We start from the raw sequence: 114,457 nt of genomic DNA, 5'->3' as shown, positions 1-114,457 counted from the left end.
CCCGGCAAGTGCAGGCAGCGTTGTCCACGGAGAGAGCAGGCCGGTGGAGATCACGATATCGTCGTGATACAGACCGAGGGCTTCCAGCCGTGGAAACAGGATGAGACCGAGATAAAACCAGAGCACGCGTCCCTCGGTCAGCACGCGCTCGACGAGCGAAAACGGACGAATATCGTAGCCGGCCCACAACCACTGCATAGAGGGGGAGACGGCATAAGCCATCCCCGCGATAAAGGCCAGGCTGGCCAAGGCGACAAAGCCGCGCGCAAAACGGTCGAGCCTGCCGCAGGCGCTCCTGCGGAGGATTAACTCCCAGGCGAGCACGAACAAGGGGAACAGAGCGCCGGTTTCCTTGCTGAAAAAAGACAGCGGCCACAATATTCCCCACGCCAAAACCAGCTGAGTTGCACCTGTGCGGCCGCCTCGTTTACGGCCCAGAACGTGGAGCAGCAGTGCGGCGAGGAGAAAAAAAGCCGACAGGCTGGTCATGCGCTGCACGACGTGCAAGACAGGAAGAAGCTGGATCGGGTGCAGCAGCCACAGCGCTACAACCCCGCCACTTGCAATCAGAATGTTACGCTGCCTCGTCTGCGGCATAGCTGCGGTTAGCAGGTGAAGCGCCAGGTACAACACCAGAAGACCGCTGGCAAGGTGGATGGCGAGATTGGTTGCCTTGAATGCGAAAGGGTCGAAGCCGCTGAAATAATAATTGAGTGCGAAGCTCAACTGGGCCACGGGACGGCCTGAGGGGCTGGCGTGGCCGTTTAGGAAAACCTGCCGTAGCGATTCGACGGACAGATTCTCGATGCGCACACCTTCTGCCTTGAGGATGCTTGGCCCGTCATCGAAGAAAAATTCGCCATGCAAGCCCGGCCAGTAGATGGCGACGAGGAATGCGCTCGCTAAGAATGCCGCCAGCGCAATGAGGTAAGGGGTTCGCATAGGAGGAAAGCCAAAGAAAAAGCCCCTTGGGGTTGCCAAGGGGCTTTTCATCAACTCAGCCGATTAGAAGTCTTTGCAGGAGCTCGGCAGGTACTTTGCGGGCATGGTGCCCTTGCCGCACTGCCACGCAACCGAGCCGGTACCTACGGTTCCCGTTCCGCGCAGAATCATGGTGGTATTTGACGCGCCGCCCAAGTCGGTGAGGGTCTTGGTAAGTACGGTAATGTCACCGACTGTCGGACTGGTTCCCGTGTACGTTACTGAAGCAACATATTTAGAATCTTGCGTTTGCACACCCATGGAAGCTTGCGATAGTGCCATCGTTCCTTTTTGGGAGAATGTTTCAGAAACCGCAGTACGGCCGGAAGATGCTGCCAGCACAGCCTCGGAAACCTTGGCGCGGATCATGTAGTCCTGGTAGGCCGGCAGTGCCACTGCAGCCAGAATGCCGATAATCGCGATAACGATCATCAGTTCGATCAGGGTAAAACCTTGTTGTACTTTATTCATGTCGAGCTCCTTGTGGAATGATCAAATTGCCAACACATGGAAGTGTCTGTTATCTAACAGAGCAATCTGCGTGCCAGTTTGAGTGATAGGGTCTTGAGCCCTTGGTTTTATGGCCAAACGTGTATGTTTCGGCAGAAAGTCTGGATTTCTGTTGCAGAATTGCGGCGGGCATTCGGCACAAAGTGACGTTTTTCGTCACTTTGCGCATGAAACCGAAGCTCTGGGATATTCGTCACATCCACTTCGTCGATTTGCCCTACATCGATAATCTGCTTGGCAAACTCCGGATAAACATTATTCACTGAAATAAAAAAGGCATTATTTAACTTCATTGGGCGATGATTATTTGATTTTCAGGGGTTTTGGGATGGTGTGTTTTTTCGGGGCTGCCTCCAGCATCACTTCAGGTAAAACTCCATTTTTACTCCGGCCAGTTCGATTACATCATGATCTTCCAATTGGCGCGGGTGAGCGTCGAGATCCTGGCCGTTCACTGTCGGATAGTGATCGCCCTGAACATGGGTGAGGAAATAGCCGTGGGGGCGTCGGGTGATGACCGCGACTTGAACGCCGGGCTTGCCCAGCGAGGTCAGAGTCTTGGTCAGCGCCAGTTCTTTGCTCGCGTTCGGGCCATTTAGAATCTGGACAACGCCATGGGATTCCACTGCTTCTGCGGGAGGCAAGTCGGACTCGGCGGCGGTTTTGGCGAGCCGTGCTGTTTCGGCGCGCCGTGCCTCTTCGGGCATGATCAGGGGAATGGTGTGAGCCATCATGTCACTGGTCGGTTTTTCGCCAGACAGCATGGTCGGAATTTGATTCGGGTGCAAGATCGGGGGTTTTTCAAATCCTTGCGCCCCTGTTTCGTGGGCTTCTATCTTGCTGCCGAGCTCCTGAACGTTGACATACTTCAGACGGTACTTGCCGATCTCAATCTCATCTCCGTGGTGCAATGTGTGTTTCGTGATCGGTTGCTCGTTTACCAGAGTGCCATTGGTGCTGCCCAGATCTTCAACGAAAAATTCATTGTTGACCGTGGTGATGGCAGCGTGTTCGCCGCTGATCGCCAGGTTGTCGATAGGGATGTCGTTGTGCGGATTGCGCCCAATGGTGATCCGCTCCTTGTCGATCTCGAATTCACTGAGCAACAGGCCGTCCAAGGTAATAATCAGCTTCGCCATGAGTTTTCCTCGTTTCTAAATTTATTTCTTGAGCCACGCAGAAAGCCAGGCAAAAAAGCCGCGTCTGGCTGGAAAATGACGCAATACCCGTACCAGAATAACCGAAACATTGTCCCGTCCGCCATTATCGTTGGCCATCTGAACCAGTTGTTGCGCGGCCAGTTTGATGTTGGTGCCGAGCACGCTCAGGGTCAGTAGAATTTTCTCGTCGTCGACCATGTCGTTGAGCCCGTCGGAGCACAACAGGTAGATGTCACCGGGCAGGGCTTCGTGCTCCTGGACTTCCACATTTACCGTGGGGTCGACGCCGAGTGCGCGCGTCACCAGATTCTTGTTGCTGGACAGGAGCGCCTCTTCCCGGCTGAGCATGCCGCTGTCGATCTGCTCCTGCAGCAGGGAATGGTCGCGTGTGATCTGTTCGAGCTGTGCGTGCTCAATTCCCTTTTGTCTATAGCGATACAGTCTCGAATCGCCGACATGGGCGACGATGATACGATTGTCGTGGAATAGTGCGCATACCAGTGTGGTGCCCATTCCCGAGAGCTGTGGCTGGCTTTGTGCCGTCTGGTAGATCGCGCCGTTGGTTTTCTCGATTTCGCTTTTGACCAGCAGGCACTGATCCTGTTCCGGCAGTCTGGCATGCAGTGCTTTTTTCAGGCCATCTGCCAGCAGCGTCACGGCAATCCCGCTGGCCACTTCACCGGCATTGTAGCCGCCCATGCCATCGGCCAGGATAGCGAAGCCAGCTTCATTGTCCGTGATGATGCTGTCTTCGTTTTGCGAGCGGACCTTGCCGGCGTCGGTCAGGTTGACGATTTCGAGGGCCAGGCGTAGATCCATTATTTCTCCTTGGCCGCGAAGGCAGCGCATGCCCGGATGGCACGTGCCAAGTCAGCCCCGGTTTGGAAGCGTAGTTCCGGCTGCTTCTGCAAAAAAGCCAGTCCCAGCGTGCGGTTGGATGTCTGTACCCCCAGGTCGTAAGCTTTGCGTTCCAGGCTTTGCAGCAGATCGGATCGGGCAGCGAAAAGAAAAGCGGGGGCAATCAGAAGACCCGGAAACCGGTCTGCTTTCCAGAAGGGTTGTTTCATCGAACTGCCTAGTTATTATCGATTGTTACCGTATGCGATCAATGAATTATTCCATGATTCTAATAAAACTGATAGCCTGTATAAATACAATGGAGTGAGCATGGATTTGATTCTGTGGCGGCATGCCGAGGCCGAGGATGGATTCCCCGACCAGGGGCGCAAGCTGACCGAAAAGGGCGAGAAGCAGGCTTTGAGGATGGCTGCGTGGTTGAAAGCGCACCTGCCTGAGGGGGCGCGCATTATTGTCAGCCCGACTACACGTACCCAGCAGACTGCTGCGGCGCTGACGCGGGATGGAATCGTCGTCAAGGAGGTGGGGCCAGGCGCATCCGTGGCCTCCCTGTTAGGCGCTGCCGGTTGGCCGGATGCCAAGGGAGCCGTGGTCGTGGTGGGCCATCAGCCGACGCTGGGGCAGGTGGCCGCCTATCTGCTCAGCAATACGCAGGAAAGCTGGAGCGTGAAAAAGGGTAGTGTGTGGTGGTTCACTAACCGCGCTCGCCTGGACGAGACTCAAACCATCCTGAAGGCGGTGATGTCGCCTGAATTTCTATGAAAACAATCCTGATCGCCAATCCCAAGGGCGGCAGCGGTAAAACCACGCTGGCAACAAATCTCGCCGGCTATCTGGCCAGCAAGGGTGGCCGCGTGCTCCTGGTCGATCTCGACCGCCAGCGTTCCGCCAGCGACTGGCTGGGACGCCGGCCGGAATTTCTGCCCACCATACGTGGCTGGAACAGTCAGCTCGACAAGAAATCCATGGGCGAAGCCAAGCCGGACTGGCTGGTGGTGGACTCCCCCGCAGGTATGCACGGCGACAAGCTGACCAATGCGCTCAAGCGCGCCGGGCAAGTGATTGTGCCGGTGCAGCCGTCCGCGTTCGATATGGAAGCAACGCGAAATTTTCTCGAAGAACTACGTGCGCAGAAATCGGTGCGCAAGGAAAAGATCGAAGTGGCGATGATCGGCATGCGCGTGGATGCGCGCACTCGTGCAGCGGCTGATCTCTCCTCGTTCCTCGATGAAGTCGGTTTTCCGGTACTCACCCTGCTGCGCGATGCGCAAATCTACGTCCAGGCTGCCGGCGAGGGTTTGAGCCTGTTCGATATGGCGCCATCGCGGATCGTCAGGGAGATGGAGCAGTGGCAGCCGCTGCTGGATTGGCTCGACGCGTGAGCAATACCGAAGTTGAACTCAAACTCCTGATCGACTCCTCCGATATTCCCAGGTTGCAGCGCCACTCCTTGCTCAAGGCACTATGCCCGTCCGGGCCGAAGACACGCAAGCTCACCAGTATCTACTTCGATACCGATGATTTTTTCCTGAAGAACCGGGGCATCGCGCTGCGCGTGCGCCGCAGCGGCCGGCAGTGGATCCAGACCGTCAAGGGCGGCGGCAGCGTGCAGGCCGGGCTGCACCAGCGCGACGAATGGGAGGCGCCGGTAGCTCACAGTACGCCAGACTTTACCAAGATCATCGATCCCGGTCTGATCCGGCTATTTGCCAGTGACGGTCTGCGCCAGCGCCTGCATTCCGTATTCGTGACCGAGTTCAGTCGCACTATCTGGCTGCTGGAAACAGAAGCTGGCGATCAGGTCGAGATGGCGCTGGATCAGGGTGAAATCCGTTCCGACCAGGGCAGTGTGCCGATCTGTGAAGTGGAATTGGAACTGAAGGTCGGTAACCCGGCAGTGCTTTACGAACTGGCGCTGGCACTGCAGGAAGCGGTGCCGCTGCATCCCGAGAACGCCAGCAAGGCCGACCGCGGATACGCTCTGTGCGCACCGCAGGAAGTGGCGCTGCCGGTCAGGGCGGCGGCGCCTGAAGTGAGGCGGGAAATGACCGTGAACGAGGCGTTTCACGCCATTGCCTGGAATTGCATCGACCAGTTGCAGGGCAACCGGAATCGGCTGCTTCAGGGTTACGATCCCGAGCTTATCCACCAGATGCGGGTGGCGGTGAGACGCTTGCGCAGCGCGCTCGGCCTGTTTGCCGCAGCTGCTCCCGGCATACAGGATGCAGTGTTGACCGAGGCGCTGCGCTGGCTGGTCGGTGAACTCGGCCCGGCGCGGGACTGGGACGTGTTTCTCGGCGAAATGTTACCGCCAGTGGTTATGGCCTTGCCCGAGGAAGAAGGCCTGGTCTGGTTACAGCGGCAGGCTGAAAATATTTGCCGTGAAAAACGCGAGCAGGCTTGCGTGGCGGCGGCTGGGCAACGCTATAACGAAATCATGTTGAGGCTGGGTGCCTGGCTGTGGCGCGCGCCTTGGCGCACCTCGGAGGTCGCCACAGACCTGGATATGCCGGTGTCTGTTTTTGCTGCGAAAATGCTGGATCGGCGTTATCGTCAAGTGTGCCGACGTGGTCGCCATCTCATGGCGCTGACGGTGGCGCAGCGCCACGAGCTGAGGATTGCCGCGAAGAAGTTGCGCTACGCTGCGGAGTTCTTTTCCGGTCTTTATCCGGGCAAGACGACGAAGCGCTATATACAGGCATTGTCGCGCCTGCAAGATGAGTTCGGGGCGCTCAACGACCAGGCTGTGGCCGGGACTTTGCTGGCGCAGATCGGCACGGGGAGTCGATTGCGCGATCGCGCCAGCGGCGTGATAATCGGCTGGTACGCATGTAAAACTCACCTCCAGCTTGCCGATATGGCACAGGAATGGAAGCGTTTCAGGCATTGCAGGACTTTCTGGAAAAAGGGGTAATCATGTTCGAGTCAGCTGAATTAGGCCACAAAATCGATAAAGCCACCTACGACAAGGAAGTGCCGGTACTGCGCGAGGCACTGCTTGAAGCTCAGCTCGATCTGGCGAAGACGGCAAATTTCCAGGTCGTGATTCTGATCGGCGGGGTGGATGGCGCCGGTCGGGGGGAGACCGTAAACCTGATCAACGAGTGGATGGACCCGCGCCATATCCAGAGCCATGGCATGGGTATTCCCTCGGACGAGGAATTGGAGCGCCCGATCATGTGGCGCTTCTGGCGCGCTCTGCCGCCCAAGGGCAAGATCGGCATTTTTCTCGGCTCGTGGTACACCTGGGACATTCTCAACCGGGTGTTCAACAGAATCAAGAATGCCGAACTCGACCAAAGCATGGATCGCAATGTGCGCTTCGAAAAGATGCTCAACGACGAGGGTGCGTTGGTCATCAAGTTCTGGCTGCATTTGTCCAAGGACAAGCAGGAAAAGCGCCTCAAGGCCATGGAGAAAAATCCCAAGACACGCTGGCGCGTGACCGAGCGCGACTGGATACACTTCAAGATGTACGACAAGTTTCGCAAGGTGGCGGAACGGGTCATGCGCCAGACCAGCACGGCCGAAGCGCCATGGATGATCGTCGAAGGCGAGGATGAGCGCTACCGCAGCCTGACGGTGGGGAAAGTCATCCTGGAAGCGATCCGCAAGCGCCTCGACGCAGCCGAGTTGCCACCCCATGAAGTTCATGCGCCGCCGCTGCTGCCCTCGATCGACAAGCTGCATATTCTGAAAACCCTCGACCTCAACCAGAAGCTGACGAAGAAGAAATACGATCTGGATCTGGAAAAATACCAGGGCAAGCTGAACCTGCTGACGCGCAATCCGAAATTCAAGGAGATGACCGTCATCGCGGTGTTCGAGGGCAACGATGCGGCCGGCAAGGGCGGCAGCATCCGCCGCGTAACCAGTGCGCTGGACGCACGTTACTACCAGGTAATCCCGATCGCCGCGCCGACCGAGGAGGAGCGCGCACAGCCCTACCTGTGGCGATTCTGGCGCCATATTCCGCGCAAGGGCCGGGTCACGATTTTCGACCGTTCCTGGTACGGACGTGTGCTGGTTGAGCGGGTCGAAGGCTACTGTTCCAATGTCGACTGGATGCGTGCCTACAGCGAGATCAACGATTTCGAGGAGCAGTTGGTGCGGAACAACACCGTAGTGCTGAAGTTCTGGCTGTCGATCAGCAAGGAAGAGCAGCTCAGGCGCTTCGAAGAGCGCCAGAAGACCGGCTTCAAGCGCTTCAAGATTACCGACGAGGACTGGCGCAATCGCGAGAAATGGGAGGAGTACGAGACTGCGGTATGCGACATGGTGGACCGCACCAGCTCGGAAATGTCGCCATGGGTCCTGGTTGAGGCCAACGACAAGAATTTCGCCCGCATCAAGATTTTGAAGACCCTGTGCGAAAAAATCGAGGTGGCGTTGAAGTAAGGGCTTGAACCGCAGTCATGCAGGTTGGGTTACGGCGCAAAAAGACGCGCCTAACCCAACCTGCATTTTCAATCCATCTACGCACATTTACTTTACCAGCGGTTGCGAATGCTCGCGATGACGCAGCCAGTTCTCAAGGTAGGCGGCTGTCAGTTCCCGGTTGCCGCGGAAGATCAGCAGATTCTCCGCATTCTTGAACTGCGCGGCATGGGTGAAGTTGAAGCTGCCGGTGATTACCACCGGGTTGGCGCTGCCGGCATCGATCACCATCACCTTGTTGTGGGCGCTGTCGTGCAGACTGTCGACGAATACCGGTACCCCGCCGGCCGCAACCGTCGGCACCTTGCTGCGCTCCATTCTTCTTATCTGATCCGCGTCCGTGACGACGCGGACATCCACACCGCGCTGCTTGGCACTGATCAGTGCCTCGGAGATTTCCCGGCTGGTGAAGCTGAATGTTTGCACCAGCACCTGCCTCTGCGCATGTTCGATGGCTTGTACGATCTGACCGGTGGCGTCGTCCTCCGGGGTGAACAGTACCTGCACCGTGCCGCTGACAGCGGCGGCGTGACTTCTGATGTCTTGCGCCTGCTCGAAGGCGGGAGCCGAAGTGGTGAAAAGGAGCGCCAGGGACAAGAGCGGCAAAATACGCAGGGAGCTTTTTTTCATCGGGATTTTCCTTGGCTGTTGGGTGCGGTTCCCGGGTGGAGCCGAACACCCGAAGATCGGCTATTATGCATGATACGGAATAACAGCGAAGGATGAGTGATGAGTCAAAACAGGGAAACCGCCACCCTCGCGGGTGGGTGCTTCTGGTGCCTGGAGGCGGTGTTCGAACTGCTTGATGGCGTGGAGAAGGTCGAGTCGGGTTATACCGCCGGAAGCACCGTCAATCCCAGCTACGAAGAGATTTGCAGCGGCACCACCGGCCATGCCGAGGCGGTGCGGATCGCCTTCGACCCGGCAGTGATTTCCTGCCGGGATTTGCTGGAAGTTTTTTTCACGATTCACGATCCCACGACCCTGAACCGCCAAGGAAACGATGCGGGCACCCAGTACCGCTCCGCCATATTCACCCACAGCCCGGAACAGAAGGCGATAGCGGAAGAAGTGGTCGCCGGGATTCCGTCCGCCGTGACTGAAATTGTGCCCGCCGGAATTTTTTACGTGGCTGAAGACTATCACCAGGAGTATTTCAGAGGCCACGGCAATCAACCCTATTGCCGATCCGTGGTTGCTCCCAAGGTGGCAAAACTGAAGGAGAAATTCAAGGCCAGGCTGAAGAGCGGGTCGGCCTAGCCGGCGGGAGATCGATTGTTTTCTGAATCGGCTATCCCCGCCGCAACCATCAAGGCCTACCTTGCGACTGACTACAAGGTGATGGCTGCAGAGTCATTTGTCCTGAATATTGGCCGTGCCAGCCCCGAACTTGCGCTAAGATTCAATCTTGACCGGACAGACAGCGCTGCCTACATCACCGCATGGAATCCCTTCGGTGAACTGACATCAGATTCGGACAATCATGCCGCCCAGCAAGAACTGCTTGCCGAGATCAAGGCCCTGGGTTTGCCTTATCTGGATGGGGAGGGCAGGGATCCATCAGGGCGATGGCCCGGGGAACCGAGTTTTCTGGTCTTCGGTATTTCGCTGGAGGCTGCCAAAAAGCTGGCTAGACAATTCCGCCAGAACGGGTTCGTTTACGCAGGCAGCGATGCAACGCCACGGCTGATCCTGCTGCGATAGTCAGGCCGGGTTGCAGATGACGAAGCGGTGCTTGCCGGAGTTGAACTCCAAAGAACCCCCTCGATGCTGTCGATGTAGATTGCGCTGCTCTCCGAATGCTAGACTCGTAGCAAGTGTTTAAGTGAACCGACCTATCTGATTGTATGAATGCTTCGTCTGACCCCCTCTCCAGAATTTTCCTGCTGAGCCATATGCGCGCCTTTACCAGTCTGGCAGGGCATATCCTCGGTTCGCACCCGCAGATCAATGGCTACTATGAAATGCATATCAGCTATGAGGACGCATCCGCGCTGGACAAGCAGCTTGATGTGTTCCTGGAAGGTGATGTGTTCAAGGAGAACAGCCGTTATCTTTTCGACAAGCTGCTGCACAACGACTATCTGTTGAAGCCCGGGCAGCTTGGTCTGGCGAATATGAAGATACTGATCTCCCTGCTGGAGCCGGAACACACGATCAAAAGTATCGTCCATCTGTTTGCACAAAAGGAAATCGAGGATCTTTATGCCTCGCCCGTTGAGGCGGCGAACTACTATATCGCGCGCGTCCAGGCACTCGCCGACTTTAGCCGCACGGCCAATCAGCCCTATTACTATTTCGATGCCGAGCTGTTTCAACGCGCGCCGGAGAAATTGCTTCCCCGGCTATCGGACTGGCTGGAGTTGGACTCGCCGTTAAGCGAGCGGTATCAAATTTTAAGCCAGACTGGGCAGGCCAGAAAAGGCGACTCGTCCAAGCGCATGCATAGCGGAGTAATTGACAGGACACCGGTCGATTACGCCCATATCGCCATTCCGGAGGACGTGCTGCATACGGCGCGGGAGGTTTGCCGGGAATGCCGCCGACAGATTATCGGGAATGCAGTGGATTCGGCCTGCTTGGATTAGAGCAGGTTATCCTGAGTGATGGTGGGTAGGTTTGGTAAGGGAGGGGGTTGGTGCGAATGAGGGGCTGTTTTGCATCTTATTTAGACCCCGGATCTGCATGCCCTATAGAAGTGAAAGACCCCTAGTGTATTCAAAGAATATGTCGCGGCATGCCAAGTCATTCCGCAATTCGACCTGCATGGGGCTGCAGTGTCCAAGAGTGGCGAGCTCAAGGCGGATTTCATCGCAATCGCTCTTGGATATGCCCTTTGCTGTGGCTAAAAAGCGCTGCGCAAGCTTCTCGGTTGACATGTTTTCCTGTGGGCTAATGAGCTGCAGGTTTAGCCTATGAAATGCAAACCCGAGGAACAATACCCTGCTTGATGTACCAACAGCGTGTTTTATTTGAACGATCTCAGAAGAATCTGGATCTGTTCCTTCGGTAAATGTCTTTATTCCTTTTGCAATCGCCAACAGCCGATCCGGATTGAGCTCTGTACCATACGGAACGGCATCCGATTGTGCCTGCCAAGGCAGAGGGCCCACCGTTCCGTATGGATGGTAAATTTCGATCTTTTTAACTAGAGCCGCTGCCTTCTCCTTACTGATTCCGTAGTAATTCTGAAGCGACAGATACAAATAGTGCTCTATGCAGCGATCATAGTTAAAGACAATCAAAGTGATGCTTGAGAGTCGCTTTTCCAGCTCGGATTCCTTGCAGTTTTCTGTAAGAATCCTAACGAATGGATTTAACCAGCACGCCTCCGTTTTAGAAAAGTTTAAATTCTCTTTTCCGTCCTGCGGATTTAAATACAGAATACTGCTTCGCTCCGCCTCCAATATACTTCTGGTGATTGCGAGTTTCCCGCAGAGTTCTATTAGTTTGTCACCTTGGTGCGTATCAATAAAGTTGTCTATTGAAATAGCCTGCGGCATCGCGTCCCTAATGCGCCATGCGGCATGCAGATGTGGATTGATGTCTTGTCTTGAATCTCCTGATAGAAGCGCCTCAGCCTTGAGGGCATCACATATCTGGTAGTCACCACTCTTTTGCCGATAGCCGTCCGGGAATTGAATATCTAGCAGCGAGGCAATCTTTGCCTTCAATTCCGCGCCCGTAGGAAGGCCTAGCTCCCTGCTCGCCCCGGCGCCCACCACTAAAGTGATTTTTTTGTTCTCCAAGCTCATAGAAATCCGGGGCCAGGTCAAGCTATGCAGCAACAAATGTATGCCATTCGGGACGGGCTCTCATTATTCAAGCGGCTTCAAGTATGCGCATTTCGATGTGCAATCCAGCTGCTACCACCATATTGACCAAGGCATCCAAACCGAAAAGGCCAATCTTTCCGCGCATCAGGTCTGATACACGCGGTTGCGTGATGCCGAACAGTTTGGCTGCTTCAGACTGGTTCAGGCCTGTGCGGGTAAGATGCTCCTTAAGGGCAATCATTAAAGCAGAACGCAGCTTCATGTTCTCGGCTTCCTCTGGTGTGTCTTCGATTGCATCCCACACACTGGCGAATTGTTTATTGCTCATTTGCCTGACTCCTTAATTAAATCGCGGTATCTGCTCTCGGCTAAATCCAAGTCTGTTTTACTGGTTTTCTGAGTCTTTTTCTGGAAACAGTGAATCACATAGATTGCATTGGTGAACTTTGCCACGTAGACGATTCGAAATGCTCCGGCTGCGTCACAAATTCGGATTTCCCGCACCCCTTGTCCAATCGTCGGTATCGGCTTCCAGTCGTCAGCTTCCAGACCGTGCTGCACCCGGTCAAGTTGGTGGCCAGCTTCACGTCTCGCTGATACTGGAAATGCGCGCAGATCATCAAGCGCGCTACCGCAGAACTCGACGGGTTTTAATTTGCTCATGAACGAATTATACAAAATATTGTATATTTTGCAAGTCAATTTCGACAGTCAACTTCGAACCAAGGCGTCTAGCTATGGCTATCCCAGCCAAGTAGGGTGGGCAAGGTTTTATCTGCCCACGCGTTTGAATCTGCGTGAGCACAAGGACGTGCCCACCCTACTCGACTCAACCTGATTCGGGATAACCCACGCCAAGCCGAGGCTGCGCGATTTAGGATTTTAAGACCTGTTTTCCAAGATCACGCAAGGTCGAAGCGATCCAGGTTCATCACCTTGTTCCAGGCCGCCACAAAGTCACGCACGAACGCTGGCTGCGAGTCGCTGCACGCGTAGGCTTCCGCGATGGCTCGGAGTTGGGAGTTAGAACCGAAGATCAGATCGACGCGGGTGCCGGTCCATTTGACTTCGCCAGTCTTGCGGTCGCGCCCTTCGAATACGTCCTCGGCGTCAGAAACGGGCTTCCAGGTCGTGCCCATGTCGAGCAGGTTGACAAAAAAAGTCGTTCGTGAGCGCCCCCGGCTGCTTGGTGAAGACCCCGTGCCTTGACTGACCGACATTCGCGTTCAACGCGCGCATGCCGCCGACCAGCACCGTCATCTCGGGCGCGGAGAGCGTCAGCAATTGCGCCTTGTCGAGCAGCAGTTCCTCGGCCGAGACGGAGTACTTGCCCTTCTGGTAGTTGCGGAAGCCATCGGCGATCGGTTCGAGCACGGCGAAGGAGTCCACATCGGTCTGTTCCTGCGAGGCGTCCATGCGGCCCTGCGTGAAAGGTATCGCCACTGCATGGCCAGCTTTCTTTGCAGCCTCTTCGACACCGGCACAACCTGCCAGTACGATCAAGTCGGCTAGCGAGACTTTCTTGCCGCCAGCATTGAACTCACGCTGGATACCTTCGAGCTTTCCAAGCACGTTGGCCAGTTGCTTCGGCTGATTGGCTTCCCAGTTCTTCTGCGGTGCGAGACGAATGCGCGCGCCGTTGGCGCCGCCACGCTTGTCGGAGCCGCGGAACATCGACGCCGAGGCCCAGGCGGTCGAGACCAGCTCCGAAACACTCAGCCCGGACGCCAGTACTTTAGCCTTGAGGGCTGCGACGTCCTGGTCGTTGATCAGGGGGTGATCGACGGCGGGGATGGGGTCTTGCCAGATCAGCTCTTCCGCAGGCACTTCGGGGCCAAGATAGCGCGAACGGGGGCCCATGTCACGGTGGGTCAGCTTGAACCAGGCTCGGGCGTATGCGTCGGCAAACGCTTCCGGGTTCTTGTGGAAGCGACGTGCAATCGGCTCATAGATAGGATCCATGCGCATCGCCATGTCCGCGGCGGTCATGATAATCTGGACCCGCTTCGAGGCGTCGTCGGCGGCTGGCGCCTGGTTGCTGTCGGTCTCCCGCTTGGGCGTCCACTGCCAGGCGCCCGCCGGGCTTTTCTCCACAACCCACTCGTTGCCGAACAGCATGTCGAGATAGCTCATGTCCCACTTCGTCGGCGTCGGCGTCCATGAACCTTCCAGACCGCTGCTGATCGTGTCACCCCCCTTACCGGTGCCAAAGCTGCTCTTCCAGCCCAGGCCCATCTGCTCGATGGGCGCGGCTTCAGGCTCCGGCCCCACGTGCGTGGCCGGACCGGCACCGTGGCATTTGCCGAAGGTGTGCCCGCCACAGGTGAGCGCCACCGTCTCTTCGTCATTCATGGCCATGCGTGCAAAGGTTTCGCGCACGTCGCGGCCGGACGCGACCGGATCTGGATTGCCGCCCGGGCCTTCCGGGTTGACGTAGATCAGGCCCATCTGCACGGCAGCGAGCGGATTCTCGAGATCATGTTCACCGGAATAGCGCGCCTTGTCGTCCAGCCACTTTTCTTCATGGCCCCAGTAGACGTCGATCTCCGGTGCCCAGATGTCCTCGCGTCCACCGCCGAAACCGAAGGTCTTGAAGCCCATCGATTCCATGGCCACGTTGCCCGTGAGAATGATCAGGTCAGCCCAGGAAATTTTCTTGCCGTATTTCTGCTTGATCGGCCACAGCAGCCGGCGGGCCTTGTCTAGGTTGACGTTATCGGGCCAGCTATTAAGCGGGGCGAAACGCTGGTTGCCGTGGCCTGCGCCGCCACGACCGTCGCCGGTGCGGTAGGTGCCCGCGCTATGCCACGCCATGCGGACGAAAAAAGGGCCATAGTGGCCGTAATCCGCCGGCCACCACTCCTGCGAGTCGGTCATCAGGGCAGTCAGGTCTTTTTTCACGGCCGCGAGGTCGAGGGTCTTGAATTCCTCGGCGTAGTTGAAATCCTCGCCCATCGGGCTGGACTCGGGGTTATGCTGGTGCAGGATTTCGAGGCTTAGCCGGTTTGGCCACCAATCGTGGTTCGACGTACCGCTCCCGGTTTTATGTACAAACGGGCATTTGCTGTCGGACATGGTATTCTCCTCTAGTTAATTGAATGCACAATTCAGTGTAGATTCTTGGAATCAATTAATCTAATTGGTTTTAGCAATGTGACCGATAGTGCATTGCTATCTGAGCCCGGTTAGACAACTCCTTAGAACAGCCTATCCCAGGCATCCTGCTCCGCTCGGTAATTTATCAATGCCTCGACGATCTGCCTTTTGCGTTGTGCGCGATGCTCGGCTGACTGGATCTGGCGCCAAGCCAGGGCGTGCTCGCCAAAATTGCGGTCGATATTATCGATGAAGGCCTGGACTTGCCGCAGCGCAATAGCCAACTCGGGCGAGCGCAACCACCAATGCCCGGCGTTGAACACGAGGTCATGCAATTGCTTGTTTTTGCCGACGATGGCTTCATGCTTTTGTTGGTACAGCGCCAGCAGTTCGGCCTCTTTCCGGGCGATGACTGTCTCAATTACATCCTGGGCAAAGGGCTGGTTCACGTCTGCCTGCTTGACTAGCTCTTCGGTAGAAAACAGCATGAGGTCGCCGAAGAACTGGCGTTCGAATTCGTTGGAGAGATCGACGCTTTGTTGTGCTCCATCCAGTTCCACGCCGGGTCGGAAATCGTCGTCCAATCCCGCCTCGGTGGTGCGCCGGTGCAGATTGGGCATGTTGAAAGAGGCGAAGTGTTCCTTGATTTCGGCAGCGATCAGCCGCCCGGCCGTGGGGCCCGACATACGCAGCCGCAGGTGACCAAAAGGGATGATGTATTTCAGCCCCGAGTAGTTGACGATGTAATTGCCGGGGTAAATCGTTCGCGCGGGAGAGAGCTCGGCAAAGCCGCTGCCGTAGGAAAACCAGGTCTTGCGGAAGAGATGTTCACCAAAGAAGAAGGCGTTGAGCCGTCGTGCAAAATCCATCAGGCACGCGCCATGGCCATGCTCGCCTTCGAGCCGGCAGGGGTAGGAAAATGTTGCCGGCCGGTTTTCGAAACCGAACAGCCCGGCCATGTCGTGATAGGCGGCATCGCCGGCAAGTGGCCCCTGTGCGCCATGAAACTGGCAGGCCTGATCGCCGGTCAAGGTGGCCAGCCGGGTAAAGAAGGCCGTCACGTCGTCGAGGAAATTGCCGGCCATCACGGATGGCGAGACGGGTGGGTCGCCCACCATCTTGCCGGTGAGCATCAGTGTGTCGCTGGTGCGAAAGATCTTGTCGATGGCGTGAAAATAATTCAGCGCAGCCACCATCTCTTCGCCGGATTCGGTCTGCCGGTTCACGCAAAAATGCTGGTCGCTATCGACCAGATAATACAGTGTTCTGTTTTTATCTTCCGTCAGCTGCAGAAACTTCAGGTAACTCAGGTTGCGATTGGCGGCCTGTCCCTTGAGATAAAATTTTTCTTTGGGTTGGGTGGTGAGCAGATTGCCTAATTGCTCACGCTGGCGCTGGGGCAGTGATTGCAGCAATTCATACTGCTCCGCCAGTCCGAAGTAAAAGACCTGCAAGCCTTTTTGCCGGTATTCCTCCACCAGGTCGATATGCCGGCAGATGTTGTTTTCATCGCGGCTGTCCTCGGCGACGATGATCCTGATCTTATCCCACGCGCCGGACGCATTCCCGCCATAGTTGAACAGCGTGCAGACCTGGTAAATGCTTTCCAGGCAGGCACGCAGGTGGGGCGGCCGATCCGCCACCGGGATGCTGAGGATGAAGTGATGGCGATCATCTGTTGGGCGTTGCTGGATCAGGGCCTCCTGCTCGCGGAACAGGGCCTGATAACAAGCCAGCAGCGGTGCAAAGTCCGGCTCGGTGGACCACATCGCCTTTTCCAGCAAGGGGTAACACTGCTCATACAGGTCGATGAGCGTATCGAGAGATTTTGCCCCCTCTCCCTTGATGGGAGAGGGTTGGGGTGAGGGTGGTTCGGTGCAGGATTCACCCCTCTCCCTAGCCCTCTCCCACAAGGGGAGAGGGGATCCACTAGCTGAGCATTTCAGCAGGCCTTGCAGTTGCTTGCCGAGATCAGCCATGCCGGGAATGACGGATGGGTAGCGCGAGATGCATTCCACCAGATGCGTCGTCACGAAATCGGTCATGCGGAACTAGCGTCTTGAGGAATAATTCGGATACGCATCCTGATCGATCATGATCTCGATGAGATTGATGCCATGATAAAAATCGATTGCCTCCAACTTGGTCAGGTCCTGCTCGCTGTCCACCCGGCAATGCTTGATGCCGAAGGACTGTGCCAGCAATGCGAAGTCCGGGTTGGTGAAATCGCAGTCAATGAAGCGATCCTGGTAGAGATGGTGCTGGTTCTTGCGGATCAATCCCATGGTGTTGTTGTTGAACAGGATGATGTTCAACGGGATGTCGTAATTCACCGCCGTCATGATCTCCATCGCGCACATCTGGAACCCGCCGTCGCCGATCATGGCGAACAGGGGTTGGTCGACTTCGAAGCTGGTGCCAATGGCCGCCGGGATGGCGTGGCCCAGTGAGGAGACGCCGGTGTTGGGGTAGAAACGGTCCTTGGCGGACACACGGTAGAAGTTCTGAGCAAAAACGATGTTGTCGTCGAACATGACCAGGCCGTCCGGAAACCGATGTTCCAGCCAGCTATAAAAGGCGCGCACGTGGTCGAACTGCCGGTTGAAAATCGTCTTGCCGGCAGCATCCGCCTGGGCTTGTGTGGCTGCGATAAAAGTGGCGATATCCACAGGACCTTTCTCCGCCACCTTTTGCGCCTGAATGGCTGTATCCAGCGTTTGCAGATAGGTGCCAAGGTCGGCATGCACCACCAGGTCGGCGCGGAAGACCTTTTCCAGTTGCTGGTCGCTGTTATCCACCTGGATGAGCGTCTTGCCCGCCAACAGATGCTTGTCCCAGACATAGCTGGTTCTTTCATTGAAGCCCGCCCCCAGCACCAGCACCAGGTCGGCTTCCTGTTCCAGATAGCGCATGGCGTAACCGCCGGAGGTGACGCCAAGGCTGCCCAGCGACAGCGCGGAGCGTTCGTCGATCGCGCCTTTAGCCTTGAGGCTGCTGGTTACCGGAATATTGAGACGCTCGCTGATGCGGCGTAAGTGTTCCTGCGCACCCGAACGGATGCAGCCATAGCCTGCGATGATCAGTGGGCGCTTAGCTTCGCGGATCAACTCCACGCTCTTGTCGATGTACTGCTCGGCGAGCAGGCATCCGCCGGTCATGCGTGTGAAGGAAACCTGATCGAGGACGGATGCATCCACCATTTCTTTCTGTACGTTATAGGGGATGCTCAACACCACGGGGCCGGGTGTCGTGGAAAGCAGATGTTTGGTCGCCTGATTCAGTACAGTGGGCAGGTAATCCGTACGTTCGATCAGTTTGTGGTAGCGCGTGATGCCGGAAAATAGCGCGACCTGGTCAATGCTGCCGCCTTCGCCGGAACTCTCCTGCAGGCCACCCTTGCCAAAAATATGGGTCGATGTTTCGCCGGTGATGACCAGAATAGGCTGCTTGTCGGCGTAGGCATTGGCGATCCCCGTGACCAGATTGGTCGCCCCAGGCCCTGCAGTGGTAATGCAGGCAGCAATCTTCCCTGAAGCTCTGGCATAGCCCCCGGCCATGAACGCCGCTCCCTGTTCATGCTTGACCAATACGCTCTTGATTTTCGAGTCATACAAGCTGTCATAAACCGGCAAGATATGTGCGCCCGGTATCCCGAAGATTACTTCTATCCCCAGGCGCTCCAAATATCTTACGATTAATTCACTGACCGTTATTTTCATGTCGTCTCGTCGTGGTCGCAACCCACTGTTATCGGAACTTTAATCGAGGCAATGTTTGCATTGATCTGCATCGGGACAGGCATTTTAACCGAACCCTCCCAAAATAATAAAATAGAGGGGTTTCTCCTGCCTGTTATTTCGATTGTTCATCAAGCAGCACTGGGTTGCCATGGTTATACTATCAGGGCGATGATTTGAGCGAAATTAGACCTAAGTGTAAAGCAAATTTTCGATGTTATTTCTTTCTTTATGTACCGCATAAAAACCGATGCCTACCCTGAAATACCTCACCGGCTACCCCGAGGATGTCAAAGTCCAGGTTCGGCAGCTTATACAGCAGGGCCGCCTGGGCGACATCCTGCAGAAAAAATACCGCGCCGCGCACGATATCCGCACCGACAAAGCGCTGTATGACTATGTATTCACTCTGAAGAACCGTTTCCTGCGCAACGCTGCACCCATCAACAAAGTCGCTTTCGACCGCCGGATTCAGGTCATTCAGCACGCGCTTGGGCTGCACACCGCCATTTCCCGCGTGCAGGGCAGCAAGCTCAAGGCCAATCGTGAAATACGCATTGCCTCTTTATTCAGGGAAGTGCCGCTGGAGTTTCTCAGGATGATCGTCGTGCATGAACTTGCGCACCTGAAGGAAAAAGAGCACGACAAGGCCTTCTATCAGCTCTGTATCCACATGGAGCCGGAATATCATCAGATTGAATTTGATCTGCGGCTGTACCTGACGCACATCGATCTGTGCGGCAAGCTGTCTTGGCCGTCGTGACATGCTGGCGTTGTATTGGTTACTGACCCGACAATCATGGCGCGATGATAAAACTTGCCATGACTGTTTCATCTCTCCCGATTCGCCAGTTTTATTTTAATGCCGCCAATTCAATCTCACTGAAGCCTGCTGCCCGCCTTGCTTCAAGATTGAACGGACCGCGCATGACCGGCGCATGGTACTCGGCTGCCAGGCGGGCGTAGGTGTTTACCGGCTCCAGTCCACGCTGCTCACACAGCCATCCATACCAGCGGTTGCCGATGCCGACGTGACCGATTTCATCGCGCAGGATGATGTCGAGGATAGCGGCGGCAGCCATGTCACCCGCCTGCGCCAGCTTTGCCCGCACCGGCGGGGCGGCATCCAGACCGCGCGCCTCCATGGTTCGAGGCACCAGAGCGATTCGGGCCAGGATGTCGTCCTGGGTTTTTGCCGCCATCTCCCACAGGCTGTTATGCGCCGGAAAATCACCATAGGCGTAGCCCATGCCGCGCAAGTGGTCGGCAAGCAAGGAGAAATGCAGTGCTTCCTCCTGCGCGACCTGCAGCCAATCCGCGTAATATTCGCGCGGCATGTCGGGGTAGCGCCAGAGTGCATCCAGCGCCAGGTTGATGGCCGTGAATTCGATGTGCACCAAGGCATGGATCAATGTGGCGCGACCCTCCAGGGTGTTCATCGAACGGTGCTTGACCAGGCGTGGCGATACCAGTTCGGGCTTGAGCGGCTGGCCGGGTATGGGAGGTTGTGCTGACAAGGTGGCATGCGCGTCCAGCATGACATCACCAGACTGCCATGCTTGCGCCAGGAGGCGTACTCCTTCGGCTTTGCTGGCGGGGTCCGGCTCTGACAGCCAGAATAGCGCCGCCTGGCGTAGTTCTTTGGGTTCAGAGTTGTCAATCATGCGTAAAGGTCAGGACAAGACACAAACAGGGTTACGCCTGCTGAAGGTTCTCGCCGCCCAGCGCCTCGACCAGATCGGCCAGTAAGCGGGCCAGTTCGCCGGTCATGAGGGTAAAGTCGATATCGAATAACTCTTCGGTGGTTTCAGCTTCGGATTCGGCTTCTTCCTTGAGTATGTCCAGAAAGGCGAGGCGCTTGATCTGGAGCTGTTCGGTGAGGACGAAGGAGATTTTGTCGTTCCAGGTCATTCCCAGCCGGGTGGCGCTCTTGCCGGCAGCAATGTGCGCACGGATTTCATCTCCCTCCAGGTCATGGCGGACATAGCGAACCGTGGCCTTGCCCTCGTCGATGGAGCGGAGCTCCAGTTCGCGATCGATGGTAAACCCGGGCGGCGCATCACCGGCGGCGAGCCAGCCAGTCATGGCTGCGACGGGCGAGAGTCTGGTATGCAGCAGCTTGAGCGGCAGGTCGTCCAGAGTTTTGCCGAGCAGTTCCAGAACTTCATCCGCCTTGGCCGGGGAGGCCGCGTCCACAACCAGCCAGCCGTTGACCGGATCGATCCAGACGAAGGTCGTGCGTCGATGTGCGAATGCACGAGGGAGGAGCTCGTCGGTGATACGTTCCTTGATCTCCTTGATCTCCTTGCGCCCGACGCGGTGGCCCTGCTGCGCTTCGAGTTCGGCGATGCGATCCTTGGCAAACTGGTTGATGATGGCGGCGGGCAGCAGTTTCTGCTCTACGCCCATGGCGATCAACAGCTGCCGGTTCAATGCGTGGACGAAAGGCCCATTACCTTGAGGGGAAACCCAGCCACGGCTTTGCTTGTCCAATCCGCCGCAGGGCTGCAGTGGTTGGCGGGAGAGCTTTTCCTCCAGCGTGGCGGCGCTTATGGCCAAATCGGCAGGAAGGCGATAAAGGAAGATGTTTTTAAACCACATGGCAGGGTGCTCGAAAAAAGGGGGCGATTATACAGCCCAAAAGTAAATAAACGGATGTGCAATTAACTTGCTATGGCGTAATCGGTTTCATCATAAACCTGCGTGAGCTGCACGCCGGCGTCTCTGATGGCCTGAAGCTGGTTCTCCAGTGCGGTTCGTATCGGCTCGTAATCCGCTTGCGGTGGCGGGTAGCCTTGCCATCCTTCCGGCGTGTGAGTGTCCAGGTTGTAATCGGCGTAAGGAGCGACCTTGTCTTCGATGTCTTCTGTCACGATAGTCAGCCGATAACCGCTGAAAGTGGCGGTTTCTCCCGTTTCGTGAGGGACGACGCTGCCTGCGAAATCGATAAATTGGTTGTCCATTTCCTGAATGTAACCCGGCAATGAGGCAAGCAAATCCACAATTTGCAGATGCGTCAATTTCGCCACATGGGAGCTGGTCGCATGCAGGTAATCTTCGTAATTCATGTCCCATCGCGCAACGGGAACCTGCCGTTCATTTTCAACCTGCCCGGAAAACAGACCGCGAATATTCGCCATGTCGGTAATATTCACGCAGAACATTTCAGGGGTCAGCCCTTTCAGGTCGAATCGGGCTAGCTCGGCGGAAGGCAAAACCTCAATATAGGTTGCCCAGCCAGAGCCTTTGCGCACCAGCCCATGCTTGACTTGGTAATGTAGGATCAGGGTCTTGCCCTGTATAGTAATGAGTATTTTTTTCAAAACGATTTCTTCAAGTCAGGGATAATTTTCCGGCGGATGTGATCTATATTACGTTCCGGGTGGCTGAAGTATAAACAATGACTGGCGTCCAGTGTTGCCGGTTTCGCAACTTGATTTGCCATTCTGTTAGGATACTGGCCATGGAACAACTAACAATTTAAAGAGGTAACGTGTCGAATCTTTATACTATCCTCCAGCGCCCCGGCGCTGTTGCAGCCACCCACTCCGGGTCCTTTCATGCCGATGATGTGTTGGCGGCAGCGACTCTACGCCTGGTAAATCCGGCTTTGCCCATCCTGCGTACGCGCGATCAGGGGCAACTGGACGCAGCGGATGTCATATTCGATGTGGGACGTGTTTTTGACTCGGCGACCTGCCGTTTCGACCATCATCAACTGGAATACAAGGAAGCGCGCGAAAACGGCATCCCGTACAGTTCGTTCGGCCTGGTATGGTGTGAATTGGGAGCGCAGCTTTGTGAATCGGCGGCTGCGGCGGCCAAGGTCGATCGCTGGCTGGTGCAAGGCGTGGATGCCATGGATTGCGGCATTAACTTAAGCAAGGAAACTCTGCCCGTCACGCTGATGTCCATTTCCACGGTCCTTGGAGGGTTCAATCCCGGCTGGCAGGATGTCACGTCCGCTTCAGCCAGGAACGAGGCCTTCGAACGTGCTGTCAGCATGGCAACCACCGTTTTGCAAAACACGATCAGGGACGCAAACGGATTTGAAAAGGCGCGCGCCGCTGTGGCGCAAGGGATATTGCAGGAAGCGGGGCGGTTGCTGGTGTTGGAGCACGACGTGCCATGGAAGGATGCCGTATTGGGATCGTCTGAGTACGAGCATCTTCTGTACGTAATTACACCGGATGCCCAGGCGAAATGGCATGTGACCGCCGTTCCGGATCGCGCGGGAAGCTTTAATAACCGAAAATCCCTGCCTTCAGCCTGGGCCGGACTGGATGGCGAGGAACTGGACGCCGTCATCGGCATGGAGGGTTGCGTGTTCTGCCACAGAGGTCGTTTTGTCGCAGGGCACAAGACGAAAGGCGGAGCTGTTGAAATGGCGCGGCTGGCTCTGCGGGATTAAAAAACGGCAGATGTAAGCCAGAGAGTTCGCCGAGATTCAAGATAATCAGGGCCGGGCAGCTTGCCGCCCACCCCTGTGAGTTGCTTATTTCTGTTGTTTCATCATCTCCCGAATTTTCGGATCCTTCATCATTTCATTAAAGTTCATATTTTTCATGTTCGGCATGATCACGTCACCGGGTTTCTGGCCGGGTTTGCAGGGGCCGAGCCATTTGGCTTCCATGGTCATTTTCGATTCACTTATGCCATGCATCGGCGGATTGTAGCGAATATTCATGTCACCCTTGTAGGCTGAATCAAAGGTGCCGATAAACACGGCATCGGTCGTGGCTGTGGTGCCCTCGAACTTGCAGACCGAATGCAGGGTGAACTTGTTGCCCTGGGCCTTGAAATCCATCACGCTGCAGTCGACTTTTTCCTTCTTTGCTTGCTGTTGCATAAGATTGTCGGTGTTCTGGTCGATGCACTGCTGCATGGCGCCCATGTTGGGTATTCCCTCCATCTGCGTGTTTATTTCCCACAGACCCGACTTGCGTTTGGGCGTGTCGGCGGCGAGCGCGCCTCCCGCCAGCGAGGCGGCAGCCAAGCCGAGCAGCAGCAGGGAGAAAATTCTACGGGTGTCGAATCTGCATTTCATGATTGCTCCTTGAGAGAGTTGATAATGTGGGAATGTTCTCATCTGGAATATTAAGCTTAAATAAATACGGCGTCATCAGCGTGTTTTCTCGTTTGACGGGTATGGCACTGTTTAATGATAGCGACAACAGAGGGTAAGCCAAGACATACATCCCAATGTTGAGAAAGTCCATTGTTTCTACAGTCGAATTTAAGTGCAGGCGCAATAATTAGTGGTCATCACTCAGACAGATAAAGTATATTGGCTACATCAATAAGCAAAATGGCTTGATACTTATTCCATGAGAAACAAGTGCTTCTACATATTTTTGCATCGCCAGATTCCGGTGTTCATGGCGCTTTCGCTCTTGCCCGGCCTTGGCTATCTCTTCCTTGGCTGGTTAAATGGGGTTTTCGCTCCGGCTTTCGTCTGGTATCTGCTGGTCATTGCGGCGTCAGTTTGGGGGTATTCTCTTTACCGGGGTTTCGACTTTGACGCGATGAGTGAGAACCGGCGTGATCGCTGGTACCGACAGTGTTCATGGTTTTTCTACGCTTTCTTTCTGTTGTGGACATTGATTTTCCTGCTCTATGTCGGGCAGAACGCCTACAAGCTCCACTACATCGCCATCTTCACCGAAATCGGCGCCTCGGTGGTCGCCTCTTCGCTGCTGGCTTCGGATAAGCGACTTTTCAGGCCGACCATCTTCATCCTGATGGTTCCGCTGATCGTCTACTTTTTCTTCATCGGCGAGTGGTATGGCTATGTCCTCACCCTCTTTGCCTGCACCCTCACCTGGGTTTTACTCTACGCCGCCAACAGCGCTCACCAACTGCTGATGCAGGCGAACCATCAGGCCACGCACGACGCGCTTACAGGCCTGCATAACCGGCAGTACTTTATCGAACACCTGCAGAAACGGATGAATTCCCTGAATGAGAGCGGCGAGTTCTCCTACCTCCTGCTCATCGACCTGGATCACTTCAAGAACGTCAACGACTCCCTGGGGCACGATGTCGGCGATCGGCTCCTGCAAAGCGTCGTGTCGCGTCTACAGGAACGTGTTCCCCAAGGGTGTATTGTCGCGCGCCTTGGGGGGGACGAGTTCATCATTGCCGGAAGCAATTTTGTCGACCGGGAGGCGTGCGAGCGCGCCGCGTTAGAAATATCCGAGCAACTTATCGCAAGACTGAAAGAGACCTATGTGGTCGACCAGCATCATATGTGCATCAGCGCCAGCATCGGCGTAAGCATCCTCAGCGGGCGTAGCGCCAATGCCCACAGCTTCATCAAGGAAGCCGATATTGCGATGTACGAGGTAAAGGCGAAGGGGCGCGACGGCGTTTTCATGTTCAATGAAGAAATGTCCAACCGGGTCGAGAGCCATCTGGAGATTGAACGTCTGCTCCACTTTGCTCTGGCCAACAATGAAATCACGCTTCACTTCCAGCCGCAGTTCGACCGCGAGGGGCGTATCATCGGCGCCGAATCTCTGGCACGCTGGAACAATCCGACACTCGGTTCCGTTTCGCCCGCCCAATTTATTCCCATCGCCGAACAGACAGGACTGATTGTTGAACTGGGACACTATATCCTTGAAACAGGGTTCAGGACTCTGCGCGAGTGGCGAGATGAGGGTATCTGTCTTGATCAGTTCTCCATCAACATCAGCATGCGGCAGTTTACCCACCATGCCTTCGTGGAGCAGGTCGAAGATCTGGTTCAACGTTATCTCGACGAAGAATTGTGTCACAAGCTCATATTCGAGATCACGGAATCGATAGTGGCCGAGGATATCAAGCGCGTCATTTCGGTGATGAACAGGTTGAAGGAATCAGGAATCCGTTTCTCCATGGACGATTTCGGCACCGGCTACTCATCCCTCAGCTATCTGAACCGGCTTCCTCTTGACGAGATCAAGATTGATCGCTCCTTCGTCGGTGCGCTTGACCAGAAAGAGGGGGATCGGATGATGGTGGTGACTATTCTGAATATGGCAAATATTCTTAAACTGAATATTGTGGCCGAAGGCGTGGAGACGGCAGAGCAGCTCGACTTTCTCCTCCGTTACGATTGCCACATATTCCAGGGGTATTACTATTCAAAGCCGCTGCCGAAAGAGCAATTCGACGCTTACTACCGTAGCCGGGCATGATAGCTGTGCGCGGGATGTCCTATTTGCGTGATCGTCACGCAAATTTATGAAGTATCCAGGCCAGTTCGCTTTACCCTAGCTCTTTCTTTCCATCACCGCAGCAAAGAATCCATCCGTGCCATGCAGATGTGGCGCGAGCTTGAAGTATTTGCCCGTGTCCAGCGGGATGTTCTGCTGCGCCAGCACCTCGCTGGCTGCACGCAATTCGAATTCTGGATGCGTGGCGAGAAAGGCTTCGACGATCCGCTCATTTTCTTCTTCAAGTATGCTGCAAGTGGCGTACACCAGTCGTCCACCGACTTTGACCAGGCGGGCGGCGGCAGTGAGAATGGCGGCCTGTTTCTGCGTCAGCTCCTCGATATCCTGCGGTTTCTGGCGCCATTTTAGATCGGGGTTGCGGCGCAGGGTGCCGAGCCCGCTGCAGGGCGCATCGACCAGCACACGGTCGAGCTTGCCGGCGAGACGCTTGATCTTGATGTCATTTTCGTTGCTGATCAGCTGGGGATGCAGGTTGGACAGGCCGGAGCGTTTCAGGCGTGGTTTAAGCTGGGTGAGGCGCTTTTCCGACACATCGAAGGCGTAGATCCGTCCCTGGGAGTGCATCAGCGCGCCCAGTAGCAGGGTCTTGCCACCGGCTCCGGCGCAGAAGTCCGCGATCATCTCACCACGTTTTGGCGCAACCAGGTATCCAAGCAACTGGCTGCCCTCGTCCTGCACTTCGATCTTGCCGGTGAGGAACAGGGGGTGACGGTTGATCGCCGGCTTTTCCATGATACGCACGCCGACCGGGGAAAACGGTGTCGCTTCGGCGGGGATGCCGTCACGCTTCAGAATGGCCAGCACTTCATCGCGGTTGGCGCGCACGGTGTTGACTCGCAGATCGAGCGGGGCGGAATGCTGCATGCCGCGCGCCAGGGCGAGAATTTCTTCTTCCGGCATACGCTCGACCAGTCTTTCCGTCAGCCAGTCGGGGAAGTCCACCCGGACCGCTAATGGCAGATTGTCCGTGGGCACCGCCTTGACCTGCTTCAGCCACTCGTTTTCTTCCTTGTGCAGTAGCGGTTCCAGCTCGCGCAGGCTCAGGCCCTGTACCTTCGCCAGCAAGGCCAGAATCAGGTGGCGCGGCGAGGTGTGAGGCGCGGCGAGGTGCTCCAGAAGGCGCTTGCGACGCAGTACGGCATAAACTGTTTCGGCGACGAAGGCGCGATCCTTGGGGCCCAATTCGTGGTTGTTGCGGAAATAGCGGCTCAAGCTCGCATCGGCCGGGTGGTTTAGCGGCAGGATATCGATCAGGGCGTGTACGGCGTGGCCGAGGCGAGTAGTGGAGAGTTGCATGAGCTATATCATTCCAGTGGGTAGCTTATTTTGGTTAGGGGTGAGGCGTGAGGGGTGAGGCGGAAAACCCGCGATGGTGCGGCTTTTGTTTTTTCGCCTCACCCCTCACCCCTAACTCCTCACTTAGTCAATTCGATTTCGTTCGCCAGCAGCACCAGCCCATCGCCATCCTTATCGATCTGGCTGATTTTGACCGGCAGGTAATGGTAGTCGGCGGCTAGCCAGACTTCGGTATCTTTTTCACCTTCTTCGCGCTGCTTGCCGAGGTGCAGGGTATTCAGCACCCCCATCGGGGTTTCCAGCGCTTCTTCCACGACCCAGTAAGTATAGCTGTCGAGTTTTCTGCCATTGGTCATCTGTAATTTAACTGCGCTGCTCTGTGGCGGTGCGAAGGCGAGTTGATACATGAAGCTTAACAGATCCTGGGTTCCTTCCGGCAGTTTCAGTGTCTGTTTGCTGCCTCCGCTGGCGAGGGTGAGTGTCATGGCATTCCAGTCGAACTGGGCGGTATCGGTCTTGTCCGCGCCGCCCTTTCCTCGTTCCACACGGTAGTTCGAGGGTTTCAGCCCGGCCGGCGAGATTTCCCCCTGGCTTTCCTGGACGAACTTGCCAGTAGCAAACAGAGAGAACAGGCCGCTGGCTTCAGCTATGCTGGAAATTGTATAGCGTTCTCCGTCGAGCTTCCATACCTGCTCGGCACGACCCACACGGATGCCGTTCAGCCCCTTGAATACGGTGAATCGTGTCGTTACCCGCTGCGGCATGGTGGGTGAATCGGGAACGGCCGGTTCGGGCTCCACGGCAGGCGGCGTTTCGGCGAGTGGTGGTGCGGTAGTATGGGGTTGGACCTCGGGTGCGGGCGCAGCTTCCACGGGCGGAGTGGAGGTTTTTTTCACGGGGTTGGGTTTGGGTTGAGTGGCACGCGGCGGCTTGGGCTTCGTCAGCCTCGCTGATGGAGGCGGAGGTGGGCTGAGCCTGGCTTCCAGAACTGGAGCGGGAGCCAGGTTGACGGGCAGGGAGAAATGCGGGCCCAACAACAAGGCGAGGTGCACCGCCAGGGAAAGCCCCAGTACCCAAAGAAGTATTTTTACCCGATCCGGCATGGCTTGACGTGCCCGCCCACCGAATTACTCACCCTCGAAGGTCAGGGAGGTCAGGTTCTGTTCCATCTTGCCGCCATTGTGTTCCTCGACGATGATACGTACCGGGAAGAAATGACGTTTCTTCGCCAACCAGATTTCCGTGCCATCCTCATCTCCCGTGCGCTGCTTGATCAGGTGTATCGTCTGGAACTGCCCTGCCGGCGTGGTGATTTTCTCTTCCCCGGCCAGTTTGTAATGGTAGAGGTTGAGTTTCTTGCCGGTGGTCATGAACAGCCGGATATCCTCTTTTACCGGAGGCGCGAACATGAACTGGTATTGCAGGCTGATGCGGTCCTGGCTGCCGGGTTCAAGGGCGACGCTCTCAGTTTTGCCGTCGAAGCTGTGGGTGAGATTCATCTTCTCCCAGTCGAAATCGGCCTGGACAGTCTTGGCCGGATCGGCGGCGCGATGATGCTCGAAGTGCAGTGGACGCAGGCCATGGTCGGTCACCTCTCCGCTGCTGATCAGGCGGATTTTTCCTTTCATGAACAGGGCGTAAACGCCGATGGCGGAGGTGACGCTCTCAAGCTGATAGCGGACTTCTGTTTGTTTGAAGTTTTCCGTGACGGTGCCGATTTGCTGGCCTTGTTTTGAGAGGCTGTAGGTGGCGGCAACTTGCTGCGGGGCAGCGGCCAGGACCGTCCCCATCCACAGGCTGCAAAGCACGATCAATAATTTCTTCATGGCGCTTCCCACGGCGAGCGTAGCGCGGATTCAACTGGCTGTTGGTTTTGAAGGATGACGTTGCAATCCGGGGTGACGGTTAACCGGTCTTCGGCAAACCAGCGGATTGCCTGGGGGTAGATCTGGTGCTCCTGTTCCAGCACCCTTGCGCCCAGCGTCTCTTCGGTGTCGCCGGGTAGTACCGGTACGGCTGCCTGAACGATGATCGGACCTTTGTCGAGGTTGGGGGTGACGAAATGCACGGTGCAGCCATGGATTTTCACCCCCTCGGTCAGGGCGCGGGCGTGAGTGTTGAGGCCCGTGAATGCCGGCAGCAGCGAGGGGTGGATATTGATCAGCCGGGCATTGTAATCATGGACGAATTTCGGTGTGAGAATGCGCATGAAACCGGCTAGTACGACCAGATCGGGGTTGAATTCATTGATCTTAGCAGCCAGGGCGGTGTCGAATTCCTCGCGGGTTTCGTGGTCGCGGTGGTTCAGTGCATGGGCGGGAATGCCGTGCTGCCTGGCGATTTCCAGGCCATGGGCGTTGGGGCTGCTGCTGATGACCGCGGCGATTTTGACCGGCAGTCTGGCCTCCAGGATCGCTTGCATGTTGCTGCCGCGCCCGGAGATGAGGATGACGATGGACTTCATTGCACCACGGTTTGCGGCTGCCCTTCGGCGCGTTTCTCGACGCTGCCTATCTGCCATATTGTTTCGCCTGCATCGCGCAGCAGCTGCATGGCGCGCTCGGCATCCGCAGCGGCGACGATTACCGCCATGCCGATACCGCAGTTGAAAGTGCGGTGCATTTCCTTCTCGGCCACGTTGCCTTCCTGTTGCATCCAGGAAAACAGTGGCGGCATGTCCCAGCTGTTTTTGTTCAGTACTGCCGTCAGGTTTTCCGGCAGCACACGCGGGATGTTTTCGAGCAGGCCACCGCCGGTAATGTGGGCCATGCCTTTGACCGGCAGCTGTTCCATCAGCGCTAGCATCGGTTTGACGTAGATGCGCGTCGGCGCCAGCACCACGTCACGTAACGGCTGGCCGTGGAAATCCGAGTTGAGGTCAATCCCGCTGCGCTCGATGATCTTGCGGATCAGCGAATAGCCGTTCGAGTGCGCGCCGCTGGAGGCTAGGCCGAGTACCGCATCGCCGGCGGCGATGGTCGAACCGTTGATGAGTTTGTCTTTTTCCGCTGCGCCCACAGCGAAGCCGGCGAGGTCGTACTCGCCCGCTGGGTACATGCCGGGCATCTCGGCGGTTTCGCCGCCGATCAGCGCGCAGCCGGCTTGTTCGCAGCCCGCCGCGATGCCCTTGATGACATCGGTGGCGGTGGTGACATCGAGCTTGCCGCAGGCGAAGTAGTCGAGGAAGAACAGCGGCTCCGCGCCCTGCACCAGGATGTCGTTGACGCTCATCGCCACCAGGTCGATGCCGACGGTGTCGTGTTTGTCGAGCATGAAGGCGAGCTTGAGTTTGGTGCCGACACCGTCGGTGCCGGAGACCAGTACCGGGTTTTTGTATTTCTTTGAGATTTCGAACAATGCGCCGAAGCCGCCGAGGCCGCCGAGTACTTCAGGACGCATGGTGCGCTTGGCGAATGGCTTGATGTTCTCTACCAGAGCGTCACCGGCATCGATGTCCACGCCTGCATCGCGGTAGCTCAGGGAATTTTTGGTTGAGTCGGGCTGGTTCAAGGGAGGCTCCGCGTAAATTTGTAAATTGTGGTATTTTAACCTAGAAACAGCAGTTGGACGGGGCGAAGTGTGCGATTTTTTGGATACAGGGCAAGGCATAACGACGCGGAATGGTCGTTCCATTCCAAGAAGTTATAACGCAGTCACGTGTTCAAATAATTGTGCAATTCGCCTCGTAGCGTACTCACTAAGCAGGTGAACGCGGAGCTAATAAAGAAATTATTTATAATCATTGTATTAAATGCATAGTGAAGCGGTTAACTGCCGTTTATAGGTTTATCCCAAATGGACACGAAACGCCTTGAAGAACTCAATCTCCGACACCTGTGGTGGCTGTTGCCGGTCGTCGCGGTGGGTGGACTGTTTTACCTGCTCAGTCCTATCCTCGCGCCGTTCCTGTTCGCGGCTATTCTCGCCTATATTTGCAACCCGCTGGTGGAACGGCTGGCTGGCCTGAAAATACCCCGCACCCTCAGCACAATCCTGGTCATGGTGTTCCTGTTTGGTTTATTTTCCGCTCTGCTGCTGATCATGATCCCGCTATTCGAGAAGCAGGTGTCATTGTTCATAGAGCGCTTGCCGGGCTACCTTGACTGGTTCAGGCAGCATCTGGCGCCTTGGCTGAAGTCCCGGTTCGACGTGGAATTGCAGTTTGACAGTGCATATCTCAAACAGGCGTTGGCCGAACATTGGCAAAGCGCCGGCGGCTTTGCGGCGCAATTCCTGCCTTCAATTAAAAGCGGGGGGCTGGCACTGGTAGGCTTTTTCGTCAATCTGGTGCTGGTGCCGGTGGTGCTGTTTTACGTGCTGCGCGACTGGAACCTGATCGTCGCCCGCATCGACGGGGTGATTCCGCGCCGCTGGCACGAACAGGTCAGTGCGGTAGTTCGGGAAGTGGATGAAGTGCTGGGCAGTTTTTTGCGTGGCCAGATCTCGGTGATGCTGTTGATGAGCCTGTTTTACGCGCTCGGTTTATGGCTGGTCGGGCTGGAACTGGCATTGCCGATCGGAATTATCGCCGGCTTGCTGGTGTTCGTGCCCTACCTCGGCATGATCGTCGGCCTGACTCTGGCGACGCTAGCAGGACTGATGCAGTTCCAGAGCCTGGGCGGAATGATTCCGGTGTGGATCGTATTCGGCGCAGGTCAGATGTTGGAGGGAGTGGTAGTGACGCCCTGGTTGGTTGGCGATCGTATCGGCCTGCATCCGGTCGCAGTGATTTTTGCGGTATTGGCATTCGGGCAGTTGTTCGGTTTCTTCGGTGTGCTACTGGCATTGCCGATCAGCGCAGTGCTGCTGGTGGGCTTGCGGTTGTTGCGGAAGAGCTATCTGAAGAGCAGTTTGTACCGGTAGGTCGGCACAAACACTACGCCCCACTCCGTGGTGCATAGTACAAGTAAAAACGCCCCGGAGCCGTGGCTCCGGGGCGTAGCATTCAAGCGCTAATACTTAGGCGGCTTGGATGTTGGAAGCTTGCTTACCCTTGGGGCCTTGGGTGATTTCAAACTGCACCTTTTGACCTTCTTTCAAGGTTTTGAATCCGCCCATCTGAATCGCGGAGAAGTGCGCGAACAGATCTTCGCTGCCGTCGTCCGGAGTGATGAAGCCGAAACCCTTGGAATCGTTAAACCATTTTACAGTACCAGTTGCCATTTACGTAGTCCCTTGCTAATAAAAAAACGGGAAATCCCGCGAAAATGCCTGAATTCCAAGACTGCAAACGGCGAAACCGATAGTGCAAAAAACTTGAATCCAAACACCAGAGAGTTTTTACGCCTTATATTTTGACAAGTCAAGCGATTATTAATCTGAACGATTTCATGGCTGGTCCTGGGGTGAAGTTTGTTTCGTTTTGGCAGCAAGAAATAATAAGAGGGTTATTGCATGAACCGGAACGGCTCCATTTCCACCGATTCAACACGAGCACCCAGCAATACGAGAGTGCCTTCCAGTCGGTTATCTCCGGTATCGCTGAATTCGAAATGATAGGTCCGCCGGATTGCCAGTTGCCCCCCCGTGTTACGTTTCAGAGCCAAGGCGGTGACAGTGACTGTGTCGTCGAGAAATTGGACCCCTGCGCTGTTACAGGCGCGTTTGCCCGCATTTCGCGCGGTTTCGAGGGCGCGCAGGCTGTCGAGCCAGAATCCGGCGAGCGCGGCAAGTAACAGAATGAAAAGCAAATCCGTGAAATCCATCGGCGAGAAAACTGGATGAATGAAACGCTGAATCATACCCGGTTTTTACAAACCGCTGCAGGCGCTGCTCAAGCTGCTAAAATACGGATAACCTGATTTTCCGTTAAAAAATGAAACAGCTACTGCTCGAAATCTCCCCCGACTTCACCCCCACGCTGGACAATTTTGTTGCCGGGCGCAATGTGGAAGTGCTGCAAGCCTTGAGCGAAAGTGCTGCTGGCGCGCAACCGGAGCGTTTTATTTACCTTTGGGGCGAGCCTAGTAGCGGCAAGACGCATTTGCTGCATGCGTTTGTGGGGGCCGTTTCGCGGTACGGGTTGAAATCGGTTTACGTGCAGTGCGGTGCGGCGCTACCGGATCATCTGGAAGGTTACGATGCGGTGGCGCTGGACGATGTCGGCCAGCTGGACGGCGAGGGTCAGATCGCGCTGTTCAATCTTTACAACCGGCTGCGCGAAGGGCGGGGGCGTCTCCTGACCAGCGGGCAGTGTGCCCCGGCACAGCTCCCGATGCGTCCCGATGTGGTGACCCGACTCGGCTGGGGGCTGATTTATCAAATTCATGGCCTCAGCGACGACGAGAAGGTGCAGGCGCTGCACGCCCACGCCGCAAGCCGCGGCTTCCGACTCGGGGCTGGTGTGGCGGAATACCTGCTTCGCCACTGGCGGCGCGACCTGCCGTCGCTGCTGGGGGCGCTGGATACGCTCGACCGCTACTCCCTCGAAACCAAGCGCCCCATCACCGTACCGCTGTTGCGTGAAACGCTGCAGATGGAAGTCTGATCCCGATTGATGCCCCATCTGCTGGTCGATCTTTCCTATCACGGCTTCGGCCATATCGCGCAGACCGCGCCGGTGGTCAACGCGCTGGCAGAACGTCTGCCCGGCATGCGAGTGACACTGCGTAGCGGGGCGCCACACGAGGTGCTGGCGCGGCGTTTTCACTGCGATTTCACGCTGATTTCCAAGGCGCTCGATTTCGGCATGGAGATGGTGGATGCAGTGGCGGTGAATGTGGAGGAAAGTGCCGAGGCCTATCGGAATTTTCACCGTGACTGGAAGGGCATGGTGGCACGTGAAGCAGAGACCATGGCCGCGCTCGCGCCTGATTTGTTGTTTGCCAACGTGCCCTACCTCAGCCTTGCTGCCGCAGCCAGTGCGGGAATTCCCTCGGTGGGGATGTGTTCCCTCAACTGGGCGGATATCTACGGCCATTACTGCCATGACCGGCCGGAAGCGCCAGAAATTCACAGCCAGATGCTCGATGCCTACAACAGCGCCGCGTATTTTCTCAGGCCACTGCCCGCTATGCCGATGGAGAATTTGGCAAATAGTCGCACTATCGGCCCCATCGCCCGGTTGGGACGCAGCCGCCGTGCCGAAATGGCGGCCCGGCTGGGGATATCAAACGACGACCGGCTGGTGCTGATCGCCATGGGCGGCATTGCCTTCCGCCTGGCGCTGGATAGCTGGCCACGCATTCCCGGCGTGCGCTGGGTGGTGCAATCCTCATGGCAGGTGCGTCATCCCGACGCGGTGGAACTGGAATCCCTGGGCATGGATTTTACCGATGTGCTGGCTTCCTGCGATGCGCTGTTGACCAAGCCAGGCTATGGCAGTTTTGCCGAGGCGGCCTGCAATGGGGTGCCGGTGCTGTATCTCGACCGTAAAGACTGGCCGGAGGCGCAGTATCTGGTGGAATGGCTGAAGCGGCAGGGCCGTTGCATGGAAGTGGAGCGTGCCGCGCTGGAACAGGGTGCCATTGCCGCACAACTGGAGGCGCTGTGGGCGTTGCCGCCCACGACGCCGGTCCAGCCCGAAGGGATAGCGCAGGCCGCGGATTTTCTGCAGAATTTGCTAGACTAGCTGCCCTTGGCTTCTTCGGCCGCGATCTGCTTATGCACTTCAACCATGTCGAGCCCCTTCACTTGCTCGATCAGTTGCTCCAGCCCGGAGGCAGGCAAGGCGCCAGCCTCGGAGTAGATCACCACTTTTTCGCGAAACACCATCAGGGTCGGGATCGAGCGGATCTGGAAATAGCCGGCAAGATCGGTTTCGGCTTCGGTATTGACCTTGGCAAAGGTGATGTCGGGGTATTTTTCCGACATTTGCTCGTAGGTGGGGGCGAAGGAGCGGCATGGACCGCACCACGGCGCCCAGAAATCCACGATCACGATATCATTGCCAATGACGGTACTCTCGAAATTGCCCTGGTTAAGGTCAACTGTTGCCATACTTGGTTTCTCCAGAAAAGTGATGGGCGCCGAGGCAAGGGATTCTATCTTCCCGGCGCAATTCGATAAAATATCATTAAATGCTAATATGATCTACTGTCGCGTCAATTCTACTTTCGAGATTGTTGTCAGGTGAACGCCATGAATCAAAACGCTATTCCCGATGCCTTGCTGCTGCTTGCACCCGGTTGTCCGCATTGCCCAGCAGTGCTAGAAGGCTTGAGCAGCCTGCTCAAGGAGGGCGCTATCGGGCGGCTGGAAGCGGTTAATGTTGCTGTTCACCCAGAGCGCGCGTCAGAACTTGGGGTAAGGACGGTGCCGTGGACCAGAATCGGCCCGTTCGAACTGGAGGGCGTGCAGCCTCCCGCCGAACTGCGTCGCTGGGCCGAACAGGCTGGGAGCCTTGACGGCATGGCAGACTATTTTTTTCAGATGTTGACCAGTGGTCGTCGCGCCAAGGTCGAGGAGATGGCGCGGCAGGAGCCGTCACGGTTGCGGGCGTTGGTGCGCTTGATGGAACGGCCGGATTCCAGCATGGCGGTGCGTCTGGGGATAGGAGCGGTGCTTGAAGAGCTGCAGGGCAGTGGACTCGCCGAGACGATGATCCCCGATTTGGGCGCGTTGACCAAAAATGGCGATGCGCTCACCCGGGCCGATGCCTGCCATTTTCTGTCACTGATTGGCGGCCAGCAAGTGGCACCGTGGTTGCGCGCCTGTCTCGATGACGAAGACAAAGAGGTGCGTGAAATCGCCACCGAGGCACTGGAAGAACTGGAACAGAACTAGGGCGTGTTAACATTAATTTCACGCCTGCGTTGTTGCGAGAAAGCGATGGATGCTAGGCGCGAGGCGCGGCGAATGGTTGCTCCATTCGCAAGCTTTGCAACAACGCAGACGCGCATTTCTCGCAACAACCCTTCGGGACGGGGGCGATTTGGGCGCCCCCCTTTGTCGCAAGCCGCTTGTGGTGGCTTGCACCACTGCGCGTCTTGCTTCGCGGGCTGCATCCCAAATCGCCCCCGTCGCAGACGCGAAATTAATGTTAACACGCCCTAATGAGCAAAGCGTTTACCCGCGAGAACGACGATGCGGAAGAGGAAGAGATCGAGCCGGCGCAGCAACTGCCGCTGGGGCTGAAGAACTACATCACCCCGACGGGATACCAGCGCCTCAAGGACGAGTTTGATCAGCTATGGAAGACCGAGCGTCCGGCGCTGGTAAAAACCATTACCTGGGCAGCTTCAAACGGTGACCGTTCGGAAAACGGCGATTACATCTATGGCAAGAAGCGGTTGCGCGAGATCGACAGGCGCATCCGTTTTCTTTCCAAACGCCTGGATAACGCCGAGGTGGTCGACCCGGGTGAGCGCGAGGAATGCGACCAGGTGTTCTTCGGCGCCACCGTGACGGTGTGCGGCCAGGATGGAGAGGAGCACACCTACAGCATCGTCGGCGTGGACGAGGCTGATGCCGGACAGGGCATGATCAGCTGGGTTTCGCCACTGGCGCGGGCGCTGCTCAAGGCGCGCGAGGGAGACACGGTGACGCTGCGCACGCCGGGAGGGGTGGATGAGATGGAAATCCTTGAGGTGCGTTACGTGACGTTGAATACGAATTTGGCTGCCTAGGGAAGCGCTGACCAAGTCCATGCTTCCTGCCCTTATGAAGAGGGGTGATCATGGCCTCCTGAGTGCTGTAGCAGTCCACACCCCCCCCATCGCCTCCGTCATGGTGTCGGAATATTTGACAGCCAACAGCCAGTAAATTCGCCATTTTCTTGTTAAAAACCTTCTTCTCTCATCCGCGTGTCATGCGTACCCTTACTTTCGACTTCCCTGAGAGGGCTCAATTCTATTGGCTTCGGCGTGTATTTCATCATCGTATTGAGGATGCTCAAGTGTAGGAACGGCTGATCTCTGACTAAACAGATCTGAATGTCGACATTTATTACAGTGTAACTTTGAAAGCTTTTAAAAAAAGGATGAAGTCACTCAATATTAATTTAACTTACTGTTTATGAATGGTATTATTGAGATGTGCTCTGCTGGCATGGGTAATGCTTAATGAATTGGTAAGGATAGTACGATAGCAATTGGCGAATACATTAATCGTGTCTAACCTCTATATGTTTTTCCGTTATTTTTTATATTGAAAGGAAAAATCATGAAAAAGACTCAGGCAAATCGAATCGCGGTGGCTGTAGCGGGCGCGATGGCCTTGATGAGCGCAAGCGCAATGGCGAATTTAATTACTCCAGGTGCTGTCGATGGCAACTACTATGTCTATGCCAGTCCGACCTACACCAGTTTGGGGACTGGTTCGATTTATGACACCGCTTCCTATGGCAATTATGTCTATGCCAACGTCGGCAATGGCCAGATTGCGCGCTGGACCGTAAGCCTGTCGGGGGGGACTGACGCCAATGTTCATCCCGATAATCCGCTCGACACTGGGCCCATGGTGGCGCGCACCTTTAGCGCCCCTACAATTTACGGCAATACAGGTATAGACGGCCAGAGTCAATCCGGCATGTTTGCCACGGCAGACGCGCTCTATTATCGCGGGGCAGGTGGCACGTGGGGCGGTATTGGCGGTGCGGGGCTAATAAAGTATGACCTTGGCACGGGGGTTACAAGCACTGTGCTATCGACAGTCGGGTCGTTCGTGACCCAGGACACCGCGACCGGGACTTGGTATACCGCGAGCGAAGGCGCGCGCGCAGTGTACAGCTGGGACGGCTCTGCCTGGATGCAGGAATTCACCTTCGGTAACTTGGCTGGCGGTCACATGGACGGCATGTCGTTTGTGAACGGCTATATGTTTGTCTCGGACATGACGTCAGATTTCCTGCTGCAAGCAAAAAAGAACGCAGACGGCACATGGTCCAAGGTGAACCTGTTCCAATACACTGACGGGACAGCCGCCGCACTCGAAGGCCTGGGTTTTGGCGCACTCGACCACTTCTGGGCAGGGACAGGCACTTATCTGCAGGAGATCGGAGGCGGTCAACTGCAACAGGAAGTGACTGTACCAGAGCCCATCAGTCTAGCGCTGTTCGGCATTGGCCTGAGCGGAATGGGTTGGGTGATACGTAGGCGCAAGGTGTGAGGCTTATCTGTAGAGAATAAACGGGGCCATTCACTTGCCGGTTCCGTGTCAAAGGTAAAACCAAACTTTCCCTGCTGTTTTTTCTGACGGCAGGGTTTTTCATTTCTCAGGCCTGAGTTGTTGAATCTGTCGAGCCATTTCCCTAAGCCGCGTCAAATTGTGCGTGCGCCGCTGCTAAAGCGGCAGCAGCCACTTCTGGAAACAGGTTTTAAGTTTTGGTGCCATTGGAGTCTTAAACTCCATTTGCTTTTATTTTATCGTGTTGAATGTCGGGATTTATTACATTACGGATTGCCGGCGATCCGATATCTACCTTGTACGATGTTCCAGATACGACTACATTTAAATTAGCTAGCCGCTAATGTTAAGGGATGGGCATGAACTCAGTGTACCCATCGCCCAATTCGTCTCACCTCGTTGGACAACTTCTTCTTAAAATAGGTGGGTGTCGAAAAAGTTTACACTGATTGAGGTATGATGCGTAATACGGAATCAAGCATATGTCTAATACACTGATTATTTGGGTGATATGGGGTTACGTAGAGAGATGGTACGAATTTTGCTCATATATTGAATAATCAGTACAATATTTCCTCATACCATGACTCATAGGCCTACAGAGCAAAGTACGCGGGTTAGGAAGTGACCTTATCAAGGAGAGTACGTCATGACCACAAAAGAACATCCAGATGGCAAGGTGGTGGAACAAAGCCTGCCACAGGGTGCCACCTCTCCAGCGCAATCTGTTGATGAATCGCGCAGGCGCTTTGGCAAATCGGGGTTAGCAGCAGGAGGGGTGATTATTACCCTCGCCAGTCGACCGGTGCTGGGCGCGTGGGCATGTCAGTCACCATCCGGTTTCCAGTCCGGCAATGTCAGCTCGCATGGACAGCCCACAACGTGTATGGGTCGTACGCCAGGCTACTGGGGCAACAAACCTGAGGAATGGCCTCTGCCATACAAGGCAGGAACATGTGTAGGTGACGCGAATTACTGCAATCATCCCGAAAACTGGACGACTACCAACGCCACCCTGTTTAGAAATAAATTTAATTGCAGCGGCGGTGGGTCGATTTACTACAATTACACTATGTTTAAGGTGATTTGGCTGGGGGGGGGCGGGGACCCTGACCAGTTGGGCGCACACATCGTCTCCGCGCTCCTGAATGCAAAAATGGGTTGGACGAGTCCCGTGCTGACTGAACAGGCCGTGAAAGACATGTTCAACGATTGGGCCTCTAAAGGCTATTATGAGCCGAGCGCCGGCATAAAGTGGTACGGCGCAGACATCGTAACCTATTTGAAAACCACGATGACTCTTTGATATATTCCTGAGCCTCTCCCCCTTCGCAGAGACATCAGCGGTCGGCCCGTATTAAAATACTGAATGCGCTTAAATCAGAAGTGGCAAGTAGCCGCCGAAAACGAACTGCTTTACCATTCCTGGGGCGATGAGTTCGTCGTCTACAACGGCGCTACGGGGGATACCCATCTGCTCGGCCTGGCTGCGGCACAGGTGCTACTGAAATTGCAGCAAGCGCCTGCGGATACAGTAAGCCTGGCCGAATGGATTGCCCCATTGCAGCAAATTGAGCCGGATGATGAGTTCGTATTTTTCATAGAACAAATTCTTACGGATTTCGATAGTCTTGGCATTATCGAACATACTCAACTTTGAATGTTTCTGCGTTAACACCCTCGGAGCTTGGTTCCCGGCTCAAAGAAGCGGGATTATTCCTCCAGGCCGGCCCCTTCATTACACATATACAAACCTCGATCCGCAGTGTGGCGGAGGGCATCGGTCTGCTCTATGCGGACTACCCGATAGCTGAAGAAACCGGCTTTGCCGATTTCCACGTCTGTCTTACCCCGCCTGGAAATTTGCGGCGTTGGTTTCGTCCTCAGGTTTTATTTTCTTTTGATGGTCGAATCCCCTTCAAGCCCCTGCCTTTGGACCAAGCTTTCCCGATGCTCGAATGGGGAATGAATTGGTGCGTATCAGGACACTCACATCAGTATCTCATCCTGCATGCTGCGGTTATGGAAAAACAGGGTGGTGCCGTGATCATGCCGGCTCCGCCCGGCGCAGGGAAAAGCACCTTGTGCGCCGCTTTAATCAACCGTGAGTGGCGCCTGCTCTCTGATGAACTCGCCCTGATCGACAAAGCAGACAACGCACTCGTTCCGTTGTGCCGCCCCGTGAGCCTCAAGAATGAATCCATACACGTGATCCGGAAATTTGAGCCGGGCGCAGTCCTTAGCCGCGAGGTGCGCGACACGATGAAAGGGACGGTTGCTCACATGAAACCGCCCGCCGGGAGCGTCGTGCAAAGCCACGTAACCGCTCGGCCTGCCTGGATTGTTTTTCCCAAGTACCAACCCGGAGCAGTCACGCGCCTGGAACCGCAACCCAAGGCCCGCGCTTTTATGCGCATGGTGGAGAGCGCATTTAACTATAGCCAGCTTGGCCCACAGGGTTTTCAAATGATGGAAAACCTGATCGACGCGTGCGATTGCTACGAATTCACCTACAGTAACCTCGACGAGGCCGTTGCTGTCTTTGCCGACCTGAAGCTCCCCGCCCCATGAAGGCCACACACAACCTGGTGGCGCAAGTGCTGCGGCAACCCAAAACTGCTGTATCGCTTAGCCACACCGAATGGGATCTGCTGATACGCCAGGCAAGGCATGCCGATTTGCTGGCGCGCATCTACACCATGCTCGATGATCAAGGTCTGATCGACAGTATTCCGGCCAGACCCCGCGCACACCTGGAATCAGCAGACACCGTGGTCCAACGACATGCTCAAGCGATACGATGGGAAACTCTCTGTCTTCGTAAGGCGCTGGCAACCATCGACCTTCAGGTCATCATGCTCAAAGGCGCAGCCTATCTCATGGCAGACCTGCCACCGTCAAGAGGGCGCATTTTTTCAGATGTGGATATCCTCGTTCCCAAAGGCCAACTCAATCAGGCAGAGGCCGCGCTGCGCCTCCACGGCTGGGCCAGTAGCCATCACGATGCCTACGACCAGCGCTATTACCGGATCTGGATGCACGAACTGCCGCCCATGATGCACCTTAAGCGCCAAAGCGTACTGGACGTGCACCACAATATTCTGCCGGAAAGTGCACGCGTTCATCCGGACCCCGTTAAATTAATTGAAGCCGCCGTGCCGGTTGGGGAAGATCAGTCCATCAAAGTGTTAGCGCCGGTAGACATGGTGCTACATAGCGCCACCCATTTGTTTCATGAAGGCGAGCTGGATCACGGGTTGCGCGACCTCGCCGACCTGGATAGCCTGCTGCGTCACTTCGGCGATTCGCCGTCATTCTGGTCAGCGCTAGTGAGTCGAGCGCAGGAACTGGAACTCACTCGCCCTCTTTTTTATGCGCTGCGTTATGCTAATCTGGTGCTTGGCACGCCCATCCCTGAATCTGCCGCTATCAACCAGGCAGTGTCCAGGCCTTCTTGGCTATTGGTAGCCATCATGGACGCACTTTACGGCCGCGCGCTCGCCCCTATTCACCCGAGCTGTTCCGATTGGCTGACAGGCACCGCCCGCTGGCTGCTCTATGTACGCGCACACTGGCTGCGCATGTCGCCTTGGCAGCTCATTTACCACCTGTTCCACAAAGCTTTCCTGTCGCCCAAACGCTCGTAAGGGCTAATCTGGGTAAGAGAACCAAGAAGCGAAGCGCATTGCGTGCGGAACAACGCACAAGAAAGGCAGAACCTGCATAGAGGCTCTGCCTTTTGATTTTTGAAACAATTGATGCATCTATCTTTTCATCTTTCTGCGGATTCCCGGTATACCCGTCAGATCTAGACTCAGGAGAAGAAGGGTTGCTGGTTCCGGCACCGGACCCGCGCATGCGTAACCATCAAGTTCAAGAATTCGTGGACCAGAGGCATTGTAGTTTGCAGGCCCAAACTGCTCAAATGAGGCTCTCCACGTCTGAGCAGTATTTGGCGTGACGTCCACGAACAGCTCCAAATTCCAGAGCGCTGTATAGTTAACGCCACCGCCATACATGGGGTGAGTCTGCTCGTCGCCGAGAACGGCAGTGGAGATAGGAACTGTTCGGCCAGACAATAAAAACGGCGGCCTGCTGGCCGCCGTTGACTGTCAGATTTTTCGACAGTGAGTGTTTCAGGCCTTGCGGCGCATGGCGCCCAGACCGAACAGACCCAGACCAAGCAGAGCCAAGGTGGCGGGCTCTGGGATGGGATTGAGGTCACCCCGGACAGTAGTGTTGTCTGTGTCAGCCGTAAAAATCAGCCGGCTATTTGCGCCCAATCCGCCAGCCGCACCGGTTGCTGTGAAAAAACCGATATCCAGCACGGTAAATAGATCTCCATAAACCGTACCGTTAAGCGCTACCTGGTTCAAATAGGCAGCCGTTACACCCAAGCCGGCAGGGCCGTCGACATCCGAGAAAGGCCAGCCCTGCGCAGAACCAGGCGTTGTTTCAATACCCGTAATAGTGTCAAAAATCGTATCGCCAGGTTGAGCATCAATGACCAGTCGTGTGATGTCGGCAGACAAATTGCCGGTAGTCAGCAATTCCCAGAAGGGGCTAAAAGTTGTGGCACCCGCAAAACCCAGGGACCAATTAGTGCCGGTTGCGGCCCCAGCACTACCGACACCGGCAGCCCAGGAAACGCTTTCACTTGTGCCGCCACTGAAATAGGCTGTTACCAACATACCTGCCATTTGCGCCCCGCTTGTCGTGAAGGTGCTTATGCCGGTGGTATTCAGCGTTGTGCCAGGATTGAAGGAGACAGTAGGCGTAATGGCGAGTGCGAAAGCGCTGCTGCTGGTAATCAGCGTGGCGGCCAACGCGGTGGCGGTAGCAAGTTTATTGAGTTTCATGATGTCCTCCAGACAGAGCAAGTGTTTAAGCAGGGAGCTTTGGGGCCGAGTTCCGGCCACTTGTATTGATGATAAGCATGCTTCATGCCAATTATATTAATTCATTCATATTCAGTAGCCTGCGTTTTGTGTGAAGTGGATTACAGGTACTATCGTAAAGAATTCCGACGCTTTTATCGCCTTGCTTTGAATCCACATTCAGTAATCCCCTGCGTTGGGATTGGTCCTAGCAGTTTATAAATAGGTTTTTTTACCCGAAACGGTGTGGTGATGGTATTGAAACGAAGGGTCCGTCACAATTATATGGCGCTGAGTTTGAACTGCTCGGCGTTTTTCTGATCGATCGCCTGATCGAGGAAATCAATCAATTCATCGGCATGGCGCTCTGCTTCGCGGGACGAGTCGTGGTCGCCGGCCAGGATCAGCAAACGAACCTGGTCGCCGGACCGCCGGGCGTAGATCTCCATGGCCTCCTCGGCCGGCACGATGGTGTCGTCGCTGCCGTGAATCAGCAGCACCGGGCAACGGATCTGTCGGATGGTGTTGCGCGGGGCGATGTCGCTGAAGCGGTGGCCGATGGCGTGCTGGACGTAGCACAGCACGGGGCGGCCGAGCGGGAAATAGGGAACGTGATGCGCGGTGAGGAATCTCCGCATCATGCTTTCCGGATCGGCAAAGGCGGCAATGCTTGTCACCGCGGCCAGATCGCGGCGGCGCGATGCGACCAGCAGTGCCGCTGCGGCACCCACCGAATGCCCCAGCGCGGCCAGCTTGGTGGCCTCCACATCGGGCTGCAACGCAAGCCAGTCGAGTGCGTGTTCCAAGTCGTCGGCGAAGCGCGGCAGGGAAGAAAAGTCGTCGCTATCGCTCTTGCCATGGTTGCGCGAATCGAACAGGAGTACGGCATAGCCGGCACTATGCAGCGGTTGCGCCAGCGGCAGCATCATTTCGGCGTTGCCACCAGCCATGCAGCACGGCCACGGCCGGAGCGGAGCCGGTAGCCGGAGGCGGGACAAACCAGGCGAACAGATGCTTGTCGTTCTCGGTCGGGATCGAGACTTCCCGGTATGCCAGACCGTACTGTTCCGGACTGCCCCGTTCGATGATGCGCGGCGCGCGGAAGCCGATGCGGACGAGCAAGGGGAAGGCGGCGACCATTGCGGCAATGATCAGCAATACGGTGGTCGCCAAAATGGTCACAGTGACGGCAGCCCGTACAGCTCCATCATAAAATTGGTGAACACCGGGGTCTTGCCGGATTTTCCTGGGTCTTGCCGGTAGCGGGCGCGCACCTCGGACAGTTTTTTTTGCATCAGCGACTGGGCCTCGTCCTGGTCGATGCGCTTGCGGTCGCGCTCCCCGGCAAGATGACGGTAATAGGCGAACACCTCGTCATCGTAGGGGTTCTGGCCGATCAGATTGATGCGCTTGATGTTGAGCCGGTCCGCGGCCTGCACCTTGTTGATCTTGTTTTTCTTGACCAGCCCGGCCAGGTATCCCGCCTCCTGCCGCAGCGCGTCCTCCCGCGTGTCGGTCCACGGCATGGCCGCGCAGCCGGACAGGGTCACGATTAGAATGAGGGATTTTATTTTACTGAGCATGATGTCCGATCAGTGCTGAAGCCGCCCATACAGCCGGCTGTAAAGCCCATCACCCTTGATCAGTTCCTCGTGTACGCCTTCCTCAATGATATGGCCGTCGTCGAAGACATAGGCCCGGTCGGCCTGTTTTACAGCGGAGAGGCGGTGGGCGATGATCAGCGTGGTGCGGTTTTTCAGAAACGAGCGCAGCGCGTCATGCAGTTTCGCCTCGGTTTCTGCGTCGAGCGCCGAGGTGGCCTCGTCCAGAATGACGACTTGAGGGTCGCACAGTACCATGCGCGCGATCGCCAGGCGCTGGCGCTGGCCGCCGGAGAGGCGCACGCCCTGGCGGCCGACGATGGTGTCGAGGCCGTGTGGCAACTCGCGTACGGTAACGGCCAGCTGCGCCACTTCCAGCGCCTGCCACAGTTGTTCGTCGGTGAGTTCGCGTCCCAAAGTCAGGTTCATGCGTACCGTGTCGTTGAATAGTGCCGGATGTTGAAGCACGGTGGCGACGTGGCTGCGTACCACTTCCATGCCGATTTCGGTCATCGGCACGCCATCGAAATTCACCGTGCCTGAGTCGGGTGGATAGAGACCGAGGATTACCTGCACCAGGGTTGACTTGCCGCCGCCGGAAGCTCCTACCAGCGCCACTTTTTCTCCCGGCTGGATGGTCAGGCTGACGCCGTTGAGCACAGGCGTTTCACCATAGCTGAAGCAGACGTTCTCCACCTCGACGCCGACCGTGTTTTTGCCGGTGAAGGGATCCTTCAGGTGCGGGTAGTGTGGCTCTTCCTTCAGTTCGAGCAGGCGGTTGATGCGCCCCAGAGCCGCCTTGGCGGCATAAAAAGCGTACTGGATGCCGAGGATTTCCTGCACTGGCCCCATCATGAACCAGAGGTAGCCGAACACCGCCATCATCTGGCCAATGCTGAGATTGGAATACACCACCATCAGCATGCTGATGGCGCGGAATACGTCGAAGCCGAATAGAAATACCATGAACGACAGCCGCCCAGCGGCATCGCTTTTCCATGAGAAAGCGGCGGCATGGGTGCGGATGTCGCGCGCCGTGTCTATTACCCGGCTGATGTAGTGGCGTTCGCGGTTAATGGCGCGGATTTGCTGGATTGCGTCCAGAGTTTCGGTGAGCGCCTGCTGGAACAACTCGAAGGCGCTGTTTTCACGCTTCTTCAAATCCTTCACGCGCTTGCCCAGCACCGTGGTGAAATAGATCACCGCCGGATTGAGCAGCAGGATGAACAGCGCCAGTTGCCAGTGCATCCACAGCAAGATGATGGCGGTGCCGATGATGGTCAGCAGCGCCACCAGAAATTTTGACACCGAGGCGCCGATGAAATTGTCCACCGCATCGAGGTCTTTGACGAAGTGGGAAGCGACTGCACCGCTGCCCAGCGTCTCGTACTCCGACATGGCGATGCGGCTCAAACGCAGCAGCATCTGTTCGCGCATGCGGAAGACCACATCCTTGGCAATCAAGGTGAAGCTGCGGCCGTGCCATACGCTCAGGATCAGCGCTGTCAGCCGCAGCACCAGCGTCAGCGCCAGTACTCCGCCGATATACAGTGCCGGTCCGTGCCAAGTGGGGGCGAAATGGCTGTTCAGCCACGCCACCATTCGACCAGGCTGGTGCAAAAGTACTTCGTCCACCAGCAGCGGCATCAGGAGCGGAATTGGCACGCTCGCCACCGCTGCCAGGATGGCGACGATATGGGCGCTGATCAGATCCTTCTTATGCTCGCGGACGATGCCGAGGATGGAGGTCCAGGTGTATGGGACGGACATCAGGTTAAGGCAGCAGCTTCACGTCCTCGATCACCACATTCTCCAGCGGCACATCCGAGGGCAGGGGATCGCGTGGCCCGGTTTTGACCTTGGAAATCTTCATTACCACATCCTGGCCTTTCACCACCTTGCCGAACACAGCGTAGCCCCAGCCTTGCATTTTGGGAACGGTATGGTCGAGGAAGACGTTGTCCTTCACATTGATGAAGAACTGCGCCTTGGCGGAATGCGGGTCATTGGTGCGTGCCATGGCGATGGTGTAAGTCTCGTTTTTCAGGCCATTGGTGGCCTCGTTCCGGATCGGGTAAAAAGTTTCTTTTTCCATTAGCCTGGTATCGAAACCGCCGCCCTGGATCATGAAGTTATCGATCACGCGGTGAAATACCGTACCTTTGTAGAAGCCGCCCTTGACGTATTTGAGAAAATTTTCGACCGTCTTCGGCGACTTGTCCGGGTAGAGTTCGAGGGTGAAGCTGCCAAGATTGGTTTTCATCTCTACCATGGGATTGGCGGCGTAAACATTCAGGCTGAGCAGCAGCCCGCAAACGAGGGTAATCAGGCGTATTTTCATTGATTTTCTCTCCAGAGTTGGTTGAAAAAAGTTAAGGCTTCAGGCGATAGAAGCGATTGTCCAGGGTCAGCCCCTTCAACCCGTCGAAACGGCTTCCTACCGCATCGCTGAGTTTGGTCAGACGTTCGTCGGGGTGGGGGTGGGTCTTGAACAGCAGCGCCACACTGCCGCTGTTGCCGGTAGCAGAATGGCCGATTTCCTGCAGGACTTCAGGCAGGCCGAAGGCGTCGTAGCCGGCGCGCGCCGCCAGCACCACGGCGATGCGGTCGGCTTCGAATTCGGCGTTCTTGTCGAGCGAGCGCGAGACGATTTCCGCACCGCTGCCGATCAGGTTGTGGATTTTTTCGTCGCCGCCCACCTGCTTCGCCAGCATTTTACCGCCCAGATCCACCAGCTTGCTTTGCTGCAGGATTTTCAGGTGGTGCTTGCGGATGACGTGGCCGATTTCGTGCGCCAGCACGCCCGCCAGTTCAGCTTCGTTGTCGAGCAGCTGGTACAGCCCGCGAGTGACGAAGATGTAGCCGCCGGGCGCAGCGAAGGCATTGATGTCTTTCGATTCGATTACGCCGAAGTGCCAGGCGAGATCGGGCCGTTCGCTTTGGCTGGCGACCCAGCGCCCGACATTGTTGACGTATTTTTGCAGCTGTTTGTCTTTCACCAGCGGCGCAGCGCCGAGCAGACTGCCGGCAATTTGGCGGCCTATGGCAGTTTCTTCCTCCTCGGAATAGCCACCCAGTTCCGCTGACTTGCCCGGTTTTTGTAACGCTTCCGTTGCATTTCTCAGCTCCTGGCCGAGATTGAAGCCGTGTGCGGCGCCGAGGAATAGCAGCAGTCCCAGCCCGGTCAGCCATCTGACTATCATGCGGTTCATGGCTGTTCTCCTTCAGCCGGGTCGGGCAGGTAATCCAGCTTGCGCGCCGTCAGTTTGCCTTTGGAGGCGAATTTTTTCGCCTCCGCCCGGCTGGTGAGGCTGGATTCAGCCAGCTTCAGTTCGGCTTCGTTGTATTTGGCGGCCTTGAGTTCTTCCTCGTTGAGGCCGCGGATGCCGGTGGTGGCGACTACCCGCCCAGTCCCGGCCCTGCCCGAAGCGAGGCCGGCCAGCCCAGAGATTTCACTGCTTGTCGATGTCTTGCGCGCTACGCCGCGGCGGATGCTGAGCATGCGCACCCAGCCGTTGCCCCGGGCGCTTTTTACCTGAAACCAGCCGCCGTCCTTCTTCAGGATCTCCACCTTGTCGCCGGCAGTCAGCTTGCCGACGGTTTTGGCGTCGCGGAACGGTTCCGCTTTCAGTTCATCGGCCTTGACTGCGGTGCCGCTCTCGCCTGCGTGGGCGATGGGCGCTGCCAGCAGAACAGCGGCCAGCAGTATATGAAGATAGCGTGTTGAGTGCATCATGATTTCCTTTTTTCCGTCTCTTTCCAGCGTAGCAGCGTTTCTGCGAACAATGTGCGCCAGCTGTCGGATGCTTGCTCTCCGCCGGTAATCGACCCTTCGTGGACGAACCAGTTCACCTCATTATCCGCAGTTGCAGCGTGTTTTTGCAAGAGAGATCCGGCCACTTGCACGATCGTGTTGATGTCGCGGAGGATGCGTAGCCGATTGTCCTCGTCATCTGCCGGGCGCAGCCAGGAAATTGCCAGGGTGTTCTCAAACAGATTCCAGATGCCTTTTTGCCGGCCATTCAGGATCTCCACGCTCTTTGCTGCACTGCCGGTTTTTTCCAGTTGCCTGCGGATTGTTTCGCGCGCGCCTTCGCTCAGAGTATCTGCCTTTACGCCAAGGCTGATCAGCATCAGCACGCCATGAAGTTCTCCGTCGCGCTCCTGCGAAGTCCGTACCGTGCTTTTCTCCAGCGCCCTGCCGGTAGCGAAGGCGTACAGCCGGGCCAGAGTGAAGTAGGCCAGACCGAGGGTGATCGGGCCGGTCAGGTTGATGTAGGTGGTGGTGAAGTTGATGCTGGCGTAGGAGACAGCCAGAAGAATGAACTGCGAAGCGCCGAACAGCCTGTCGAATTTGTCCTGGCCAACGCTGTGGTAGAACCCCCAGGCGGTCGCCCACACAATGGAGAGCGTCAGCAGCAGGTAGGCGATGCGGGCATCGGGGAAGCGCAGGTAGTCACCGTGCTTGAAATTGTCGATGGCGGTGGCGAGAATTTCCACGCCGGGATGCATACGGCTGAGCGGCGTCGGCTTGATATCGAACAGGCTGGGTGCGGTCGAACCGATGATCACAATCTTGCCGGTGAATTCGTCTGCCGGACGCTGTTTGTTTTTGCTGGTCAGATCAGCAAAAACGTCACTGAAGCTTACCGAGTGGTAGGTAAATGGCCTGCCGCGCCAGTTGAGCAGCACCCGCTGCGCCTCGGGCTGGGGAAACTTCAGTTGCTGGGCAATACGCAGCGGCAGAGAGGGAATTTTCCAGCCGTAATCGTCGCGGTAAACCGGGTACTGGCGGGCGATACCATCGGTATCTGGGTAGATATTGTGCAGCCCGATCCGGCCGCCTTCCAGCACCGCCTTGAAGTGCGGCAGCACCATTGCCACCGTGGCATCGCGCTGTGCCTCGCCGCTCATGGCGATCACGCCCGGGATCATGCCCGGCTTGATCTGGCTCAGGGTGTCGCTTGCCGGATCCAGCCGAAGCATCGGGAAAAAAGTGTTGCCGGTGGCGGCGATGGCGGCATCGAAATAGGCATCGCTGTCCGGGTTGTACACATCCGGGTCGCTGAACAGGATGTCGAACACGATGGCCTTGGGCCGCTGTTTTTCAATCTGTTCGACAAACTCTCCCAGTACCTGTCGAGGCCACGGCCAGCGGCCGTAGTCTTTCGCCATCGCGGCCAGGCTCGCCTCGTTGATGTCGACGATGACGATGTCCGGGTCGGGCTTGGGCACGACAACGCGGTAACGCACCATCATGTCGAACGTGGTCTGCTTCATGTCGGTGGCGAGATGCAGAAACAGCGCGTCGGCCATGATCAGGAGGGTGAAAATTCCGGCCAGATAGAGATAGAAGCTGCGCTTCCATTTTTTCGCCAGCAAGGCGGAAAGGCGGATTCGGGTGCTTCTCAACCGGTGTGAAAGGGCGTCGATCAGGTTCATGTCAGATGGAGCTAATCAGGAAGCATCATTATGCCCCATAGCCAGTGCAGAGCCCACTACGATAGTGGATGGCTGGTTTTAGACTGGAGGCTACCGGCTGAATTGTGTAAATTTTAGTACGCCAGTCAGCAGGCGCAACAGAAAATTGGTACGGTGCAGACTAGAGGATCACTACCGAGAAGCTGAGGGGCAATGTTTTCATGGTCGTCTCCACGGCCTGGCAAACCGGTTAGTCAAGGCATGCGTCCAGGTGCGCCATGCCCGCAAGGAAGTGGGTTGCGCTACCAGACTGTGCCACGAAGTGCGCAACGCGCCTGGATAGTCACCCAATTGCCCTTGCGCCCAGGCGGCGGAGAGATGGCTTTCGCGCAAGCGCGCGGCGTAAAAGCACAGCAAGTCCGCGGTACCTCTGGCGCGCACGGTTTCGCCAATGCCTTCCAGTGCGGACAGGGTCGCCAGACTTGCCTTGAGCCGGTAAGCTTCCTGTCGGGTTGCCTGCGCCGGATGGCGCCGGTATGACACCAGGGTACGTGGGTTGTAGATAAAGTAACTGTGTGCCGCCATGCGCAGCCACAGGTCGTAATCTTCGTAGCCGCGCATCAATTCGATCTGGTTGAAACCCCCGCTGGACTCGAAAGCCGCACGACGTATCAGCACCAGAGCCGGTGTGACGATGCAGGGGCCATGCAGCAAGGCGCGCAGAATATCGCCTGAAGGACGAGGGTAACTCAGCGCACCCGTGTCTGCGGTAATCTGGCCTTCATCATCAATGGTACGATGGTCGCAATACACCGCATCCGCACCTGCAAAGCGATTCAGCAGCGCGACCTGCTGGGTGAGCAAGTCGGCATCCAGCAGATCATCACTATCCAGAAACAGCAGCAGATCGCCCTGCGCCAGACGAGCGCCGTGATTGCGTGCTGCTGCCTGTCCAGCATTCTTCTGCTGGGCCACACGTATACGGGTGCCGTAGCCCTGCAGCAGGGCAGGCGTGGAGTCGGTAGAGCCATCGTCTATCACGATGATTTCTCGCTCTGCGTAGGTTTGCCCTAGTGCGCTTTCCAGCGTTGCAGCCAGGTAGCGCGCGGCATTGTGCGCCGGGATGACGATGCTGACATGTGCTGGCATGGACGGAAGTCAGTCAGTGGCGAATTGGAACTGATTGCGGAAATAGTCGATGGTTTGTTTCAGCCCGGTGTCCAAGGCTATGCCAGGTTGCCATTCCATTATCTTTTTGGCCAGCGTGATGTCGGGGCAACGCTGGCGGGGATCATCTTCGGGCAAAAGATGGAATATCGGGTCGGCGGTGGAGCCGACCAAGCGCAAAATGTGCTGTGCCAGCTCGTATATCGTGAATTCCACTGGATTACCCAGGTTGACGGGTCCGGTGAAATCATCAGATGTATTCATGAGGCGAACTAACGCCTCGATCATGTCGTCTATATAGCAAAATGAGCGGGTCTGCTGGCCATCGCCATAAATGGTAATGGGTAAACCCCGAAGGGTCTGCACGATAAAGTTGGAAACCACCCTGCCGTCGTCAGGATGCATACGCGGGCCATAGGTGTTAAAGATGCGCGCAACTTTGATGTGCAGGCCATGCTGGCGATGATAATCGAAGAAAAGCGTTTCGGCACAGCGCTTGCCCTCGTCGTAGCAGGCGCGCGGGCCGATCGGATTAACGTGTCCCCAGTATGATTCCTGTTGAGGGTGCATGGCGGGATCGCCATAGACCTCGCTAGTCGAGGCGAGCAGGATTTTAGCATGCACGCGTTTGGCCAGCCCCAGCATGTTGATCGAACCGTGCACGCTGGTTTTAGTGGTCTGCACTGGGTCGTTCTGATAGTGAATCGGTGAGGCTGGGCAGGCCAAGTTGTATATTTCATCTACTTCCACAAACAGCGGGAAAGTGATGTCGTGACGCAGCAGCTCAAAGTGCGGGTGATCGAGCAGGTGAGTGATGTTGTCGCGGGTGCCAGTATAAAAATTGTCCACACACAGGATATCGTGACCATCCGAGAGCAGTCGTTCGCACAGGTGCGAACCGATAAATCCTGCACCCCCGGTAACGAGAATACGTTTACGTGTATGGCAGCCGCGTTGCATGGATTCCTCCGCAATTATGTTTTGTACATCCTCGTCCCAGCTCGACGTGATTGAATATGGGACAGAAACAGAGGACTATTTGACCTGAATTTTCATGGAATAAGCAAGTACGGCTTTAAGCAACTCGGTGTGCCTGATCTGTTCGCATCAACTGCGGCAGTTCGCTCTGGCGCTTGAGCACGCCTTTTTACATGCCTAAGTTCATCGGTTTGCCACCCCAGTACTCTGCCCTGAGTTCTATTCATATTGGCGGGTTCATGGGTTTTCAGCTTAGGCTTTTCCTCGGCCAGCCCCTCAAATTTGGTACGTTGGGGGGGTCTTATGCTTCGCACTTTCCTTGGTTGCTCAAGCTGGTGGCTTGGTTCTTAATGACCTTAAGGCACAGAACGAAGTTCAGCTAACTGCGGACGAGCTAAGGCAGCTAATTCCGAATGCCAAAGTCGTCAGTCATCAAAAGGAGGGGAGCTCCCGCCGATGGACGAATGAACCCGATGGAAAACTCGTTGCTTCAAGCGATATTCGTCGTAATATCAGCAAGCTAGGTAGGTCATCAATCGGTCAAGGCACATGGCATATAGGTGACATGGAACTTATTGCGTTACGCTTAATTGGCCTAAACGATCTGAAAATTGGTGCAGGTACATATTCAAGGTGGGTGAGAAATATTACGGCATTAAGCTCTCAGCGATGGAGCGACAATTGCGCATGAGTTTGAGTTTTCAAAATAGCTCCTGACATTTGTGCCGTCAGCGCGTATTAATAGGCAATACACTCAAAGTGGCTAGTGATGAATTAACTGGCGTAACGTTATATTCAACCCGGAGTTGGCGATAAATCCGGGTCGAATTGGAGTGGGACGCACCTAACTGGCGTTCTAGCCCAGAAATGCTTCTTTCGAAGCAAGATACTCGATTTCCTCGGGTGTATTTTCCCGCCCAAGTATGCCGTTGCGATGAGGAAAGCGGCCGTATTTCCGGATCAGTTCCCGATGATGTTGCGCAAAACGCAGGTTGCTTTCGAGTTTCGCTGCTTCGAACAGCCTGACTGAGAGATCCTGATCTGCGAGGTTCTCGCTGTGCATCAACGGCATGTACAGAAAGGCCAGGTGCTCTGCCGGCAAGTGCAGGTTATAGCCTTTGCCGATAGCGTGTTTGGCAATTTCGACCGCCTGTTGCTCGGTGCTGAAGCTCTCTGCCTTCCCGCGAAACATGTTCAGCGGCAACTGGTCGAGTACGATGACCAAGGCCAGACAGCCCACAGGAGTCTCTTTCCAGCCGTCGAGTTCCCCTGTGGCGGCTTTGCGCCACAACGCCTCGAATTTGTTCCGTATCTCGTCATCCAGTGCCGGCGTTGATGCAAACCAGCGGCTTTGCATTTCCTTCGAGTACCAGAAGTCGAGAATGTTTTGGGGGGTTATTTGGGCTGACATTTTTCCTGCCTTCTTAACCTCGGATATTTATCGGCCTCTTGTGTTTTCATTTTAGCGGCGAAGTGAATTGTTTCTGATCAACGACTTCCCCTATGGCTTTGCCTGGTCTGACTTTGCCCTGATACCGGAGATAGTATCCATCAGGAATCCGGCCAACGGGGGGTGTTGAAACCCACTCCCAGAGATAGCCCTCTTTTGTGTCGATGATGACGACTGACTGTGATACGTCATTGTTGGCCCTGGGGAGCGGAATGGCCTGGTATCGTCCAACATCATCCGCTGCACTCACCGCATGCGCGGCAATCGACAATAGAACTGCGACCGATAAATTTCGCATACATCCTCCCTGATTTGAAACTGGCACCATGAATCTGCCCATTAGACCAACATCCACATGGATTCAGCAGGTCGCTGAATACGGCTTCTCTCAGTAAACCAGAAAACCCCGTGCGCAAAAAATCCATGTCGTTTGGATTTAACGCGTTTATTTCTTTCATGGCAAGCAGCCGGTTGCTACCATGGCGGGATGATACGGATTACTTCATGGCTCGCCATCAATGAGAACGAAATCGAACTGCAGTTCATTCGCGCTTCCGGGCCGGGCGGGCAGAACGTCAACAAGGTTTCGACTGCAGTGCAGTTGCGCTTTGATGTGGCGCGTTCGCCTTCGCTACCCGAGGATGTGCGAGCTCGCCTGATGAAGCTGGCGGGAAACCGCCTGACCAACGAGGGCGTACTGCTGATCGAGGCCAAGCGCCATCGCACGCAGGAGCGCAACCGGCAGGACGCAATTGCCCGCCTGGTAGAACTGATTCTTCACGCCACCGAAAAACCTAAGCCGCGTATTGCAACGAAACCGACCAAAGCGTCGAAAAGGCGCAGGCTGGAAACCAAGAAGCAACGTAGCGAGACCAAGCAGGCGAGGGGAAAGGTCGCGAATTAAAGCAAACATCGCGAAGCGATACTTCATCACTCTCTCCCTTCTGGGGGAGAAGTAGGAGAGAGAGAACGGACACGGCGAGAAGCGATATCCATAATTCGGGGTGGCGCTTCTCGCCGTGTCCGTTTAGCCCTTTACCGGTACGCCCCAGTCACCATCGAAAAAGTGTACGCCCAGCGGGGTTCTGGCGCGAGCAGCCAGTTCCAGTTCCTTCAGTTCCTCATTGTCGTTAAGTACTTCCGGCTCGCCCTGGTAGCCCACCGCGATCATCGCCATCAATGCGAATTCATTGGGAATGTTGAAAGCGCTGCGCGTTTTTTCCACATCGAAGCCACCCATCTGATGCGCCATCAAGCCCGAAGCTACTGCTTGCAGACATAGATTCTCGGCGGCGGCACCGGTGTCGTACTGGCCCCAGCGGTTGGGTTTGCCGTTCTTGCTGAACAGGCTGTTGGCGGTGGTCAGCATCAGTACCGGCGCGTTTTTCACCCAATTCTGGTTCCATTCCCCCAGGCAGTCGAAGGCTTTCTGCCAGGCAGCGGCATCGCTGTTCTTGTCCCATACGATGAAGCGCCACGGCTCGTCGCCGAAGCAGGAGGGCGACCAGCGCGCGGCCTCCAGCAGGGCGACGATCTGCTCCCGACTGACCGGTTTGCTTGCGTCGAAGGCGCGGCAGCTCCAGCGCTTGGCGATGATGTCGTGAACGTCGACCTGGGTTGAGGCGGTTTTGGTTTGCATTGCTGTTCCTTAGGGCTCGTTAATGAATAAGTTGGTCATACGTTGTCGCATATTCGGGATGGATGCAAGGCGCGAGGCGCGGCGAATGGTTGTTCCATTCGCAAGCCTTGCAACGCCGCAGACGCCCGAATACGCGGCAACCCTTCTGGCTGGGGCTGGTTGGGGTGCATTCCGGTGTTGCGATCCGCTTGTTGTGAATGACACAACCGCGCGTCTCGCGCCTAGGACTGCACCCCAACCAGCCCCAGCGTATGTCCAACTTATTCATTAACGAGCCCTTAGTGTTTTAAGAGAGAAACGGGTAGTCGGTATAGCCTTTTTCGTCGCCACCGTAGAAGGTGTTCGGGTCGGCTTCGTTAAGTGGAGAATTTTCGGCGAAACGTTCCGGCAAATCCGGGTTGGCGATGAAGGGTACCCCGAAGGCCACCAGGTCGGCATAGCCCGTGGTCAAGGCTTCTTCGGCGAGCGCCTTGTCGTAGCCGCCGTTGGTGATGTAGGTGCCCTTGAAGGCGCGCCGGAAGGGCGTGAAGTCGAATTCCTGCGGGGCATGCTTGCTCTCGCCGATGGTGCCTTCCATGCCGTGCAGGTAGGCCAGGCCAAAGGAACCCAGCGCCGCCGCCACGTACTCGAAGGTCTTCTGCGGGTTGGAGTCGTGCATGTCATTGAACGGGTTGATTGGGGAAAGTCGTACGCCGACGCAGTTCGCCCCCCATACATCGGAGACGGCCCGGGTGACTTCGAGAAGCAGGCGGCAGCGATTTTCCAGCGAGCCGCCGTAGGCGTCGGTGCGCTGGTTGGATCCGTCGCGCAGGAACTGGTCGAGCAGGTAGCCGTTGGCGGCGTGAATTTCGACGCCATCGAAGCCCGCCTCCATGGCGTTCTGCGCCGCCTTGCGGTAGTCCTCGACAATGCCTGGCAACTCGGATGCTTCCAGGGCGCGCGGCGTGACGAAGGGCTGCAATCCCCGGTAGGTGAAAGCCTGTCCATCCGGCTTTATGGCTGAGGGCGCAACCGGCAGCGTGCCGGCATCCAGCAGCGAGGGGTGGGAAATCCGACCGCAGTGCCACAGTTGCAGGAAAATGCGCCCACCGCGGCCATGCACCGCATCGGTCACCCGCTTCCAGCCGGCGATCTGCTCGGTGCTGTGGATGCCGGGCGTGGCGGGGTAGCCGACAGCAGAGGGCGAAATCTGCGAGCCCTCGCTGATGATCAGGCCGGCCGAGGCGCGCTGGCGGTAATATTCGATATTCATCGGCTGGGGTACATTGCCGGCGCCTGCCCGGTTTCGGGTCAGCGGCGCCATGACGATGCGGTTGGTCAATGTATAGGGCCCCATTTGCAGCGGTGTGAAAAGATGAGTTGTCATGTGATTTGTTCCATGGCGTGTGGGTTTAGGGTCAGGCCAGATCGAACAGCAAAATTTCTGCCGAACTATTAGATTCTAGACGAATTTTGCTTTCACTCTCGATGCGCGCTCCATCGCCCGCTTTCAGAGCTTCCCCGTTGAGGCTGGCCGCCCCCCGGGCAACGTGGAGATAGACGTGCCGACCCGGTGGCAGATTGTGCTCGGCTGGGTGCTCGGGGTCGATCAGGCCGGCATACAGCTTCGCGTCCTGGTGGATAGTCACCGAGCCTTCTCTGCCGTCTGGCGAGGCGACCAAGCGTAGCCTGCCAAGTTTTTCGGCGGCATCGAAGAATTTCTGTTCATAGCTCGGCGTTAGGCCGCTACGGTCCGGCATGATCCAGATTTGCAGCAGATGCACTTCCTCGCTGGCGGAAGCATTGAATTCGCTGTGCCGGATGCCGGTGCCCGCGCTCATGCGCTGAACTTCGCCGGGGCGGATCACAGTGCCGTTGCCCATGCTGTCCTGGTGTTCCAGCGCGCCAGACAGGACATAAGTCACGATCTCCATGTCGCGGTGGGGATGGGTAGGAAAGCCGCCGCCCGCCGCCACCCGGTCGTCGTTGATGACGCGCAGGCTGGAATAGCCCATCTGCTCGGGATCGTGGTAATCGGCGAAAGAGAACGTATGCCAGGTGTTCAGCCAGCCGTGGTCGGCATGGCCGCGTTCATGGGCTTTGCGGATGTTGATTATGACTGCCTCCGGTTATTGTTTGTTATGATCTTGAATGGGACTGAACTCCATGATTTTCAAGATGCCAGAAGATAAACCCCTTTACCGAGGTCGCTTTGCGCCATCACCGACCGGTCCGCTGCATTTCGGCTCGCTGGTGGCGGCGGTCGGCAGTTTTCTTGAAGCGCGCAGCCGCAGCGGCGAGTGGCTGGTACGGATGGAAGATCTCGATCTGCCCCGCACAGTGCCTGGTGCGGCTGACGACATCCTGCGCACACTCGACGCCTTCGGCTTGCACTGGGACGGGGTGGTGATGGTCCAGAGCGCTCGCAACGAAGCTTACCGCGCCGCCCTGGATGAACTGGAAAAGCTTGGCGCAGCCTACCCCTGCGCCTGTACCCGCAAGGAGATCGCCGATTCCGCCATCAGCGGCATCGATGGCCCGGTGTACCCCGGTATATGTCGGGCCGGCTTGCCGGAAGGTCGAGCCCCACGTGCGGTGCGAGTGCGCACTGACCTCACGCCGGTCGGCTTCGAAGATGCGCTGCAGGGGCATATCAGCCAGATTCTGGAATCTGAGGTGGGCGACTTCGTAGTCCGCCGTGCCGACGGCCTGTTCGCCTACCAGATCGCGGTGGTGGTGGACGACGCCGAGCAAGCGATCACTCACATCGTGCGCGGTGCCGATTTGCTCGATTCCACTCCGCGCCAGATTTACCTGCAAAAATTATTGAGTCTGCCTACCCCGTCTTACCTGCACTTGCCAGTGGCCGTGAATGAACGTGGCGAAAAGCTCAGCAAGCAGACTCTCGCGCCGGCGGTGAATATGGTCAACTCTGTGGCGCAATTGTGCGAGGCGCTGGCATTCCTCAACCAAGCTCCGCCGGCAGAATTGAAAGAAGCCGATCTGGATGATTTCTGGAAGTGGGCGATCGCTCACTGGCGGGCGGATAAGTTGCCAGCGGTCAGGGAGATGGTGCTATCCGGAGGAAAGGCGCTTGCATAACCACAAGAATCTAATGGCCAATAATTGAGCGCTATGTCTTGATTGCGATACCCCGTAACTCTCCGCTGTTTCCAAACAAGAAAAAAAGAGATAGACTCTCGCGCGCATAAAAAACAACTTAAAAAGCAATCTCTTGGGAGTCCCCTCAGATGAGTCATTCCGCCGCAAAAAGCATCAGCATCAAAATCCGCCTGTTATTGATCATGGCCGCTGCCTTGACAGGCATGATACTAATCGCGGTTTTTGCTTTGCAGTCAGAGAAGGCCACCCTGCTTGAGGATCGCAAGGTCAAGACCCGCCACCTGGTCGAGGGCGCCCACAGCCTCCTCGGCCATTTTTACGACCTGCAGCAGAAGGGCGTACTCTCCGAGGACGCGGCGAAAGATGCTGCGATGAAGGCGATCAAGGCATTACGCTATGAACAGAAGGAATACTTCTGGATCAACGATTTCACCGCCCCGATACCGAAAGTATTAATGCACCCAACCGTGCCTGCGCTAGACGGCAAGGTAGCTGATGCCGAAAAATTCAACTGCGCCACGAGCATGCAGGCCGGTCTGGATGGCTCCATCGAAAAAACCGATGGCAAGAAAAATCTGTTCGCCGCCTTCACTGAAGTCGCCAACAAAGGCGGCCAGGGTTACGTTACTTACAACTGGCCTAAACCCAAAGTGGGCGGCGGCACTACCACTGAACTCTACACCAAGCTGTCTTTCGTCAAAAAATTCGATGGCTGGAACTGGCTGATCGGCTCCGGCATCTACCTCGACGACGTGGACAAAATATTCTGGAACCACGCTACCTGGTTGATCGGCATCATTATGGCGATAGCAGCGCTGATCGGCGGGATCATGGTCATGGTTATTCGCCGCATAAGCCAATCTCTGAATGAACTGGGAAGTGCAATGGACCAGATCCAGACCAGTAACGATCTGTCGCGGCGAGTCGCTGTTAGCGCCAATGATGAAATCGGCCAGATCGGCCATTCATTCAACCAGATGATCCAGAGTTTCCAGGAAATTATTCAGCAAGTGATTAGCAACTCGCGCGGCGTCATGCAGGCTGCCGGCAAGCTTTCAGAGTCCTCGCATCACGTCGCCATAAGTTCGCAGAGCCAGAGCGAAGCAACGGCGTCAATGGCGGCGGCGGTAGAAGAAGTGACGACCAGTATGGATCATGTCGCGGAAAGTTCGCAGGAAACCGACAACATTGCCCGCAAAGCGGGCGAACTATCCGCCCAGGGTAGCGAGGTAGTGCGAGGCGCTGCGGCGGAAATGAGCAAGATCGCCGATTCAGTAAAGCAATCCTCGCAATTCATTCAGGAACTGGGCGAGCATTCTGCGCAGATTTCAACAATCGTAAACGTTATCAAGGAGATCGCCGACCAGACCAACCTGCTGGCGCTCAATGCCGCTATCGAGGCGGCGCGGGCCGGCGAACAGGGGCGTGGTTTCGCCGTGGTGGCGGACGAAGTGAGAAAGCTTGCCGAACGGACTGCCCGCTCTACCGAAGAAATCACCGCGATGATCGGCAGCATCCAGAGCGGCACGCACCACGCCGTGGCGAGCATGCAGGAAGGCAGTACTCGTGTTACCGAAGGTGTGGCGATGGCGAATCGCGCCGGCGACTCGATGAGTCAGATCAGGGACGGCGCCAACCAGGTAATTTCCGCCGTTAGTGACATTTCTTCTGCCTTGCGCGAGCAAAGCGCCGCCAGCAACCAAGTGGCGCAGAATGTGGAAAAGATTGCGCGAATGACTGAAGAAAACAGCGTCGCGGCGAATGAAATTGCCGGAGAGGCGCAACATCTGGAAAGCTTGGCGGGTGCACTGGAGAGTGCGGTCAGCCGGTTTAAGGCTTAAGGGCTAGAGGTTACTTTGGCAGGACTGAAGGAAATGAATAGTCGGGCTAAGGCAATAATAGCGTAAACACCGCCCCACCCAAACTGCTGCCGTTACTCAGCGCTATGCGCCCGGGATTGTCCTTGTTGGTGTGCAGTCGGGCACAGACCGAGGAGAAATACAGGCCGAGGCCGGTCTTGCCGCCGGAGAGGTCGAGGCTTTTCATGCGCCCACCGTTTTCCATGATTTCCTGCGGGAAGCCGTCACCGTCATCTTCCACGCGGATCGCCAGAAAGCCGTTTTCCACCGCGGCACTGAGCCGGATTTCCGATTTCGCGCATTGGAGTGCGTTGTGTATGGCGTTGTTGAGCACGCCGGCGACGAGGTCGCGGTCGAAAAACCAGCACAGCCCCGTTTCGACATCGCTGCTGATGGCGATGGATCGGGCGCCAAGCAGCGGTTTGGCTTCGGCGACGACTTCTTCAATCAGGTCTTCCACCGGGCGGTAGGCGATGTCGATCACATACGGCCCCTGTGCGAAGCGGAACAGGGAAAGCATCTGGATCAGCTTGTCGTTGATCAGCTGGCCGTTGTATTTCAGCAACGCCAGGTTGGACGGCTCTTCGTCGTTGGTCCCGGAACTGGCGTGGTAGTTGTTCAGGGTCTCATCGAGGGAATTGAGCAGCAGGAACAGGAGGTTCTTGAGGTCGTGGATTTGTGCCGCGAACAGGGCGGCAAAGTCGATGGCATCGAGCTCCCCGCGAGTGGCTATCTGGCGTTTCCCTTCCTGGGAGGTCATATCTGGAGTCCGTGATTCTTTGCGGTTTCCTTGAACAGATCTGACAGCATCAGATATTTCTGGTTGTCGGGTTCCTGGTTTTTTACCGTAGTCAGATATTCTTTCGCTGATTTTCCCCATTCTTCGTCCCAGCCGTGTGCCTGCATATAGGTCAGGATGGCATGGGCAGCGTTGAGTGCCATCGCTGTGTTCCCTTGGTGTTTTGCCACTGCTTGCATCAATAGCTCCGCCGATCCTCTCAGGTCGCCTGCCTGAGCCATTTGGGCAGCCTGGTTGTTGAGGTCTATCACTTCGCGCGAGGAGTTGGTGATGATCTCCTTGCCTTTGTCGTGCATGCCAATTTTTCTGAACATGTCTTCGGCATGGAGGAGGATTTTTCTGTCGTCATGATTGTTCTGGACGAAATCCTCGATGACTTTTTTGCCGGTTTCCTCATCTCCGAGCTGGAAGCAGGCGCGCGCGATGTCCAGGGACACGCTTCCCCGTTTGTTGTCGCAAGCCTCGAAGTTTTCCAGTGCCTGCTTCAGCGCCGCTTCAGCCGCTTCCGTGTTGCCCGATTTCTGGTAGGCCAGGCTGTCCATGACGGCGCCATGCAACAGGGACTCCGGCGAGTTTTTGAAGGTCTTGCGGGCATCCTTCAGTACCGTCATAGCCTGGTCGCACTTGCCTTGGTCGATGTATACCCGGCTCAGGTTGGCGTAGTCTTCCGGCGAGGTGAGGGCAGAGTGCTTGCCGAATTCGAGCACCGCCTCATAGGAGTCTCGTGCTGTTTCCAGGTCGTCGTTGCGGTAGGCCGTTTCACCGAGCATTTTGCGCCGCTGCAGCATGCGCGGCGACTTTTCCGTCACCGCCATCAGTGCGCGTTGCGCCGCCTGCTCATCGCCTGCAGCGGAATGGGATTTTGCCAGCCAGTCGTAGGCTTCCATGTAATTCGGGGCGTTTTCCGTGACCTGCTTGAAGGTGTTCACGGCATCGCCGAAATTGTTTTGGTGGTACATGGACTTGGCGAGACCCATGCGCGCCCAGGGAATCTCTCTTATCGCCAGGATTTGCTTGTACAGTTTGCCAGCGGTGTCATAGTCACCTAGCAGCAGGCAGATTTCAGCCTTCAACCGCATCAGGTCTAGTTTGTACTGGTTGGGGGAATTCAGCAGATCGTCGCAGACCTGGATCGCGCGGCGGTAATTCTGCGTATCCATGAGGGCGAACACGGGTGAGAAATAGGATTTTTTCTCTGCCAGGCGCTCCAGCCGCAGGCGCAGGACTTCGCCGGCAAAGGGCTTGATCAGATAATCGTCGGGTACCAGCTCGGCTGCGCTGACGATCCTTTCATAGCTGCGCTCGGCTGTCACCATCATGAAAATGGTGGAGTTCTTGATCAGCTTGCGGCGCTTGGCTTCCTCCAGCAATTGCTGGCCATCCTTGCCACCTCCCAGATCATAGTCGCACAGGATGATGTCATAAGCGCGCTGTTCCAGGCGGTTGATGGCCTCGATGCCATTCCCCGCCATATCGATGCGCGTCCCGCCCAGGGTGCTGATGGTGTTGCGCATTGAAGATCGCATGCCGACTGCGTCGTCAATGACCAGAAAAGTCTTTTCCTGGAAATTGATGGGCGCACTACCCGTGCTGGATGTCATTGCTTGGGAATTTTCCGCGTTCATGGCTTGATTTGGCGTCTTTGCGGCCATATTTGTAATAATAGAGAAATCTTACCACGCAGCATGGATAACACAAGGAAGCGTATCGGCTTGCCTGCGGTCACAAGCCCGTTATAATTCATTTATTACTCAAGACACTGTCAGGAGCTTCACATGCCCTATTTTGTATATAAAATCACTCCGCCCTTCAAACAACTGGAGAGGATTGATTCCTTCCCCAATTTCAAGGAAGCCAGTGCGTTTGCCAAAACGGTGCGCACAGGCATGGCAAAGACCGATAACTACGCCGTCAAGGTGATTTTTGCCGAGAACGAACTGGAAGCCGAGGACTTGCTGACTCAAGTGCGTGAACCGGAACCGATGACCGGCGAAGATTATTAAGTAATCGACGGATCCGGCGTCGTGGACGAGCGAGCTTTTCAGGATGCCTATCGGGCGACCAATCCGCTCGCCTGTCCGTTCGAAAAGGCGATCCTGATCTGCCGGTGTGCATGCCGTGAAGCCACGCGTATCAATATCGCGGAGCGGGATACCGTCAACTGCCTTGACGCCCAGGCACAGGGGGATTGCTCGTTGCTGGTCGGGATGCTGCGACATAACGCGGCATTCGCGCTCAAGGTGACCCATGCCGATGCGGTGCTGCCCCATGCCAAGTATGTGAAAGTGCAGTGCGGTGGACTGCTCGGTCTGCAGGCCGCGTTGCAACCGGAGTATGCCGGGGAGGCACGGGTGGAGGATATCCGTGGTTTGGTGCTGGAAGCGCAGGAGCAGTTCGGTAGCCTGCAGGATCTGCCTTACAGCGAGATCGTCAGAGGCATTGCCGGATTTGAGTTCAGGCGCAGGTCAGGGCCGAAATAAACGCTTACCGGCAGGTACCGTCTTCCTGATAGACAGCCATGATGGACTTGAGCTCATTCAGAACAACCTGGCGTTCGTCCTCGTTGAGTTCCTGTACCTCTGCCATGGGTTCTCCCCGCTCCAGGGCGAGAATGGTCAGGGAAACCTCCTTGCAGCCTTTCTGGCACAGAACTTCGATGCAATGGGCGATTCTGGACTGGTTCATATTCAAGGCGTTGGGGTCAAGGCTGTAGAATGACATGATTTTAAAGCAAATGCATTTTTGCCACGAGGAATAATTTGAAACAATCTGACAGTCTGCAACGGTTTATGTTCGAGCACGCCGCAGTTCGTGGAGAGATCATTCATCTGGATGCGACCTGGAAGGCGGTGCTGGAGCGGCGCGATTACCCGCTGGCGTTGCGCACCGTGCTCGGCGAGCTGATGGCGGCCGCCGCGCTGCTTTCCGCCACACTAAAATTTTCGGGTTCGCTGATCATGCAAATTCAGGGAGGCGGGCCGGTCAGGCTGCTGGTCGTGGAATGCGGCGCCGACCTGACGATGCGGGCCATGGCTCACTGGGACGGCGATCTGGCCGAAGGCGCGGTACTGCCCGAACTGGTGGGTGAAGGGCGGTTCGTGATCACCATCGATCCGAAGAAGGGCCGGCAGACTTATCAGGGCATTGTCGACCTGGAAGGCGGCAGCGTGGCAGCAGTGCTGGAAAACTACATGCAGCGCTCCGAGCAGCTCGATACGCGGATCTGGCTCGCTGCCGATAGCCACGGCGCGGCGGGCATGCTATTGCAGAAAATGCCCGACGGTCCGGAGGCCGATACGGATGCCTGGAACCGCGCTGTGCATCTCGGCGCCACCGTCAAGTCCCGGGAACTGCTGGATTTGCCTGCACGCGAGATCATCCACCGCCTGTACCATGAGGAAGATATCCGCCTGTTCGACAGCACGCCCGTGCATTTCGGTTGTACCTGCTCGCGTGAGCGGGTTGCCAATACCTTGCGCATGCTGGGCTACGACGAAGTCCGCTCCCTGCTGGATGAAATCGGCTACATCGAGGCCGACTGCGAGTTCTGTAACCAGCATTACGTATTCGACGCGGTGGATGCAGAGCAGGTATTCGCCAGCGACGTTGCCGGCCCGGCTGGCCAAACCCGGCACTGACATGAGCGCCGCCCGGAAAGCCCTGATTCTCGGCGCGGCAGGGCGAGACTTCCACAATTTCAACGTATTTTTTCGTGACCACACGGGTTACGAGGTGGTTGTGTTCACCGCCACCCAGATTCCTTACATCGAGTATCGCACCTACCCTGCTACCTTGGCGGGGCCGCGCTATCCTGCCGGCATTCCGATTTTCTCGGAAAGTGAACTGTCAGACCTGATTTGCCGCTTGGGCGTGCAGGACGTGTTTTTTGCCTACAGCGACGTGCGCCACGAACAGGTTGCACCTTGCTGCGCTGACCTTCTCCTGCGGCGCCTCGTTTCACCTGCTCGGACCCAACGACACCATGCTCAAGGTCAGCAAGCCGGTGATCGCGGTGGTTGCGGCCCGTACCGGTGCGGGCAAAAGCACGGCCACACGTTATCTGGCTGCGGTGGTGGAGATAACAAAACCGGTGGCGCGGGTCAGGTTCGTGGCCGAAGACATCTCGCACCCCACGTTGCAGGCTCTCGTCATTTCCCGCTTTGGTGGAAGCAGCATTCTTGAGCAACCCTGAAGAAGAACGCTAGCTAAAAGATGACGCATATCAGGAAAAAATGGCCGATGCGATTCTTTCCGGCATAATCCTATGTATGCCAAATAAGAGTAATTAAAATGGAATCCTCTCAAGAACAGCTATCCATATATAAGGCCCTGTTAATGGCTACCAAAAGCCTGGCTCAGGGGAATACGCCCGAGGAAGTATTGAGGGCTGCCTGTGATGCGATTGTCGCGGCTTCTGAGCATGTTTGCCTGGCATGGATGTACTTGGGCAATCCAGATTCTGAAACGATCAGACCTTCTTATTCAGTAGGAAGAGCTTCCGAATATACCCGTGACCTGGTGGTTGATCTTTCTCCGGAAGCGATGAAAGGTCCTGGCAGGCGTTCTCTGGCAAAAAATGAGCCTGTTCTGGTACAGATCGATTCTGATCCAAGCTTTGGTATCTGGCGTGAAAAGGCGATTCGATACGGTTTCCAGGAAGGACTGACCTTGCCGATTGGTGACCCGGACCAGCCCTTCAGGGGGCTGATTGTGGTTTTCGTCGATACACGGGAATACTTTGAGCAGATCGGGATGGAGCCTTTCATTGCTTTTGCCCAGTTAGCTACGGTGGCCCTGGATCAGGCCCGATTGAAAGTTTCTCTGGAAGAAATGGCTTCGATTGATCCTTTGACCAACCTGCTCAATCGGAGGGCGTTTCAAGAGGTGGTCAACCGTGAGTATGCGTGCGCAAAAAGATCGGCAAAACCTTTTAGCATGCTTCTGTTTGATCTGGATCGGTTCAAGATGCTCAACGACAATTATGGTCATGATATCGGTGATAAGATTTTGCTCGGAGTCAGTGACACTGCAAAAATTACGTTACGCACAACCGATTGGTTGAGCAGGTGGGGCGGCGAAGAATTTTTGGCTATCCTGCCAGACACGGACGAGAGAGGCGCATTCAAGATTGCTGAACGGCTAAGGGGAGAAATCGAAAAATTCTCAATTCAGCTCAATAATCAAAAAATTAAAACCACTGCAAGCATCGGGATTGCCAGCTATCCCCGTGACGGTGACACCCCGGACTTTCTGCTGAAGGCAGCAGATGCTGCACTTTATGAAGCAAAGAAATCCGGACGAAATCGTGTGGTGGAAGCCAGGGACAAGCGCGAGGTTTATTCCATCGCGGCTAAACTCAACACGGCTATTGAAAGCAACAGGCTGATGCCGGCATATCAGGTGATTGTAGACCTGAAAACCGGAAAGCCGGTTGCTGAAGAAGCATTGGCCAGATTAATTGATGAATCCGGAAATGTGATTGAGGCTACCGACTTTATTTCGGCGGCAATGGAATTGCAGCTAACACACTTGGTCGATTACCAGATCATTAGACAAACCATGAGTCACTGTGCAACTAATATTGCCAGCGGTGGCCAAGATATAGCACATTTCGTCAATATCTCGGCGGACCTTTTGCTTCATCAGGATTTGGTCCAGGGTTTGTTTGCCGAAGCTCAGGCAGCCTGCATATCGTGCGGGGTGGATTTGGGCCCTACCAAGCCTATGGTGCTGGAAATTACAGAAAGACAATTGCTCGGTGATGCCAATGCAGTCAAAGCCAAGCTTGCCCCTTTCATTGATTTTGGAATGCGCTTGGCCATTGATGATTTTGGCAGTGGCTATTCTTCATTCCAGTATCTGGCCGACTTGCCGATTTCGTTTCTAAAAATCGAAGGAAGCCTCATTAAACAGTTGAATGACAAACGCGTCAGGCAGATTGTCAAACGGATTAGCGATATCGCAAAAGATCTGCAGTTGACCACGATAGCCGAGTTTGTCGAAGATGCCGATACCGCTGATATTCTTTGTGAGCTGGAAATAGACTGGGCACAAGGCTATTTCTTTGGGCACCCTGTTCTGTCAAGACAATAGTCGCTGGTCATGGAGCGAATCAGAGAGAGGATGGCGTAATCATGGGGAACCAGACTTACATCGGCCGACAGCCGGTACTCGACCGGGAACGCAAGATCCTCGGTTACGAGCTGTTCTATCGATCTGGTGTGCAGGCAGCCGCCGCCAAGGTGCAGGACGATCTGAACGCCAGTGCGCAAATCCTGGTCAGCTTGCTTAACAACCTCGATTCGGGCTGGTTGCCGGAAGGCAAGCTGGTCTTTATCAACGTCGACATTAGCATGTTGCTCGACCCCGATTTTCTGGCGTTATTGCCGGATGGACGAGTGGTGCTGGATCTCTATGGCAAGGCTGCCATTACTCCTGAACTGCTTGCCGCTTGCGATGGTTTGCGTGCCCGCCAGATTGGCGTGGCACTGGACGATGGCGGTCTGCTCCAGGAAGACGATGCACTGCTTGGCAAGGCCGATTTTTTCAAGGTCGACGTCAACGAGTACGATGCGACCCAGCTATTCGAGGTATTGGGCCGGCTGGAGAAATTCCCGGCCCGGCGGGTTGCCAAAAAGGTCGAGGCCGGGACTGATTTCAAGTTCTGCCACGATGCCGGCTTTGATTGTTTCCAGGGTTATTATTTTGCCCGTCCGGAAACGGTGTCGGAAAAGGCGATCAATCCCGGCCAGATGAATCTGACCGAGTTGCTCAATCTGATCGGACGCAACGCTGAGGCGGCGGAGATCGAGGCGGTGTTCAAGCGCGACCCGGTGCTGATGGTCAAGCTGCTGGGTTATATCAATTCACCGGCGATGGGGCTGTCGCGCAAGGTGACGGCAATCCCCCAGGCGCTTGCCCTGGTCGGCTACCGCCAGCTTTATCGCTGGGTGGCGCTTCTGCTTTACACCGCGGGCAGCAGCGTCATTCCGCCTGCACTGACCCTGACCGTGCTGACCCGCAGCCGGTTCATCGAGCTGTTGGGCAAGACCAAATTGCCCAAACAGGAACAGGACAACTTGTTCATCGTCGGCATGCTGTCCATGCTCGGAATTATCCTGGAAACGCCGCTGGAAAATGTGGTCGAGAAACTGCATGTCCCGGAGTCGATTTCACAGGCATTGTTGAAGCACGAAGGCGTTTATGGACCTTATCTCGAACTGGCTGAAGCCTGCGAGAACTGCGACGCGCAGCGCATGACCGAACTCGCTGTTGGACTGGGGCTTACGGCTGAAGATGTTAATGGTGCTCACCTGGCAGCTATTTCCTGGGCGGAAGCCTTGAGCGGCGGTGCGGCTTGAGATTGGTATGAACGAAGACAGCACGAAATTACGCATCGACAAGTGGTTGTGGGCAGCGCGTTTCTTTAAGACGCGTTCGCTGGCGTCGGAGGCGGTCGAAGGTGGCAAGGTGCATCTCAACGGGGTGCGTGTAAAGCCGGCGAAAGCCGTCAGCATCGGCGACACGCTAGTCATCAGAATCGGCCTGTTCCAGTTCATTGTAGTCGTATGCGGACTTTCCCCACGCCGCGGCCCGGCCAGCGAAGCGGCGAAGCTTTACCGGGAAACAGAAGCAAGCCGCTCAGCGCGCGAGGCGCTGGTGGCACAATTGAAGGCGGAGGCTGTTCATGGCGAGGAGCGCCAGGGCCGTCCCACCAAGCGCGACCGGCGGCATATCGTGCGCTTTACCGGCGGCTAGAGACAAGGGGCGTTTGCGGTTATTTGGCAACGATCCGGTTAAATAAAAACACATAGCCCTGCTGAGGGGTTTCACTGTACTTGAGATTAACCGAAGCACCATCGGCGGTTGCCCACATATAGCTCGTTCCACCGCTGCCGATCCTGGCGGTTTCTCCATAGGTCGCCAGAAGATGGGCTCTGGCTTTTTCGAAATTCGCCTTGCCTTCGAATTCAATCAGCACGGAATAAAATTTCCCCATGTAAAAACCGTACGAAATCCGCTTCAGTTCTGCTTTGCCAAGGTTCAGTGGGTCGCCGGTCCGGCGGTAGTATTTCACCTGCCCGGAGTCGTCGGCAACGGTCAAACCAGTCAATTTTGACAGTGGTGTTCCCCAAGTCATTCCGTGGAAGCCGTTCGGTGCTTCAACAGCCCAACCAGATTGGGAAAATGAGAAAACCAGCACAAGCAGGAGCAGGTAGGGCGGGATGCGCTTGAACATGGCCATTCCTTTATCGGGGGAGAGAATAAGTAATTAGGCGCTTGATATCCTGAAAAGTTTCCGTCGGGATCAGATGGGCAAAGTGGCGGTCTAGTAAATCTCTCGCGTCTCCAGAAATTTGATCTCCGGAAAGCGTTCCTGGGTCAGGTTCAAATTCACCCGGTTCGGTGCCAGATAGACGTAATCGTCGGCGTTATCCAGCGCGACGTTGAAGCCGTGCTTGTCGGCGAGTTTCTTCAGGTCGGCATCGGAGCCACGCAGCCAGCGCGCGGTGGCGACGTCGAAGGGTTCAAATATTACATCTACGCCGTATTCAAACTGCAGGCGGTGTGCCACCACGTCGAACTGGAGCATGCCGACCGCGCCCAGAATCAGGTCGTTGCTGGCGATGGGCCGGAATAGCTGGGTCGCGCCTTCTTCCGCCAGTTGATGCAAGCCTTTCTGCAACTGCTTCATCTTCAGCGGGTTCCTGATCCGGGCGCGGCGGAAGATTTCTGGTGCAAAGGAGGGAATCCCGGTGAATTTCAGGTCTTCGCCTGCGCTGAAAGTGTCTCCCAGCTTGATCGTGCCGTGGTTGGGGATGCCGATGATGTCCCCGGCATAGGCCTCGTCGGCGGTATTGCGATCCTGCGCCATGAAGGTGATGGCGTTGCTCACCGTGAACAGCTTACCGCTCGCCACCTGCTTGAGTTTCATGCCGCGGTCGAAGCGCCCGGAGCAGATGCGGATGAAGGCAATGCGGTCGCGGTGCTTGGGATCCATGTTGGCCTGGATCTTGAACACGAAGCCGCTGAATTTGGGTTCGTCGGGTTCCACTGCACGGCTTTGCGCAGGGCGCGGCAGGGGCGCGGGAGAGAGCTCGACAATGGCGTCGAGCAAGGATTGCACGCCGAAGTTGTTCATCGCCGAGCCGAAGAACACCGGTGTCTGCTTGCCGGCGAGATAGGCCTCGCGGTCGAAGGTGTGGGAGGCGCCGCGCACCAGTTCGATGTCGATGCGCAGCTCGTCGGCCTGGTCGCCGATCAGTTCATCCAGGCGCGGGTTATCGATCCCCTGAATGATTTCCGAAGTGCCTTTCTCGGCGTTCGGATCGAATACCGAGACGACATCGTTGTAGAGGTGGTAGGTGCCGCGGAAGCGCTTGCCCATGCCGATAGGCCAGGTCATCGGTGCGCACTGGATTTGCAGTACCGACTCGATTTCGTCGAGCAAATCGATTGGTTCTTTGCCTTCGCGGTCGAGCTTGTTGATGAAGGTGAGGATAGGCGTGTCGCGCAGGCGGCAGACGTTGAGCAGCTTGATGGTCTGGGCCTCGACGCCATTCACCGAGTCGATCACCATCACCGCCGAATCCACCGCCGTCAGGGTGCGGTAGGTGTCCTCGGAAAAATCCTCGTGGCCGGGGGTGTCGAGCAGATTGATGATGCAGTCGCGGTAGGGGAATTGCATCACCGACGAGGTCACCGAAATGCCGCGCTGCTTTTCCAGTTCCATCCAGTCTGAAACCGCGTGGCGATCGGATTTACGTGCCCGAACTGCACCTGCCATCTGGATCGCGCCGCCGAACCAGAGCATCTTTTCGGTCAGCGTAGTTTTGCCGGCGTCCGGGTGGGAGATGATGGCGAAGGTGCGGCGGCGGCGGATTTCTTCTTGCAGGGTCATGGCAACGAATTGTTTCATCAGGTAAAAGAGGCGGAATTATAGCGTTTTATCGGGTTGATAGACAGCTCGCATAGGGTTATATTTAAAACTGGACGTTCAGAGGATTTGCGATGCGTTATGTGGACAGCTTGCCGTCGTCCCCATCGCCGGTTGAAGCAGAGGAACCCGCGCCGGTGAATGCTATTCGGCCCGCCAGGCCTGTGGAGCCGCGTACGCGCGTACCCCGGGTGATTCAACGTTTCGGGTCAAAAGCAGGGGCTGAAAAGGGGACTGGTGGAACAAAGGCTGTGCGGTTGGAGAAACGCACCGCCAGCGATCGCCGTGGATTGTGCCGTCGACTGCAGCACGGACAAGCTTTTCTGGATACCCGCACCGCCGAGGAGAGGCGGAAACAAGCGCGGCGCGACAACGATATCGTCACCACACTGGATGAAGAAGGTTAAATCGGTTTATTCACGGATTTTTAAAATTGCCGTGCCGATTTCATAACTGCGGCTGGAGTCCATCTTGACGCAGCGCCTGACCTGGACCAGTGCGCGCAACGGCTTGATGGTCGAGCCTTGTGGCGGCAGCACGTGGATGTCGAGCAACTGGCCGAAGCGCGGGACATAGTCGGTAAGCAGTGAAACGCCGTCGACGCTCAGATCCTTGGTGGTCCCGTAAACGGTTTCGCCGCTTTCCGTAACCCGGATTTTTACCTGACAGTTGATGGGGATGCGTCGCGCATTTCGCATCTCGCCTTTGTGTTGCCGTCGGCCGCCGGGAAGGAGTCGAAGTTTGGCGGGTTGGTCTTCCTGTGCGGACGATGTTTCTTCCGCGAAAAATGCCTTGGGTTGTGCCATAAAACTCCTCCATGGTTGATTTTATTTGTTATTTCCTGACCACAATATATGGGTAGGACGTTTATAGTTATATCAACATATGGTAGTAGAGTCTAAAACAAAATAAACCATCCGGCAATATGCCGAAGTGTTTATTTTTCGGGCAGGAAGGCTGCGTTACTTGGAACGGCGGGTTGCTCTTGGTCGATCCAGGGTGTGCTGGGTACGGGCAGTGCCTCTGCCGGTTTCGGGGCGGTGGTTGCTGGCAGGCGTGCGGCTCGTTCCCACGGGCTGCCAGGCCGGCACCAGGTGCTTTTTGCTGGCACCGATCAGATCGGTGCGGCCCATCTGCTTGAGCGCTTCGCGCAACAGTGGCCAATTCTCGGGATCGTGGTAGCGCAGGAAAGCTTTGTGCAGCCGCCTTGCCCTGCCGCTCTTCGGGATGGTCACTTCTTCGCTCTTGCGGTCGACCTTGCGTAGCGGGTTGCGGCCGGTGTGGTACATGGCGGAGGCTATCGCCATCGGCGTGGGGGTGAAGTTTTGAACCTGATCCAGGCGGAAGCTGTTGGCCTTGAGCCATAGCGCCAGTTCCAGCATGTCCTCGTCGGTGGTGCCGGGGTGGGCGGAGATGAAGTAGGGGATCAGGTACTGTTCCTTGCCGGCTTCCCTGGAAAACTTCTCGAACAGCTCCTTGAACTTGTAATAGGCGCCCATGCCCGGCTTCATCATCTTCGACAAAGGTCCTTCAGCGATGTGCTCCGGCGCGATCTTTAGATACCCACCGACATGGTGGCTGACCAGCTCCTTGACGTATTCCGGTGACTTAGCCGCGAGGTCGTAGCGCACACCCGAGCTGATCAGAATTTTCTTGATGCCGGGCAATGTCCGTGCCTTGCGGTAGAGCTGGATCAGCGGGCCGTGGTCGGTGCCCATGTTTTCGCAGATGTCCGGGAAGACGCAGGAAAGCCGGCGGCAGGAGGACTCGATTTTGGGGTCGCGGCACTTCAGCCGGTACATGTTGGCGGTAGGGCCGCCTAGGTCGGAGATGATGCCGGTGAAACCCGGTGTCTTGTCGCGGATTTCCTCGACCTCGCGGAGGATCGAGGCTTCCGAGCGGTTCTGGATGATGCGTCCTTCGTGCTCGGTGATCGAGCAGAAGGTGCAGCCGCCGAAGCAGCCGCGCATGATATTGATCGAAAAGCGGATCATTTCGTAGGCTGGAATCTTCGCTTCGCCGTAAACCGGGTGCGGGCGGCGGTTATAAGGCAAGTCAAAGACGCCATCCATTTCTTCGGTGGTCAGCGGAATCGGCGGCGGGTTGATCCACACGTCGCGATCGCCGTGAGCCTGCACCAGCACGCGGGCGTTGCCGGGGTTGGTTTCGAGATGTAATACGCGGTTGGCATGAGCATATAACACCGGGTCGTCCCGCACCTGTTCGAAGGAGGGCAGCCGGATCACGCCCTGGGTGCGATCCGCCCTCTTCGGCGGGTGAAACTGCACTGGCTGGGTTTCGCTCTGCTTTTCACCTTCGGTTGCACAGGCGGCAGCAGATGTTTCTGCGTAAGGATTAACATGCGTTCCCACTTTGCCAGGCGTGTCTACCGAGGTCGAATCGATGACTTGCCGGCCTTCGGGAATGCCCTTGAGCAAGATGGCCGTGCCGCGCAGGTCGGTGATGCTGGCGATAGGTTCGCTCTTGGCCAGACGGTGGGCCAGTTCCACCAGCGCCCGTTCGGCATTGCCGTAGAGCAGGATATCGGCCTTCGAGTCCGGCAGGATGGAGCGGCGTACTTTGTCCGACCAGTAGTCGAAGTGGGCGATGCGGCGCAGGGATGCCTCGATGCCGCCGATCACCACCGGAACGTCGGCATAGGCTTCGCGGCAGCGCTGCGAATAAACGATCACCGCCCGGTCGGGGCGCTTGTTGCCTTCGGCGTTGGCCGTATAGGCGTCGTCGGAGCGAATCTTGCGGTCGGCGGTGTAGCGGTTGACCATCGAATCCATGTTGCCGGCCGTAACGCCGTAAAACAGGTTGGGTTTGCCAAGCGTCTTGAAGGCGGCCGGGCTGTGCCAGTCCGGTTGGCTGATGATGCCGACTCGGAAGCCCTGTGCTTCGAGTAGCCGGCCGATCAGCGCCATGCCGAAGCTGGGATGGTCGATATAGGCGTCACCGGTGACCAGGACGATATCGCAGCTGTCCCAGCTGAGCTGATCCATCTCGGCGCGCGACATCGGCAGCACGGGGGCAGTGCCGAAGCGCTTGGCCCAGTATTTACGATGGGAAAAAATGTTGCGGGCGGTTTCCATGGGGGGCTATTTTACGCGGGTAATGGCAACGGCGATATGGACACGTCAGATTCGACTAGGTTCCGTTGCCCGCAAGTGAAACTCGCGAAGCGAGACTTCGTCCCTCTCGCCCTCTGGGAGAGAGTCAGGAGAGAGGGAAACGGTTATGACGAATCGCTGTTTGGCGGCGATTCGTCATAACCGTCAGGTCGGTGTATCCGGCAGGGAGTCGGGTAGAACGGGGAAAATCGCCCGCATCAGCGTACCCTGACCGGTTGGCGGGATTTTCGACTCTGCCAAGGCGCTGTGAGTACGGGCGATTTCTCTGACGATGGCCAACCCCAGGCCGCAGCCGTCGCCAGGGCTGCCCTTGATCCGGTAAAAGCGTTCGAATACCGCGTCAGTATCGCTTGTCGGAATGCCGGGACCGTTGTCCTCCACTTCCAGCACCGATGCATGGGCTTGCGCTATGGTGCGCACGGTAATGTTCCCTCCTACCGGCGTGTAGCGGATGGCGTTGTCGAGCAGGTTGGCGAGCAGTTCACGGATCAGCAGCGGAATGCCGATAATTCGCGCGGGTTCCAGTTCGAAGCCGAGGTCAATGTTCTTTACCAGCGCCCTTGGTACCCATTCTTCTGCACATTCCTGCGCGATCTGGCTCAAATCGACCGGCTGCATTTCACCCGGCAGGTGTCCGGCGGGTTCCGCACGCGCCAGCGTCAGCAACTGGTTGGCTAGATGGACGGTGCGTTCCGTGGCAGCAAACAGATGTTGCAGCGTCAGGCGCAGGTCACCATCGTTTTTCTGGTGCAGCGCAAGGTCAACCTGGGCTTGCAGAGCGGCCAGGGGGGTGCGTAACTGGTGGGCGGCGTCGGAGATGAAGCGTTGCTGGGCACCCATTACCGTGCCCAGTTTTTCCAGCAGGGTGTTCAGCGCTTCCACCATCGGCTGCACCTCGGTCGGGGCCTGTTCTCCCTGAACCGGGCGCAGGTCATGTTGCGAACGAGCGGCAATTTCATTGCGCAGGCGCTCGATGGGAGCGAGGCCGCGCTTGACGCCAAACCACACCAGCCCGATGGTTGCGGCTACCAGCAGGACTTGCGGCGCCAACATGCCCAGAAGGATTTCCCAGATCAGCTTGTTGCGCTTGACCAGGGTTTCCCCCATCAGCACGTGAACCTGGCCGGTTTCGGAGGGAATGAACAAGGCTGCGATGCGTACCTTCTCGCCGTGAAAAAATCCATCATAGTAGATCCGGTTCTCTTCTAATGGTTTTTCCTCGGGCAGGGGAAGCCCCCTGTGGCCGGCAATGAATTCACCGTGCGACCCTTGCACCAGGTAATAAATATGGTCGTATTTGTCGGTGAGCAACACCTGCTGGGCAATCAGGGGCAGGTCGAGAACGGTCTGGCCGTTCTCGACTCTGATTTGCTTGGCGAGGGCGAGTGCACCGTCCAGCAACGCCCGATCATAAGCCTGCGTGGCGGCGCTCAGAGTGATCTGATAAGCGGTTATCGCTCCTGCCACCAGCAATAGCACCAATGGCGGCAGTAGCCAGCCCAGCAACAACTGGCGCAGGCTATGGCCGGATTTCATGGTTCGGTTTTTCCAGCAGGTAACCCAGTCCGCGCACGGTGCGAATATGCACCCCTGCCGGCTCCAACTTGGCGCGCAGGCGCGAGATATAGGCTTCGACAGCATTAGTGCTGATTTCCTCATCCCAGCTACATAGTGATTGCAAAATCTGCTCTTTGCTGACGATGCGCCCTGCGCGCGGAAGCAGGAATTCCAGCACGCTCCACTCCCTCGCCGGCAACTCCAGGGGAACGTCGTTCAACCAAACCCGTTTGGCTGAGCTGTCGAGCAGTAACGGGCCGTGGCTAATCTGAGGGTTGCCGCCAGATTGGCCGCGCCGGATCAGCGCCCGTATCCTCGCTTCCAGTTCAGCAAGGGCGACAGGCTTGATGAGGTAGTCGTCGGCGCCCAGATCAAGGCCTGCCACCCGATCCTGCAATGCGTCGCGCGCCGTCAGAATCAGCACCGGGAGGGACTGGCCGCGCCGCCTCAGCTTGCGCAGCACTTCGGTGCCGTCCAGTTTGGGCAGGCCAAGATCGAGTATGGCCAGGTCATAGTGCTCATGCGCCAGCCAGGAGTCGGCCTGCTCGCCGTTCTGGGCGTGATCCACGGCATAGCCGGCCTGCTTGAGGTAACCGGTGATGCCGGCAGCCAGCAAAGTGTCGTCCTCGACGATGAGAATTCGCATCTGTTGTCAGTTTCCAGTCAGGTTTTGTGATGACAATAGCGCGCTTGGAACGAGGTCGCAATGAAAGATAATTACCGCAATTTTATACCGATTTGGCTCATCGTGGCCATGCTCCTGCCGGGTGCCGTGCTCGCAGTGGAGCCTGTGCCGGTACTGGCCAGGCTGTCGCTTGTCGGCGCGGAGGTGCTATGGATGGAGCGCAACCGCGAATTGAAACTTGCCCGCGGTGCCGTAGAAGGTGCCGAGGCGGACAAGATCGGAGCGGCCCAGCGCCCTAATCCCTCACTTTCCACGCAGGTTGGGGCGATCAGCCGCAATCCCGGAATCGGTGCCGGCGGACTGCGCGACAAGATGATGGATACGACCATCGGCGTTAGCCAGTTGATCGAGCGGGGCGACAAGCGGGAGCATCGCATGCGCGGCGCGCAGTCGTTGCTGGATGCGACACGACAGGATTTGTCCGATACCCTGCGCAGCCAGCGCATGGCCTTGCATCAGGCTTACTACGACTTGGTTCTTGCCCAGGAGAAAAGCCGCATTCTTGAAGAAAGCGCTGCGCTTTACCGGAAGTCGGTGGAAGCATCGCAGATTCGGCACCGTGCCGGTGATATCCCGCTTTCGGAGTTGTCGCGCATCCGCGTGGAGGCGCTGCGCGCTGAGAACGAAGCACGCCAGGCGGTGAATGACCTTGCCCGCGCTCAACTGAGCCTGGCCTACCTGATCGGCCAGGAAGCTGTTGCCGGATCGATCCGTGCAGTGGATGGCTGGATGCCTGTTACCGATACAGCCGCTGGCATTGCGCTGGATATCGACCACAGGCCGGACGTGCGAGCGGCATTGAATCGGGTGCAGGCGGCAGAGGCGGCGCGCGACTTGGCCAGTTCCCTCAAGACCCGGGATGTCACCGTGGGACTATCGTTCGAGCACAACCCCTCGGGATCCACCTGGGCGAACAATAGTGTCGGGGTTAGCGCGAGCGTGCCGCTGTTCGTCAATTACGGCTACGAGGGCGAGATTCGGCGGGCCGAAGCCAATTTGCAGGTGGCGCGGGATCAACTCGAACAGGTACGCGCCATGGCATGGGCAGATGTGGCTCGTGCCCGAAGCGATCTGGAAGCGGCGGCGCAGCGCAGCAAACGTTATGAGGAAGATTTGCTGGCCGAAGCCGAGCGCGCTGCACGCGCCGCCGAATTCGCCTACAAACAAGGCGCCCTGGGCTTGATGGACTTGCTGGATGCGCGTCGCACCTACAAGGCCACCCAGATTGACGCCGTGACGGCGAGTGCCGACTATGCCAAGGCGCTTGCCTCCTTGCGCGCCGCTACACAGGAAAATTTGCAATGAAAAAACGCAGTCTGATTTTATGGGTTGTCGCTACGGGCGCGATCATCGCCGTATTTCTCGGTTACAACCGGTTTGCCTCTCCTCCTGTTGAGCGTAAACCCGATGTGGCGACGCCTGCACAATTCAGCAACCGGATTTTACGTTATCCGGCAGGTGCGCCTCAGCTCGCCTATCTGCGTGTCGAAAAGGCGGAAGCATCGCCTGTGCCTTCCCTGGAGCCGCTGCATGGCCGTATTGCTTACGACGATAACGTGACTGCGCGGGTCAGTTCGCCCATCGCCGGACGGGTGGTAAAAATCGGTGTACAGGCAGGGGACAAGGTAGCGGCGGGCCAGCCTCTGTTGTGGATGGATTCGCCGGATTACGGCCAGGCGCTGGCAGACCTGCACAAGGCCGAGGCCGACATGCGGCTGAAGAAGCTTGCCTATGGACGCGCCAGAACGCTGTTTGAAAATGAGGTACTGGCGCGCAAGGATTTAGAGGCGGCGGAGAACGACGAGCATCAATCGGCGGCTGAAACTGAAAGGGCGCGGGCGCGCTTCCATAATCTCAATCCAGGTGGGGCGGGCAGGGATGGTTTTGCTCTGCGCGCCCCGCTGGCCGGAGTCGTTACTGAGCGACAGGCCAATCCCGGCTCCGAGGTGCGCCCCGATGCGCCTGCTCCGCTGTTTGTCGTTACCGATCCGGCCCGCTTGTGGGCCATTGTCGATCTGCCGGAAAAGGACCTGGGGAAGGTGCGAGCCGGCCAGCCGGTTTCGGTTGAAGTGGATGCCTACCCCGGCGAGCGTTTCCCGGCAAAAATTCTGGCCATCGGCGATGTGGTCGATCCTGCAACCCGCCGCGTGGTGGTGCGCTGCCAATTGCCCAACGTCAAGCGCCTGCTCAAGCCGGAAATGTACGCCCGCATCACGCCGTCTGCCGAGGGCGCTGCGCTGCCGCGCGTGCCCAATCCGGCGCTGGTGACTGAAGGCCTGCATACTTACCTGTTCGTCGAAACCGAGCCTGGCGTATTGGAAAAGCGTCGTGTCGTGCTGGCTTTCCGTGGTCAGGAGGCCAGCTACGTGAAGGAAGGGCTGGCAGCCGGCGAGCGGGTGGTGACAGCCGGGGCGCTGTTGTTAAACGCCGAACTGGCGGGCAACTAGCATGATCGATCGCCTGATCACTTTTGTCCTGCAACAACGCGCCTTTATTATTGCCGGCGCATTGGCGCTGATTGCGGTCGGCTGGTATGCGGTCAACAACGTGCCGGTGGAAGCTTTTCCCGATGTGCAGGACGTGCAGGTGCAGATCGTGACGCAAATGCCGGGGACGGCACCCGAAGAGGTAGAGCGCATTCTCAGCCTTCCGATCGAGCGAGAAATGAGCGGGGTGCCGCGCATGACCCAGCTGCGTTCGGTATCGATCACTGGCCTTTCCGTTGTGACCCTGACTTTCTCCGATGGCACCGACGACTATTTTGCCCGTCAGCAAGTGCTGGAGAAACTGCAGAACATCAGCCTGCCGCCGAATGTGCAGCCTTCCCTGGCACCGCTTTCCACCGCGGTGGGAGAGGTCTACCGCTATGTGCTGGATGTTCCGGCCGCCATGCCGCTGTACGAGATTCGCGCCTTGCAGGATTGGGTGATACGCCCCTCTTTGCGCCACGTGCCGGGCGTGGCGGATGTGGTGAGTTTCGGCGGTACGGTCAAGGAATACCAGATCAAGGTCAATCCCTATCTGCTGAAGAAGCACGGCGTCAGCATCGACCAGGTGGCGCAGGCGCTGATCAACAATAGCGCCAATTCGGGCGGCGGGCTGATGAAGCGCGGCGACGAGGCGCTGGTGATCCGCGGGCTAGGACTGATCGAACGGCTTGAGGATATAGGCCGGGTCACGGTCTCGGTCAAGGACGGCAAGCCGGTTCTGGTGGACGATATTGGCGAAGTTGTGATCGGCCCGCGCACCCGTTCCGGGGTGGTTTCCTATAACGAGCATGATGACGTGGTGCTGGGCATCGTGCAGATGACCAAAGGGCAAAACCCGACCAAAGTGGTGGCGGCATTGAAGGACAGGATTGCTGAAGTTGCGCAGAAACTCCCGCCGGGTGTGCGCATCGTTCAGGTTTATGACCGCACCGAGCTGGTCAGCCATACCGTGCATACCGTGAGCGAGAACCTGATTGTCGGCGCGGTGCTGGTGGTGGCGATCCTGGTGCTGTTCCTGCGCTCGGTTTATGCGGCGGTCGTGGTTGCGGTGGTCATTCCGCTGTCGCTGCTGGTGGCCTTTGCACTGATGCATTTCAAGGGCGTGGCAGCCAATCTGATTTCGCTCGGCACGGTGGACTTCGGCATCATCGTCGACGGTGCAGTGGTGCTGGTAGAGGCGCTGATGGTCAAACTTGCCCTCGGCAAACAGGACGGGTCTCCGCATCATGCCGGCTACTCCTGGCGGATGCACACGCTCAAGGCCACCGCCGTGGAAATGGGCCATCCCATCCTGTTTTCCAAGGTCATCATCATTCTTGCCTTCCTGCCGATTTTTACCTTCGAGCGGGTGGAAGGAAGAATTTTCACCCCCATGGCGCTCACCTTGAGTTTCGCCATTCTCGGCGCGATCTTGCTGACCTTGACGCTGGTGCCGGCGCTGCTGTCCTTCATCCTGAAAAATCATGACCTGGCTGAAAAACACAGCCCGTGGATGCACCGGCTGCAGGAGAAATACAAGGCACTGCTGGTCTGGTCGCTGGCCAAGCGCGGCAAGATTGTGCTCGTTTCCGCAGGACTTCTTGCTCTGGCATTAGCCCTTGCGCCACAGCTGGGCAGTGAATTCCTCCCCAAACTGGATGAAGGCAATATCTGGCTGACCATCACCCTGCCGCCCGCGACCCATATCGACAAAACCAAGGAAATCGAGCTCCAGGTGCGTGGAATTCTGCGCGCTTATCCCGAAGTGACCAAGGTGATCAGCCATGTCGGCCGGCCAGATGATGGCACCGACCCGAAAGGGCCAAACAACCTGGAAATCTTCGCCGATTTGAAGGCCAAGGGAGAATGGCGCTTTGCGGACAAGGAAGCGCTGATCGCTGACATGACGCGCAAGATTCATACCCTTCCCGGCGTACCGACCAATTTCTCGCAGGTGATTGAAGATAACGTCGAGGAATCCATCAGCGGCGTCAAGGGCGAGATCGCCATCAAGATTTTCGGTCCTGACCTGGATATCCTTGAAGACAAGGCGGAGCAGGTCGCTGCCATCCTGAATACCATACGCGGTGCGGCCGATGTGGCTGCGATCAAGGTGCATGGCCAGACCGAGCTGGATATCGCGCTCAACCGCGAGCGCATGTCGCGCTATGGCATCAATGTTTCGGATGTCAACGCGACCATCCAGACCGCGCTGGCGGGAGCGGTGGTCAACACCTTCTATGAGCGCGACCGGCGCTTCGATATCACGTTGCGACTGCAGAAGTCGTTCCGCGATGCGGTGGACGACGTTGCCGAGCTACCGGTGGCGTTGCCTGGCAATGCCGGCAACATCCCCCTCGGATCGATTGCCGATATCGAGGTCAAGCAAGGACCCACCCGGATCACACGGGAAGCCGGCGGGCGCTACGTGGCGGTCAAGGCCAACCTGCTTGGGCGAGATCAGGGCGGTTTTGTCGCCGAAGCGATGGAGAAGGTCCATGCCCAGCTCAAGCTGCCACAGGGGTATAGCATGACCTGGGGAGGCCAGTTCGAGAACCAGCAGCGGGCGATGAAGCGCCTGGCGGTGATTGTGCCGCTTTCGGTATTGGGGATTTTTGTCCTGCTGTTCTGGGCCTTCCGCTCTATGCGCTTTGCGGCGCTGGTGCTGTTGATGGTGCCGTTTACCTGGATCGGCGGGCTGGCGGGCCTGGCGTTGTCCGGCATGCACCTGTCGGTGTCTGCGGCGGTCGGGTTCATCGCCGTGGCCGGCATTTCGGTGCAGAACGGCGTGATCATGGTCGAGCAGTTCATGGAAAATGTCCGCAATGGCACGGAACTGGCAGAGGCCGTGATGGAGGGTGCAACCAGCCGCCTGCGGCCGATCCTGATGACGGCGCTGATGGCTGGGTTGGGACTGCTGCCGGCGGCACTGTCGCATGGCATAGGGTCGGAAACGCAGCGCCCATTCGCCGCTGTGATTGTCGGCGGGATTGTTTCAGCAACCATTTTCACCCTGCTTCTTCTGCCGCTGCTATTTCCGGTTTTTTGCCGCGAAGGATCAGGGGAAGAGTCCAATTCCTGAGCGGATTTTTGGGTTTATCTCAGGAATTCGTCAGATTCACGTCAGTTATGAAGGGTAGGATGCGAAAAATTCGGTAACTGATTTGAGCTTTTATAAGGTAGAAAAACTTGGAAGAATTTCGTGAAATCGACACATGGTTGCAATCGCAGCATGCTCACCATGAGATCCCCAGTGCAAGCACATTGCCGGACCCAACTTTCATCAGTGAAGGCCGGCAATATGTTTCATTCAGTACCAACAATTATTTAGGGCTCGCAACCAGCCAGAGATTGATTGGTAAGGCGCGGGAAGGTCTCGAGCAATTTGGCGTAGGCAACTGCGAATCCCGCCTGCTGGGAGGCGACCTGGATATCTACCGGGATCTGGAAGCGAAGCTGGCCAGCTTGAAACACAAGGAGTCCGCGCTGCTGTTCGCAACGGGCTACCTGACCAACCTGGGGGTGTTGTCTGCCCTGGTAAAAACCGCCCAGATGGCGCGGCTGTATGGTTTCAAACCGGTACGCCGCTACAGCTATACTTACTTCTCGGACGAATACAATCACATCAGCATACGCGAAGGCATCCGCATGTCGGGGGCTGATAAGGTGTCCTATCGACACCTCGATCTGGATCATCTGGAGAGCAAGCTGAAAGCTTGCGTTGACCGGGACAAGATCATCGTCAGCGATGGCGTGTTCAGCCAGGATGGCGACATTGCGCCGCTGCCGGGATTGCTTGAACTGGCCGAGCTTTACGATGCCACGGTCTATATCGACGATGCGCATGGTACCGGTGTACTGGGTGAGCATGGCGGGGGTACTTCGGAGCACTTCGACGCCTACAGCCCAAGGCTGATCCAGATGGGCACACTGAGCAAGGCGTATGGTGCAATCGGCGGATTCATCGCGACGGAAAGCCATATTTCCGAAATTCTAAGGTTAACCAGTTCCGCTTATGGATTTACCTCGACCTTGCCGCCAGACCAGGCTTTTGCCGTATCCGAGGCGATCGATATGTCTCAGGATGAGCCCGAGCGCAGGCAGCGGTTGTGGGAGAACCAGCGCTATTTTGTCAGCCGGGTTGAAAAATTGGGTTATTACATCGTTTCCAAAGCGACTCCGATTGTTCCCGTATTCATTGGTGATGAAAGAAAGTGTGATCGGATAGCTGCATTGCTGAAAGATGAGGGCATCCACGTAGATGCGGTCAAGTTCCCGGCGGTAGGGCTGAAACAAAGTCGTTTGCGTTTCATCATGAACGCCAATCACACCAAGGCGCAGATCGACAAGCTGGTCGGCATTCTCGAGGCATTGGCAAAAACGTTCGCGATTCCTGCTGAATTGCGACTAAAGAAAAGCCATCGTGTCGACGCCGCACTGGCTGTGGATATCGAGTAGCCGGTTGATTAAATATAGTCGTTAATACCCTATTTATGATTCTTCAGAATTTCAGGAGATAGCAAATGTTACGAAAAATAATTAATCGTTTTTTATTGTTAATCGCAATGACTATCTTGAATGGAATCGCATTTGCCGATGGCGGTCCAACACTTCACCAGGTTTATCAGGCATCCCAGGCAGGTAAGCTGGACGAGGCCCAGGGCATGATGGAAAAGGTTCTGAATGAGCACCCCAATAGTGGTAAGGCACATTTTGTAGAAGCTGAGATTTTGGCAAAGCAGGGGCGATTGGCAAGTGCTGAAATGGAGCTGAACACCGCCGAACGGCTAGACCCCGGGCTTTCATTTGCCAAACCGCAGTCAGTAAAGGAACTCAAATCAAGGATTGCCGCTGCTCATCAGAGTCAGTCCACGATGAACAGCGTTCTCGCAAAAACAGCCAGCGATTTTCCGTGGGGGTTGTTGCTGCTGGGCATCGGTTCTATTGCGGTGATCACCATGGTGATGCGGGCAATAACGTCCCGCAATGCGGTGACATCCGCTGGTAGCTATCAAATAGGACCGTCGGGAGGAGCAGGGCAATCCCCTGCCGCTGGTCAGGCTTATGCAGGCGGCGGCGTCGCACCTACGGCAGCTGCTGGTGGGGGCATAGGCTCAAGTATCGTTTCCGGTCTTGCAACAGGAGTTGCCGTCGGCGCGGGGGTGGTTGCGGGCGAAGCGCTTGCGCATCACTTCATGGACGGGAATCGTAGTGGAACTAATGCCGTTTCACCTATTGCGGACTCTTGGGACTCGTCTTCCAATAACATGGGCGGTGCAGACTTTGGTATTGCCGATAACTCTTCCTGGGACGACAACTCAAGCCTTGCCGATAGTGGCGGTGTTGGTGGTGGGGACGACTGGAGTTAATGGAAAAAGATCTATGAATTAGCCTGCAGGAAATTAATGCTGGGCTGGATATCGAGTCGCTTTGTTTTGAGCTGATTGAATCGTATCGGGATATAAAGTTGGGGGTCTATGGCGGAGGAAAAGAAAGAATCGTGGCTAAACCACCTGGCGCTGACAACCGTGATATTTGCGGTGTGCGCTACGCTCTCCACATTCAAGGGTGGCGGTTTTTCAACCCGTTCTGTGATGAGCCAATCGCAAGCCTCCGATCAGTGGGCGTACTATCAAGCAAAGAAAATCAAATCCTACCTCTATCAAATGCAGACAGATAAGTTGGCCATTGAGCAGCTTGCACTGCCCGCTTCCTCTTCTGAGAGAGTGGTAACTGCCTACAGAGAAAAAATCGCCGACTACAAAAAGAAAATAGATAAATACGAAATAGAAGAATCTGAAATTCAGGGAAGAGCGAAACAACTAGAAAGCATTCGAGACGAAGCTCAAATACATTCCAGGGCATTTGGTGTAGCGGTCATCTACCTGCAAATTGCCATCTTGCTTTCATCAATTGCCGCCTTGTTGAAAAAGAAAGTGGTTTGGTATGGCGGAGTTGTGGCTGGTCTGGTCGGCTTGATGTACTTTGTAGACGGATTTTTCGCTTTCTTGTGAATGGTCACGTTCTTGGTATGACCCATTGACGCTCTTAGCCGGATGATTATTCGTAGCTCAGAAAATTTTCCGCGGCAGCGTTCTGGCCGTAATGGCTGATCAGAGTTTCGATTTCTTCCTGCAGGGTTTCATCTTCGTCCGGGTCGATGATGCCATCCCCGACCAGTCGAGCGAGCAGTCCATGCCGTATGGCCTCCAGCACCATGCCCAGAGTGGGTGGGGTGCTGGCGCCGGTGTCCATCAGTGCCGAGATGACGCGAGTCAGGCTTTCGCTGGCCTTGACGGTAACGAAATCGATAGCAGGGGCATCGTCCCCGAATTGCTCGATCAGGTCATCAATTTCCTCGAGGAGTGAACGGTTCTGGTCGAAATGCAGATGATCGGCCTGGTATTGTTCACCATTCGTCGTTCTGGAGACAATCCTCCGAACCCAACCGAGTGTCGGCGCTTCGTCGGCGTCCGGGTCGTTGACTGCGGCTTCCAGAATTTGCGACAACTCATCGCTCACGTTGCTGGCAATATCGATAAACGGTTCCATGCTCAACCTTTCCAGTAATCCTAAGTTTTATTGTAGGACAAACCGGGGCATTGAGATGAAGCCGGTGGCTATTCTCTGTTGCAGGCCTAGCCTGCGGTTTTGTATCCATGCGGTGACATGGTTGTTGGTATTCTGACACCTGTTCATGATCCGTTCCATGGCTGCGCTATCGTTGCGGTCCCAGCACGCGCAGCACCTCTTCCAGCGTGGTCAACCCGGCATTGACCTTCTCCCGCGCATCCTCGATCATCGGCGTGGTACCGATCTGGCGCGCCATTTTCGTCATTTCCAGGATGCTGGCACCGCTGGCGATTAGGTGGGACATGTTTTCATCTGGCACCAGTACTTCGTAAATTCCGAGTCGCCCGCGATAGCCGGTGTTGTGACATTTGGTACAGCCCCGGCCACGGGAAACCTTGACCTTGCCGGGCTCGAACAGTGGTCCGAGCCGCGCCAGCAATTCCGGAGCAGGCGTTACTGGTTCGCTGCAATCGTCGCAGATGCGCCGCACCAGGCGCTGGGCGATGATGCCTTCGAGCGCTGTAGCCACCACGTAGGGTTTGAGGCCGAGATCGAACAGGCGGGCGATGGTCGCTACAGCCGAGTTGGTGTGCAGGGTGGAATAGACCAGATGCCCGGTCAGCGCTGCATGAAAGGCCACCTCGGCAGTCTCCAGGTCGCGAATCTCACCGAGCAGCACCACGTCCGGGTCCTGACGCAGTATCGAGCGCAGCACGACGGGAAAAGTCAGGCCGATCTTTTCCTTGATCAGCACCTGCCCGGCCATGTCGAGGTAATACTCTACCGGATCCTCGATAGTGACATAGTTCTTGCCGGGGTCGGCATTGTGCTGCAGCAGACCATACAGGGTGGTGGTCTTGCCGCTGCCGGTGGGGCCGGTGGTCAGGATGATGCCCTGCGGCTTGTCCACCATGTTGAGCACCTTTTTTAGGTCGGCCGGCGAAAAACCGAGCCCCTCGATGCTCTTCACCGCAGAATTGCGGTCGAGGATGCGCATCACCACTTTTTCGCCATTGATGGTGGGCAGGGTGGAAATACGCAGATCGACGATCCGTAGCGGCGTTTTCACCGTGATGCGCCCATCTTGCGGGCGGCGGCGTTCGCTGATGTCGAGTTCTGACATCACCTTCAGACGCGACACCAGTGAGGCATATATCTGGTGCGGGATGTGGATCTTGTCGGCGAGCACGCCATCGATCCTGAGGCGCACTACCACGCTTTTGGTGCGCGGATGGATGTGGATGTCGGATGCGCCGAGGCGGATAGCCTCGAGAATGATGGCATTGACCAGACGGATGGCGGGAGGCTCCTCGGTGCCGCGCAGCAGTTCTTCGAGGGAGCGTTGGTCCTCTTCCTCATCGATCACCACCTCGATACCCTCGTAGGGGTCAACGCTGGATACCAGGGTTTCCAGATCCTCGAACGAGGGCTGTTCTTCCCTGCCGTAGACTTCGGCGATCTTGGCCTTTATTGACGCCACGTCTGCCATCACTGCCTGGATTTCCAGGCCAGAAACAAAACGCAGATCGTCCACCAGACCGGAATCCATCGGATCGGCCACAGCCAGCATCAGGCGCCGGCCTTCCTGCTTGAGCGGCACCACCCATTGCCGCTCACAGAAGCTCTGTGGAATCAGCGCGGCAATTGCCGGGTCGATCTGGAACTCACCGAGAGCAACCTCCTCAACCAGGAAATCCTGGCGCAGGATGTCGCGCAGGGTTTTTTCCGGAATCCAGTCGCGCTCCAGCAGCAGTTTGATGATCGGTTCCTTGTGCGTCTGCTGCAGACGATGCAGTTCCTGCACCTGCTGGCTGTTGAGCAGGCCGCGCTTGTTGAGCATGATTGCGAGCTGGCTGCGATTGGTTACAGCCATCTTGGCCAGCGCACTGATTTCGATGGATTTCTTTGAATTCTCTTTCTGCAGCGCACGGTTTTTCTGGATCAGGTCAAACTGCTCCAGAGCAATTGCCATGGTCACGCGCAAGTCGTCATCGTTCCACGGCTTGAGGATGAACTTGTAGACTGCGCCCTCGTTGATCGCACCCATCACCGCACCGGTGTCGGCATGGCCGGTGAGCATGATGCGAATCATGTCGGGCTGGATCGCCTTGGCCTGCTTCAGTACTTGGGCGCCAGTCATCCCCGGCATCATGTAGTCGGAAATCATCAGGTGGAATACGTCTTTGCGCAGCAGGTCGATTGCATCCGGACCATTGCCGGCGAGCACGATCTCATAGTTTTCCTGGCGGAATACGCGCTGCAGCGCTTTGAGCACATTCGGCTCGTCGTCTACCAGCAGGATGCGGTAAACGGCCGCCTTGGCCGGTTCAGCCTGGCTCGGTTGCACTTCGTCCGGCATGCCGGTAAATAATGATGTGTAATTTGCCATTTTCACCCTACTAAAATCAATGACTCGCGGAGGACGCTACCGGGTTCAACCCGCCGGCAAAATCACCGTAAACGTCGTGCCCATCCCTTCCTTGCTTTTCACCTCGATCCGTCCGCCATGGGCCTGCACGATATCGCGGCATACCGTCAGGCCCAGGCCGGTGCCGCTACCCACTTGACGGGTAGTGAAGAACGGGTCGAAGAGGCGATCCAGGTTCTTCTCCGGGATGCCGCATCCGTTATCGCTGATGCGGATATGGATTTCACTTCCGGCCACTTCGCTGCGAACCTCGATGCGACCCTGGTCGGCAATCGCCTGGGCCGCGTTGAGCAGCAGGTTGAGAAAGACCTGGTTCAAGTGTCCAGGCAAACACATGATTTTGGGTAAAATCCCTAGTTCCATAACCAGTTCCACCCTATCCCTGGTTTGCCCTGCAAGCATATTGCAGGCGAAGCGGAGATTGTCGTTCAGGTCGACGATCTCCGCCTCTGCCTGATCGACATTGGAAAAACCCTTAAGGTCGGACACGATCTTCGTCACACGGTCCGCCCCATCCACACTCTCGCCCAGCAAGGCAGTGAAGTCTTCCAGCAGGAAAGCCATACCCGCCTCTTTCCATGCGGACTGGAACTGCGACATGTTCCCCGTTTGCATGACTGATTCAAGAGCCCCCAGCTTTGATACATACTGCTGTGCGGTGCTGAGATTGCTGCGGATGAAGCCGATCGGGTTGTTGATTTCGTGCGCCACACCCGCCGCAAGCTGGCCGATGGAGGCTAATTTTTCTGCCTGGTAGAGTTGGCGCTGTGCCGATTCAATGATTTTTATCTGCTCCCTGACGCGCGCCTCGAGTTCCCCAGACAGGGCTTTGTAGCGCGCTTCCGATTCCGTCAGGGCCGCATGCTTTTGTTGCAGCGCCGCAAAGTCTTCATGGACAGTCTCGATATGGAGTTCAGCCGCCATGTGGTAGCGCGCCGACAGGCGCAGCATCAGTTCTATCATGGCCGCTGTGGCGGAAAGGCGGGTTTCGTCCGCACTCGCCGATTCAAGCTGGCCAAGTAAATCAAGGTCATGGTGTATCTCGGCACGGCGGGGTTGCGCGTAGGGTTCCTCGCTGCCCAGCAAGCACCTGCCGTCGGCTCCGACCAGACGAAAATCGCCGCCCAGAAGCGCCTTGAGTATGCCGCCCAGCCGCTCCAGCGAAACTCCGGTTAGCAATTCCTGAAGATTCAGCTCACGGTCAAAGGGGAGCGGTGTAATTTCCAATTCAGTCCCCCAGCACAGCGCTGATAAAAGCCTGCTGGCCAACACCGTGCTTTTGCTGCAGCCCGAACAGCCGATCCAGCGCCGGGTAGACCTGCTCGAGCAGTTTGAACAGCGTCTCCCTGACGCCTTCGCCCACCAGGGCAGATGAAAACACTAGCGGCCAGGGTGTCTGAGACCAGCGTTGCATGATCTCGTCTTCGGAAAATATCTGCGCTTCGGGCAAATCGCGCTTGTTGAACTGCACCACCAGTGGCATATGGGAGAAATCCATGCCCACGCGTTGCACGTTCTCCTCAAGATTCTGGAATGACTCCGCATTGTTGACCGATTGCGATCGCTGCGAATCGGCCACGAACACCACGCCGTCGGCACGTGACAGCACGGCTTTGCGGGTTGCATCGTGGGCTACCTGGCCCGGCACCGTGAACAGCTTGAGCTTCACCAGCCAGCCGGATGGCGTCCTGAAGCCGAGCGGTAACAGATCGAAGAACAGGGTGCGGTCGTTCTGCGTTTCCAGGGTCATGATCTCCCCTTTCAGGTCGGGAGCAAGCAGATCATGCAGCCGCATCAGGTTGGTGGTCTTGCCGCTTTGCGCCGGACCGTAGTACACCAGCTTGATCGTGATCTTGCGATTTACTTCGTCGAATTCAGCCACTTGTCGGCTTCCTGCGCGGCATCGTCTGAAAGGTCGGTCTCGTCGAAAATCACCGAACCGTCTTCCCCCCAGTGCACCTTGGTGATCCCCGGGGACTCTTCTTCCAGTCGGCGTAACGCCATTTCCTGTTTGGAGATTACGCCACGTTGCAGCCGCACCTGGTCGGCAAGCTGCTGGTTGTCGCGTAACAGGTCGCGATGCGCCAGGGCCTGCGCCACAGCCGATTTCAGCTCATAGTCGTGCCAGGGCTTGGTGATAAAACGGAAGATCTGCGCCTCATTGATCGCTCCGACCAGCGCTTCCAGATCGGCATATCCTGAAAGAATCAGCCGCTCGGCGTTGGGTTGAATTCTCTTGAACGCCTTGAGGAATGCCACGCCATCCATCTCCGGCATGCGGTAATCCGAAATCACCAGATCGAAGGCCACCCCTTCTTCGGCGCGCTGCAAGGCTTGCTGCGGGGAAGTAAAGATTTCCACCTGAAATTTTGAATGCTCCGTATCCTGAAACGAAGGCGAAGCAAACTGCCGACGCAATGCATTGAGAATGTTCTGTTCGTCATCCACCAACATAATGTGATACATATCACTCCTTCCCGGGTCGTATATAAACTGTCAGCGGCTTGCCTTCGGTATGTTCAAATTCGAGTATTTGCCCAATCATGGCATCGTCCAGCAGATGCCCTTTCGACAGCAGCAGCAAGCCTTCGGGAGAAAGCAGGTCGCGCGCCAACACCATTCCCCCGCACAAGGCAGCGGTGGCTATTTTCATCTCGGGGCCCCCGTAGGCCGAAGGATCGACGCCGCCGAGCAGTTCCAGAAAGACATCCGTTACCTTGGGGTCGTAACGCTTTCCCCGTCCTTCCCTCAGGAAGTCACGTGCCTCGGTTTCCGTCAGCTGCTTGCTCAAAAGTGATCCAATTTGCAGCGCATCGTAATCGTTGGCCACGGCAAGAATGCGCGCTCCTTTCGGAATCGACATGCCGGAGAGCCCATCGGGAAAACCCAGGCCGTCGAAGCGTTCGTGGTGGCTGCGGATCAGCTTGGCGGCTTCCTTCATGTTTTCCAGCGCCATCAATGCAGCCTGGCCGGTGACCGGGTGCTTGACCACCTCGGCGCGCTCCTCGTTAGTCAGAGCAGAAAACGGCTTGTGCAGCAGATGGTCGGGCAGGCCGATCTTGCCGACATCGTGCAGCAGGCCGGCGAACATCACGTCCTGCACTTCGCTGTCGGACAAACCCAGGCGCTGCGCCAGTCGGCGCGCATGGTCCGCCACCCGGCGCGAATGGCCGCCCATCGCGCCTTCACGTAGCTCCATCAGGTTCGAAAACACCTTCAACGAAGTAAGATAGCCTTCCTTCAGCTTCTTGTGCGCCACTTCGAGGAAGCCCATGGTCTGGCGCACCTCCTCGGTGCGTGCCATGACCTTGGCCTCGAGATTGGCGTTGAGGTCCTTCAGTTCCTCGTTCTGCTTCACCGTCAGCGCTTCCAGGCGCTGTTTTTCGAGCTCCAGGTTTTTCAGTTCCAGGGCCTGCTTCACCACCAGCACGATATCGTTGTCGTCCCAGGGCTTGGCGATGTAGCGATAGATTTCGCCCTTGTTGATGGCGTCGATGGTCGAACTCACGTCGGCATAGCCAGTGAGTAGAATGCGAATTGCCTCCGGCCATTTTTGCCTGACTTGTTCGAGGAATTGCGCGCCGTTCATGTTTGGCATGCGCATGTCGGAAATCACCAGGTCGATGGTGTTCTGCTCGAGAATCTGCAAGCCTGCTGCGCCGCCATCGGCGGTAAAGATGCGATAACCCATAGGCCGGAAAAGGCGTTTCAGTGAATTGAGGATGTTGGCCTCGTCATCGACGAACAGCACTGTCGGCGGCTCGATGGCGGCTGATTGCGTCAGACTGGCGGGTTCGATGATGGTCTCGCTCACAACATTACGCTTTCTTTTCAGGTTGCTTGATCGGCAGCCAGACGCGGAAGTTAGTGCCTTTGCCCACTTCGCTGCTGACTTCTATTCTGCCATGGTGTTTCTGGATGATGCTATAGGATAGCGACAGGCCGAGTCCGGTGCCTTTACCCACCGGCTTGGTGGTGAAAAACGGGTCGAAAATGCGATTCAGATTTTCCTGAGAGATGCCCTTGCCGGTATCGCTGAACTCCACCCAGACTTCCTCGCCCTGGACGCCGCTGCGCAGTGTGATGGTGCCGTGCTCCTCGATGGCGTGGGCGGCATTCACCAGCATGTTCATGAACACCTGATTGATCTGCGAGGACAGGCACTCGATGTCGGGCAGGCTGCCGTATTCCTTGACCACTTCCGCCTTGTACTTGATTTCGTTCCAGACGATGTTGAGCGTGCTGTCCAGTCCGTTATGGAGATTCGCCCACTGCCACTCGGCCTCATCGACATGAGAAAAATCCTTGAGGTCCTGCACGATCTTTTTTACGCGGGTGATGCCTTCCTGGGATTCGCTCATCAGCGCTGACACGTCTTCCTTGAGGAAGGAAATGTCGAGCTTGTCGCGCAGAGCGCGGATGTTGGTCAGAACGTCGGGATTGGCGACGAGCAGGGGCTCGGTCTGCTCGTAGGTATCGAGCATGGTGAACAGATCCTTGAGATATTTCTGCAGCGTGCCCAGGTTGGAGTTGATGTAACCCACCGGGTTGTTGATCTCATGCGCCACGCCCGCCGCGAGCTGGCCGATCGAGGCCATTTTTTCCGATTGTAGCAGCTGGTTCTGGGCATCTTCCAGGCGCTCGTTGACACTGCGGATCTCGTCGTTCATCTTGGACAGCATGGCGATGCGTTTTTCCTGGTCGCGGTGCAGACGGGTGTTCTCGACCACGACCGTAATCAGGTTCACCACCACAGCGCCGTTTTCCAGATCAATTTCGGTGTAGGGCTCGGCGGCATCCTTGCGGTTGATGCTGAGTGCGCCGATCACCCGATCTTCGATCTTCAGCGGCCAGCACATCGCCGAGCTCGGTCTTGAGGATTTGTCGCGCACCACGGTAGTTTTGAAGCGCGCATCGCTGGACATATCCCCGTTGAGCAGCAGCGCCTGGCCGGTTTTCGCCACCAGACCGAGAATGCCGCTGCCCAGCTCGATCTTGATGCCGATGACATGATCCGGGATATCGATCCCCGCAACGATGGTAAGCAGCTGGGTGTCTTCCTCGATCAGGCCGAGGGTGCCGCTGTTGGCGCCGAAGCCCTCGACGATGTGTTCCAGGATGGCATGCAGCACCTGCTGCGGCTTGTCGCGCAGACTGGAGGTCTGGCCCAGGCGATAGAGCTGGTAGACCCAGGAAAGCTTGGTGACTTTATCGGAAAGCATAGATATCCTCGTTAGTCGCTGATCAACAGACTGAGGCCGACATACTGCTGCTCGGTTTCGGTCCACAGCGCCGGCATGGTTTTCCAGTCCAGGCCGAGGCGCGACCAGGCACTGCTCGACAGATGCGGGATCAGGTCATAGCCGGCGTTGCCGATGTCCAGTGCATGACACAGTACGTTGGCCACATGCACCAGATCAGTCAGGGTGCCGGATTCGCGCTCGGGCTGGTGATGATCGCGGATCGCCAGCTGGATCACCGCCGGGAATTTCCAGCGCCTGGCCAGTTCGTGGCCAACCTGGGTATGATCCACGCCGAGCGTGATGCTCTCCGCATTCAGCAAAGTGATATCTTCGTCCGCGCTGTGCGCCAGGGCAAGCTGGAAATCATCGTGAAAATAGGCGTCAAGTGCCAGTTTGCCGATATCATGCAGCAGCCCGGCGGTGAAGGCCAGTGCCTGGTTCTGGCCCAGACTTTTGGCCAGCACCTGGGCGCAGGCCGCGGTGCCGATGCCGTGCTGCCAGAAGCCGGTGCGGTCGAAACCCGGGAGACCGGTTTCCGGGAACTGGCTGATGATGCCCGCTGCCGCCACCAGCGAACGAACGTTGTGAAAACCCAGCACCACCACGGCTTCCTGGACAGAGCCCACCTTGCTGCTCATACCGTAGAAGGGCGAGTTGGCTACCCGCAGCACGCGCGCGGTCAGTCCCTGATCCTGGTTGAGTTTCTTTGCCAGGTCGGCGGTCTCGAAATGCGGCATGTCGAAACTGGCCAGAGTTTCCATGACTACAACTGACAACGAAGGAACTTGCTGGATCGTCCTGGTGACTTGATCAAGTGTCAGCATGGTTGCCTTACTCCAGCCCGGCAAGGCGATAGGTTTGCAAAGTGACGCGCAATTTGAGCAACATCGGGTCATCATCTGCCTGGCGAAACAGGTGCTCGATGCGGGCGCCGATTTCCGCCTTGCGGGTGGCGCATTGTTCCGGTGTCAGGATTTCCTCGGCAACTACCATCACATGCTCGATGCCGCGTCGCCGCAGTGAGGCAATGGTGGTATCGTTCAGTGCCACGCCCTCGGTCAGCAGGTGGCCGCCGCTGGCATCGCAGATATCCTGCGCCAGCACCATGCCGGCCGTGAGCTGATCCAGCGCAAATCGTTTTGAGGTTTTCATGAGGTCGGTCTCAGCCTTGCTCGTTCGGTACTATCACCAGCACCTGCCCTTCCGATCCAGAGGATGCGCCCATTGAATGGCTCCAGAATATCACATTGCAGCCATTTTCAAATTGGTAGCCATGGCGTCCCTCGCTCTTTTCAAGGCATTTGATCATGATACTGGGCAGCCTGTCAGTGGCGAATGATCCGACAAGCGGCTGTCTGTCGGCGTCAAAGATTTCGTTTGCCTTGCTGTTGGCAACGGCAATCAGCCCATCTCCATCTACGCCGATAATGCCGACCGATAGGTGTTCGAAAATTTCCTGCGAAATCTGGAGGATACCAGCGTTGTTCTGCAACTCGCTGGTTTTCTGTTCGACACGCATTTCCAGTTGATGCTTGGCAAGATTCAGTTTCTCGTTGATTTCAGTCATTTCTTCAGTCAGGCGCTGGCTGCCCTGAGCCAGTTCATAGTGCTGGAAGGCTTTCTGGACGTTGGCGCGTAGCAGGTCGTCATCCCACGGTTTGGTGAAAAATTTATAGATCGAGCCTTCGTTGATGGCGTCGGTCACGCTTTTCAGGTCGGTATAGCCGGACAGCACTATGCGCACCGTCTCGGGGTAGAGTCGCTTAACCCGGCGCAGAAATTCAACCCCGGTCATCTCCGGCATGCGCTGGTCGGAAATAATCACGCCAACCAGATTTTTTGCCAGCAGGTCCAGAGCCGTGGCCGCATTGGTTGCCTTGAGGATCCTGTAACCATCTCGGTGCAGCAGGCGGGTGAGCGAGGTCAGGATGTTTTCCTCGTCGTCGAGCAGCAGCAGGGTACGCTGGCCCAATGCCTCCGTCGCGCCTCCGACCTGCGGGCTGCGCTCCCTGAGGAGGATTTCGAACTCCTCCGCAGAAACCGGCCGGCTGAATAAATAGCCCTGCATTTCGTCGCAGTTGCGCAGGTGCAGGAAGGATCTCTGCTCTTCGGTTTCGACGCCTTCGGCAATGACCATCAGACCCAGTTCGTGCGCCATCGAGATGATGGTCTTGGCGATTGCTGCATCATTCGGGTCAGTGGTGATGTCGTTGATGAAAGTCTTGTCGATTTTCAGGGTATGGATAGGGAAACGTTTCAGATAATTCAGGCTGGAATAGCCGGTGCCAAAATCGTCGATCGACAACTTGATTCCCATCGCCTTGAGACGGCCCAGCGTGGCGATGGTCGCCTCGACGTTTTGCATGACCAGGCTTTCGGTTACCTCCAGATCGAGGTGGGAGGGATCAAGCCCGGACTCTCTGAGGATGCCGGTCACCATTTCGACCAGGTTCGGCTGCCTGAACTGGCGCGCCGATAGATTCACTGCAACGCTGATGTGTTTCAGTCCGGCAAGTTGCCAGGCCTTGTTCTGGAGGCAGGCGGTGCGCAGCACCCATTCTCCGAGCGAGATGATCATGCCTGAATCCTCCACTACCGGGATGAACATGGATGGAGAAACCAGGCCCAGTTCCGGGTGCTGCCAGCGTACCAGCGCTTCCATGCCGGTGATCTCGCCGGTGCGCAGGTCTACTTGCGGTTGGTAATGAAGCAGGAATTCGTTGCGTTCAAGCGCCTGGTATAGGCAGTTTTCCAGTGTCAGCCGTTCCATTGCCTTGATATTCATCTCCTCGGCGTAATACTGGGCATTGTTGCGTCCCAGCTCCTTGGCTCGATACATGGCGGCATCGGCATTTTTTAGCAGCGTCTGCTTGTCCTCACCATCCTTCGGATAGGATGCGATGCCGATGCTGCACGTGACATGCAGCTCGCGGTCATTTAAATTGAAGGGCGCCGACATCGCCTTAAGAAGTTTCTGAGTAACCGCAGAAACATCGTCTGCCACCCTGATTTCCGACAGGAGCAAGACAAATTCATCTCCCCCATGACGCGCCACGGTGTCGCCTTCTCGCACGCTGCCGGTAAGACGGGTGGCCACTTGGGCCAGCAGCGCGTCGCCGGTATCGTGGCCAAGGCTGTCGTTGATATTCTTGAAATTGTCCAGGTCGATAAACAATATGGCTAGGCCGTAGTCGTGGCGGCGCGAGAAAATCAGGGCCTGGTTGAGGCGGTCCTGGAACAGGTTGCGGTTGGCAAGCCCGGTCAGTTCATCGTAGTTGGCCTGGCGCTCAAGCTGGTTTTCACTACGCTTGAGCTCGCTGATGTCGGTATAAATGGCAACATAATGAGTGATGTCGCCCTGCTCGTTGCAAACCGTGCTGATCGCCATCCAGGCCGGGTAGATTTCCCCATTTTTACGCTTGTTCCAGATTTCGCCCTGCCAGTGGCCACTTCGGCGAATGGAATTCATCATGCCGTGGAAAAACTCCGCGGAATGGCGCCCCGATTTCAGCAGGGCAGGGCTCTGGCCAATCGCCTCGGTCCGGTCATAACCGGTGATCTCGATAAAGGCCTGGTTGACCGAGACGATATGGTTTTGTGCGTCGGTGATAAAAATGGCTTCCTGGGTGCCTTCAAATACCTGGGCGGCGAGGCGCAACTGTTGCTCGGCCTGCTTGCGCTCGGTAATGTCCATGAAGGTGATGACAGAGCCTTCGACTCGCCCTTCGTGGTGAATCGGATGAGACCAGTATTCCACGGGAAACGCGGTGCCGTCCTTGCGCCAGAACACCTCATTGTCCACGTGGACACCCTGGTCAGCCAAATAAGCTTCATAAGCACGACATTTCTCCGCCGGGTAGCGGGAGCCGTCTGCGTGGCTGTGATGGAACAAATCGTGGGCGTGCCGGCCAAGCAGTTCCTCTTCATGCTCGTAGCCCAGCATATGCAGACAGGCCGGATTGGCGAAGGTAATCAATCCCTCCATGTTTACCCCGTAGATGGCCTCGGCAGCCGATTCGAGGAGCAGGCGGGTCTGCTGTTCGCTGCGCTGGATCAGCGCCTGATGCCTGAGCTTGTCCTCGTATTGCCGGGCCAGAAACTGCATGCGCTGCTGCCGCCACAACAACCCTACGAGCACTCCCGCCCCGGCGATGAAGGCGAAAGTCAGTGCCGCCAAGATCCAGGCGGTACTGTGGATCGGGGCATAGAGTTCCTCCTTGTCCATTTTGACGACCAGGAACCAGGGTGAATCCGGCACTTCTCGCGCTGCACCGATCACAGGGATTCCCCGGTAATCGACCCCTTCTACCAGCCCGCCTTCACCTCGTACCACCATTGCGGCCAGCAATTTCTTTGCGGCGACTGGAAACCTCAGTTGCAACGCCGTATTGTCGCGATGGCGCAGGTTGTTCATAACCACCACCTCATCGCCTTCGCGCCGGAGCAGCATGGCCTCTGCGCTAGTGCTCGACGATGGCCAGGACTGCAGCAGGGGGAAGAGGTAACGCTGCGGGTCGATGCGGAAATAGATGGCGGCGATAGCCCGAGTGCTTCCGTTCTGGCCGGCGAGGAGGGGCACCACCAGATCCATCCGCGCGCGCGGCGCTTCCGCGCCCTCATGCAGGTCAGTCAGGATGGCCTGACGGGTGCGCATGGCCTCCATGACCACTTTCACCCCATGGAGAGTGGGCGGCCTGGCATGGGGGGTAATGGGCAAGTTCCGGACAACGCCCCGTTCATCCAGGATGAATGCGGCCTGGAAGTCATAAGCCTGCTGCACCGCTTTCAGGCGCTGAACGATGCGTTGCGCGCCTGGGTCAAGCGACGCGCCGCGCTGCAGCCAGTGCTCGACAGCTTCCGCCAGCATCGGGTCTCTGACAATCTCCTCGGCATTGTTCAGAAACTCATCCCGCCATTTCTCCACCTGGCGCACCCGCAGGTCGGCGATGGCGCCGAGGGTCTCATGCGCTTCTTTCTGAACCCGCTGCTGATAATGGCTGAAGACAAAAAAGCCGGTGCCGCCAATGGTGCAGGCCAATAGCCCGAACACCAGCAAGGGCTGCCAGGCAAACAATCTGGGGGTGGAGTGCTGGCTGGCTGGGAATGACTCGGTTGTCATACATTGTTTCCTGTCAGATCATGCATAAGGTAGATCGCCAACCAGACAATATAATAACAACAGAAAACTCTAGCATCCGTATAAATACGGACAAATGAATAACAGGATCTAATTATCCTGCTTTGTTATCCCTGAAATCCAGCATCATTTTCACCAGATTGGACAGGGACTCGGCCTGCAATTTAGACATGATGTTGGCACGGTGTGTTTCCACCGTCCTCACGCTCACTTCGAGCAGGTCGGCAATGGCTTTGTTGGATTTGCCGGTCACCAGCATGTCCATGACTTCATGCTCGCGCGGGGTCAGCCGCGCCAGCCGCTGGCTGATCTGATTGCGGTTGCGGCGGTCAAGGCGGGCAGTTGCGTCCATCTTGATGGCCTTGTGCAGGTGCTCGAGCAGCACTTCGTTGTCGAAGGGTTTTTCAAGGAAATCCAGCGCGCCCAGCTTCATTGCGCTGACTGCCGCCGACACGTTGCCATAGCCGGTAAGGAAAATAATGGGAATGTGGATATGCTCGAGTTTGAGGCGCTGCTGTAATTCCAGCCCGCTCATGCAAGGCATTTGCACATCGAGCAGCAAACAGCCCGGTTGGTCGGAATGATAGGCGTCGAGAAACTCCATGGCGCTGGCGAAGGATTTCGCTCCCATTCCCGCCGATCGTACCAGCCGGTGCAGTGCACTTCGCATTTCGGCGTCATCGTCCACGATATAAACGTTTGGCTCAAATTTCATTTCATTTATTGCCGGGGTGAAAGGTTGATGGTTGTGCCCTGCTGCACCGGCAGCCATACTCTAAACATTGTGCCATTTCCGATCACACTTTCGACCTCGATGTGTCCGTTGTGCTTCTGGATTATGCCGTATGAGAGCGACAGTCCTAGCCCGGTTCCCGTGCCTACCGGCTTGGTGGTAAAGAATGGCTCGAAAATTCGGGTGAGGTGCTCCGGGGCTATGCCTTTTCCGCTGTCAGCTATTTCCACCCAGACGCGCTCACCTTCTGCTCCGGTGCGAATAGTGATGGTGCCTCGCGTTTCAATCGCATGGCCGGCGTTGACGAGGAGGTTCATGAATACCTGGTTGAGTTGGGAAGGGAAACAATTGACTTCAGGCAGGTTGCCATATTCCTTGATCACTTCGGTCTTGTACTTGAGCTCGTTCCACACGATATTGAGTGTAGTGTCAATGCCACTATGCAAATCGGTCCACTGCCACTCGGCTTCATCCACATGGGAAAAATCCTTGAGGTCCTGGACAATCTTCTTCACCCGGGTGATGCCGTCGCGGGATTCAGCCATGAGGGCTGAGATGTCTTCGCGCAGGAATTCCAGGTCAGCCGCCTGTTTTGCGGCCTGCACACTGGACAAGGCTGTGCTGTCGGTGATGGCGTTTTCCGCCAGTTCGTAGGCGGCGACCACGTTGAAGATCGACTGGATGTAGGTGTCGAGCGAGCCGAGGTTGGAATTGACATAGCCGATGGGGTTGTTGATTTCGTGCGCCACGCCCGCCGCCAACTGGCCGATAGAGGCCATTTTTTCCGATTGCAGCAACTGGTTCTGTGCTTCTTCCAGCCTGGTTATCAATACCCGCTGTTCCTCACGTTCTGTTTGCAGGGTCTGGTTGGTCACCCGGAGGGTATTTAGCAGGTCGTAGCGTTGCAGAACGAGACCGATCTCCATGCCCAGCATGTCCATGAGCAACTCGTCGTTATCGGTGAACGGTACACCGTTGTCCTTGTCCGCCAGGTAAAGAACGCCATGGTTTGTGCTTCCTGCGCCAATCGGCACGCCAATCAGGCTCTTCATGGGAGGATGGTTGGGCGGGAAACCGCAGGCGCGCGGGTCAGCGGCGATGTCATCCACCCGCACGATTTTGCCCTCGTGGTAAAAGGCGCCGAGCAGACCCTTGCCGGTAGGCAGATTGCCGAGTCGGGTGCGGGTTTCCGCGTCGATACCTTCGGTAACAAAGCTGGCGAGATTGCCATCGGCGCCAAACACGCCAAGCGCACCATAGTGGGCGCTGGTCAGGCTCATGGCGTTACTCACGATGCCGTGGCAGAAAGCCTCCATTTCCCCGTTCTTGGTCAATGACTCATCCGCCTCGCGCACTCGTTCCATGGAGGCGTAGAAGAGCGCCATGCGCACGTTGGCGTCCGCCAGGGCGTTCATCTGTCGGTCGTTATCCGCCTCTACCTCGCGCACCTTGGCATCTGCCTCCATTAGCGCCTGATTGGTGTTTAGCAGAGCGGCATGGCTGGCGAGCACTTCGTCATGAGACTGTTTCAGTCGGCTGCGTGAGGCAACCATTTCCCGTACGATCGGACCGACCTGCCAGCGCAGCAGGGCGAAACCGAGCGCCAGCAGCGTGGCGAGAAAGGGGGCGATCCACAGAAAATGCGCGCGTATCGGCTGTGTCAGTTCGGCGGTGTCGATCTTGACCGCCATGCCCAGGCCGCTGTCGCCAGCCGGCTGGAAGGCGTCGAGCACCTCATGTTCGCGATAATCGAGCGTGGCGACGCTCCCTTTTTTGCCGTCCAGCGCCTCGCTCAGCGGCGTTGGCGTGCCCTTGACGTGGCGCGCGCTGTCGAAAGGCTGCGGACGGTGGCGAGTAGGAAAGCAGCTCATCTGCTCGGCCGACAGGGCCGCGCATAGCGCAATCTCCCCGGTTTCGCCCAAGCCGTGGTAATTGAGAAAGGCGCGGGTCATGTCGGCGAGCGGATATTCCAGCTTTACCGTCCCGATTTCAGCCCCGTCTGCCGCGCCGTTTAGCCGCATCGTCGTGGTCACGTTGAGGTAATAGCCGTCACGCCACAGCAGGCTGGTTTTTTCTGGGTGGCGCAGGCTGACAGCAAAGGGCGTACGCAGAAACTCGCCGCTGGACGCCACGAGATCGCCGCGCACATCGTACAGGGCAATCGCCGAGGACTTCTGATCGCGTTGGATAGTGTTCAGCACCCTGCCGATTTCACGCCGGGTTTCCAGCTTTCCAGAACCATCGTGGATAGCGGACATCAGCTTGGTGACGTGAGGCCGGCGGTTGGCGATGCTGCTTGCGATGTCTATGCCGGTGTTGACTTCGTGGTGGAACAGCGCAGTCCGGTCGTGGAGTATCCGCACCAGGCCATTTTCCAGCTCCGCCCTTAACTGTTGCGCCAGTACGGCGAAAATAACGCCCCCGGTGACAAGCATGGTGAGCACCAGGATGGCGATAGTGAGCAGGCCGATGCGGCGCTCCTCGCGTTCCGTGCCAAACAGTACATCAAGCAATTTTCTCAACGACAGTTCCTTATTTTTATCAGCTCAAAGTTCAGGTGCGCAGTGCCCTGCATCGCCTCTAAGTCAGGAATTCGTCACCAGTTTCTTTGCGGCTTCCAGTTGCTCCGGTTGTGGCAAACACTTGTGGAGCTTGTCCCAATCCAGTTTCAAGGCATCACGCAGGACTTGTGGAATCCGGGCGAACCACTCCTCCTCAGGCAGGCCTTCCTCGCTGGCCAGCGTCAGCGCCCTGGCTACCTGCACCACGCCTGTCATGATCAGGAAAGGCTGGTGTCCGGGCTGATAGTGGTAGCGAATGGCATCCTCGATGGCGGATGGAAATTTCCAGCGGTGTGCGACTTCCGCACCCAGTTCCGCATGATCGAAGCCGAGTGTGGCGCGTTCTGCCTGTATCAGTTTATCTCCATCACATCCTTGCACGCTTTGCCATATCACGGCAAAACGGTCATGGGCGCACACGTCCAGCACCATGATGCCGATATCGTGCAACAGGCCGGCAGAGAAAGCCATTTCGGAATCCTGCCGCAGACATTTCGCCACGGCTCTGGCGTAGGTGGCGACGACCAGGCTGCGCTGCCAGTAGTGCTCGCGGTCGACGCAGGCGGTCGATGCGGAGGAAGAGAAAGCGTCGATGAACCCGGCGGAAATCACCAGGCTGCGAATGGTGCCGAATCCCAGTACCACCACGGCTTCCTGCGTGGAGCCGACCTGGCGCGGCAAACCGTAGAAAGCCGAGTTGGCGACCCGAAGCACTTTGGCGACCAGCGCCTGGTCCTGGCTGATTTTTTGTGCCAGATGCTGGCTATCCAGTGCCGGGTTGTCGAAGTTCTGGATCAGTTCCTGCACCACGGCAGGAATGGCGGGGAGCTGGTGCAGGTTGCCCAGTATTTCATGCATCGTGGTTCGCCTGTTCGATTTGCTGTTGCGGGGCAAATGCCAGCACTATGCCATTTGATTGGGATAGGCGCCCCATCGTAGTTTGCCAGCAATGAAAACGCACGCCATCGGGCATGGTGACGATGGCATCTCCGCTGCAACCCAGCAGTTGGTCAGGGATCATTTCTCTGGCGGACTCTCCCAGCAGCGGCCTGTCTTCGCCCCGGTCAAGCAGATGGTGGGCCATGGAATTGGCAAGGGCAATGTAGCCATCACCATCAATGCCGATGACAGCCACCGGCAGAGACTCAAGGATTTCCTGGGAGACCTGCAGGGTTTTCAGGTTGCGCGTCACTTCAAGGGTTTTTTCCTCTACCCGCTTTTCGAGTTCATGGTTGAGGCGGTAATTTTCCTGCTTCATTTCGTAGCGCTGGAAAGCCTCTTCAATATTGGCGCGCAGCAGGTTATCTTCCCACGGTTTGGTTAGAAACTTGTAGATGGCACCATGGTTGATGGCGTCGGTGACGGAGTTGAGATCGGTGTAGCCGGACAGCACGATGCGTACGGTATCGGGATACAGTTCGTGCGCCTTGTGCAGGAATTCCACCCCGGTCATTTCCGGCATGCGCTGATCGGAAACGATCACCCCGACTTCGTGCTGCGCCAGCACTTCCAGCCCCTCCTTGCCGCTCCCGGCACGCAGGATGTTATAGCCCGCCGGTCGCAATAGGCGGGTCAGGGCGGAAAGGATATTGGCTTCGTCGTCCACCAGCAGTATCGTGCGTTCCATGCTTGTTTCCTTGTGGCTGAGAAGATGGCCTACCGTTTTTATGGAAATCTGGCAGGGGTGTCAATGGCTGAAACGAGAGTTGGGTTGCAATTTTAGAAAATATAGTTTATGAAATCGGTGGGAAATAGGCAACATGATTCATTTTGCATAACAATTCAGACCAGTGAGTTTTCGTATTAAACTCAAGTCAGCTATGGTTTAAGAGCAAAACGACTGGCTTTGCCGACGCTTGGCGTTATTGAAAATCCAATAGCCCCTCCTTGAGAGAGGCGTGAGGTTAACCTGGAAACTTACCAAAGCGGATAATGGAGTCGTTACAATCGCGATTATTTTTCCGGTTTTTCCCGGCAGCCTAATTCTACTTTGTCTAATGGGTCTGTCCCCCCATTTTGAAAAAGGGCTAGGGGGATGTGGGACGGCGCAACATGATTTCCACGCTGAAAAATCCCCCTCAATCCCCATTTTTCGAAGGGGGAAGCCGAAACCAGGCGGCTTTGTATGTCCAATGTGACAAAGTAGAACTTACCGGACATAAGGAAATCGGCTGCAAAATAATCTGGCCGGTGCATGGGGTAAAAAACGAGAAGGTGGGTTGATGGGCGCAGTGCTTACCGCAGGAAGGATGACATGAAACCGGTGCCAAAGAAAAATTTTGGCAGCCTGTTTATCGGCACGGTAGTCGCGCTGGTAGGCGGACTTGCGCTGTGGGGCTGGCTGTTCGATTTCTCTTTTCTGGCTCGGATGTTGTCCGGTATTGAATCCATGGCGCCCAACACTGCGCTGGCCTTCGTGCTTGCCGGGGTTTGGGTGGTGTTGGCGGCAATCGATCCCCAGCGCCCTGTCCTGATAGTGCTAGGGGCTGCAGTCTGCGCGCTGGCTACATCGAGATTCCGCGCATGGACGGCACACCTTCCTGAAGAAAATCATGGCTGAACACCCTACGCCAGTGGTGATCTGTTCCTCACTGGCGTAAAAGTGGGCGACGACGATGCAGGCGCTCGAGGCGGGCGCGGTGGAGGTCATCACCAAACCGCAGATGGGTGTGAAACGCTTTCTGGAAGAGTCGGTAAGTGAGCTGGTGTCGGCGGTGCGTACGGCGGCAATGGCCAACGTCAAGCGGCTGAAGATAACGCCGATCGCGGTACTGAAGGTGGCGCCCAAGCTCAACGCCGATGCCATTCTCGCCGCGCCGGGCAGCCACGCCATGGCGCAGACTACCGAGCGCATCGTCGCCATCGGCACCTCGACTGGCGGGACCCAGGCACTGGAGGCGGTGCTTACCGCACTGCCGCGGGTTTGCCCCGGCATCGTCATCGTCCAGCACATGCCGGAAAAATTCACGGCTTCATTTGCCGCGCGGCTCAACGATCTGTGCCAGATCGAGGTGCGCGAGGCGCAGATTAATGATCGTGTTATTTCTGGCCGCGCCTTGATCGCGCCGGGCGGCAAGCATATGCTGCTGAGGCGCAACGGCGCTTATTACCACGTTGAAGTGGTGGACGGACCAGTGGTCAACCGTCATCGCCCCTCGGTGGATGTGTTGTTCCGCTCGGTGCGAAATTTGCCGGCAAGAACGCTACCGGTATCATCATGACCGGCATGGGCGACGATGGTGCCAGGGGGATGAAAGAGATGCACGAGGCCGGCGCACCCACCATTGCCCAGGATGAGGAAACCTGCGTGGTGTTCGGTATGCCCAAGGAGGCGATCAAGCTGGGAGGGGTTGATCGGGTGATGGGGTTGCAGGAAATTCCACAGGCGATTTTGTCGGGTTAACCCGGACAGGGGGAAGCATGAAAATCGAACAACGCTACTGGACGGAAAGCGAAGGCTGGCAGACTGAAGCGGGCAGTCTCCCGAATGGCGGCGATGCCCAATGGGTGCTGGTTTTTGGCGGTGTGGAGAAAATGCGCGAGGCGGCGTGGCTACAGGAGACCAAACAGCGCTATCCCAAGGCGCTGATCATGGGCTGTTCCACTGCGGGCGAGATTTGCGCCACGCGGGTGCGCGACGAATCAATCGTCACCACTGCTGTGCAGTTCGAGCATACTCGGATCGAAATGGCTCAGGTTGATATCGGGCAGATGAAGGATAGTCATGATGCTGGTGTGCATCTGGCGCAAGCTCTCGATCATGAGGGGCTGACCCATGTACTGGTACTGTCGGACGGACTCAAGGTGAACGGTAGCGAACTGGCGAAGGGATTGCGCGAAACTCTGCCGCAGGGAGTGGCGGTTACGGGTGGACTGGCGGGAGACGGCAGCCGCTTTCAGCACACCCTGGTGTGCGCCGATGGTGTCGTGATGGAAGGAAAAATAGCGGCGCTGGGTTTTTATGGCGAACGCCTCAAGGTGGGTTACGGTTCCCTCGGGGGCTGGGATGTTTTTGGCCCGGAGCGCCTGGTCACGAAATCCAGCGGCAATGTGCTATACGAGCTGGACGGCCAGTCGGCGCTGGGGCTGTACAAGAACTATTTGGGTGATCATGCGGCGGGCCTGCCTGCCACGGCTTTGCTGTTCCCCCTGGAGTTGCTCAGTGGAGAGGGAGGCGCCAGCCTGGTGCGCACCGTGCTTGGCATCGACGAGGCAGCACAGAGCATGACCTTCGCCGGGGATATCTCGGAAGGCGCTCATGCCCGTCTGATGAAGGCTAATTTCGACCGGCTGGTGGATGGGGCGAGCGGTGCGGCCAAGGCGAGTCATGAAACGCTGGGGAGTGCGGCACCCGATCTGGCGATCCTGATTAGTTGCGTGGGGCGCAAGCTGGTGCTCAAGCAGCGCATCGAAGAAGAGGTTGAAGGCGTGCGCGAGGTATTGGGAGCGCACGCTGTGCTGACCGGTTTCTATTCCTACGGCGAGATTTGCCCTCACGGCACGATCACCGGCTGCGAACTGCATAACCAGACCATGACCATTACCACTTTCTCGGAGAATTAGACTGTGCATCGTTTGCTGCAAAGGCAGATCAGCCGTTTTTTGAATGACCAGGGCGCCATGCCGGAAGGGTTGTCGGAGTTCCTCGCGGCAGTAGGTGATGCCTATGAAAGTGCCGATGCCGACCGTTTGCTGATCGAGCGTTCTCTGGATTTGATGTCGAAGGAGCTGACCGAGCGTAATGCGGAGCTGCGCAAAGAGCTGGCTGAACGGCGGCACGCCGAAGCGCAACTGGAAAAACTCCTGTCGCTGCTCGGCACTACGCTGGAATCTACCGCCGATGGCATACTGGCGCTGGACAAGGAGGGCAGGATCGTGCGCTTCAACCAGCGCCTTGTCGAGATGTGGCACATGCCGGATGAGACCCTTGCCTTCTGGAGACATGCCCCCCTGGTGCAGCACCTGCTGGGTCAGGTCACGAATCCCGATGCCTTCATGGAAAATCTGAACTACCTGTGCCTGCATCCGGAAGCGGAATGCTATGACACCTTCGACTACATCGATGGCAGGGTGATCGAGCGCTATTCCCTGCCTCAGCCGCTGGGCGTGGATAACGTGGGCAGGGTGATCAGCTTTCGCGATATTACCGCGCGCAAGCAGGCCGAAGAAGCGCTGCAGCGGGAAAAGGAAGAACAAAAAGCCTTGATCAAGAAGCTCGAAGAAGCGCATAACCAGTTGCTACAATCGGAAAAAATGGCCTCCATCGGCCAACTGGCGGCAGGGGTGGCGCACGAGATCAACAATCCCATCGGTTACATTAATTCCAATTTCAATACCCTCGGGGAATATGTGGAAAAACTGTTCCGGGTGACGGATGCCTATGAGCGCACCGAGCCGGCGCTGGCTGGGGAGTCCCTGCTGGACGAGGTGCGGTCCCTGAAGCAGGAAGCGGATTGGGAATATCTGAAACAGGATATTCGCGAACTGCTCAGGGAATCCGGCGAGGGAATCGGGCGGGTGAAGCAGATCGTTCAGGACCTGAAGGATTTTTCACACGTCGACCAGGTGGAATGGCAATGGGTCGATCTGCACAAAGGCATCGACAGCACCCTCAACATCGTCAACAACGAAATCAAGTACAACGCTGAAGTGATCAAGGAGTATGGCGTTATTCCACAGGTGGAGTGTCTGGCTTCGCAGCTCAATCAGGTGTTCATGAACATGCTGGTCAACGCCTCGCATGCGATTGGCGATGGCGGCCGTGGCCGCATCACGATCCGCACTGGCGCGGAGGATGAAATGGTCTGGGTCGAATTTACAGATACCGGCAAAGGCATTCCGCCGGAAAATTTAAAGCGGATTTTTGACCCCTTCTTTACCACCAAGCCGGTGGGCAAGGGAACCGGGCTGGGTCTGTCTCTTTCCTACGGCATCATCGAGAAACACCAGGGCAGAATCGAGGTGGAAAGCGAAGTCGGAAAGGGCACGACTTTTCGCCTGAGATTACCTGCCAGCCAAGGTTTACCCGAAACTTTGTAAAGATTCATTGTTTACTTCGAATGTCTGACCTCAACGGAATGGCAAGCCAGCGCACTGGTTTTGCAAGCTGCCATTGGCTGCAAGTAACATCGCCGAGGAAGCCCATCAGGGGGTCACAGTTTTCTTAGGGCGGTGTCGTCCTAAGGATTTCATGCAACTTCTGTCAGGGTTTTCCCTGAAAAGGGTCGGCTGGTATTAAGGTTAAGTAATTATGAACTAAGATGAATCATACTTTCAGCTGAACCAATAATAACGGGAGGAATATGTTTCGGCTGTTTCCTGGTCTGCGCGGGCGGTTGATGTTGCTGATTCTTGCAGCGGTACTGCCTGCTTTTCTGCTGGTGTTTTATTCTACCTTCGAGCAACGGCGGGGGGCGGCGGAATTTGCGCAGAGTGAGACGTTGAAGATGGCCCAGACCGTTGCCGAGGGACACCGGGCCACATCCTCCTCCGTGCGCCAGTTGCTGAAGGGGCTTTCGACCCTGGCGGAAATTCCGGATGCCAAATCGGCTGGTCCCTGCAACAAGGTAATGGCGAATATCCTGCGTTACAGCTCGGATTATGCCAATGTCGGTGTTGCGCTCAGCAACGGCGACGTTGTGTGCAGCGCGCTGCCGTTGCCTGGGCCGGTGAACGTGGCGGATCGTGTCTTCTTTCAGAGCGCGGTCGCGACCCGGGAGCTTTCCATCGGGGACTATCAGGAAGGTCGAGTGGCCGCCAAGCGAGGTATTCATTTTGGCTATCCGCTCATCAATGCCGATAAGCAGGTTTGGGGGGTGATGTTCGTTTTCCTCGACCTTGACCTCTTGAACGAACGCCTGGCTGAAACCCCGCACCTGGAAACAGGGGATGTCGTCACCTTGCTGGATGGAAGCGGGAGAGTCCTGGCCCACCATCCAGATCCTGCAAATTACGTCGGCAAATCGATGGCTACCCTGCCGCTATACAAGCAAATTCAGCAGTCGCAGGGTGAGGGAACTTATGATGGTGTCGGTCTGGATGGCGTCCGGCGGATATTTGCGTTTACTCCCTTATTCAGCCGGCCCCGCTGTTGCGCCTATGCGGTGGTGGGTATTCCCGCCGAGAGGGTGTATGCCAAGGCCAATCATGCAGTTGTCCGCAATGTGTTGCTGATGGTGGGGATGGGCTTGCTGGTGCTCACGCTGGCATGGGTGGGCGGTGATCTGCTGGTGTTGAAGCGTGTTCGGGCTCTGTCCAGTGCGGCCAGGAAAATGGGCCAGCGCGATCTTACCGCCCGCTCCGGGTTGCCGCATGACGAAGAGGAACTGGGTCAACTGGCGCGCTCGTTTGACGAGATGGCGGATAATCTGGAGGCATGGCAAAAACAGCTTGTGCACTCCAGCCATGAGGTCGAGAAGTTGGGCTATCGCAATCAGCTGATTCTGGATTCGGCCGGAGAAGGGATTTGCGGGGTGGACAGGGAAGGCATGATTACCTTTGTTAATCCGGCAGCAGCATCCATGCTGGGTTATCAGGGGGGTGAACTACTCGGTTTGCCCCTTCATCATACTGTGCATTGCAGGAAGGCTGACGGCACACTGTTTCCGCATCAGGAATGCCCGATGCATGAAGCGATTGAAGGCGGCGTTAACCATCAAGGCAGCGATGAGATGCTCTGGCGCAAGGATGGCAGCGGTTTTTATGCGGATTATGTGGTTATCCCCATGCGTGAAAGCGGGAAGATTGCCGGTGCCGTGGTGACCTTCAGGGATATCACCGAGCGCAAACATTATGAGGAGCAACTGGCGCATCAGGCCACGCACGATAGCCTGACCGGTCTGGCTAATCGCACCATACTCAATGATCGCATCGGCCTGCTGATCGAGCGGGCGGTCCGGGAGAAAACCGTGGTGGCCCTGTTGCTGCTCGATCTTGACCGCTTCAAGGAAATCAACGATAGCCTCGGCCATGGTGCAGGCGATGAATTGTTGCGTGGCATGGCAGCGCGCCTGACCGATCTGATGCGCGACAGCGACACCGTGGCTCGCCTGGGGGGCGACGAGTTCGTTGTTCTGGTGGAAATGGATACAGCGGATAGCGCGATTCCGGTTGCCCAGAAGATTCTCGATGCCCTGACCAAACCCTTCAGTATTTCCGGCCGGGAGGTGTTTATTAGTGCCAGTCTCGGCATCAGCTTGTACCCCAAGGACGGCGCCAGTGCAGAAGAATTGCTGAAAAATGCCGACGTGGCCATGTACCGTGCCAAGAAGGGTGGCGGGAACACTTTCCGTTTCTATAACGAGGGAATGAACACCAGTTCTGTCGAAAGGCTGAATCTGGAAACCCGTCTGCGTCATGCGGTGGATAACGGCGAACTGCTGCTGTATTACCAGCCGCAGGTTAATCTGCATAGCGGCGAGATCATCGGCGCCGAAGCGTTGATACGCTGGCAACATCCGGAAATGGGGCTGGTTTCTCCGTTGAAATTCATCCCGCTGGCGGAGGAAACCGGCCTGATATTTCCGATCGGTGAATGGGTGATGCGGACGGCCTGCGCCCAGATCAAGGCTTGGCAGGATGGCGGGATGATGACGCCGCCCGTGGCGGTAAACCTGTCGGCGCATCAGTTCAGGCAGCGTCATCTGGTCAAGATGACGACCGGGGTGCTGCTGGACTCGGGCATCGACGGGCGCTACCTGGAACTGGAGATGACCGAAAGCGCGATGATGGAGGATACGGATCGGGTGATCAGGGTGCTACGGGAACTGAAAGAGGCGGGAATGACGATTTCGATTGACGATTTCGGCACCGGCTATTCTTCGCTCAGCTACCTGAAGCAATTCGCCATCGACAAGCTGAAAGTAGATCAGTCCTTTGTCCGGGAGATCACGAGGGACCCCAAGGATGCCGCCATCGTCGTTGCTATTATCACTATGGCGCACAGCCTGGGGTTGAATGTCATTGCCGAAGGGGTGGAAACGGAGGGGCAGCTGGAGTACCTGCGTAGCCATGGCTGCGACGAAATGCAGGGCTATTTTTTCAGTCGCCCGGTTCCGGTCGGAGATTTCGAGCAGATGCTGCGGAGTGGGCGAAAGCTGACGCTGAATGGCCAGGCTGACGAGAGTGGGCGACGCACGCTGTTGCTGGTGGACGATGAATCGAATGTGACGGCTGCCTTGACCCGTCAGTTCAGCCACGAGGGTTATCGTATTCTGGTTGCGCATAGTCCGACCGAGGCGTTTGAGCTGCTGGCCAGCCATCGGGTCGGCGTGATCCTGTCAGATCAAGGAATGCCGGAAATGAGCGGCATCGAATTCCTGGGCAGGGTCAAGCGGCTCTACCCTGATGTGGTGCGTATTGTTCTTTCCGGCCACACCGACCTGGAATTGATTGCCGAGGCTTTCAATCAAGGCTCAATTTACAAATACATCACCAAGCCCTGGAACGACAGGGAAATGCTCGACTCAGTCAAAGCGGCATTTCTGGAGCACGAAGGTCGCTGTAAATTACGGGCCTAGGAACCCGTCTGGGGCAGAGTCTGCAAGCGATATGGTATATTGAACGGCAAAACGAGATACTTAAGCGCATGAATTATGAGTGCCTCAGAATTCGATCCTCAGATTATTAACATGACCACAAATAAAAATATTTTTAAGCAAAGCACCTGGCCTGTTGCTTTGCTTATTATCATGCTGGGTCTCATTGGCGTGTTCGTGAACGGGCTGAAACAAAGCTATGACGAGAAATTGGCCCGCGCCACTACGGATAGCCAGAACATGGCCCATGTACTCGAGGAACATGCCAACTCGGTTATCCAGAAGACAGATCTTCTTATCCAGCAAATCGCAGGCGAAATCGTACCTAATAAAGGCGAAGAAAAGCCTTTTTCTGGCGATACTCACGCCTATCTGAAAAAGCGCCAGGAGAGCGTTCCTGAAATATTCAGAATACGGGTTATCCGGCCGGATGGTTACAATCTGGCTAGCTCTCAGAAAGAAAACGCCTCCCCCTCGTACTATGGTGACCGCCCCTATTTTATCCGCCATCGGGACAACTCCGCGCTGGGGCTGGACATTTCAGAACCTGAAGTTGGCCACGCCAATTCCGGTTGGAAAATCATGCTCAGTCGACGCCTGAATTATGCTGACGGCAGCTTTGCCGGAATTGTCGTCTCGGATATTGCACTGTCGTATTTCGAAGACTTTTTCAGCACGCTGGATCTGGGGAAAAACAGCAATATTACCCTATTAAGCAAAGACCTTTATGTCATTACCCGTTTCCCCATCAGTGAAAGTCAGCGCTTGAAATCGGTGCGTGGCGGCTCAGTCTCTGTCGCTCTACAGAAAAACCCTGTCAAGGGAACCGTTACAGGGAAATCAAGCATCGATGGCGTTGAGCGTATCTTCAGCTATCGCCAGGTAGGCAATCTGCCGCTCATCGTCGTCGTGGGTTTGTCCAAACAGGATGTTCTGGCGGCATGGCGTCGCAACACCTTGATTTATAGCGCTGTAATGATTGCGCTCCTGGTGGCCATTGGATTGCTTTCCCGTGGTTTGATGCTGAATTACAGGAAAGAGCAAGAAAGCAAAAACCAGCTGCGTGAAATCACCTCCACCTTGGGAGAAGGTGTTTATGTGTTGGATAAGGAGGGATGTGTCACCTTCGTAAACCCTGAGGCGGAGCGCTTGCTGGGATGGAGCAAAGCTGAGCTCCTCGGCAGGAAGGGCCATGAAACTTTCCACTACAAGCGTACGGATGGGGCCCCGATTCCCACTCAGGATTGCCCTGTTCTCCAGACCATTCTCACCGGTAAAACCTACCGCGCACTGAATGACAATCTGGTCCGAAAAGACGGAAGCATAATCCCGGTTTCCATCGTGTCCAGCCCCATCATCAGGAATGGGGAATTGACAGGTTCTGTGGCGGCTTTCCAGGACATTACTCTGCGCTTGAAGGCGGAGGAGAAAATTCGCCAGCTGGCCTTCTACGATACTTTGACCGACCTTCCCAACCGCCGGTTGTTGCTTGACAGACTTAATCAGGCCCTGTCTCACGCAGAGCGTCACCAAAGGTCCTTGGCGATCATGTTCATGGATATCGATCATTTCAAGAACATTAATGACACGCTGGGGCATGATGTCGGGGATGAACTTTTGAAGGTTGTGGCTGCACGGCTGAATACTTGTGTGCGAAGTGAAGATACTATTGCCCGGCAAGGTGGGGATGAGTTTGTCATCGTCCTGTCAGAAATCAGCTATCCACAGAATGCGGCAACTGTAGCAGAGAAAATCATTGGAACGTTGAGGCTGCCCATCTTCATCCAGGGTCATGAGTTGAAGATTACTTGCAGCATCGGGATTGCCGTTTACCCGATCCAAGGCACTGATGATGCGGTAGAGCTCATGAAAAAAGCAGATATTGCGATGTATGCAGTGAAAGCGTCGGGAAGGAATGGATATCGTTTTTCCCAGGATATGCCTGCCTCCCATTAGAAGCGCCAACCACATCCCGGCCAAATCCGGGTCGTCACATTAAAAACAGAAGTTCATTTGCCGCAGAGGCGCGGAGAAACAAGGGCACCTCTAAAAACTCGTCATTCCGGGCCTGACCCGGAATCCGGATACTTGATTCGGGGCGGCACTTATCGCTATGCCCGTCAGGTCCAGCGGAACCCCAGTTTTTCCACTTCCGTCTTGAGATAGTTCATCCCCTCGATGACTAGCGGTCGCGATCCGCGCAAGCCGAATTCAACCTTGCGTTCGCCCTCTTCGCCGATATGCGGCAGGCTGGAAAATCGCAGGTCCGGGTAGCGCCGGACGAATTCGTTCATCAGGTCGAGAAGCGGGCTTTCCATGGCGTCCAGCACGGTGATCACGGCTTCGGTTTCCGGCGCCTGGTTGCGAATCTCCAGGTAGAGCGTGTCCAGCACCCAGTCCATCATCGGCCACGCCATCTGCGGAAAACCGGGCAGAAAGTGGTGATGGTGGAGGGAAAAGCCTGGGACGCGGTTGAACGGGTTGGGGATGATGCGGCTGCCCTGCGCCAGATCGGCCATCAGGATGCGCCGTGGGTAGGCTTCAACGCCGAAGCGCGCCTCGATTTCCGCCACCGCATCGGGGTGGCGGTAGAGCGGCACGCCAGCAGCCTCGGCTGCGCATTGCCGGGTATGGTCGTCGGGGGTGGCGCCGATGCCACCGAAGCTGAATACGATATCGTCCTGCGGCAGGGTCTGGCGCAGGGTCGCAATGATGAGCGCGGGGTCGTCGCCGATGATGCGACACCATTTGAGTTCCAGCCCGCGCTGTGCCAGCGTTTCAACTACGTGCTGGAAGTGCCGGTCCTGGCGCTTGCCGCTGAGCAGTTCGTCGCCGATGATGATCGCACCGAAATTAACCATTATTAGTGTCTCTTATTCGCAGGCAAACAGGATGGCAAGGCTGATATTTTCGTTCGACATGGCAGCATTATAACGACAGAAAGTTTGCTGGGCGGCGTTTCGGTTCAGGTTCTGTCGCCGTACAACGAAATTTCCTTGTGGTTGTTTTTATTTTCCTATATGTGTTTTTTGCGCACTCACAAAATCACCCACATGAAGTTCGGTTTTTCTGGGGTCGACTGACAATTCGCCTATCGAGAATAAAGGGAATACCTGTCTGATGGTCAGGGACGCGACGGGAATGGTCTGGGCTCCCAGCACTCCTCCGGATGCGGACTCTGACTGAATTCGCCTGGCGGAACGATAGGCAATGAATTTATCTCCTGGCGCTACGCGAGAGGAGGTCCCTCCATCGATATGGATTTTGTTATTGTCTAAGTCGATACCGGTAATTTGCGCCGTGAAAGGCATGCAGGCCAGATCAGTCCTGATGCCCTTGACGAGTGATTTCATTAATTCATCGAACCGCTTTCCAAAGGGCGTACTGAAATACTGGGTACTACCGAAGAGCGATCTGATTTCAATTTCATTTTCGCC

At 56.6% G+C, this 114,457-nt stretch carries 106 protein-coding genes and 2 pseudogenes (2 of these 108 only partly in view); 43 read left to right on the top strand and 65 right to left on the bottom strand.

Annotated features, from left to right (window positions below; all coding sequences use genetic code 11):
* The 6 genes from SCD_RS11810 to SCD_RS11785 all read right to left on the bottom strand — a co-directional run.
* Positions 1-942: the 5' end (the start) of a tetratricopeptide repeat protein gene (locus SCD_RS11810; protein ID WP_009205394.1), read on the bottom strand. 987 nt of this gene lie to the left of the window's left edge; only the first 942 of its 1,929 coding nucleotides appear in the window; it begins with the start codon at positions 940-942; its stop codon lies off the left edge, out of view.
* A 63-nt stretch (positions 943-1,005) separates the two neighbouring features.
* A complete protein-coding gene (locus SCD_RS17015) occupies positions 1,006-1,452 on the bottom strand; it encodes a pilin (RefSeq protein ID WP_009205393.1) in 447 nt (148 codons plus the stop codon).
* 107 nt (positions 1,453-1,559) lie between these two features.
* The gene (locus tag SCD_RS11800) at positions 1,560-1,784 is read right to left on the bottom strand and encodes a hypothetical protein (RefSeq protein ID WP_009205392.1); all 225 of its coding nucleotides are present in this window, start codon (positions 1,782-1,784) and stop codon (positions 1,560-1,562) included.
* Positions 1,785-1,850: 66 nt separating this feature from the next.
* A complete protein-coding gene (locus SCD_RS11795) occupies positions 1,851-2,630 on the bottom strand; it encodes an FHA domain-containing protein (RefSeq protein ID WP_009205391.1) in 780 nt (259 codons plus the stop codon).
* Between the two features lie 21 nt (positions 2,631-2,651).
* A complete protein-coding gene (locus tag SCD_RS11790) occupies positions 2,652-3,470 on the bottom strand; it encodes a Stp1/IreP family PP2C-type Ser/Thr phosphatase (RefSeq protein WP_009205390.1) in 819 nt (272 codons plus the stop codon).
* Entirely contained in the window at positions 3,470-3,718 is a 249-nt protein-coding gene (locus SCD_RS11785; protein ID WP_009205389.1) for a hypothetical protein, read from the bottom strand. The genes SCD_RS11790 and SCD_RS11785 overlap by 1 nt, the downstream gene beginning before the upstream one ends.
* A gap of 100 nt (positions 3,719-3,818) precedes the next feature.
* Here SCD_RS11785 and sixA point away from each other — a divergent pair, with 100 nt between their 5' ends.
* The 4 genes from sixA to pap are packed head-to-tail and all read left to right on the top strand — an operon-like array spanning position 3,819 to position 7,907.
* Positions 3,819-4,271, top strand: coding sequence for a phosphohistidine phosphatase SixA (sixA, locus tag SCD_RS11780; RefSeq protein WP_009205388.1), 453 nt, complete (start codon positions 3,819-3,821; stop codon positions 4,269-4,271).
* On the top strand, positions 4,268-4,891 hold the full coding sequence (locus tag SCD_RS11775; RefSeq protein ID WP_009205387.1) for a ParA family protein: 624 nt from the start codon (positions 4,268-4,270) through the stop codon (positions 4,889-4,891). Before sixA ends, SCD_RS11775 begins: the two co-directional genes overlap by 4 nt.
* Positions 4,888-6,423 (top strand): CYTH and CHAD domain-containing protein, encoded by a 1,536-nt coding sequence (locus SCD_RS11770; protein WP_023506985.1) that lies wholly within the window; start codon positions 4,888-4,890, stop codon positions 6,421-6,423. The genes SCD_RS11775 and SCD_RS11770 overlap by 4 nt, the downstream gene beginning before the upstream one ends.
* Positions 6,378-7,907, top strand: coding sequence for a polyphosphate:AMP phosphotransferase (pap, locus tag SCD_RS11765; protein ID WP_009205385.1), 1,530 nt, complete (start codon positions 6,378-6,380; stop codon positions 7,905-7,907). Before SCD_RS11770 ends, pap begins: the two co-directional genes overlap by 46 nt.
* An 87-nt stretch (positions 7,908-7,994) precedes the next feature.
* Here the strand turns inward: pap and SCD_RS11760 are convergent, their stop codons facing one another.
* Complete coding sequence (locus SCD_RS11760; protein ID WP_009205384.1) at positions 7,995-8,576, bottom strand: phospholipase D family nuclease; 582 nt, start codon at positions 8,574-8,576, stop codon at positions 7,995-7,997.
* Positions 8,577-8,675: 99 nt separating this feature from the next.
* Here SCD_RS11760 and msrA point away from each other — a divergent pair, with 99 nt between their 5' ends.
* The 3 genes from msrA to SCD_RS11745 all read left to right on the top strand — a co-directional run bounded on the left by msrA (position 8,676) and on the right by SCD_RS11745 (position 10,534).
* A complete protein-coding gene (gene msrA, locus SCD_RS11755; RefSeq protein WP_009205383.1) occupies positions 8,676-9,206 on the top strand; it encodes a peptide-methionine (S)-S-oxide reductase MsrA in 531 nt (176 codons plus the stop codon).
* Between the two features lie 15 nt (positions 9,207-9,221).
* Positions 9,222-9,650, top strand: a complete 429-nt coding sequence (locus SCD_RS11750; RefSeq protein ID WP_009205382.1) for a DUF3293 domain-containing protein — start codon at positions 9,222-9,224, stop codon at positions 9,648-9,650.
* A gap of 143 nt (positions 9,651-9,793) precedes the next feature.
* Positions 9,794-10,534, top strand: a complete 741-nt coding sequence (locus SCD_RS11745; RefSeq protein WP_009205381.1) for a sulfotransferase family protein — start codon at positions 9,794-9,796, stop codon at positions 10,532-10,534.
* A 102-nt stretch (positions 10,535-10,636) separates the two neighbouring features.
* Here the strand turns inward: SCD_RS11745 and SCD_RS11740 are convergent, their stop codons facing one another.
* The 6 genes and pseudogenes from SCD_RS11740 to SCD_RS11715 all read right to left on the bottom strand — a co-directional run bounded on the left by SCD_RS11740 (position 10,637) and on the right by SCD_RS11715 (position 18,537).
* Positions 10,637-11,701, bottom strand: coding sequence for a hypothetical protein (locus tag SCD_RS11740; protein ID WP_009205380.1), 1,065 nt, complete (start codon positions 11,699-11,701; stop codon positions 10,637-10,639).
* A 67-nt stretch (positions 11,702-11,768) separates the two neighbouring features.
* Entirely contained in the window at positions 11,769-12,050 is a 282-nt protein-coding gene (locus SCD_RS11735) for a helix-turn-helix domain-containing protein (protein WP_009205379.1), read from the bottom strand.
* The gene (locus SCD_RS11730) at positions 12,047-12,385 is read right to left on the bottom strand and encodes a type II toxin-antitoxin system RelE/ParE family toxin (protein WP_009205378.1); all 339 of its coding nucleotides are present in this window, start codon (positions 12,383-12,385) and stop codon (positions 12,047-12,049) included. The genes SCD_RS11735 and SCD_RS11730 overlap by 4 nt, the downstream gene beginning before the upstream one ends.
* Before the next feature lie 239 nt (positions 12,386-12,624).
* Positions 12,625-14,797 (bottom strand): annotated as a pseudogene (gene katG, locus SCD_RS11725) (catalase/peroxidase HPI).
* 122 nt (positions 14,798-14,919) lie between these two features.
* Positions 14,920-16,863 (bottom strand): hypothetical protein, encoded by a 1,944-nt coding sequence (locus SCD_RS11720; RefSeq protein ID WP_009205375.1) that lies wholly within the window; start codon positions 16,861-16,863, stop codon positions 14,920-14,922.
* 6 nt (positions 16,864-16,869) lie between these two features.
* Complete coding sequence (locus tag SCD_RS11715; RefSeq protein WP_009205374.1) at positions 16,870-18,537, bottom strand: thiamine pyrophosphate-binding protein; 1,668 nt, start codon at positions 18,535-18,537, stop codon at positions 16,870-16,872.
* A gap of 268 nt (positions 18,538-18,805) precedes the next feature.
* On the opposite strand from SCD_RS11715, the gene SCD_RS11710 reads away from it, so the two are divergent.
* Entirely contained in the window at positions 18,806-19,318 is a 513-nt protein-coding gene (locus SCD_RS11710) for a M48 family metallopeptidase (protein WP_009205373.1), read from the top strand.
* A gap of 91 nt (positions 19,319-19,409) precedes the next feature.
* Here the strand turns inward: SCD_RS11710 and SCD_RS11705 are convergent, their stop codons facing one another.
* From SCD_RS11705 to SCD_RS11695, 3 genes are all read right to left on the bottom strand, one after another.
* Complete coding sequence (locus SCD_RS11705) at positions 19,410-20,219, bottom strand: ferritin-like domain-containing protein (RefSeq protein ID WP_009205372.1); 810 nt, start codon at positions 20,217-20,219, stop codon at positions 19,410-19,412.
* Between the two features lie 31 nt (positions 20,220-20,250).
* Entirely contained in the window at positions 20,251-21,156 is a 906-nt protein-coding gene (locus SCD_RS11700; RefSeq protein ID WP_009205371.1) for a recombination-associated protein RdgC, read from the bottom strand.
* A 62-nt stretch (positions 21,157-21,218) separates the two neighbouring features.
* Positions 21,219-21,878 carry a hypothetical protein gene (locus tag SCD_RS11695; protein WP_009205370.1) on the bottom strand — a complete coding sequence of 220 codons (660 nt, stop codon included), beginning with the start codon at positions 21,876-21,878 and terminating at the stop codon, positions 21,219-21,221.
* Positions 21,879-22,048: 170 nt separating this feature from the next.
* Here SCD_RS11695 and SCD_RS11690 point away from each other — a divergent pair, with 170 nt between their 5' ends.
* Positions 22,049-22,966 carry an MYG1 family protein gene (locus SCD_RS11690; protein WP_009205369.1) on the top strand — a complete coding sequence of 306 codons (918 nt, stop codon included), beginning with the start codon at positions 22,049-22,051 and terminating at the stop codon, positions 22,964-22,966.
* Between the two features lie 84 nt (positions 22,967-23,050).
* On the opposite strand, the gene SCD_RS11685 is transcribed toward SCD_RS11690, so the two are convergent.
* Positions 23,051-23,602 (bottom strand): DUF3617 domain-containing protein, encoded by a 552-nt coding sequence (locus SCD_RS11685; protein WP_009205368.1) that lies wholly within the window; start codon positions 23,600-23,602, stop codon positions 23,051-23,053.
* A 280-nt stretch (positions 23,603-23,882) separates the two neighbouring features.
* On the opposite strand from SCD_RS11685, the gene SCD_RS11680 reads away from it, so the two are divergent.
* On the top strand, positions 23,883-25,736 hold the full coding sequence (locus tag SCD_RS11680; RefSeq protein ID WP_023506982.1) for a putative bifunctional diguanylate cyclase/phosphodiesterase: 1,854 nt from the start codon (positions 23,883-23,885) through the stop codon (positions 25,734-25,736).
* Positions 25,737-25,811: 75 nt separating this feature from the next.
* Here SCD_RS11680 and SCD_RS11675 read toward each other — a convergent pair whose 3' ends face one another.
* From SCD_RS11675 to purM, 5 genes are all read right to left on the bottom strand, one after another.
* Complete coding sequence (locus tag SCD_RS11675) at positions 25,812-27,071, bottom strand: RsmB/NOP family class I SAM-dependent RNA methyltransferase (RefSeq protein ID WP_009205366.1); 1,260 nt, start codon at positions 27,069-27,071, stop codon at positions 25,812-25,814.
* A gap of 119 nt (positions 27,072-27,190) precedes the next feature.
* The gene (locus tag SCD_RS15845; protein ID WP_009205365.1) at positions 27,191-28,174 is read right to left on the bottom strand and encodes a DUF3108 domain-containing protein; all 984 of its coding nucleotides are present in this window, start codon (positions 28,172-28,174) and stop codon (positions 27,191-27,193) included.
* 24 nt (positions 28,175-28,198) lie between these two features.
* The gene (locus SCD_RS11665) at positions 28,199-28,897 is read right to left on the bottom strand and encodes a DUF3108 domain-containing protein (RefSeq protein ID WP_009205364.1); all 699 of its coding nucleotides are present in this window, start codon (positions 28,895-28,897) and stop codon (positions 28,199-28,201) included.
* Entirely contained in the window at positions 28,894-29,535 is a 642-nt protein-coding gene (gene purN, locus SCD_RS11660) for a phosphoribosylglycinamide formyltransferase (RefSeq protein WP_009205363.1), read from the bottom strand. The genes SCD_RS11665 and purN overlap by 4 nt, the downstream gene beginning before the upstream one ends.
* Entirely contained in the window at positions 29,532-30,581 is a 1,050-nt protein-coding gene (gene purM, locus SCD_RS11655; protein WP_009205362.1) for a phosphoribosylformylglycinamidine cyclo-ligase, read from the bottom strand. Before purM ends, purN begins: the two co-directional genes overlap by 4 nt.
* Before the next feature lie 285 nt (positions 30,582-30,866).
* Here purM and SCD_RS11650 point away from each other — a divergent pair, with 285 nt between their 5' ends.
* Positions 30,867-31,934, top strand: coding sequence for an AI-2E family transporter (locus SCD_RS11650; RefSeq protein ID WP_009205361.1), 1,068 nt, complete (start codon positions 30,867-30,869; stop codon positions 31,932-31,934).
* 96 nt (positions 31,935-32,030) lie between these two features.
* Here SCD_RS11650 and cspE read toward each other — a convergent pair whose 3' ends face one another.
* Together cspE and SCD_RS11640 are read right to left on the bottom strand one after the other, a co-directional pair.
* Positions 32,031-32,234: a transcription antiterminator/RNA stability regulator CspE gene (cspE, locus tag SCD_RS11645; RefSeq protein WP_009205360.1), complete on the bottom strand. Its 204-nt coding sequence runs from the start codon at positions 32,232-32,234 to the stop codon at positions 32,031-32,033.
* A 224-nt stretch (positions 32,235-32,458) separates the two neighbouring features.
* Entirely contained in the window at positions 32,459-32,812 is a 354-nt protein-coding gene (locus tag SCD_RS11640; protein ID WP_023506981.1) for a DUF3301 domain-containing protein, read from the bottom strand.
* Positions 32,813-32,886: 74 nt separating this feature from the next.
* On the opposite strand from SCD_RS11640, the gene hda reads away from it, so the two are divergent.
* Positions 32,887-33,558 carry a DnaA regulatory inactivator Hda gene (gene hda / locus SCD_RS11635; RefSeq protein ID WP_009205358.1) on the top strand — a complete coding sequence of 224 codons (672 nt, stop codon included), beginning with the start codon at positions 32,887-32,889 and terminating at the stop codon, positions 33,556-33,558.
* Between the two features lie 9 nt (positions 33,559-33,567).
* Positions 33,568-34,641 (top strand): glycosyltransferase family protein, encoded by a 1,074-nt coding sequence (locus SCD_RS11630; RefSeq protein ID WP_009205357.1) that lies wholly within the window; start codon positions 33,568-33,570, stop codon positions 34,639-34,641.
* On the opposite strand, the gene trxA is transcribed toward SCD_RS11630, so the two are convergent.
* Complete coding sequence (gene trxA, locus SCD_RS11625) at positions 34,638-35,009, bottom strand: thioredoxin (RefSeq protein WP_009205356.1); 372 nt, start codon at positions 35,007-35,009, stop codon at positions 34,638-34,640. The two genes, SCD_RS11630 and trxA, sit on opposite strands and share 4 nt — an antisense overlap.
* Before the next feature lie 141 nt (positions 35,010-35,150).
* Here trxA and SCD_RS11620 point away from each other — a divergent pair, with 141 nt between their 5' ends.
* The 7 genes from SCD_RS11620 (at position 35,151) to SCD_RS11590 (ending at position 41,782) form a co-directional block, all read left to right on the top strand.
* Positions 35,151-35,795 (top strand): HEAT repeat domain-containing protein, encoded by a 645-nt coding sequence (locus SCD_RS11620; protein WP_009205355.1) that lies wholly within the window; start codon positions 35,151-35,153, stop codon positions 35,793-35,795.
* A gap of 269 nt (positions 35,796-36,064) precedes the next feature.
* The gene (gene greB / locus SCD_RS11615) at positions 36,065-36,637 is read left to right on the top strand and encodes a transcription elongation factor GreB (RefSeq protein WP_009205354.1); all 573 of its coding nucleotides are present in this window, start codon (positions 36,065-36,067) and stop codon (positions 36,635-36,637) included.
* Positions 36,638-37,172: 535 nt separating this feature from the next.
* Entirely contained in the window at positions 37,173-38,117 is a 945-nt protein-coding gene (locus SCD_RS11610; protein ID WP_009205353.1) for a PEP-CTERM sorting domain-containing protein, read from the top strand.
* 667 nt (positions 38,118-38,784) lie between these two features.
* Positions 38,785-39,441 (top strand): hypothetical protein, encoded by a 657-nt coding sequence (locus tag SCD_RS16460; RefSeq protein ID WP_009205352.1) that lies wholly within the window; start codon positions 38,785-38,787, stop codon positions 39,439-39,441.
* A 63-nt stretch (positions 39,442-39,504) separates the two neighbouring features.
* The gene (locus tag SCD_RS11600) at positions 39,505-39,795 is read left to right on the top strand and encodes an HPr-rel-A system PqqD family peptide chaperone (RefSeq protein WP_009205351.1); all 291 of its coding nucleotides are present in this window, start codon (positions 39,505-39,507) and stop codon (positions 39,793-39,795) included.
* Positions 39,792-40,706, top strand: coding sequence for an HprK-related kinase A (locus tag SCD_RS11595; protein WP_009205350.1), 915 nt, complete (start codon positions 39,792-39,794; stop codon positions 40,704-40,706). The genes SCD_RS11600 and SCD_RS11595 overlap by 4 nt, the downstream gene beginning before the upstream one ends.
* Positions 40,703-41,782, top strand: a complete 1,080-nt coding sequence (locus SCD_RS11590) for a nucleotidyltransferase domain-containing protein (RefSeq protein ID WP_009205349.1) — start codon at positions 40,703-40,705, stop codon at positions 41,780-41,782. Before SCD_RS11595 ends, SCD_RS11590 begins: the two co-directional genes overlap by 4 nt.
* Positions 41,783-42,271: 489 nt before the next feature.
* On the opposite strand, the gene SCD_RS16455 is transcribed toward SCD_RS11590, so the two are convergent.
* The 12 genes from SCD_RS16455 to SCD_RS11530 all read right to left on the bottom strand — a co-directional run bounded on the left by SCD_RS16455 (position 42,272) and on the right by SCD_RS11530 (position 53,590).
* On the bottom strand, positions 42,272-42,994 hold the full coding sequence (locus SCD_RS16455) for a PEP-CTERM sorting domain-containing protein (RefSeq protein WP_009205347.1): 723 nt from the start codon (positions 42,992-42,994) through the stop codon (positions 42,272-42,274).
* A gap of 299 nt (positions 42,995-43,293) precedes the next feature.
* A complete protein-coding gene (locus tag SCD_RS11580) occupies positions 43,294-43,941 on the bottom strand; it encodes an alpha/beta hydrolase family protein (protein ID WP_023506977.1) in 648 nt (215 codons plus the stop codon).
* Positions 43,910-44,185: a hypothetical protein gene (locus SCD_RS16735; protein ID WP_198408602.1), complete on the bottom strand. Its 276-nt coding sequence runs from the start codon at positions 44,183-44,185 to the stop codon at positions 43,910-43,912. The genes SCD_RS11580 and SCD_RS16735 overlap by 32 nt, the downstream gene beginning before the upstream one ends.
* 5 nt (positions 44,186-44,190) lie before the next feature.
* A complete protein-coding gene (locus SCD_RS11575) occupies positions 44,191-44,595 on the bottom strand; it encodes a hypothetical protein (RefSeq protein WP_009205344.1) in 405 nt (134 codons plus the stop codon).
* A 9-nt stretch (positions 44,596-44,604) separates the two neighbouring features.
* A complete protein-coding gene (locus SCD_RS11570) occupies positions 44,605-46,383 on the bottom strand; it encodes an ABC transporter ATP-binding protein (protein ID WP_009205343.1) in 1,779 nt (592 codons plus the stop codon).
* 4 nt (positions 46,384-46,387) lie between these two features.
* On the bottom strand, positions 46,388-46,954 hold the full coding sequence (locus SCD_RS11565) for a peptidylprolyl isomerase (RefSeq protein WP_009205342.1): 567 nt from the start codon (positions 46,952-46,954) through the stop codon (positions 46,388-46,390).
* Positions 46,955-46,985: 31 nt separating this feature from the next.
* Positions 46,986-47,825, bottom strand: a complete 840-nt coding sequence (locus tag SCD_RS11560; RefSeq protein ID WP_009205341.1) for a M48 family metalloprotease — start codon at positions 47,823-47,825, stop codon at positions 46,986-46,988.
* On the bottom strand, positions 47,822-48,349 hold the full coding sequence (locus SCD_RS11555; protein WP_232504403.1) for an SH3 domain-containing protein: 528 nt from the start codon (positions 48,347-48,349) through the stop codon (positions 47,822-47,824). Before SCD_RS11555 ends, SCD_RS11560 begins: the two co-directional genes overlap by 4 nt.
* Positions 48,346-50,055, bottom strand: a complete 1,710-nt coding sequence (locus SCD_RS11550; RefSeq protein WP_009205339.1) for a CHASE2 domain-containing protein — start codon at positions 50,053-50,055, stop codon at positions 48,346-48,348. Before SCD_RS11550 ends, SCD_RS11555 begins: the two co-directional genes overlap by 4 nt.
* A gap of 198 nt (positions 50,056-50,253) precedes the next feature.
* Positions 50,254-51,183, bottom strand: coding sequence for a glycosyltransferase (locus tag SCD_RS11545; RefSeq protein WP_009205338.1), 930 nt, complete (start codon positions 51,181-51,183; stop codon positions 50,254-50,256).
* A gap of 9 nt (positions 51,184-51,192) precedes the next feature.
* Entirely contained in the window at positions 51,193-52,161 is a 969-nt protein-coding gene (locus SCD_RS11540; protein ID WP_009205337.1) for a UDP-glucuronic acid decarboxylase family protein, read from the bottom strand.
* A gap of 874 nt (positions 52,162-53,035) precedes the next feature.
* Positions 53,036-53,590 (bottom strand): DUF924 family protein, encoded by a 555-nt coding sequence (locus tag SCD_RS11530; protein ID WP_009205336.1) that lies wholly within the window; start codon positions 53,588-53,590, stop codon positions 53,036-53,038.
* Between the two features lie 526 nt (positions 53,591-54,116).
* On the opposite strand from SCD_RS11530, the gene arfB reads away from it, so the two are divergent.
* Complete coding sequence (arfB, locus tag SCD_RS11520) at positions 54,117-54,533, top strand: alternative ribosome rescue aminoacyl-tRNA hydrolase ArfB (protein WP_009205334.1); 417 nt, start codon at positions 54,117-54,119, stop codon at positions 54,531-54,533.
* A gap of 123 nt (positions 54,534-54,656) precedes the next feature.
* Here arfB and SCD_RS11515 read toward each other — a convergent pair whose 3' ends face one another.
* The 3 genes from SCD_RS11515 to SCD_RS11505 all read right to left on the bottom strand — a co-directional run bounded on the left by SCD_RS11515 (position 54,657) and on the right by SCD_RS11505 (position 57,364).
* On the bottom strand, positions 54,657-55,268 hold the full coding sequence (locus tag SCD_RS11515; RefSeq protein WP_009205333.1) for a nitroreductase family protein: 612 nt from the start codon (positions 55,266-55,268) through the stop codon (positions 54,657-54,659).
* A gap of 286 nt (positions 55,269-55,554) precedes the next feature.
* The gene (locus SCD_RS11510; RefSeq protein ID WP_009205332.1) at positions 55,555-56,634 is read right to left on the bottom strand and encodes an alkene reductase; all 1,080 of its coding nucleotides are present in this window, start codon (positions 56,632-56,634) and stop codon (positions 55,555-55,557) included.
* A 31-nt stretch (positions 56,635-56,665) separates the two neighbouring features.
* Complete coding sequence (locus tag SCD_RS11505; RefSeq protein WP_041673482.1) at positions 56,666-57,364, bottom strand: pirin family protein; 699 nt, start codon at positions 57,362-57,364, stop codon at positions 56,666-56,668.
* 34 nt (positions 57,365-57,398) lie between these two features.
* Here SCD_RS11505 and gluQRS point away from each other — a divergent pair, with 34 nt between their 5' ends.
* Together gluQRS and SCD_RS11495 are read left to right on the top strand one after the other, a co-directional pair.
* The gene (gene gluQRS / locus SCD_RS11500; RefSeq protein WP_009205330.1) at positions 57,399-58,349 is read left to right on the top strand and encodes a tRNA glutamyl-Q(34) synthetase GluQRS; all 951 of its coding nucleotides are present in this window, start codon (positions 57,399-57,401) and stop codon (positions 58,347-58,349) included.
* 149 nt (positions 58,350-58,498) lie between these two features.
* The gene (locus SCD_RS11495; RefSeq protein WP_009205329.1) at positions 58,499-60,211 is read left to right on the top strand and encodes a methyl-accepting chemotaxis protein; all 1,713 of its coding nucleotides are present in this window, start codon (positions 58,499-58,501) and stop codon (positions 60,209-60,211) included.
* A 46-nt stretch (positions 60,212-60,257) separates the two neighbouring features.
* Here SCD_RS11495 and SCD_RS11490 read toward each other — a convergent pair whose 3' ends face one another.
* Together SCD_RS11490 and SCD_RS11485 are read right to left on the bottom strand one after the other, a co-directional pair.
* A complete protein-coding gene (locus tag SCD_RS11490) occupies positions 60,258-60,989 on the bottom strand; it encodes a sensor histidine kinase (protein ID WP_009205328.1) in 732 nt (243 codons plus the stop codon).
* On the bottom strand, positions 60,986-62,629 hold the full coding sequence (locus SCD_RS11485) for a tetratricopeptide repeat-containing response regulator (RefSeq protein ID WP_009205327.1): 1,644 nt from the start codon (positions 62,627-62,629) through the stop codon (positions 60,986-60,988). The genes SCD_RS11490 and SCD_RS11485 overlap by 4 nt, the downstream gene beginning before the upstream one ends.
* Before the next feature lie 174 nt (positions 62,630-62,803).
* On the opposite strand from SCD_RS11485, the gene SCD_RS11480 reads away from it, so the two are divergent.
* Positions 62,804-63,031, top strand: coding sequence for a hypothetical protein (locus SCD_RS11480; protein ID WP_009205326.1), 228 nt, complete (start codon positions 62,804-62,806; stop codon positions 63,029-63,031).
* Between the two features lie 21 nt (positions 63,032-63,052).
* Positions 63,053-63,508 (top strand): hypothetical protein, encoded by a 456-nt coding sequence (locus SCD_RS11475; protein WP_009205325.1) that lies wholly within the window; start codon positions 63,053-63,055, stop codon positions 63,506-63,508.
* A 4-nt stretch (positions 63,509-63,512) separates the two neighbouring features.
* On the opposite strand, the gene SCD_RS11470 is transcribed toward SCD_RS11475, so the two are convergent.
* Complete coding sequence (locus SCD_RS11470) at positions 63,513-63,749, bottom strand: hypothetical protein (RefSeq protein WP_009205324.1); 237 nt, start codon at positions 63,747-63,749, stop codon at positions 63,513-63,515.
* Between the two features lie 68 nt (positions 63,750-63,817).
* Between SCD_RS11470 and hslO the strand changes: the two genes are divergently transcribed.
* The 5 genes from hslO (at position 63,818) to SCD_RS11445 (ending at position 68,786) form a co-directional block, all read left to right on the top strand.
* Positions 63,818-64,666: an Hsp33 family molecular chaperone HslO gene (hslO, locus tag SCD_RS11465; protein WP_009205323.1), complete on the top strand. Its 849-nt coding sequence runs from the start codon at positions 63,818-63,820 to the stop codon at positions 64,664-64,666.
* Positions 64,667-64,914: 248 nt separating this feature from the next.
* Positions 64,915-65,220 carry a hypothetical protein gene (locus SCD_RS15840; RefSeq protein ID WP_148290779.1) on the top strand — a complete coding sequence of 102 codons (306 nt, stop codon included), beginning with the start codon at positions 64,915-64,917 and terminating at the stop codon, positions 65,218-65,220.
* Between the two features lie 143 nt (positions 65,221-65,363).
* Entirely contained in the window at positions 65,364-67,121 is a 1,758-nt protein-coding gene (locus SCD_RS11455) for a putative bifunctional diguanylate cyclase/phosphodiesterase (RefSeq protein ID WP_161626938.1), read from the top strand.
* A 41-nt stretch (positions 67,122-67,162) separates the two neighbouring features.
* Positions 67,163-68,389 carry an EAL and HDOD domain-containing protein gene (locus SCD_RS11450; protein ID WP_009205320.1) on the top strand — a complete coding sequence of 409 codons (1,227 nt, stop codon included), beginning with the start codon at positions 67,163-67,165 and terminating at the stop codon, positions 68,387-68,389.
* 7 nt (positions 68,390-68,396) lie between these two features.
* The gene (locus tag SCD_RS11445) at positions 68,397-68,786 is read left to right on the top strand and encodes an RNA-binding S4 domain-containing protein (RefSeq protein WP_009205319.1); all 390 of its coding nucleotides are present in this window, start codon (positions 68,397-68,399) and stop codon (positions 68,784-68,786) included.
* A gap of 19 nt (positions 68,787-68,805) precedes the next feature.
* Here the strand turns inward: SCD_RS11445 and SCD_RS15835 are convergent, their stop codons facing one another.
* Together SCD_RS15835 and SCD_RS11435 are read right to left on the bottom strand one after the other, a co-directional pair.
* Positions 68,806-69,267, bottom strand: coding sequence for a hypothetical protein (locus SCD_RS15835; RefSeq protein ID WP_009205318.1), 462 nt, complete (start codon positions 69,265-69,267; stop codon positions 68,806-68,808).
* A 90-nt stretch (positions 69,268-69,357) separates the two neighbouring features.
* A complete protein-coding gene (locus SCD_RS11435) occupies positions 69,358-70,947 on the bottom strand; it encodes a peptide chain release factor 3 (protein ID WP_009205317.1) in 1,590 nt (529 codons plus the stop codon).
* A 275-nt stretch (positions 70,948-71,222) separates the two neighbouring features.
* Here SCD_RS11435 and SCD_RS16560 point away from each other — a divergent pair, with 275 nt between their 5' ends.
* Entirely contained in the window at positions 71,223-71,372 is a 150-nt protein-coding gene (locus SCD_RS16560) for a hypothetical protein (protein WP_154655466.1), read from the top strand.
* Between the two features lie 6 nt (positions 71,373-71,378).
* On the opposite strand, the gene SCD_RS11425 is transcribed toward SCD_RS16560, so the two are convergent.
* The 4 genes from SCD_RS11425 to SCD_RS11410 form a co-directional block, all read right to left on the bottom strand.
* A complete protein-coding gene (locus SCD_RS11425; protein WP_009205315.1) occupies positions 71,379-71,771 on the bottom strand; it encodes a PilZ domain-containing protein in 393 nt (130 codons plus the stop codon).
* Between the two features lie 156 nt (positions 71,772-71,927).
* Positions 71,928-74,060, bottom strand: a complete 2,133-nt coding sequence (locus SCD_RS11420; protein WP_009205314.1) for a YgiQ family radical SAM protein — start codon at positions 74,058-74,060, stop codon at positions 71,928-71,930.
* A gap of 183 nt (positions 74,061-74,243) precedes the next feature.
* On the bottom strand, positions 74,244-75,635 hold the full coding sequence (locus SCD_RS11415; protein ID WP_009205312.1) for a sensor histidine kinase: 1,392 nt from the start codon (positions 75,633-75,635) through the stop codon (positions 74,244-74,246).
* Positions 75,619-76,302: a response regulator gene (locus SCD_RS11410; protein ID WP_009205311.1), complete on the bottom strand. Its 684-nt coding sequence runs from the start codon at positions 76,300-76,302 to the stop codon at positions 75,619-75,621. The genes SCD_RS11415 and SCD_RS11410 overlap by 17 nt, the downstream gene beginning before the upstream one ends.
* 60 nt (positions 76,303-76,362) lie before the next feature.
* Here SCD_RS11410 and SCD_RS11405 point away from each other — a divergent pair, with 60 nt between their 5' ends.
* The 6 genes from SCD_RS11405 (at position 76,363) to SCD_RS11380 (ending at position 84,823) form a co-directional block, all read left to right on the top strand.
* Positions 76,363-77,646 (top strand): TolC family protein, encoded by a 1,284-nt coding sequence (locus SCD_RS11405; RefSeq protein WP_009205310.1) that lies wholly within the window; start codon positions 76,363-76,365, stop codon positions 77,644-77,646.
* Entirely contained in the window at positions 77,643-78,788 is a 1,146-nt protein-coding gene (locus SCD_RS11400; RefSeq protein WP_009205309.1) for an efflux RND transporter periplasmic adaptor subunit, read from the top strand. The genes SCD_RS11405 and SCD_RS11400 overlap by 4 nt, the downstream gene beginning before the upstream one ends.
* A 1-nt stretch (position 78,789) precedes the next feature.
* Positions 78,790-81,891 carry an efflux RND transporter permease subunit gene (locus tag SCD_RS11395; RefSeq protein ID WP_009205308.1) on the top strand — a complete coding sequence of 1,034 codons (3,102 nt, stop codon included), beginning with the start codon at positions 78,790-78,792 and terminating at the stop codon, positions 81,889-81,891.
* A gap of 107 nt (positions 81,892-81,998) precedes the next feature.
* The gene (locus SCD_RS11390; protein WP_009205307.1) at positions 81,999-83,267 is read left to right on the top strand and encodes an aminotransferase class I/II-fold pyridoxal phosphate-dependent enzyme; all 1,269 of its coding nucleotides are present in this window, start codon (positions 81,999-82,001) and stop codon (positions 83,265-83,267) included.
* Positions 83,268-83,332: 65 nt separating this feature from the next.
* The gene (locus SCD_RS11385; protein ID WP_041673479.1) at positions 83,333-84,178 is read left to right on the top strand and encodes a tetratricopeptide repeat protein; all 846 of its coding nucleotides are present in this window, start codon (positions 83,333-83,335) and stop codon (positions 84,176-84,178) included.
* A gap of 108 nt (positions 84,179-84,286) precedes the next feature.
* Positions 84,287-84,823 (top strand): DUF4337 domain-containing protein, encoded by a 537-nt coding sequence (locus tag SCD_RS11380; protein ID WP_009205305.1) that lies wholly within the window; start codon positions 84,287-84,289, stop codon positions 84,821-84,823.
* Between the two features lie 46 nt (positions 84,824-84,869).
* Here the strand turns inward: SCD_RS11380 and SCD_RS11375 are convergent, their stop codons facing one another.
* The 14 genes from SCD_RS11375 to SCD_RS11310 all read right to left on the bottom strand — a co-directional run bounded on the left by SCD_RS11375 (position 84,870) and on the right by SCD_RS11310 (position 103,111).
* Positions 84,870-85,361, bottom strand: a complete 492-nt coding sequence (locus SCD_RS11375) for a hypothetical protein (protein WP_009205304.1) — start codon at positions 85,359-85,361, stop codon at positions 84,870-84,872.
* 166 nt (positions 85,362-85,527) lie between these two features.
* The gene (locus tag SCD_RS11370) at positions 85,528-87,771 is read right to left on the bottom strand and encodes an ATPase, T2SS/T4P/T4SS family (protein WP_009205303.1); all 2,244 of its coding nucleotides are present in this window, start codon (positions 87,769-87,771) and stop codon (positions 85,528-85,530) included.
* Between the two features lie 45 nt (positions 87,772-87,816).
* Positions 87,817-89,037 (bottom strand): sensor histidine kinase, encoded by a 1,221-nt coding sequence (locus SCD_RS11365; protein ID WP_009205302.1) that lies wholly within the window; start codon positions 89,035-89,037, stop codon positions 87,817-87,819.
* A gap of 1 nt (position 89,038) precedes the next feature.
* A complete protein-coding gene (locus tag SCD_RS11360) occupies positions 89,039-89,692 on the bottom strand; it encodes a GTP-binding protein (RefSeq protein ID WP_009205301.1) in 654 nt (217 codons plus the stop codon).
* On the bottom strand, positions 89,671-90,276 hold the full coding sequence (locus SCD_RS11355; RefSeq protein WP_009205300.1) for a response regulator: 606 nt from the start codon (positions 90,274-90,276) through the stop codon (positions 89,671-89,673). The genes SCD_RS11360 and SCD_RS11355 overlap by 22 nt, the downstream gene beginning before the upstream one ends.
* A gap of 1 nt (position 90,277) precedes the next feature.
* Positions 90,278-91,624 carry an HD domain-containing phosphohydrolase gene (locus tag SCD_RS11350; RefSeq protein WP_009205299.1) on the bottom strand — a complete coding sequence of 449 codons (1,347 nt, stop codon included), beginning with the start codon at positions 91,622-91,624 and terminating at the stop codon, positions 90,278-90,280.
* 4 nt (positions 91,625-91,628) lie between these two features.
* Positions 91,629-93,032, bottom strand: a complete 1,404-nt coding sequence (locus tag SCD_RS15830; RefSeq protein WP_009205298.1) for an ATP-binding protein — start codon at positions 93,030-93,032, stop codon at positions 91,629-91,631.
* A gap of 11 nt (positions 93,033-93,043) precedes the next feature.
* Positions 93,044-93,877 (bottom strand): HDOD domain-containing protein, encoded by an 834-nt coding sequence (locus SCD_RS11340; protein WP_023506971.1) that lies wholly within the window; start codon positions 93,875-93,877, stop codon positions 93,044-93,046.
* Between the two features lie 7 nt (positions 93,878-93,884).
* A complete protein-coding gene (locus SCD_RS11335) occupies positions 93,885-94,205 on the bottom strand; it encodes a hypothetical protein (RefSeq protein WP_009205296.1) in 321 nt (106 codons plus the stop codon).
* 10 nt (positions 94,206-94,215) lie between these two features.
* Positions 94,216-98,172 carry an EAL domain-containing protein gene (locus tag SCD_RS15825; protein ID WP_009205295.1) on the bottom strand — a complete coding sequence of 1,319 codons (3,957 nt, stop codon included), beginning with the start codon at positions 98,170-98,172 and terminating at the stop codon, positions 94,216-94,218.
* A gap of 112 nt (positions 98,173-98,284) precedes the next feature.
* The gene (locus SCD_RS11325; RefSeq protein WP_009205294.1) at positions 98,285-98,905 is read right to left on the bottom strand and encodes a response regulator transcription factor; all 621 of its coding nucleotides are present in this window, start codon (positions 98,903-98,905) and stop codon (positions 98,285-98,287) included.
* A gap of 5 nt (positions 98,906-98,910) precedes the next feature.
* On the bottom strand, positions 98,911-101,445 hold the full coding sequence (locus SCD_RS16905) for an ATP-binding protein (protein WP_009205293.1): 2,535 nt from the start codon (positions 101,443-101,445) through the stop codon (positions 98,911-98,913).
* 63 nt (positions 101,446-101,508) lie between these two features.
* Positions 101,509-102,342, bottom strand: a complete 834-nt coding sequence (locus SCD_RS11315) for an HDOD domain-containing protein (protein WP_009205292.1) — start codon at positions 102,340-102,342, stop codon at positions 101,509-101,511.
* Positions 102,335-103,111: a response regulator gene (locus tag SCD_RS11310; RefSeq protein WP_009205291.1), complete on the bottom strand. Its 777-nt coding sequence runs from the start codon at positions 103,109-103,111 to the stop codon at positions 102,335-102,337. The genes SCD_RS11315 and SCD_RS11310 overlap by 8 nt, the downstream gene beginning before the upstream one ends.
* Positions 103,112-103,738: 627 nt before the next feature.
* Between SCD_RS11310 and SCD_RS17060 the strand changes: the two genes are divergently transcribed.
* From SCD_RS17060 to SCD_RS15815, 6 genes and pseudogenes are all read left to right on the top strand, one after another.
* Entirely contained in the window at positions 103,739-104,044 is a 306-nt protein-coding gene (locus tag SCD_RS17060; protein ID WP_009205289.1) for a hypothetical protein, read from the top strand.
* A gap of 55 nt (positions 104,045-104,099) precedes the next feature.
* Positions 104,100-104,887: pseudogene (gene cheB, locus SCD_RS11300) on the top strand (chemotaxis-specific protein-glutamate methyltransferase CheB).
* A gap of 17 nt (positions 104,888-104,904) precedes the next feature.
* Positions 104,905-106,047 (top strand): FIST signal transduction protein, encoded by a 1,143-nt coding sequence (locus tag SCD_RS11295; protein WP_009205286.1) that lies wholly within the window; start codon positions 104,905-104,907, stop codon positions 106,045-106,047.
* 3 nt (positions 106,048-106,050) lie between these two features.
* Positions 106,051-107,523 (top strand): ATP-binding protein, encoded by a 1,473-nt coding sequence (locus SCD_RS16185; protein ID WP_009205285.1) that lies wholly within the window; start codon positions 106,051-106,053, stop codon positions 107,521-107,523.
* 263 nt (positions 107,524-107,786) lie between these two features.
* Positions 107,787-111,002 carry an EAL domain-containing protein gene (locus SCD_RS15820; RefSeq protein ID WP_009205284.1) on the top strand — a complete coding sequence of 1,072 codons (3,216 nt, stop codon included), beginning with the start codon at positions 107,787-107,789 and terminating at the stop codon, positions 111,000-111,002.
* Positions 111,003-111,113: 111 nt separating this feature from the next.
* Positions 111,114-112,976, top strand: a complete 1,863-nt coding sequence (locus tag SCD_RS15815) for a bifunctional diguanylate cyclase/phosphodiesterase (RefSeq protein ID WP_161626937.1) — start codon at positions 111,114-111,116, stop codon at positions 112,974-112,976.
* Between the two features lie 164 nt (positions 112,977-113,140).
* Here the strand turns inward: SCD_RS15815 and SCD_RS11275 are convergent, their stop codons facing one another.
* Positions 113,141-113,881, bottom strand: a complete 741-nt coding sequence (locus SCD_RS11275; protein ID WP_009205282.1) for a competence/damage-inducible protein A — start codon at positions 113,879-113,881, stop codon at positions 113,141-113,143.
* Positions 113,882-114,028: 147 nt separating this feature from the next.
* On the bottom strand, positions 114,029-114,457 hold the 3' portion of the coding sequence (locus SCD_RS11270; protein WP_009205281.1) for a hypothetical protein. 1,005 nt of this gene lie beyond the right edge of the window; the window shows 429 of its 1,434 coding nt (coding positions 1,006-1,434); its start codon lies beyond the right edge, outside the window; the stop codon is at positions 114,029-114,031.

The organism is Sulfuricella denitrificans skB26, from assembly GCF_000297055.2.
GTDB lineage: Bacteria > Pseudomonadota > Gammaproteobacteria > Burkholderiales > Sulfuricellaceae > Sulfuricella > Sulfuricella denitrificans.
Note: the sequence above shows the minus strand (reverse complement) of the source record. Positions and strands in the feature narration are given on the sequence as shown.

What these genes read in the sequence shown, in the direction of transcription:
- SCD_RS17015 (WP_009205393.1), bottom strand. Translation starts at nt 1,452, where the DNA reads ATGAATAAAGTACAACAAGGTTTTACCCTGATCGAACTGATGATCGTT.
- SCD_RS11800 (WP_009205392.1), bottom strand. Translation starts at nt 1,784, where the DNA reads ATGAAGTTAAATAATGCCTTTTTTATTTCAGTGAATAATGTTTATCCG.
- SCD_RS11795 (WP_009205391.1), bottom strand. Translation starts at nt 2,630, where the DNA reads ATGGCGAAGCTGATTATTACCTTGGACGGCCTGTTGCTCAGTGAATTC.
- SCD_RS11790 (WP_009205390.1), bottom strand. Translation starts at nt 3,470, where the DNA reads ATGGATCTACGCCTGGCCCTCGAAATCGTCAACCTGACCGACGCCGGC.
- SCD_RS11785 (WP_009205389.1), bottom strand. Translation starts at nt 3,718, where the DNA reads ATGAAACAACCCTTCTGGAAAGCAGACCGGTTTCCGGGTCTTCTGATT.
- sixA (WP_009205388.1), top strand. Translation starts at nt 3,819, where the DNA reads ATGGATTTGATTCTGTGGCGGCATGCCGAGGCCGAGGATGGATTCCCC.
- SCD_RS11775 (WP_009205387.1), top strand. Translation starts at nt 4,268, where the DNA reads ATGAAAACAATCCTGATCGCCAATCCCAAGGGCGGCAGCGGTAAAACC.
- pap (WP_009205385.1), top strand. Translation starts at nt 6,378, where the DNA reads ATGGAAGCGTTTCAGGCATTGCAGGACTTTCTGGAAAAAGGGGTAATC.
- SCD_RS11760 (WP_009205384.1), bottom strand. Translation starts at nt 8,576, where the DNA reads ATGAAAAAAAGCTCCCTGCGTATTTTGCCGCTCTTGTCCCTGGCGCTC.
- msrA (WP_009205383.1), top strand. Translation starts at nt 8,676, where the DNA reads ATGAGTCAAAACAGGGAAACCGCCACCCTCGCGGGTGGGTGCTTCTGG.
- SCD_RS11745 (WP_009205381.1), top strand. Translation starts at nt 9,794, where the DNA reads ATGAATGCTTCGTCTGACCCCCTCTCCAGAATTTTCCTGCTGAGCCAT.
- SCD_RS11740 (WP_009205380.1), bottom strand. Translation starts at nt 11,701, where the DNA reads ATGAGCTTGGAGAACAAAAAAATCACTTTAGTGGTGGGCGCCGGGGCG.
- SCD_RS11735 (WP_009205379.1), bottom strand. Translation starts at nt 12,050, where the DNA reads ATGAGCAATAAACAATTCGCCAGTGTGTGGGATGCAATCGAAGACACA.
- SCD_RS11730 (WP_009205378.1), bottom strand. Translation starts at nt 12,385, where the DNA reads ATGAGCAAATTAAAACCCGTCGAGTTCTGCGGTAGCGCGCTTGATGAT.
- SCD_RS11720 (WP_009205375.1), bottom strand. Translation starts at nt 16,863, where the DNA reads ATGACCGATTTCGTGACGACGCATCTGGTGGAATGCATCTCGCGCTAC.
- SCD_RS11715 (WP_009205374.1), bottom strand. Translation starts at nt 18,537, where the DNA reads ATGAAAATAACGGTCAGTGAATTAATCGTAAGATATTTGGAGCGCCTG.
- SCD_RS11710 (WP_009205373.1), top strand. Translation starts at nt 18,806, where the DNA reads ATGCCTACCCTGAAATACCTCACCGGCTACCCCGAGGATGTCAAAGTC.
- SCD_RS11705 (WP_009205372.1), bottom strand. Translation starts at nt 20,219, where the DNA reads ATGATTGACAACTCTGAACCCAAAGAACTACGCCAGGCGGCGCTATTC.
- SCD_RS11700 (WP_009205371.1), bottom strand. Translation starts at nt 21,156, where the DNA reads ATGTGGTTTAAAAACATCTTCCTTTATCGCCTTCCTGCCGATTTGGCC.
- SCD_RS11685 (WP_009205368.1), bottom strand. Translation starts at nt 23,602, where the DNA reads ATGAAATGCAGATTCGACACCCGTAGAATTTTCTCCCTGCTGCTGCTC.
- SCD_RS11680 (WP_023506982.1), top strand. Translation starts at nt 23,883, where the DNA reads ATGAGAAACAAGTGCTTCTACATATTTTTGCATCGCCAGATTCCGGTG.
- SCD_RS11675 (WP_009205366.1), bottom strand. Translation starts at nt 27,071, where the DNA reads ATGCAACTCTCCACTACTCGCCTCGGCCACGCCGTACACGCCCTGATC.
- SCD_RS15845 (WP_009205365.1), bottom strand. Translation starts at nt 28,174, where the DNA reads ATGCCGGATCGGGTAAAAATACTTCTTTGGGTACTGGGGCTTTCCCTG.
- SCD_RS11665 (WP_009205364.1), bottom strand. Translation starts at nt 28,897, where the DNA reads ATGAAGAAATTATTGATCGTGCTTTGCAGCCTGTGGATGGGGACGGTC.
- purN (WP_009205363.1), bottom strand. Translation starts at nt 29,535, where the DNA reads ATGAAGTCCATCGTCATCCTCATCTCCGGGCGCGGCAGCAACATGCAA.
- SCD_RS11650 (WP_009205361.1), top strand. Translation starts at nt 30,867, where the DNA reads ATGGACACGAAACGCCTTGAAGAACTCAATCTCCGACACCTGTGGTGG.
- cspE (WP_009205360.1), bottom strand. Translation starts at nt 32,234, where the DNA reads ATGGCAACTGGTACTGTAAAATGGTTTAACGATTCCAAGGGTTTCGGC.
- SCD_RS11640 (WP_023506981.1), bottom strand. Translation starts at nt 32,812, where the DNA reads ATGATTCAGCGTTTCATTCATCCAGTTTTCTCGCCGATGGATTTCACG.
- hda (WP_009205358.1), top strand. Translation starts at nt 32,887, where the DNA reads ATGAAACAGCTACTGCTCGAAATCTCCCCCGACTTCACCCCCACGCTG.
- SCD_RS11630 (WP_009205357.1), top strand. Translation starts at nt 33,568, where the DNA reads ATGCCCCATCTGCTGGTCGATCTTTCCTATCACGGCTTCGGCCATATC.
- trxA (WP_009205356.1), bottom strand. Translation starts at nt 35,009, where the DNA reads ATGGCAACAGTTGACCTTAACCAGGGCAATTTCGAGAGTACCGTCATT.
- SCD_RS11620 (WP_009205355.1), top strand. Translation starts at nt 35,151, where the DNA reads ATGAATCAAAACGCTATTCCCGATGCCTTGCTGCTGCTTGCACCCGGT.
- greB (WP_009205354.1), top strand. Translation starts at nt 36,065, where the DNA reads ATGAGCAAAGCGTTTACCCGCGAGAACGACGATGCGGAAGAGGAAGAG.
- SCD_RS11610 (WP_009205353.1), top strand. Translation starts at nt 37,173, where the DNA reads ATGAAAAAGACTCAGGCAAATCGAATCGCGGTGGCTGTAGCGGGCGCG.
- SCD_RS16460 (WP_009205352.1), top strand. Translation starts at nt 38,785, where the DNA reads ATGACCACAAAAGAACATCCAGATGGCAAGGTGGTGGAACAAAGCCTG.
- SCD_RS11600 (WP_009205351.1), top strand. Translation starts at nt 39,505, where the DNA reads ATGCGCTTAAATCAGAAGTGGCAAGTAGCCGCCGAAAACGAACTGCTT.
- SCD_RS11590 (WP_009205349.1), top strand. Translation starts at nt 40,703, where the DNA reads ATGAAGGCCACACACAACCTGGTGGCGCAAGTGCTGCGGCAACCCAAA.
- SCD_RS16455 (WP_009205347.1), bottom strand. Translation starts at nt 42,994, where the DNA reads ATGAAACTCAATAAACTTGCTACCGCCACCGCGTTGGCCGCCACGCTG.
- SCD_RS11580 (WP_023506977.1), bottom strand. Translation starts at nt 43,941, where the DNA reads ATGATGCTGCCGCTGGCGCAACCGCTGCATAGTGCCGGCTATGCCGTA.
- SCD_RS11575 (WP_009205344.1), bottom strand. Translation starts at nt 44,595, where the DNA reads ATGCTCAGTAAAATAAAATCCCTCATTCTAATCGTGACCCTGTCCGGC.
- SCD_RS11570 (WP_009205343.1), bottom strand. Translation starts at nt 46,383, where the DNA reads ATGTCCGTCCCATACACCTGGACCTCCATCCTCGGCATCGTCCGCGAG.
- SCD_RS11565 (WP_009205342.1), bottom strand. Translation starts at nt 46,954, where the DNA reads ATGAAAATACGCCTGATTACCCTCGTTTGCGGGCTGCTGCTCAGCCTG.
- SCD_RS11560 (WP_009205341.1), bottom strand. Translation starts at nt 47,825, where the DNA reads ATGAACCGCATGATAGTCAGATGGCTGACCGGGCTGGGACTGCTGCTA.
- SCD_RS11555 (WP_232504403.1), bottom strand. Translation starts at nt 48,349, where the DNA reads ATGATGCACTCAACACGCTATCTTCATATACTGCTGGCCGCTGTTCTG.
- SCD_RS11550 (WP_009205339.1), bottom strand. Translation starts at nt 50,055, where the DNA reads ATGAACCTGATCGACGCCCTTTCACACCGGTTGAGAAGCACCCGAATC.
- SCD_RS11545 (WP_009205338.1), bottom strand. Translation starts at nt 51,183, where the DNA reads ATGCCAGCACATGTCAGCATCGTCATCCCGGCGCACAATGCCGCGCGC.
- SCD_RS11540 (WP_009205337.1), bottom strand. Translation starts at nt 52,161, where the DNA reads ATGCAACGCGGCTGCCATACACGTAAACGTATTCTCGTTACCGGGGGT.
- SCD_RS11530 (WP_009205336.1), bottom strand. Translation starts at nt 53,590, where the DNA reads ATGTCAGCCCAAATAACCCCCCAAAACATTCTCGACTTCTGGTACTCG.
- arfB (WP_009205334.1), top strand. Translation starts at nt 54,117, where the DNA reads ATGATACGGATTACTTCATGGCTCGCCATCAATGAGAACGAAATCGAA.
- SCD_RS11515 (WP_009205333.1), bottom strand. Translation starts at nt 55,268, where the DNA reads ATGCAAACCAAAACCGCCTCAACCCAGGTCGACGTTCACGACATCATC.
- SCD_RS11510 (WP_009205332.1), bottom strand. Translation starts at nt 56,634, where the DNA reads ATGACAACTCATCTTTTCACACCGCTGCAAATGGGGCCCTATACATTG.
- gluQRS (WP_009205330.1), top strand. Translation starts at nt 57,399, where the DNA reads ATGGGACTGAACTCCATGATTTTCAAGATGCCAGAAGATAAACCCCTT.
- SCD_RS11495 (WP_009205329.1), top strand. Translation starts at nt 58,499, where the DNA reads ATGAGTCATTCCGCCGCAAAAAGCATCAGCATCAAAATCCGCCTGTTA.
- SCD_RS11490 (WP_009205328.1), bottom strand. Translation starts at nt 60,989, where the DNA reads ATGACCTCCCAGGAAGGGAAACGCCAGATAGCCACTCGCGGGGAGCTC.
- SCD_RS11485 (WP_009205327.1), bottom strand. Translation starts at nt 62,629, where the DNA reads ATGACATCCAGCACGGGTAGTGCGCCCATCAATTTCCAGGAAAAGACT.
- SCD_RS11480 (WP_009205326.1), top strand. Translation starts at nt 62,804, where the DNA reads ATGCCCTATTTTGTATATAAAATCACTCCGCCCTTCAAACAACTGGAG.
- SCD_RS11470 (WP_009205324.1), bottom strand. Translation starts at nt 63,749, where the DNA reads ATGTCATTCTACAGCCTTGACCCCAACGCCTTGAATATGAACCAGTCC.
- hslO (WP_009205323.1), top strand. Translation starts at nt 63,818, where the DNA reads ATGTTCGAGCACGCCGCAGTTCGTGGAGAGATCATTCATCTGGATGCG.
- SCD_RS11455 (WP_161626938.1), top strand. Translation starts at nt 65,364, where the DNA reads ATGGCTACCAAAAGCCTGGCTCAGGGGAATACGCCCGAGGAAGTATTG.
- SCD_RS11450 (WP_009205320.1), top strand. Translation starts at nt 67,163, where the DNA reads ATGGGGAACCAGACTTACATCGGCCGACAGCCGGTACTCGACCGGGAA.
- SCD_RS11445 (WP_009205319.1), top strand. Translation starts at nt 68,397, where the DNA reads ATGAACGAAGACAGCACGAAATTACGCATCGACAAGTGGTTGTGGGCA.
- SCD_RS15835 (WP_009205318.1), bottom strand. Translation starts at nt 69,267, where the DNA reads ATGTTCAAGCGCATCCCGCCCTACCTGCTCCTGCTTGTGCTGGTTTTC.
- SCD_RS11435 (WP_009205317.1), bottom strand. Translation starts at nt 70,947, where the DNA reads ATGAAACAATTCGTTGCCATGACCCTGCAAGAAGAAATCCGCCGCCGC.
- SCD_RS11425 (WP_009205315.1), bottom strand. Translation starts at nt 71,771, where the DNA reads ATGGCACAACCCAAGGCATTTTTCGCGGAAGAAACATCGTCCGCACAG.
- SCD_RS11420 (WP_009205314.1), bottom strand. Translation starts at nt 74,060, where the DNA reads ATGGAAACCGCCCGCAACATTTTTTCCCATCGTAAATACTGGGCCAAG.
- SCD_RS11415 (WP_009205312.1), bottom strand. Translation starts at nt 75,635, where the DNA reads ATGAAATCCGGCCATAGCCTGCGCCAGTTGTTGCTGGGCTGGCTACTG.
- SCD_RS11410 (WP_009205311.1), bottom strand. Translation starts at nt 76,302, where the DNA reads ATGCGAATTCTCATCGTCGAGGACGACACTTTGCTGGCTGCCGGCATC.
- SCD_RS11405 (WP_009205310.1), top strand. Translation starts at nt 76,363, where the DNA reads ATGAAAGATAATTACCGCAATTTTATACCGATTTGGCTCATCGTGGCC.
- SCD_RS11400 (WP_009205309.1), top strand. Translation starts at nt 77,643, where the DNA reads ATGAAAAAACGCAGTCTGATTTTATGGGTTGTCGCTACGGGCGCGATC.
- SCD_RS11395 (WP_009205308.1), top strand. Translation starts at nt 78,790, where the DNA reads ATGATCGATCGCCTGATCACTTTTGTCCTGCAACAACGCGCCTTTATT.
- SCD_RS11385 (WP_041673479.1), top strand. Translation starts at nt 83,333, where the DNA reads ATGTTACGAAAAATAATTAATCGTTTTTTATTGTTAATCGCAATGACT.
- SCD_RS11380 (WP_009205305.1), top strand. Translation starts at nt 84,287, where the DNA reads ATGGCGGAGGAAAAGAAAGAATCGTGGCTAAACCACCTGGCGCTGACA.
- SCD_RS11375 (WP_009205304.1), bottom strand. Translation starts at nt 85,361, where the DNA reads ATGGAACCGTTTATCGATATTGCCAGCAACGTGAGCGATGAGTTGTCG.
- SCD_RS11370 (WP_009205303.1), bottom strand. Translation starts at nt 87,771, where the DNA reads ATGGCAAATTACACATCATTATTTACCGGCATGCCGGACGAAGTGCAA.
- SCD_RS11355 (WP_009205300.1), bottom strand. Translation starts at nt 90,276, where the DNA reads ATGTATCACATTATGTTGGTGGATGACGAACAGAACATTCTCAATGCA.
- SCD_RS15830 (WP_009205298.1), bottom strand. Translation starts at nt 93,032, where the DNA reads ATGCTTTCCGATAAAGTCACCAAGCTTTCCTGGGTCTACCAGCTCTAT.
- SCD_RS11340 (WP_023506971.1), bottom strand. Translation starts at nt 93,877, where the DNA reads ATGCTGACACTTGATCAAGTCACCAGGACGATCCAGCAAGTTCCTTCG.
- SCD_RS11335 (WP_009205296.1), bottom strand. Translation starts at nt 94,205, where the DNA reads ATGAAAACCTCAAAACGATTTGCGCTGGATCAGCTCACGGCCGGCATG.
- SCD_RS15825 (WP_009205295.1), bottom strand. Translation starts at nt 98,172, where the DNA reads ATGACAACCGAGTCATTCCCAGCCAGCCAGCACTCCACCCCCAGATTG.
- SCD_RS11325 (WP_009205294.1), bottom strand. Translation starts at nt 98,905, where the DNA reads ATGAAATTTGAGCCAAACGTTTATATCGTGGACGATGACGCCGAAATG.
- SCD_RS11315 (WP_009205292.1), bottom strand. Translation starts at nt 102,342, where the DNA reads ATGCATGAAATACTGGGCAACCTGCACCAGCTCCCCGCCATTCCTGCC.
- SCD_RS11310 (WP_009205291.1), bottom strand. Translation starts at nt 103,111, where the DNA reads ATGGAACGCACGATACTGCTGGTGGACGACGAAGCCAATATCCTTTCC.
- SCD_RS17060 (WP_009205289.1), top strand. Translation starts at nt 103,739, where the DNA reads ATGAAACCGGTGCCAAAGAAAAATTTTGGCAGCCTGTTTATCGGCACG.
- SCD_RS11295 (WP_009205286.1), top strand. Translation starts at nt 104,905, where the DNA reads ATGAAAATCGAACAACGCTACTGGACGGAAAGCGAAGGCTGGCAGACT.
- SCD_RS15820 (WP_009205284.1), top strand. Translation starts at nt 107,787, where the DNA reads ATGTTTCGGCTGTTTCCTGGTCTGCGCGGGCGGTTGATGTTGCTGATT.
- SCD_RS15815 (WP_161626937.1), top strand. Translation starts at nt 111,114, where the DNA reads ATGACCACAAATAAAAATATTTTTAAGCAAAGCACCTGGCCTGTTGCT.
- SCD_RS11275 (WP_009205282.1), bottom strand. Translation starts at nt 113,881, where the DNA reads ATGGTTAATTTCGGTGCGATCATCATCGGCGACGAACTGCTCAGCGGC.